The organism is Streptomyces sp. Y1 (assembly GCF_041053115.1).
Classification (GTDB): domain Bacteria; phylum Actinomycetota; class Actinomycetes; order Streptomycetales; family Streptomycetaceae; genus Kitasatospora; species Kitasatospora rubellomurina.
In genome coordinates, this window is sequence record NZ_CP163445.1 from 1,367,643 (window position 1) to 1,480,603 (window position 112,961).

Here is a 112,961-nt window from a genome sequence, read left to right on the forward strand (position 1 = left end):
GATCGGTGACGTGCAGCGGCCGAGGCTGCGGCTGCGGCACTCCGGCGACCAGCTGTGCCTGGTCTGGAACCACCGCCGCCCGGGCGGCCGGGACCTCTACTTCCACACCGGCGGCACCCGCGGCTTCAGCGCCTTCGCGGGCTTCTCGCCGCTTACCGGCACCGCCGTCGCCGCGCTCGCCAACACCGGGCCCGGCCTGGACGGGCGGTTCCTGCAACGCGGTTACGAGCTGCTGCGGGCACTGGCGCTGGAGGCGTGAGCGCGCGGGGACGGCTTCTGGAAGCGCGGACGACAAACCCGGAGACGTCGGCGGTCGTCCCCGGGATACTGGTCGGCCATGGATGAGATCGAAGTCGTCGTCGCCCATTCCGAACGCGCGACCCTGCGCGTCGGCGACGTGTTCCTGAAGGTGGACACCGATCAGGCGCGCATCGACGCCGAGGTCGAGGCGATGGCCCTCGTGCCGGTCCCGACGCCGGAGGTCCTGTGGCGCAAGCCGCCCGTGCTCGCGCTCGCCGCGCTCCCGGGGGCGACGCTCGGACGCCTCGGCGGGCCGTCGACCGGGTCGCCGGCGGCGTGGGCCGCGGCGGGCGCCGCCATCCGGACGCTGCACGACGCGCCGCTGCCGCCCCGGCTCGGCCGCGCCGGGCGGAGCACCGCCGCGCTGGCGGCGGAACTCGACGAGGAGTGCGCGGCGCTCGTGGCGCACGGCATCCTGCCCGCCGACCTGGTCGCCCGCAACCGCCAGGTCGCCGAGGCCGCGTTCCGGCCGTGGACGCCGGCGTTCACCCACGGCGACCTGCAGATCGAGCACGTCTTCGTCGACGGCGACGAGGTCACCGGCATCATCGACTGGTCCGAAGCGGGCCGGGGCGATCCCCTGTACGACCTCGCCACCTTCACGCTCGGACACGAGGAGCACCTCGACGACGTCATCGCCGGCTACGGCACCGACATCGACGTCGACCTCGAGGTGATCCACGCGTGGTGGTCGCTGCGGAGCCTGCTGGTGGTCCGCTGGCTGAGCGAGCACGGCTTCGACCCCTTCCTGCCGGGGTGCGAGGTCGACGTGCTGAGGTCCCGGATGTGAGGCCGCGGCGACGGAAGCCGTTCCGTCAGGAGTGGCCATGAGTGGCCAGGAGTGGTCGGAAATGGTCAGGAGTCGTCAGGCCGCGACGGCCTTGGCGCGGTCGGTGGCGATGTGCAGGGCGAGGCCGGCGAGGACGGTGCCCATCGCGTAGCGCTGGATCCGCAGCCAGGTCGGGCGGCGGCCGAGGAACGTGGCGATACTGCCCGCGCCGACCGCGATCAGACCGTTCACGGTGACCGCGATCACGATCTGGACCAGGCCCAACACCAGGCTCTGCGCGGCGACATGGCCGCGCTCCGGTGCCACGAACTGCGGCAGCAGCGAGAGGTACACGATGACGATCTTGGGGTTGAGCAGGCAGGTCAGGAAGCCCATCGCGAACAGCTTGCGCGGCGGGTCCGGCGGCAGCGCCTGCGGCGCGAACACCGCCGCCCCGCCCGGCTTCACCGCCTTCCACGCCAGCCAGAGCAGGTAGCCGGCGCCCGCCAGCTTGATCGCGGTGTACAGCGCGGGCACCACCGAGAACACCGCGGCCACCCCGGCCGTCACCGCCACCAGGTACACCAGGAACGCGGACGCCACCCCGGTCAGGGACACCAGGCCGGCCCGGCGGCCCTGGGCTATCGAGCGCGAGACCAGGTAGATCATGTTCGGGCCCGGCGACAGCGCCATGGTCAGGGCCACGGCGGCGATCCCGAGCACGGCGTGCCCGTCCACGACGTGCCCGTCCACGGCAGAGAGCAGCTCATCCATGCGAGGAGGCTAGGGCGGGCCGCCTGCTCGATGCAATGATGACTTTGCACTCGGTGCAATCCGGGGCGGCAGCCAAAGGCAGCGAACAGCAGAGAGCAACAGGGCACAGCACCGCACAGCTGCGACAGCTGCGACAGCAGCGACAGCAGCGACAGCAGCGACAGCCCGGAGGGACCGACCGGCCGTGGACGACTACCGCGCGATCGCCGACCAGATCGCCGCCGACATCACGGCCGGGCGACTGCGGCCCGGCCAACAACTGCCCACCCAGCGCGACTTCGCCCGCCGCCGGGGCATCGCCGCCTCCACCGCGACGCGCGTCTACCGCGAACTGGTCCGGCGCGGACTGACCACCGGCGAGGTCGGGCGCGGCACCTTCGTCCGGGCCGGCGGCGGTGCGGGCGACGCGGCCGGCGGCGGGCAGGTCGCGCTCGCCGAACCGGGCGCCGCGCCCGTCGACCTGGAGCTCAGCTACCCGTCCGTCCCCGAGCAGTCCGCGCTGCTCGCCGCCGGGCTCGCGCCGCTGCTGCGGCCGGACGCGCTCGGCGAGGCGCTGCGGCCGGTCGGCGCGGCCGGGACGGCGGCGGCACGGCAGGCCTTCGCCGGGCTGGTCGGCGGCCCCGACTGGGACGCGCCGGAGGACGCCGTGCTCTTCGCGGGCAACGGGCGCCAGGCCGTCGCGGCGGCGCTGGCCGCCCTGGTGCCGCCGGGGCAGCGGCTCGGGGTCGAGGAGCTGACGTACCCGGTGGTCAAGGCGATCGCCGAGCGGCTGAGCATCCGGCTCGTGCCGCTGCCCGTCGACGAGGACGGGCTGCTGCCCGAGGCCGTCGCCGCCGCGCACCGGGCGACGCCGCTGCGGGCCCTGTACGTCCAGCCGCGTGTGCACAACCCGCTCGGGGCGAGCATGCCGCCGGAGCGGGCGGCGGCGCTGGCGGCGCAGGTGCGGCGGCTGGACCTGCCGGTGGTCGAGGACGCGATCTGGTCCTTCCTGCGCCCGGACCTCGCGCCGTTCGCCGCGCTCGCGCCGGAGCGGACGGTCCTCGTCGACAGCCTGTCCAAGCGGCTCGCGGCGGGGCTGAGCGTCGGGTTCGCGGTGGTGCCGGCGGCGCTGCGCGAACGGGTCGCCGGGGCGCTGCGCGCGGGCGGGTCGACGCCGAGCGGCTACGCGCTGGAGGCGGCGGTGCGCTGGATCGGGGACGGCACGGTGGCGGCGGTCGCGGCGGCCAAGCGGGCCGACGCCGCGGCGCGGCTGGAGCTGACGCGCGAGGTGCTCGGCGGGCGGCGGGTGCTGGCCGACCGGTGCTCGTACTTCGCGTGGTGGCGGCTGGCGCCGCCGTGGCGGGCGGCGACCTTCGTCGCGGCGGCGGCCCGGGCCGGCATCTCCGTCACCCCGGCGGCCGCCTTCGCGGTCGACCCCCGGCGCTCCCCGCCCGCCGTACGGATCGGGCTGGCCTCCCCGCCTCTGCCGGTGCTCGCCCGGGCCCTCGCGACGCTGGAGCGGATCGCGGCGGCGGGGCCGGAGGCGGCGGCGGTGGGTGCTGACACGGGGGCGGCGGGCTCCGGTACGGAGGCTGCGGGCTCCGGCACGGAGGCGGCGGGGATCGGCGAACAGATCACAGGCGACAGATAACAGATGACAACTTTCAACATCTGTTATCTGTTATCTGTTCGCTGACATCTGTCAGCTGTTCGCTGTTCGCTGTCAGTTGTCCGCCGCCGCCGCGGTGCCCACGGTGGTGCCGGTGCTGGCGAGGGCGCCCGGCGCCTGCGGGGGTGCCGCAGCCGCCGGGGCCTGCGCGTCGGGCGACGCCCCCGAGGTGGCGGGGGCCGACGCGCCCGCCGAGGTCGACGGGCCGGGGGTGCCGGGCGTCTGGCCGCCGGCGGTGGGCATCGGCGTCGGCGACGGCGACGGCGACGGCGTGCTCCCGGCCGCGACCGTGTGGTCGGTCGTGCAGCCCCTGTCGCTGTCGCAGGTGCCGCGCTTGCCGTCCAACGTGGCGACAGAGCTGTGCAGTTGGCGGTCGCCGTTGCCGTTGACGGTCACGGAGAACGTGACCGTCGCGCTGCCGCCGACCGGCAGGTCGCCGGTCCAGGTCAGCTTCCCGTCCTTGACCGCGGCGGTGCCGGAGGCGGCCTGGACGTCGCCGTTGTAGGCGGCGTCGTCCAGCACCTTCGACAGGTCGTCGGTCACGGTGGCGCCCTTGGCCTCGTCCGCGCCCTTCTGGGCGACGGTCACGCTGTAGGCCACCTTGGTGCCCGTCGCCACCGACGAGCCCGGCTTGGGGTCGGCCGTCGTGGAGAAGACGTAGGAGCCGGTCGCCGCCGGGTCCTGGTAGGTGTACGGACCGGCGGTGGCGGCCCCGGCCGGGGTGGTGACGGTGACGTCGACCTTCCCGGCGGCGTTCGCGGCGGGGGCGGTGGCGGTGATCCGGGTGTCGCTGTCGACCGTGAACCCGGTGGCCGGCACGGAGCCGAAGGCCACCGCGGTCGTCCCCGCCGGGTGGGTGCCGGTGAGGGTCTCAGTGGTGCCGCCGGCCAGCGGGCCGTGGTCGGGCGTGAGCCCGGTCACCACCGGTGCGGGGGCCTTGACCTGTGTGGCGAGGCCGGCGCTCCCCACCGGCTCGTTGCGGCCGTTGCGGGCGTCGGCGTCGGCGGTGACGGTCCCGCCCGCGGTCGGCAGGACGGTGAGGGTGATCGACGTGGCGGAGACCAGGTTGCCGAGGTTCCAGCACATGCCGGACGACCCGGCCGAGAAGTCGCACGCCCAGTCCTGGGCGGAGGCGTGCGCGGACGTCACGGTGGCGGCGGCGCCGGACAGCGCGACGTTGACCACGGTGGCGTTGGCGCGCTCCTGGGAGCCGGTGTTGGGGACGTCGAGGGTGACGGTGTAGGCGGTGTTCGCCGGCACGGGCCCGGCCGGGCCGGCGATCCGCACGACGGAGTCGGCGCGGGCGGGGCTCGCCAGGGCCAGCAGGCCTAACGCGGTGGTCGCCGTGGTGAGCAGCGCCGCGGTGCGGCGGGCCGGCGTCGCGCCAGGGTGGAAAGGGACATGAGCGTCCTTCATGAGGGATCCGGCCGCGCCACGACGGGTGGTCCCGGTCCGGCGCGGGGATGTGACCGCCGTGACGGGCGAGGCGGTAGGAATCAAAGGTTCCGCTTGTGAAACGCCTTCACATCGGCTGGTTCTGTCGCTGCGGCCGCCCGGCGCCGGACCTTAGCGTCGCTGCTCCAACTCCCGGCACCGGCAAGGGTGATGGCATGACCTCACCGACCACCTCCGCTCAGGGCCCGCAGGGCGCGGCGACCGACCTCTACGTCTTCGGCTACGCGCTGATCATGATGGAGCTGACCCGCCGGCTGCAGACGAACACCGAACAGGTCAACGCGACGCAGGCACCGGTCAATCAGTTCTGTCAGCACTCCACACTGCCCACGCCGGAGTCGAAGGACGTGGTCCGTCCGAACGTCGACACCCTCTACACCCAGGCGTGGCTGGACCTGGCGGCCGAGCCGATCGTGCTCGAAGTCCCGGTCATGGACGAGGGGCGCTACTGGCTCATGCAGCTGATGGACGCCTGGTCGAACACCGTCGCCGACCCGAGCAGCACCGACCCGCTCGCCGTTCCGGTCCGCCCGTCAACGGCTGGACGTTCTTCACCACCGGCATCGGCACCTACGGCACCGACTACCTGCAGCGCGCCTACGTCGCCACGATCGGGCTCGGCGCCAACTCCCCAAGGACGCCCTCTACCCCACGGCGAGCGCCTCGGCCAGCGACGACACCGGCGCGCCGATCGCCCACACCCTCACCTTCCCCGAGGGCCAACTGCCGCCCGTGGAAGCCTTCTGATCGCTGACCGCGGACGACTCCGACAGCTTCCTCGTCGCCAACGCCGACGACATCTGCGCCGTCGGCCACTTCGCCGAGCCGCTGGCCGGCCCGGACGGCGCCACCACCCTCTACGTCCAGGCCGAACCGCCCGCCGACGCCGACCTGCAGACCGCCAACTGGCTCCCCATCCCCACCAGCGGCACGTTCACCGTCACCCTGCGCCTCTACGCCCCGATCACCGACGAGATCCCCGCCGACTGGCCGCCGGCCCCTGACCCCGGCCGACGAAGCCGCCTGACACCCGGCAGACGCGGCCGCGCGCGGCTACGAGCGCCGCACCGCCGTACGTCAGCGCGCCGGGCCGCTCCGGCCGCCGCGCGCGGCGGTGTCCGCGGCCGTGTCCGCGGCGCCGCCCGCGCCGACCGCGCGCAGCCGTGAGGCGGCGGTCGCGGCGAGCTGCGGCGCGAGCCTGGCGACGTCGCGGGAGCCCACCAGCGCGATCAGGCTCGGCAGCATCCACCGGACCGGCTGCATGCCGCGCAGCCAGGCCTGGGCGTAGACGTGCGCGGAGCGGCGGGCGATCCCGGCGACGATCCGGTCCACCGCGGGCTCCAGCGGGTACGTCTTGTTCGCCGGCCACGGCAGCCGGCTGCGCATCTGCTTCAGCACCGCGTCCTGGTCGGCGCCGCGCACCATGTCCGTGTCGGTCCAACTCAGGTACCCGACCCCGACCTTGACGCCCTGGTGGGCGACCTCGGCGCGGATCGAGTGGGCGAAGGCCTCCACCCCGGACTTGCTCGCGCAGTACGCGCTCATGAGCGGCGCCGGCGTGAGCGCCGCGAGCGAGGCGATCTGCAGCAGGTAGCCGCGGCTCTCGGCGAGCGCCGGCAGGAAGACCCGCGCGGTGGCGACACTGCCCAGCAGGTTGACCTCGATCACCCGGCTGAACGCCCGGTGGTCGCTGTCGGCCAGCGGCCCGCCGATGGCGATCCCGGCGTTGGCGACGACGGCGTCGATCCGCCCGTAGTGCTCCTTGATCCGCCGGGCGACGTCGCTCAGCGCGTCGAGGTCGGTGACGTCCGCCTCCCAGCTGGTGGCGGACGGGCCGCACTGCGTCGCGACGTCCTTCAGCTCCTCCGGCTCCAGGCCGAGCAGCGCGACCCTGGCCCCGCGCCGGGCCAGCTTCCGGGCGAGCGAGGCACCCACGCCCCGAGCGGCCCCGGTGACGACGACGACCTGCTCGGACAGCGGCGGGATGGCGTTCATGCGGCGGCGGTCCTCTCGACCTCGGGGACGGAGACGGGAACGGCGGTGGCGGGGCCCGCGGGGCCCGCGGGGTCGGCGGGGTCGGCGGCGGTGGGGCCGGCCGCCGGCAGGTGCGCGAGCGCCATCCGGTGGATCTCGGCGGCGACCTCCGCCGGCCGTTCCAGCGGCGCCATGTGACCGACCCCGGGCAGCAGCAACAGCCCCTGCGGGTCGGCCAGTTCGGCGACGATGCGGTGGGCGTGCGGCTGCGGGGTGAGCCGGTCCGCGGTGCCGACGACGACCGCGGTCGGCGCGGCGAGCCGGGCGAGCGGAGCGTGGACGTCCAGGCGGTCCAGCACCCTCGCCCAGTTGGCCCGGACGGCCGCCGGGCAGGCATGCACGATCCGGGCCGTCGCCTCGACCTGGCCGGCCGGCGAACCCGGCCCCATGGTCGTGTACTTGAGCACGGCCCGGCTCACCGGCGTGACCGGCCCGAGCGGCAGCCGGGCGTGCAGCATCCGCCGGTGCAGGAAGCGGCGCAGGCCCGCGGGGCGTACGGCCTGCGGCAGGACGGTGAGTTCGGCCACCAACTCCCCCGCCCCGGTGGAGACCAGGACGGCGGCGGCGGTGCGCTCGGCGACCTCGGCGCGGCCGCCGGCGGCCATGATGGTCATCCCGCCCATGCTGTGGCCCGCGAGGAGGGCCCGCTCCCACGCCGGAACGGTCGCGGCGAGCACGGCGGCCAGGTCGTCGACGAGCGCCCGGGTGGAGTACCGGGCCCGGCTCGGCGGGACCTCGCTGCGCCCGTGGCCGCGCTGGTCGTAGGCCACCACCCGGTAGCTGTCGGCGAGTCGGCGGATCACCGGGGCCCAGAAGGCGGTCGAGCAGGTCCAGCCGTGCGCCAGCACCACGGTGGGCGCGCCGGGCCGGCCGTGGACCTCGACGTGCAGCCGGATCCCGTCCGCCGAGCGGACGCTCAACTCCTCGATGGGAACGGGTGGTTCGTAGTCGGCGGGCAGCCGGGCGGCGCTCACGCGGACACCTCCTCGACGGACGCGGCGGACGAGGGGGCGGCCGCGGCGGCGGACTCGGCGACCGAGGCCGCGGCGGACGCGGGAGCCGGCACGGGCCGCATCGTCAGTTCGTACTCGCCGAGATCGACCTTGCGGGTGGCGCGGCGGAAGGAGGTGGTGGAGCCGGGCCACAGCACGGTGTTCTTGCCGTTCGGGTCCAGGTACCAGCTACGGCAGCCGCCGGTGGTCCACACCGTGCGGTCCATCCGGTGCTGCAGTTCGAGGTTCCACCGCCGCTGGGCGCGCGCGGTGGGCTGCATGGCGGCCGCGCCGACCGCGTCGAGCGTGGTCAACGCGTCTATCAGGTAGTTCACTTGGGACTCGATCATGAGGATCATCGAGCTGTTGCCGAGGCCGGTGTTGGGGCCGATGACGAAGAACAGGTTCGGGAAGCCACGCACCGTCGAGCCGCGCAGCGCCTCCATGCCGTCCTTCCACTCCTCGGCGAGGCTCGTCCCGTCGACGCCGAACACCTTGGAGCCGATGGGCATGTCGGTGACGTGGAAGCCGGTGCCGAAGACGATGGCGTCCACCTCGCGCTCGGTCCCGTCCGAGGCGACCAGGGTGGAGCCGCGCACCTCGCGCAGGCCGGCCGCGACGACCTCGGTGTTGGGTGCGGCGAGCGCCGGGTAGTAGGTGTTGCTCAGCAGGATGCGCTTGCAGCCGATCCGGTAGTCCGGGGTGAGCTTGGCGCGCAGCGCCGGGTCGGCGACCGCCTGGGTGAGGTGGCGCTGGGCGAGCTGCTGGACGACGCGCAGCAGGCCGGGGCGGCGCACGAAGGCGTCGACCTGGAGCTCGCGGAGCGCGAAGAGGGCGCCGCGGCGGACGGAGGTGGTGGCGGGCACCCGGGTGTGCAGCCACTTCTCCAGCTTGGTGATCTCGCGGTCCCGGCGTGGCAGGACCCAGGCGGGGGTGCGCTGGAAGACCGTCAGTTCGCCGACCTGCGGCTGGATCGACGGAATGATCTGGGCGGCGGACGCGCCGGTGCCGACCATCGCGACGCGCTTGCCGGTCAGGTCGTAGTCGTGGTCCCAGCGGGAGGAGTGGAACACCTTGCCGGGGAAGGCGTCGAGCCCGGGGAGGTCGGGGATCTGCGGGTCGGCGAGCGGGCCGGCGGCGGACACCACGGCGTCGGCCGTCCACCGGCCGGCCGAGGTGGCGATCCGCCAGTGGGTCCGCTCGTTGTCCCAACGGGCCTCCAGCACCTCGGTGTTGAAGCGCAGGTGCGGGCGCAGGCGGAAGACGGTGGCGACCTTCTCCAAGTAGGCACGGATGTCCGGCTGGCCGGAGAAGCTGCGCGGCCACTCGGGGTTCGGCGCGAAGGAGTAGGAGTAGAGGTGCGAGGGCACGTCGCAGGCGCAGCCGGGGTAGCTGTTGTCGCGCCAGGTGCCGCCGACCGAGTCGGCCCGCTCCAGGACGACGAAGTCGGTGATCCCGGCGCGCCGCAGGCGGACGGCGGCGGCGAGGCCGCCGAAGCCGGATCCGATCACCGCCACCCGGACGTGCGGAACGGCCTGCTCCGGCGCGCCCGCAGCAGGGGCGCCGGGAGCGGAGGCGTCGGGAGCGGCCGCGCGGGGAGCGGGCGCGCCGGGCGCGCCGGAGCCGGGGCGCTTGCTGCTGGATGCCATGCGGCCTCCTCCTGAGGGTGGGGGCGGTGATCGCGCGCTCCCGGGCCTGCCCCGGAACCGGACCCCGCCAATCGCGCCAGTAAACACTGGCACGGTTGGCAGGGTAGCCCTTGTTGACACCGGATGGAAGAAGCACGGCAGTGCGGATCCGGCGCGCGTTCGACAGCCCATTCTCCAAGCCGCCGAAGCCGCGACCGCGCGCACCTATGCTGAACGCCGTGGACAAGGTCAGCGCAGCCGCGGGCGACGAGAAGAACGGCGGACGCGAACACCGGCGCGAATACCGGGTGGAGGAACTGGCCGAGGCGGCCGGCATCACCACCCGCACCCTGCGCTTCTACCGCGAACGCAAACTGCTCCAGCCGCCCCGCAAGCAGGGCCGGATCGCCTGGTACGGCGAGGAGCACCTGGCCCGGCTGCGGATGATCGCCGAACTGCTCGACCGCGGCCACACCCTCGGCGGGATCACCGAACTCATCGGCGCCGGCGAGAGCGGCCGCGACGTCGCCGAACTCATCGGGCTGGAGGCCGCGATCGTCGCCCCCTGGTCGGACGAGACGCCGGTGCGGCTCGACTGGGACGAGCTCAAAGCCGCCTTCGGGGACCAGCTCACCGAGGAGAACACGGCCGAATCCATCGCCCAGGGCTACATCACCATCACCGACGACGGGATCACCCACGTCAGCCGGCGACTGATGGACGCCACCACCGAACTCGTCGCGGAGGGCGTGCCGCTCGCCGCCGTGCTCGACGCCAGCCGGCGCACCCGCGAGCACGTGGACGCGATCGCCGAGATCTTCATCGAGGTGGTCAGCGGGCACCTGCTCAGCGCGCTCTCCACCGACACCCCGCTCGCCCCCGGCGAGGCCGCCCGGCTCACCGAACGCATCCTGCGGGTCCGGCCGTTGGCCCGCACCGTCGCCGACGCGCAGTTCACCCTCGCCATGGACCGCCGGGTGCACGCCGAGTACGACGAACTGCTGCGCCAACGACGGGAGCACGGGCCGGAGGGCGAGCACGGACCGGAGGGCGAGCACGGACCGGGCGGCGAACAAATGACAGGAAACAACTGACAGATAACAGCGAACAACTTTCAGATGTTGAAAGCTGTTATCTGTTCGCTGTTATCTGTCAGTTGTCATCTGTTCGCCGTCAGCTGTCAGCCGGAATCCGCTCGCCGCCCTCGCCCCGGCCCCGGCCGCTACTCCTCCTCGTCGTCGTCCACCGCCCCCGGCGCGAGGGCGGGCGAGGGGAAGACGTGCCGGGCTTCGCCCCCGGCCCGCCAGACGCCGATCGCGAAGACCGCCGTCGCCTCCAGCAGCGCGGCCCGGTCGAGGCCGCCGCAGTGCACGGGCACGCACCCCATCGAGTCCACCAGCCCGGCGACCAGGGCGGCGGCGTCCGGATCGTCCCCGCAGTAGGGGACGCCGAGCGGCGCGCCCTCGAAACCCGGTCGCGGCATCGTCCAGATGCTCTCGTGGCAGATGCCGAACGCCTTCACCACCCGGGCGGCCGGGGCCGCCGCAGCGAGCCTGCGGGCGACGGAGTCCCCGCCGCCGGCCGTGGTCAGGGCCGGTCCGTCCGGGCCGGGGGCCATCGGCACGGTGCAGTCCAGCAGCACCCGCCCGGCCAGGTCGGCCGCCAGCGGCTCGACCACCGCCGCCGCCACCCCGGCCGGCACCGCGACCAGCACCGCCTCGGCGGACCGAACCGCCGCAGCCGGGTCGCCGCCGCCCGTCGCCCCGATCCGGGCGGCGAGCCGCCGGGCCGCCTCGGGGTCGCGCCCGCCCACCGTGACCTCGTGCCCGGCCCGTACCCAGGCTCCGCCGAGCGCCGCCGCCATGGCACCCGTCCCGAGGATGCCGATCCGTATCGTCCGCATGTCCCACTCCCCACCGTCGTCAGCCGTCTGCGCCGGACCCGCCCCGCTGGGCGAACCGCCGTGCCCCGGACGCTAGTCCGGCCGTTGCACACCGCCGGGTACGCAACGGATCGGGCAGGATGGGGGGATGGAGAGCGACGATCTGGGCGGCGGCGTGTTCGCCGCCGACTGCCGGGCCCGGCTGGCCTTCGAGGTGATCGCCAACCGGTGGGACAGCGTGGTGGTGTACGTCCTCGGCGAGCGCGGGCCGATGCGCCCCCGGGCGCTGCTGGCCCGGATCGGCGGGATCAGTCCGAAGGTGCTCAACGAGACGCTGCGCCGGCTGGAGTTCAATGGCTTGGTCGAGCACCGGCGTTACGCCGAGGCCCCGCCCCGGGTGGACTACGCGCTCACCGAGGCGGGCACCGCCCTGCTCGGCCCGATCCGCGCGCTCGGCGCGTGGGCCGCCGACCACGCGGACGCCGTACTGGCCGCCCAGGAGCGGCACCAGCAGGACGGACGGGACGGGCGGCACCAGCAGGCCGAGCAGCACGGGCAGCGGGTCGACGGGGCTCGCCGGTCGGCCTGACCACGGCGCCGGCGACGCGCCCCGACCGGGCGGGGGCGAAACGGGAACGGAGGAGCCCCGCCGAGCCGCACCCTGGGCTCGGCGGGACCCCTCGTCGGGGAGCCCGCCGGTCCGCGCCCGCCCAACTCGGGCCCGAACCGGCGTCAGTCCCGGCCTAGTTGACGTTGACCGCCGTCCAGGCGGCGGCGACCGCGTTGTACTCGTCGCTGTTGGCGCCGTACAGGTCACTCGCCGCGCTGAGGGTGGCCGCGCGGGCGCCCGCGTAGTCGGTGGTGGAGGTGAAGTACGCGGTCAGCGCCTTGTACCAGATCTGCGCGGCCTTGTCGCGACCGATGCCGGCGAGCGTGGAGCCGTCGTACGTCGGGCTGTTGTAGCTGAACCCGTTGATGGTCTTCGCGCCGCTGCCCTCGGACAGCAGGTAGAAGAAGTGGTTGGCGACGCCTGACGAGAAGTGGACGTCCAGGTTGCCGACGTTCGGGTCCCAGTAGTCCGCGGACGAGCCGTCCTTGCTCGGCTGGTCCATGTAGCGCAGCGGGCTGCCGTCGCCGCGCAGGTTGATCAGCTCGCCGATCTGGTAGTTCGGCGGGTTGGCGGGGAGGTTGGCGTACCACTCGACCATCGTGCCCATGATGTCGGAGGTGGCCTCGTTGAGGCCGCCGGACTCGCCCGAGTAGTTGAGCGCGGCGGTCGCGGCGGTGACGCCGTGGCTCATCTCGTGGCCGGCCACGTCGATCTCGGTGAGCGGGGCGGAGTTGTTGGCGCCGTCGCCGTACGACATGCAGAAGCAGTCGTCGCTCCAGAACGCGTTCACGTAGTTGGAGCCGTAGTGGACGCGGCTGAGGGCGCCGACGCCGTCGTTGCGGATGCCGTTGCGGCCGAAGGTGTTCTTGTAGAAGTCCCAGGTGGTGGCGGCGCCGAACTGGGCGTCCACGGCGGCGGATTCGCGGTTGGCGGCGGTGCCGTCGCCGAAGCTGTTGTTCGGGTTCGCGAACAGGGAGCCGCTGCCGGAGGTCCCGTTGCTCATGTCGCTGGTGGACTGGCCGCCGCGGGAGGCGTCCTTCAGCTCGTACTGCGAGCCGTTCTGGTTGGTGGTCAGCTGGACCTGGCCGACGAAGACGCCGTTGCCGGTGCCGACGGCGGTCTCGATCTTCTCGTGGGTGGAGAGGACCGCGCCGCTGGCCGCGTCGGTGATCAGGATCTGGCTGCTCGGGGTGCCGTCCTGGCGGACGCCCTCGACGGTGGTGCGGTAGGCCAGGCGCGGGTTGTTGTCGTTCGCCCAGACGACCAGCTCGGCCTTGCCGGTCTGGTGCACGCCGACCAGCGGGGACTCGTCGGAGTCGATGGTCTGGCCGACCGTGGCCTTGACGGCGCCGGCGGCACCGGCGGCGGCCTGGTCGGCCGGGATCCGCGGCGTGAGGCTCGGCAGCGCGATCTTGGCGGTGGCCGCCTTGTCGACCGACTTCACGCCGCCGTCCGCCTTCTGGTGGACGACCAGGTCGCCGCCGAGGACCGGCAGGCCGGCGTAGGTCCGCTCGAAGCGCAGGTGGCGGGTGCCGTCCTGGTCGATCACGGCGTCCTTCGCCACCAGCTTCTCCTGGTCGCCGAGGTTCAGCGCCTTGGCGAGCGGGGCGGACTGGCCGTTGGCCACGGCGACCACCGCGGCGTGCTGGTGGGCGGCCTGGGCCTGGATCGAGGGAGCGGCAGGGGCGGCCTGGGAGACGCTCACCTGGACGACGCCGGTCAGAAGGGCGGTGGCCGAGACGACGGCGACAGCCGCGAGCTTTCGCTTCACGTACGAGTCCTTCCGGGAAACCGCGTGTGGGCGCGGTCACGCCGCGTCCCGGGGGCCGGGGTCGGCACCTGTGGGGCGGAACGGGCGCTGACGTGCAGTGACCCCGCGCGTTCGAGCGGCTCGCCACCGTCGGGTGGGGGGTGGGGGCTACCGCCGGGGTTGTCCAGAAGCGTGGCAGTCCGGCCGCTGTTTTGACAGGTCTGCCTCAGGAATTGGCCAGGTCCCGCCAGTTGGTAAAGAGGGTCAAGTGGCGGACGAAACGGGACGATTCACCCGGCATCACCGAACGCTCCGGGCCCGATCCAGCCCGGCCGCCTGCGTCGACACCCGGCCGCCGATCGAGCGCGAGTTCGATCGGCGGCCGGCGATGGCGCCCGACCGACTTTTACATTCGTGTAGAAGTTTCCACACGGGCCCCTGACGGTCGGTGGCGAGGTCCCGCCACCGGGCAACCCTTGCCCGCCGCGCCCGGCCTCTGATAGGAGCCCCGCTCCTTCACCCCGTGGGCACCGTCCGGGGACGGGCCGTCACTGGAACCTCCATTGCTGGGCCGCGAGACCTTTCGTGCAGGTCTGCATGGTGACGCGCTGCCCAGCGCCGTTGGACGTCATGCACCGGGTGCCGTCGCCCAGGGTGTACGTGCCCGAACCGGCGGACTGGACCGTCCACCGGTAGGCGATGCTGAAGACGTCGCCCAGACCGACCGAGTCGTCGTTGAGGAAGCCGAACACGAGGTTCGGACCGCCGGAGTTGCACGCGCGGTACTCGTTCCAGCTGCCGGTCGTCACCACCCAGCCGTACTGCGCGTGGCCGCCCAGGACGACCGGGTTGCCGGCGTCGAGGTTGTCGTTGGCCAGACCGATCGCCGCGCCGGACGAGGCGCTGACGATCTTGGTCCAGCTGCTCCCTCCGCAGCTGGACGGCCGGTCGGAGGTCTGCGCCGGCGGCGGGTTGCCGCCGGCGCCGGACGAACCGCCGGACGACGGGCCGCCGGAGGAGTTCTGCGGCGGCGGCTGCGGGTTGGGGTTCGCGGGATTGGCGGGGTTGGCGGGTGCGGGTGCGGGCGCCGGCTGGTGCGCCGTGCCGCCGCCGGCCGCACCCCCGCCCTGGCCCCCGTTGCCGGACCCGCCGCCGCTGCCGCCCGCGTTGCCACCCCGGCCCGGCTGGGCGGCGGCCCCACCGGCCGCGCCAGCCGCCGTACCGGGCTGCTGCGGCTGCGGCGGCTGCCCCTGGTCGGGGGTGGCGGGCTGCTGGCCGGGCTGGGTGGCGCCCGGGGTCCCGGTCGGCGCGGTGGTGGCGGCCGTGGCGGTGTCCGGAGCGGCACCGCCCGGGGTGGCCGGGGCCGTCGCGGCGACCGTCTGCCGGGCGTCGGGCGGCGCGCTCGCGTTCGAGCTGCCGGGGCTGCGGTCGATCAGCAGCGCGGTCGCCGTGCCCACCGATATGACGGCCGGAATGATGATCGGCACCAGCAGGGTGCGCCGCGAGCGGCGCCTGACCGGTTCGGTCGGCCGGTCCGGATCCACCTTCAGCACCGGCTCCGCCTTCACCGCCGGCCGCGCCTTCGCGGCCGGGTCCGCATCCGCGGCCGGAACCGGAGCCGGCACCGCCGCGGCGGCCTTCCCCCGCAGGTCGACCGTGCCGGTGTCGGCCGCCGACCCGGGAGGCAGGCCGACCGCCGCCCGGGCCGCCGCCGCCATCTCGGCCGCGCTCGCGAACCGGTCCTCCGGCGCCTTGGCCAGCGCCCGGACGACCAGTTCGCGAACGGCCGCCGGGACGGTCTTCGGCAGGTCCGGCACCGGTTCGTGGACGTGCTTGATCGCGACCTGCACCGGCCCGTCACCGACGAACGGCAGCCTGCCGACCAGCAGTTCGTAGCAGACGACCCCGATCGAGTACAGGTCGGAGGCCGGCCCGATCCTGCCGTTCACGGCCTGCTCGGGGGACATGTAGGCGGCGGTGCCGATGACGCCGGAGCGCTTGGTGGCCTTGGTGCCCGCGATCGCCAGGGCGATGCCGAAGTCGGTCACCACCACGGCGTCGTCGCTGCGGCGCACCATCAGGTTGGAGGGCTTGATGTCCCGGTGGACGATGGAGCGCTGGTGCGCGGCGTGCAGCGCGTCCAGCGCGGCGGCCACCATGCCGAGGGCCCGCTCGGGCGGCATCCGCCCCTCCGCTTCGAGCACCTGGTTCAGCGGCCGGCCGTCGATCAGGTCCATCACGATGTAGGCGCAGCGGTCGCCGGTGTCCCCGCCGCCACCCTCACCGTCACCGTGACTGTCACCGTCGCCGTCGTTCTCGCCGACGCCGACGCCGGCACCGACGCCGGCACCGACGCCGACGCCGGTCTCGCCGTAGTCGTGGACCTTCACGACGCCCGGGTGGTCGATCGCGGCGACGAGCTGGGCCTCGCGGCGGAAGCTCTCGATCGCGGCGGCGTTGTCGAACAGCTCCGCGTTGAGGATCTTGACCGCGACCTTCCGGGCCAGCACCGAGTCGTGGGCCCGCCAGACCTCGCCCATGCCGCCGCGGCCGAGCCGCTCGATCAGCCGGTACCGGACGTTCAGCACGGTGCCAGAACCGATCATGCCCCCACCCCCCAGGTGTGTCGTGACCCGCCCGGCGGGTCGTCGGCCCACAGTGTGCCAGAGGGTGTCATGGCCTCAGAACCCTCCCTGAGGAGGGACATTGGGCGTGAGCGGCCGTCACCGGAGCCGGACGCGCCGGGCGTGCTCGGCGACCTCCAGCACGGCGGCGACGACGGCCCCGGGCCGGTCGGCGTGGACGGCGTGGCCGGCCCCGGGCACCACGACGTGCTGGCCCCTCGGGTGGCCGGCCACGATGCGCGACTGCATCGCGGTCCACCGGCCGCGCATCGCGGCGGGCAGGCCCTTGGTCGCGCTGAGGACGGTCACCGGCACCTCGGGCAGTCGCGCGGCGGCGCGGCGGCGGCGCAGTTCGGGGACGGCGAGGGCGGTGAGCCGGGTCTCGTCGAGGACGGTCCGGCGCTGGTGGCGGTGGGCGAGGACGGCGGCCTCGGCGACTTCGGCGGCGGTGGCGGCTCCGGATGCATAGGTGGCGGCGTCGGCGGTGCCGGTGGCGGGCCCGGGTTCCGCGAGCGCGGCCCGGAGCAGCCACACCCGGTTGAGCACCGTCTCGGCGGCCCGGATCAGCGGCGGCTGGAACTCCTCGTGCGCGGGGTCGACCAGGACCAGGCCGGCGACGAGCTCCGGCCGTTGCCAGGCGAGGAGTTGGGCCAGCTGGCCGCCCCAGCTGTGCCCGACCAGGACGGCCGGTCCGGCGTCGAGCCCGGCCACCAGGGCGGCCAGGTCGGCGACCTGGGCGTCCAGGTCGGGGCCGGCCGCGCGGCGCGGCTCGCTGGCGCCGAGGCCGGCCCGGTCGTACGCCACCACCCGGCGGTGCCGGGCGAGTTCGGGCAGGACCGGTGCCCAGTCGAGCGCGCCGCCGCCGCAGCCCGCGATCAGCACCACCGGGGCGGGGCCGTTCTCCTCGCCGGTGTCCCCACCGGCCTCCACCCAGCGCAACGCCCGTCCGTCGCGGTCGAGTTCTCCCGGCCGTACCCCGCCGGGGGTGCGCTCGGCCAGGGCCCGCACGACGGCGTCCTGGACGGCGCGCAGACCGGGCGCGCCCGGTGAGCTGTGTGTGTTCCGCATCGTCGATCCCCCCATGGATCCGTCCGCGAGGACGCAGCGCCCCCGCACGTTCGGCCACCCCCGTGGCCGGTCGATCATCCGACGCTGGCGGCCGTGCCGTACGAAAGGTCGAACACCGACCGTTCTGCGGGTGGCCGCGAGGCCAACAATCCGCGGCGGACGGCCGGGGACGGCCCGGTGGCGGTTCGGCGACGGCCGGTTCGGCGACGGCGGCTCGGCGGCCGGCCCGGTCAGGCGCCCCAGGCCCGGGAGCAGAGCACCAGCCGGTAGCCGTCCGGGTCGGACACCGTGACGCCGTGCTCGTCCCAGTACGGGTTGTGGGCCCGGACGCGGCTGCCACCGGCCGCCTCCAGCCGGGCGACCAGGGCGTCGTCGGCGGGCGCGCCGAGGTAGACGACGAAGAGGTCGTCCACGGTCGGGGTCGGTTCCAGCGGGTGCTCCGGGTCGTGGGTGAGCTCGAAGTGCCAGGCGCCGCCGGGCGGACCGACCATCAGCAGGTCGTGCTCGCCGGGCACCCGCTCGGTGGTGCGCCACAGCACGTCGAGGCCGAGGCCGCCGACGTAGAAGCGCTCGGCGGCCACCAGGTCGCGGGAGGGGCGGGCGATCCGGACCCGCGTCGTCGCATCGATCATGGACGGGACGCTAGCGCACGACACTGACAACCGGCCGCCCGGTACGGCCGGTGCGACCGGTACGGCCAGGAAGGCGGCAGCGGCGACCGGAGAGCGGAGAGCGGCCGACCCGCCGTCAGAGCCTGCGCAGCCGCTCCTCGTCGCAGGTGCGCGGGCAGGTCAGGCAGGCTTCGGCGGCCGGGGAGACGGCGTAGTAGAGGCAGCAGCCGAGCCGGGTGCGGGTGTGGTGGGCGCGCCCGTCCGGGGTGTGCAGGCGGCGGAAGTCGGCGGCGCCGGGGAGCGGGAGGGTGCCGCCGGGCAGGACGGCCGCGGCGGCGGCCACCGCGGCGTCCTCCTCGCCGAGCATCCGGCCGAGGTACCAGAGGGCGGAGGCGAGGTCGTCGGTGACCATGCCCCAGAGGGCGCGGTCGCGGCGGCGGGTGGGCCCGGCGAAGGCGGCGACCAGCGGTTCGAGGTGGGCGACCACGGCGGCGCGCAGTTCGGCGCGCAGCTCGTCCTCGCCGGGCGGCGGCAGCGGCGGGAGGGCGAGGTGCGGGCGCGGGCGCAGCGCGAGGTCGCCGCTGGGGGTGTGCAGCCAGAGGTCGGCGGGGGTGAGGTCGGGGACCAGGCGGGCCAGGTGCCAGGGGCCGGCGATGAGCAGGCAGGCGGACCAGGCGTAGTGGTGGAGCAGCCGGGAGGCGGTGACGTGGGGGCGCGGCGCGCGGCCGTGGGCGGCCGCGATGCGGTCCTCCTCCCCGGCCAGCGCGGCGGCCAGGGCCCGTTCGTCGGTGGCGAGTTCGGCTCCGGTGTGCCAGCCGTCCGCGGCGGCGGGGTCGGGGTCGGCGGGGCCGAGCAGGCGCAGGTCGAGCGCGGGGCAGAGCTCGCGCAGGCGCCGGTAGTCGGCCGTCGAAGCGGGCGGCGACGCGGGCGACGGGGGCGACGGGGGCGTACCGAGCGCATCGGGCCTGACAGGCGCAGCAGGCGCGGCAGGCACAGCAGGCGCGGCAGGCGCAGACGACACGGCAGCCGCAGCGGACCCGACGGCCACGGGCGAGGGCAGGGACGAGGGCAGGGGTGTTCCGGGGGTCATCGGCGCTCCCGAGATCGACTCCGGATGATCGATTAAGGTGAGCCTCACCTTACAATGCCTCAAGAGCACCACCGGCCACCCGGGACGCACCCGCCACGCCCACCGCACCCGCCCCACCCAGGGGCGCTCCCAGGTCAGAGCCCCGGAGGCGTCCGACCCGAGGTTGACGAAGTTAGGTAAACCTAACCTAATATGTCTCCTCGTGCTGAGAACCGACCCGCCGGGCGACACCGCCCCGGCGACCCCCCGATCCTCGGCGGTCCGGCGGCCCCTGCTGCTGGTCGCCGGGCTGTGCGCCCTGGTGCTGTGCGCCGCGCTGAGCCTCGCGCTCGGCTCCCGCTCCGTCCCGCTGACCACCGTCGTCGACGCCCTCACCGGCTCCGCCCACGGCACCGACGCCGACGTGGTGACGGGCCTTCGGGTCCCGCGCACCCTCATCGGGCTGGCGGTCGGCGCCGCGCTCGGCATCGCCGGGGCCGTCGCCCAGGGCGTCACCCGCAACCCGCTGGCCTCGCCGATCACCCTCGGCATCAACGCCGGCGCGAGCCTCGCCGTGGTCGCCGCGATCTACGCCCTGGACCTCTCCCGACCGGTCGAGTACGTCTGGTTCGCCTTCGCCGGCGCGGCCGTCGCCGCCGTCGCCGCGTACGCGATGTCCCGGCGCGGCGGGGACCTCGACCCGGTCCGGCTCGCGCTCGGCGGCACCGTTCTCACCGTGGTGCTCACCTCCTGGACGTCCGCGCTGATGCTGGCCAGCCACCGCACCCTCGACGAGGCCCGGTTCTGGCTGGTCGGTTCGATCGGCGGGCGGCGCCTGGACGCCCTCACCCCCGTCCTGCCGTTCCTCGCCCTCGGCCTGCTGGCCGCGTTCGCCGTCGCGCCCGCGCTCAACGCGCTCGCCCTCGGCGACGAGAGCGCGCAGTCGCTGGGCGTGCCGGTCGCCCGCATCCGGCTGGTCGGCGGACTGGCCGTCGTGCTGCTCGCGGGCGGCGCGGTCGCCGTCGCCGGACCGGTGGCGTTCATCGGACTGGCGGCGCCGCACCTGGCCCGCCCGCTGCTCGGCAACGACCACCGCTGGCTGCTGCCCGGCTGCCTGATCACCGGTCCGCTGCTGCTGCTCACCGCCGACGTGCTCGGCCGGCTCGTGGTGCGCCCCTCCGAGATCGAGGTCGGCATCGTGACCGCCTTCCTCGGCGCGCCGCTGCTCGCCGTGCTCGCCCGGAAGGTGGCCAAGTGACCGCGTCCACCGCCCCGATGGGCGCGATCGCCCGCCGCCGGGCCCGTACCGCCGCGTGGTCCGTGCTCGCCGCCGCCCTGCTGGTCCTGCTCACCGGGATCGCCCTCGGCACCGGCCGGGTGAACATCTCCGCCTGGGACGCGCTGCGCGCCCTGGCCGGGCAGGGCGACGCCGGGAACGTCCTGGTGGTGCAGCAGTTCCGGGCACCCCGGGTGGTGTCCGCGCTGATCGCGGGCGCCGCGCTGGCGATGGCCGGCTCGCTGCTGCAGCGGCTGTTCCGCAACCCGCTGGCCGCCCCCGACACCATCGGCATCACCGGCGGCGCGTCCTTCGGCGCGGTGCTGATGCTCGCCACCGGCGCCTCCCAGCAGCTGATCCCGCTGGCCGCGGTCGGCGGCGGGCTGCTCGCCGCGCTGCTGCTCGGCGGCTTCGCCTGGCGCTCGAAGATGGCCGTCACCCGGCTGGTGCTGGTCGGCCTGGCGGTCCAGCAGGGCCTCGCCGCCGCCGTGAACCTGATGATCGTACGGTTCCCGGCCGAGCTCGCCTCCTCCGCCCTGCAGTGGACCACCGGCTCGCTGTACGGCCGCAACTGGACCGAGGTGTGGACCGCCGGCACCGCCATCGCGCTCACCACCGCCGGCCTGGTCCTGTGCCGGCGCCGCGTCGCCGTCCTCGACCTCGGCGACGACTCCGCCGGCGCCCTCGGCCTCGACCCCGGCCGCGACCGGCTCCGGCTGCTGCTGCTCACCATCACGCTCGCCTCACTCGCCGCCGCCCTCACCGGGCCGGTCGCCTTCGTCGCCCTCGCCGTCCCGCACCTGGTCCGGCTGCTCGCCGGACCGCCCACCCTCGGCACCCTCGGCCTCACCGCGCTCACCGGCGCCGTGCTGCTGCTCTCCGCCGACCTCCTCGTCCTCCACGTGATCCCCGTCCACGGGCTGCCGGTCGGTGCCGTCACCGCCACCCTCGGCGCGCCCTGGCTCCTGGTGCTGATGATCCGCCAGGGCCGGCTTCCCCAGAGGAGCAGCTGATGACCAGCGCCACCGCCGGCTCCGCCAACCGGCTCGCCACCCGCGGGCTCGGACTGCGCTACGGCGAGCGGACCATCGTCGACGGCCTCGACCTCGAGCTGCCCGGCGGCGCCGTCACCGCCATCGTCGGGCCCAACGCCTGCGGCAAGTCCACCCTGCTGCGCGGACTCGTCCGCCTGCTCGACCCGGCCGCCGGCACCGTCACCCTCGACGGCGCCGACATCCACCGGATGCCCGCCCGCGACCTCGCCAAGCGGATGGGCCTGCTGCCGCAGCAGCCCGTCACCCCCGAGGCCGTCACCGTCGAGGCGCTGGTCCGGCTCGGCCGCTACCCGCACCAGCGGATGCTCAGCCCGTGGGGCAAGGCCGACCAGGCCGCCGTCGAGGAGGCGCTGCGGCGCACCGGCACCGCCGAACTGCGCGACCGGCAGGTCGACCGGCTCTCCGGCGGGCAGCGCCAGCGGGTGTGGATCGCGCTCGCGCTCGCCCAGGAGACCGACCTGCTGCTCCTCGACGAACCGACCACCTTCCTCGACCTGCGGCACCAGCTCGACGTGCTCGACCTGGTCTCCGACCTGCACGCCGAGGCCGGGCGCACCGTCGTCATGGTGCTGCACGACCTCGGGCAGGCCGCCCGGTACGCCGACCACCTGGTGGTGCTCAAGGACGGGCGGCTCGCCGCCGCCGGGCCGCCCGCCGAGGTGCTGACCGCCGAGCTGGTGGAGGCCGTCTTCCAGGTGCCCTGCCGGGTGGTGCCCGACCCGGAGACCGGCACGCCGCTGGTCGTGCCCCGGGGCCGGCGCCGCGCCGGCAACGCCGCTGCTGCTGCTGCTTCCTGAACTCCCCCCGTCCGTAGTCCTGTTCCCCCTGCTCGATCCCGTTCGATCCGCTCTCCCGACGCAAGGAATCCCCGATGAACCGCCGACTGCCCGTCGCCGTCCTCGCCGCCGCCCTCTCCACCACCCTGCTCGCCGCCTGCGGCAGCGGCGGGGGCGACGACAAGTCGGCGGGAGGCGACACCGCCGCCTCCTCCTCCGCCGCGCCCGGCAGCGCCGCCGCGTTCCCGCGCAGCGTCAAGCACGCCGCCGGCACGGCCGAGATCAAGGCCCAGCCCAAGCGCGTCGTGGTGCTGGACAGCGGCGAGCTCGACGACGTCACGCTGCTCGGCATCACGCCGGTCGGGGCGGTGTCCCCGCACATGAAGACCGAGGGCGGGTTCCCGAACTACCTCAAGGACAAGATCAAGGACACCAAGGACGTCGGCCCGATGAACGAGCCGAACCTGGAGCTGATCGCCTCCCTCAAGCCCGACCTGATCCTGTCCTCCAAGGTCCGCCACGCCAAGGTGTACGACCAGCTGAACGCGATCGCGCCGACCGTGCTCGCCGAGACCACCGGGTTCCCGTGGAAGGACAACCTCGCGCTGTACGCCCAGGCGCTCGGCAAGGAGGACGAGGCGAAGAAGGCCCTCGCCGACTACGAGGCGCGCGCGAAGAAGCTGGGCGAGGCGATCAAGGCGAAGAACAACGGGACGATGCCGACCGCCTCGGTGGTCCGCTTCGTCGCCGGGCCGACCCGCCTGTACGCCAAGTCCTCCTACAGCGGCGTGGTCCTGAAGGACGTCGGCCTGACCCGCCCGGCCGCGCAGGACGTCGACAAGAACATCATCGAGGTCAGTGCCGAGCAGATCGGCCAGGCCGACGCCGACCTGGTGTTCGTCACCACCGCCGACGACCCGACCAAGACCAAGGAGAGCGAGGTCCAGCAGACCCCGGTCTGGCAGGGCCTGAACGCCGTCAAGAACAACAAGGTCGTCAACGTGCCGGACGAGACCTGGATGTCCGGCATCGGCGTCCAGGCCGCCGACGCGATGCTCGTCGACATCGCCAAGGCCGCCGGGGTCGACGCGCCCAAGTAGGGGCGCCGACGGATGACGACGAACAGCTGACAGCTTTCAACTTTCAACATCTGTTATCTGTCAGCTGTCAGTTGTCCGTTGTCCGCTGTCCGCTGTCCGCCATCAGCTGCCCCCCACCGTCCGCTGCTCGCCGCCCGCTCCACCTGCCACGCCTCCGAGGAAACCCCATGCGGCTCTACCTGCTCGCCCTCAACCCCACCGACTCGGTCACCCGCGGCTTCCTGCCCGCCGCCGCCCGGCTCGGCCTCGACGTCACCGTCCTCACCGACCACGTCGAGGACCACCGACGCGCCTACGCCGACGCGGACTTCGCGTGCGAGGTGCTGGAGTGCGACGTCCAGGACTTCCGCGAGGTCATCGGAACGATCTCCCAACACCACACGCCCGACGCGGTGTTCAGCAACAGCGACCACCTGCAGACCCAGACCGCGCTGGTCGCCGAGTACTTCGGCCTCACCGGCAAGGACTGGAAGGCCTCGCTGCGGGCCAAGAACAAGGGCGAGCTGCGCCGCCACCTCGCCGACACCGGCCTGGACCGCGTCTGGTCCGCCGAGCTGGCCCCCGGGCAGGATCCGGCCGGGCTCACCCCGCCGTTCCCCTGCATCGTCAAGCCGCGCGAGGGCGTCGCCAGCGAGGACGTCACCCTGGTCGCCGACGCCGCCGAACTCGCCCTGCGCGTCGAGCAGATCCGGCAGCGGCGGCCCGCCGCCACGCTGGTCGTCGAGGAGTTCCTGGCCGGCGAACTGTGCACCCTGGAGACCCTCGGCGACGGCCACGCCCGGCACGTCCTGGGCGGCTTCCGCACCCGGCTCTCCCCGCCGCCGGACTTCATCGAGGAAGTCCTGACCTTCACCCCGGCACACCCCCGCCCGGTGGTCGACCAGGTGCTCGCCCAGCTCGACGCGCTCGGCGTCGGACTCGGCGCCTGCCACACCGAGTTCGTCCTCCAGCCGGACGGCCGTGCCCGCATCATCGAGGTCAACTACCGTGCCATCGGCGACCAGTGCGACCTGATGCTCGCCGAGATCCTCCGACTCCCCTACTTCGAGCTGGTCCTGCGCGCCCACCTCGGCGAGGCCCTGCCCGCCGACCTCGGCGCCCGCACCGGCCTTCGGGCCCGGCACGAGCGCGTCTGCGCGGACCGGGCCGGCACCCTCACCGCCGCACCCGAGCCGCACTTCGAGCGACGGACGGACGGCGTCACCCTCTCCTACCGGCCGGTGCGCGAGATCGGCGCCCGGCACGACCTCTACCGCACCAACCGCGACTACCTGGGCATCGTCTGGGCGGTCGGCCCGGACCAGGGCGCGGTGGACGCCGCCGTGGCGGACTTCATCGCCGCCAACCGTTGGGAGATCGCCTCATGAAGCCCGCCGCCCCAGCCCACACGCCCACGGCGGCCCCGGCAGCCCCGGCAGCCCCGGCGGCCCGCACGGCCGTGGCCACCACTCCCGCGGCCCGGACTCCGGCGGAGCAGCTGACCCTGCGCGTCCTGTCCGCGCTGCTGCGCGAGGACGTCCTCGGCCTGCGCACCCGTGGAGTGCTCCAGCACCGCGCGGACGGCCCCTGGTTGAGCGACGGCACGCTCGCCCTGCCCGTCGCCCCGGACGGCTTCCAGGGCGACCACGCCGCCCGGCGGCCGGAGTTGGAGACGGACGGCGTCCTGCTCACCGAGCTGCCCGCCGTCCTGGCCCTCCTCGCCGACCGCGCCGACCCGCTCGACCGGCCCGGCCACCGGGCCTTCGCCGAGGAGTGCCGGCAGACCCTCGCCACCACCGAACTCCATGACCGGGTACGGCCCGAGGTGCACGCCGCCCTCGCCGCCCGCTACGGCGCGGACGTCGCCGACTGGACCGGCCCGCACGCCGCCCTCGGCTTCGAAGCCCTCGCCGCCTTCCTCGACCACCCGGTCTACCCGACCGCGCGCGGCCGCGCCGGCCTGGGTGAACCGCAACTTCGCGCGTACGCGCCGGAGTTCCACCCCTCCTTCGAACTTCGCTGGCTTGCCGTACCGGCCGCGCACCTGACCGTGCACGGGGACGGGCCGCTGCCCGCCTGGTGGCCGACCGCCGAACAGCTGGGCGTCCCGGGCGCACCGGGCGAGTTCCGAACCGTCCCGGTCCACCCGCTCACCGCCGGCGAGGACTTCGAGCGGATCGCCCCCGGCTCGGTGCTCGCCCCGGAGCCGTACCTCACGGTGCTGCCGACGCTGTCGATGCGCACCGTCGCCGTCGCCCAGGACCCGTCCTGGCACCTCAAACTCCCGCTCGCCACCGCCACCCTGGGCCTGCGCAACCGGCGCACCATCAAGCCCGTCACCCTGGTCAACGGGGCGGTCGGGCAGCGCCTGGTGGAGGCCGTGGCCGCCCGCGAGCCGCAGTTCACCGGACGGGTGCTGCACGCCGACGAGCAGCACTTCGCGCACGCCGACGACGAGTTGCTGGCCGTCCTCTGCCGCCGCTACCCGGACGGCCTGGACGACGCCGTCACCGTGCCGCTGGCCGCCCTGCTCGCCGAGGCGCCCGGCGGGCGGCTGGTGATCGACCACCTCGCCGACCGCTTCTACGGTGGTTCCGTCCTCGCCCTGTACGAGGACCTGCTGCGGCTGCTGGTCGACTGGCAGACCACCCTGTTCGGCCACGGCATCGCCCTGGAGTCGCACCAGCAGAACACCTCCCTGGTCCTCGACGGGACCGGCCTGCGGCTGCTCTACAAGGACAACGACGGCCCCCGGATCAACACCGCCCGGCTGACGACCGGCAGCACCACCACCGGCACCGGCACCGGCGGCATCGACGAACTCGCCCCGCTGGCCGCCGAGTTCCGCGACCCCCGAATCCTCGTCGACCAGGACCGCGCGCTCACCGACCTGTTCACCACGATCACCGGGCACCTGTGCACGGCCTCCCTCGCCTTCGGCCTCGCCGAACACGGCCGCGCCCCGCTGGAGCGGACCCTGGGGCTGCTGCGCGACACCCTCGCCACGGCGATCGACCGGCTGGGCCCGGCCGGCCGGCCGCTGCGGACCGCCCTGCTGGACGCCGAACGGCTGCCGGTCAAGGCCATGGTGAGCGCCGGCACGCTGCTCAGCAAGGAACGCAGCGGAGCCGCCGACATCAACAAGCACTACACCGACGGCCCCAACTACCTGCTGCCGAAGAGCCGTACGCGATGAGCCTGGACACCCTGCCCCGGCGGGCACCGGGCGTCGCACTGGACCGCGGCCAGGTGCACGCCATCGCCGCCTGCTACTTCGTCGCCTCCTTCGCCGCCCTCGGCCTGCCGCCGTACCTCAGCGAGATCCTCCCCGGCCTCGGCGACCGCGACGGGCACTGGGCGGGCCTGCTCTACATCGCGCCGACCGTCTTCACCGCCCTCGGCGCGCCGCTGTGGGGCCGGCTGGCCGACCGGTTCGGCCAGAAGCGGCTGCTGCTGCGCGCCCAACTCGGCCTCACCGTCTCGTTCCTGCTCGCCGGAGCCGCCGACAGCCTGCCCGCGTTCACCTGCGCGCTGGTGCTCCAGGGCTTCCTCGGCGGCACCTTCTCCGCCACCAACGGCTACCTCGCCGCCGCCCTGGACGGCACCCACCTGTCCAAGGCGCTCACCCTGATGCAGGGCAGCGCCCGGGCCGCCCTGGTCGCCGCGCCGATCCTGGTGGGCGCGCTGTCGCCGTGGATCGACCCGCACCGGCAGTACCTCGTGATGGCGGTCCTGCCGCTGACCGCCGCGGTGCTGCTCGGCTTCCTGCCCGAGCCGGCTCGCCGGGCCGCCGCCGCCACCGCCACCGCCACCGCCACCGCCAGCAGGGCCGGGGTCCGCGCCGAACGCTCGGGCGACCCGCCGGGCTCGCTCAAGCTGCTCTACACCTTCGAGTTCGCGTTCGTCTTCGCCACCGTGATCTCCTTCCCCTACCTGATCACCCTGGTGCACGAGCGGCTGCCGGGCGCAGGAGCCGCGGTCGCGGGGATCCTCTTCGCGCTGCCGCACCTGGTCTACCTGGTCGCCGCCGGGCGGGTGCACGCCGCCGTCCAGGCGAGACCCCGCACCGGCCTCGCCCTCGGCTTCGCCCTGGTCGCCCTCGGCCTGGCCGGACACGCCCCCGCCCACTCCCTGCCCGCCTTCGTCCTCACCCGGGCCGCACTCGGGCTCGGCATGACGCTCGGCCTGGTCTGCCTCGCCGTCCTCGCCGCCGAGGCCGCCCGCGGCCGCGCGCCGGGCCGGATGTTCGGCACCCGCGAGACCGTCTCCAAGTGCGGCGCCGTCGCCGCCGGGCTCGCCGCCGCGCTGGTCAACAGCAGCGGCGGACCGGCCGCCCCCGTCGTCACCGGCACCGTCGCCGCCCTGGCCGCCGCCCTCCTCGCCCTCCTGACCCGTAGGAGCACCCGATGACCACCCGTATGGCACTCCCGCAGTCCGCCACCGCCGGACTCCCCGCCACTCCCGAACTCCCCTCCGCCGACGAGGCGGTGGCCCACACCCTGCTCAACTGCCTGCTGCGCGAGGTGTCCGCGCCCGAGCACCAGACCGCCGTGGACGACGGCCGCCTGCTGCTGCGCCTGCCTCGCCGCGGCACCCTGCTGCGAGTCGCCCTGCGCCGCACCTCGCTGCTCGGCGCACACCGCTTCACCGGGCCGGTCTCCGAGGAAACCCCGGACGGCTGGAGCGAGTTGGACTGGCGCACGCTCGCCGAGCACGTCCAGCACGAACTGGAGCTGCGCACCGGCACCGCGAACGAGGAGTTCGTCGCCCAGGTGGCGTCCAGCCACGACGGCGTCCGCGCGGGCCTGACCGACCGCCCCGAGGCCGACCGTCCCGAGGCCGACCGCTCCGATGACGCCGGGACGGGGGCCGCCCGCGCCGACCGGTACCTGGAGTCCGAGCAGGCCCTGCTGTTCGGCCACCGCTTCCACCCCGCGCCCAAGTCCCGTTCCGCCGCCCGGGGCGACTGGCGCGACTACGCCCCGGAGTCCCGCGCCGCCTTCCCGCTGCGCCACCTCGCGGTGCGCGCCGACCTGCTTGCCGAGGAGTCCGCCGACGACCGGGCCACCGCCCTGCTCGACGGCCTCGGCGAAGTCCCGGCCGGCTACCGCCTGTTGCCCGCCCACCCGTGGCAGTACCAGCTGATCGGCGACCACCCGCTGCTGCGCCGCGCCCTGCGCAGCGGCGACGTCCTGGACCTCGGCCCGCGCGGCGAGCGCTTCACCGCCACCGCCTCGGTGCGCACCCTGCACGGTGCGGACGCCTTCCTCAAGTTCAGCCTCGACGTACGCATCACCAACTGCCTGCGCAAGAACGCCGCGTACGAGCTGACCGGCGCCGTCACCCTCACCCGGCTGCTCGCCCCGGTGCTCACCGACCTCGCCCGGCGCTTCCCGGACGCCGCGATGCTGCGCGAGCCCGCCTTCCGCACCCTCGCCCTGCCCGGCCCGGACGGCCGCCCCGACCTGGCACTGTTCGAGGGCTTCGGCCTGATCGTGCGCGACGGCCTCGGCGACGTGCTGCGCCCCGGCGTCACCCCGCTGCTCGCGGCCGCCGTCGCCGACGAGTACCCGACCAGCTCCGCACACATCTCCCGCCTGCTGGACGGGAGTTCGGACGCGTCTTCGGTGCTCGGCTGGTGGCGCGACTACCTGCGGCTGCTCGTCCCGCCGGTGCTGGCGGCCTACTTCGACCACGGCGTGGTGCTGGAGCCGCACCTGCAGAACGTGCTCATCGGCGTCGACGACACCGGACGCCCCGCCCAGGTGCTGTTCCGCGACCTGGAGGGCACCAAGCTCGTCCCCGAGCACAACGCCGGCCTGCTCGCCGCCCTGCCGCCCGAGGTCGCCGGCCCGATGACCTACGACGCCGAGCGCGGCTGGGACCGGGTGGTCTACTGCCTGCTGGTCAACCACGCCGCCGAACTCCTGGCCGCATTGGCCGACTTGCGCCCCGAGCTGGAGGGCAGGCTCTGGCAGGCCGTCCGGGACACCCTCGAGGAGTTCGCCGCCGCGCACGGCCGCCCGCCTCGGCTGCGGGCGCTGCTGGCCGGTGTCCCGCTGCCCGCGAAGGCCAACCTGCTGACCCGCTGGGAGCGCCGCGCCGACCGCGAGGCCGGCTACGTCCGACTGCCCTCGCCGCTGGCCGGCTCCGTCCTCGCCGAGGCCGCCCGCATGCCCGCCCACCCCTCCGCTGGGAGCGCCGCCCGATGACCGACTCCGTCCGCGACCACGCCACCGGCCTCACCGCCGAAGAACTCCCCGCCTACATCTACGACTTGACGGCGCTGCGCGAACACGCCGCCGCCGTCCGGGCCGCCCTGCCCGAGCGGGTCGAGCTGTACTACGCCGCCAAGGCCAACCCGGAGGCGCCACTGCTGCGCGCGCTGCGCGACGCGGTGGACGGCTACGAGGTCTCCAGCGGCGGGGAGTTGGCGCACGTACGGGCTGCCGTGCCGGGCGCACCGCTGGCCTTCGGCGGGCCCGGCAAGACCCCGGCCGAGATCGCCACCGCCCTGGACGCCGGCGTGCACCGCTGGCACGTCGAGAGCGAGCAGGAGCTGCACCGGCTCGCCGCCGCACTCGCCGACCGGCCGCAGGCCCGGACGGTGGACGTGCTGCTACGGGTCAACCTGCCGGTCGGCGAAGGCGCGTTGGACGCGGTGGCGCTGGCGATGGGCGGGCGGCCGACGCCGTTCGGCCTCGACCCGGATCAGGCCGAGGAGTGCGTCCGGCTGCTCACCGGCGGCGGCCCGCTCGGCCGGCGGCTGCTGCTGCGCGGGGTGCACGCCCACCTGGCCAGCGGACTCGCGGCGGCGGAGCAACTGGCCGTCGCCGAGCGGATCGTCGAGTGGTCGGCGGCGCTGGCCGACCGGCACGGCTTCCCGCTGGAGGAGGTCAACATCGGCGGCGGCATGGCCGTCGACTACGACGACCCGGCGGCGCGTTTCGACTGGACGGCCTTCGGCGAGGGCCTGGCCAAGCTGCTCGACGCCCACCCAGGGCTGCGCCTGCGGATCGAACCGGGCCGGGCGCTGACCGCGCACTGCGGCTGGTACGCCACGGAGGTCCTGGACGTGAAGCGCAGCCACGGCGAGGACTTCGCGGTGGTCCGCGGCGGCACCCACCACCTGCGCACCCCCGCCACCCGGGGGCACTCGCAGCCGTTCGAGGTGCTGCCGGTCGACGCCTGGCCGCACCCGTGGCCGCGCCCCGCAGTCACCACCGGCCGCGCCACCCTGGCCGGGCAGCTCTGCACCCCGAAGGACGTCCTGGCCCGGGCGGCGAAGGAAGCGGACGGACTGCGGACGGCGGACCGCGTGCTGTTCGCCATGGCGGGGGCGTACGCCTGGAACATCTCGCACCACGAGTTCCTGATGCACCCGCACCCGGGATTCCACTACCTGGGCGAGTGACCTCTGGGCCAACGACGAGACGGCCGGCGGCCGGCGGCCCCCACGAACAGCGGACGACAGACGGCGAACAACGAACAGCGAACAGATTTCAGATAACAGCTTTCAACATCTGTTATCTGAAATCTGAACGCTGAAACCTGTTCGCTGTCACCCACCCCCCACCCCACCGCCCTCGGCCCGCCACCACCCCCCTCCGCTCGTACGTGCGAAAGTGGTACCGGCGAAGGGAGCGCGAAGGTGCTGATGGACAGGGTGGCGGAGATACTCGCCGAGGCGTCGGCCGAGGCGGTGGAACCGCGCTTCCGGGCACTGGCCTCCGGCGAGGTGATGGAGAAGGCCCCCGGCGAGCTGGTCACCGTCGCCGACCGCGACGCCGAGGCGATCATCACGCGGCGGCTGCGCGAGCTGCTGCCCGTCCCGGTGGTCGGGGAGGAGGCCGTCGCCGCCGACCCGTCGCTCGCGCTGGCCCTGCGCTCCGAGCCGGCGGTCTGGCTGGTCGACCCGGTGGACGGCACGTCCAACTTCGTGGCCGGCCGCCCCGACTACGCCGTGATGTGCTCGCTGGTGCGCAGCGGGCGGACGGTCGCCTCGTGGATCTGGCAGCCCGAGTTCGCGGCCTGCTACCGGGCGGAGCTCGGCTCCGGCGCCTGGCGGGACGGCGAGCGCCTGTCCCGTCCGCCCGCACCCGCCGACGCCGGGAAGCTGTCGGGCATCCTGAAGAGCCGCTTCGTGGACCCGGACCACCGCCACCGCCTGGAGGCCAACTGCGCGGCGTTCGGCGAGGTCGATCCCGGCCGCAGTGCCGCCGGGATCGAGTACCCGGGTGTCGCGGACGGCCGGTTCGACTTCATCTTCTACTGGCGCACCCTGCCCTGGGACCACGCCCCCGGCTCGCTGCTGGTCACCGAGGCCGGCGGCGTCTCGGCCCGGATGGACGGCTCCGCCTACCGCCCCGAGGCCCCCGGATGCGAGGACGGCCTCCTGGTGGCCGCCGACCCGGCGACCTGGGAGCTCACCCGCGCCGTCCTCATGGCCGACTGACCCCGGCCCCGACCCCGACCGCGACCCCGACCGGCCAGCCCGCCGGGCCCGACCCGCCCCAGCCGTCACCGAGCGATCCGCCCGGCCTCAGCCGGCCCGCTCCCCCGCGACCTTGCGCCCCGCCCCCACCACGTCGCGCAGCAGCGCGCCGACCTCGCCGACCGTGGTGTGCGGGTTGAGCAGCGTCAGCTTGAGCCGCACCCGGCCCGGCCCTTCGCCGGGCAGTTCGGTGCGCCCGACGACGGCCCGGCCCGAGCGCAGCAGCAGTCGGCGCAGCTGCCCGTTCAGGTCGTCGACGGCCTGGTCGGCGAGGCCCGGCGGCCGGTAGCGGAACAGCAGGGCGGTGAGCACCGGTTCGGCGTGGAGTTCGAGCAGCGGTTCGGCGCGGACGGCGTCGGCGGCGGCGCGCGCGAGGTCGTGGCAGGCGTCGACCAGGCGGCCGAGTCCGTCGCGGCCCAGGGTGCGCAGGGTGACGGCGAGTTTGAAGGCGTCGGCCCGGCGGGTGGTGCGCAGGGAGCGGCCGAGCAGGCTGGGGTAGCCGGCCCGTTCGTCGTCGACGGGGTTGAGGTACTCGGCGCGGCGGGCGAGGGAGACGTAGGTCTCGGCGCGCCGGACGAGGAAGATTCCGGCGGCGGCGGGCTGCCAGCCGAGTTTGTGCCAGTCGAGGGAGACGGAGTCGGCGCGGGCGATGCCGTCGAGGAGCGGGGCGAGCCGGTCGGAGAGCAGGGCGCCGCCGCCGTACGCGGCATCGACGTGCAGCCAGGCGCCGTAGCGGCCGGCGAGGTCGGCGGCGGCGTGCAGCGGGTCGACGGCGCCGGTGTCGGTGGTGCCGGCAGTGGCGACGACGGCGACGGGGGTGCGGCCGGCCCAGCTGGCCTCGGCCATGGCGCGTTCCAACTCGTCCTCGCGCATGCGCAGTTGCCGGTCGACGGCGACGGGGACGACGGCCCGTTCGCCGAGTCCGAGGAGTGCGGCGGCGCGTTGGACGGAGAAGTGCGCGGCCTCGGAGGCGAGGATGCAGGGGCGGACGCCGGCCGGGATGCCGTCCAACTCGACGATGCCGTCGAGTTTCTGGTCGCGCGCGAGCATCAGTCCCATCAGGTTGGACTCGGTGCCGCCGGAGGTGAGGACGCCGGCCGCGCGCTGGGGCTCGTAGCCGACGAGGGCGGCGAGTTCGGCGAGCACCGCGGTTTCGAGGGCGGTGGCGGCGGGGGCTTGGTCCCAGGAGTCCTGGGAGGGGTTGAGGGCGCTGACGGCGAGGTCGGCGGCGGCGGCGACGGCGAGCGGCGGGCAGTGCAGGTGGGCGGCGCAGGCCGGGTCGGCGGGGTCGGCTGCGCCGTAGGCGAGGAGTTCGGTGAGCCGGGCGAGCGCGTCGCGGCCGCCCGCGCCGGCGAGGGCGTCGGCGACGAGGGCGGTGATCTCGGCGGGGCTGCCGGCGGGCAGCGGTCCGGCGCGCAGCACGATGCCGGCTTCGAGCGCGTCGAGGACGGTGGCGAGCAGCGGCGCGAGCGTGCCGGGCCCGCCCGCACCGCCGGCGAGGGCGTCCAACGGGACGGCACTGTCGGGCAGTTCGGGCACACCGCCCTCCGGACCGCGCCCCGAGCCGGAGCCCGAACCGGGACCCGAACCGGGACCCGAACCGGAGCCGGAGCCGGTCCCGCCGCTCACCGTTCCCTCCGCGTGCCCGCCGCACCCGCCGGGACGGCCGCCGCAGCGGCCGCGATGGCGTCGCCGAGCCGGTCGAGCACCGCCTCGACCTGCTCGTCGGTGATGGTGAGCGGCGGGAGCAGCCGCAGCACCGCGTCATGGCGGCCGCCGAGTTCGACGATCAGCCCGCGCGCCAGGCAGGCCTCGCGGACGCGGACGGCGAGCGCGGGGTCGGCCGGGCGGGCGCCGCAGGCGTCGGGTTCGGCGGCGGGGTCGACGAGTTCGACGCCGAGCATCAGCCCGCGCCCGCGCACGTCGCCGATGACGGGCAGTTCGGCGGCGAGGGCGCGCAGCCGTGCGATCATCCGTTCGCCGAGCACGGCGGCCCGGTCGGCGAGGCCGTGGGCGGCGACGTGGCGCAGGGTGGCGGCCCCGGCGGCCATGGCGAGGGTGTTGCCGCGGAAGGTGCCGGTGTGGGCGCCGGGCCGCCAGCCGTCGTAGTCCTCGCGGTAGACCACGACGGCGAGCGGCAGGCTGCCGCCGATGGCCTTGGAGAGCACCATGGCGTCCGGGACGATGCCGCTGTGTTCGACGGCCCACATCGCGCCGGTGCGGCCGACGCCGGTCTGCACCTCGTCGACGATCAGCGGGATGCCGCGTTCGGCGGTGATCCGGCGCATCGCGCGCAGCCAGCCGTCCGGCGCGGGGACGACGCCGCCCTCGCCCTGGACGGCCTCCAGGACCATCGCGGCGGGCGGGACGACACCGCCGGAGGGGTCGTCGAGCAGTCGTTCCACGTAGGTGGCGGCGAGGTCGGCGCCGGCCTCGCCGCCGATCCCGAACGGGCAGCGGTAGCCGTACGGGTAGGGCAGCCGGACGACCTCGCCGCCGCCGGGCAGCGGTTCCTTGACGGCGACGTTGCCGGTGAGGGCGAGGGCGCCGGCGGTCATGCCGTGGTAGGCGCCGGTGAAGGCGAGCGCGCCGGAGCGGCCGGTGGCGGTCTGCATCAGCTTGAGCGCGGCCTCGACGGCGTCGGTGCCGGCCGGTCCGCAGAAGTGGATCCGGGCGCGGGCGGCGAACTCGGCGGGCAGGCTCTCGAAGAGGGCGCTGGTGAAGTCGTCCTTCTCGGCGGTGGCGAGGTCGAGCAGGTGCAGCGGGGCGCCGCTGTCGAGGGTGCGGCGGATCGCCTCCAGCACCACGGGGTGGTTGTGGCCGAGCGCGAGCGTGCCGGCGCCGGAGAGGCAGTCGAGGTAGCGCCGCCCGTCCGCGCCTTCGACGGTCATGCCGTGGGCGCGGACGGGGACGATGGGGAAGGACCGGGCGTACGTGCGGGCGGCGGACTCGCGGACGCGCTGGCGCCGCAGGATGGCCTCGCCGGGGGCGGCCGCGGCTCCGTTGGCGGGGGCCCCGGAGGCGGCCTGGGCGGGTACGGCGGCGAGCGACAAGACGGACCCCCAAAGGAAGTTAGGTAAGCCTAACTTTATAGCCCTTGACCTGGCGCGATGCCCGCGGGGCACCCAGAACCACCCGCGCGAGTGAACCTCCCCCGGTTCTGCCAACGAGCACGGCGCCAAGAGGTCACGGCCTCCGCCGGGCCGAATCACCGCCCGGCCCACCGACCGGATCACCGGCGGGCCCACCGACCGGATCACCGACAGGCTCACCGACCGGACGTCACGCCTTCCCCGTCCACCGGTAGCACAGCTCCGGCCGCCCGACGCTCCCGTACTGCGGCTCCCGCACCGCGCGCCCGGTGTCCACCAGGTGCTCGAGGTAGCGCCGCGCGGTGATCCGGGACACCCCGGCGGCGGTGCCCGCCGCGGCCGCCGACAGCCCGGTCGCCGCCTCGCGCAGCACGGCCGCGACGGTCTCCAGGGTGGGCGCGCTCAGCCCCTTCGGCAGGGTGCTGCGCTCGGAGGTGCGCAGCAGGGCGAGCGCCTGGTCGACCTCCTCCTGGCCGGTCGCCTCGCCGCTGCGCCCGAGACTCGCGCGGTAGCGGGCGTAGCGTTCGAGCCGGTCGTGCAGGGCGGCGGCGCTGAACGGTTTCAGCAGGTACTGCACGACGCCCGCCGAGACGGCCTGCCTGACCATGGCGAGGTCGCGCGCCGAGGTCACCGCGATGACGTCGGTGGCGTGGCCGGCGGCGCGCAGCGTGCGGCAGAGCTGGAGGCCGTGGCCGTCCGGCAGGTAGAGGTCGAGCAGGGTGAGGTCGACGGGTGTGCCGGCGGCGCGGGCGCGGTCCAGGAAGCGCAGCGCGTCGGCGCAGCTGTGGACGGTCCCGGCGGCGTGGAAGCCGGGCTCGCGCGCGACGTAGAGGGTGTGCGCGGCGGCGGCCACCGGGTCGTCCTCGACGACCAGGACGGAGATCCCCGGCCGCGCCCCGGCGCCGCCCGTCACGTCGACACCCCTGCCCGCTCCCCCGCGGAAGCCCCCTCGCCAAGCCCCTCGCCAAACCCCTCGCCAGAACCCCCACCGGCCCCCTCGCCCCCGCGCCCCCGCCCGGCCAGCGGCAGCCGCACCGTGAGCACCGCGCCGCGCTCGCGCCCGACCTCGACGGTGCCGCCGTTGCGCCGGGCGGCCTGGGCGACCAGGGCGAGCCCGAGGCCGTGCCCGTGCCCGTCCTGCTTGGTGCTCCAGCCGCGCCGGAAGACGTCCTCGACGGCGGCCGGGTCGATGCCGGCGCCGGTGTCGGCGACCCGCAGCAGCAGGCGGGCGTCGGGGGCGTCGCCGCCCTCGATCCGGGCGGTGACGGTGACCTCCGGCGGCACCGGGCTGTGCGCGGCGCCGGCGATGGCGGCGTCGACGGCGTTGTCGATCAGGTTGCCGAGCACGGTGATCAGGTCCCGGGCGGAGAGCCCGGGCGGCAGCACGCCGTCGTCGATCCGGCTGTCCTCGGTGAGGGTCAACTCGACGCCGCGTTCGGCCGCCTGGGCGGCCTTGCCGAGCAGCAGCGCGGCCAGCACGGGTTCGCCGACCGCGGCGACGACCCGGTCGGTGAGCTGCTGGGCGAGGGCGAGTTCGGCGGTGGCGAACTCCACCGCCTGTTCGTGGCGGCCGAGTTCGATCAGCGAGACGACGGCGTGCAGCCGGTTGGCGGCCTCGTGGGCTTGGGCGCCGAGCGCGTCGGTGAAGCCGCGCACCGAGTCCAGTTCGCCGCTGAGCGCCTGCAGTTCGGTGTGGTCGCGGAGGGTGACGACCCGGCCGAGTCCGGTGCCGATGGTGGAGGTGTTGAGCACGACGACCCGCTCGGCGGTCAGGTGCACCTCGTCGCGGACCGGCTCGGCGCCGAGGACGGCCGCCACCAGGGCCTCCGGCAGGCCCAGGCCGTCGACCGGCCGCCCGTCCAACTCGCCCTCCAGGCCGAGCAGTTCGCGGGCGGCGTCGTTGCACAGCACGACCCGGTGCGCGCGGTCGAGCAGGATCAGCCCCTCGCGCACCGAGCGCAGGGTGGCCTGGTGGTACTCGTAGAGGTGGCTCAGCTCGGCCGGGCCCATGCCGTGGGTGTGCCGCCGCAGCCGGGAGTTGGCGAGGTAGGTGCCGAGCCCGCCGAGCGCGAGCGCGCCGGCCGCGACGCCGACCAGGGCGAGCAGCGGTCCGCTGAGCCGCTCGGAGATGGAGTCCAGCGTGAGGCCGACGCTGACCAGCGCGATCACCCGGTTCCGGTCGTCCAGCACGGGGGTGACCACCCGGACGGACGGGCCGAGCGTGCCGGTGTACGTCTCGCTGCGGGTCTGCCCGGCGAGCGCCCAGTCGATGTGCCCGAGGTACGGCCGGCCGATCTGCTCGGGCCGCGGGTGGGTCCAGCGCACGCCCGTGGTGTCCATGACGGTGATGAAGGAGACCCCGGTGTCGACGCGGACCTGCTCGGCGTACGGCTGGAGGACGGCGGTCGGGTCGGGCCCGGTGACGGCGGTGCGGACGGTCGGCGCGTCGGCGACGGCGTGTGCGACGACGGTCACCTGGCGGCGGGCGGCGTCCTCGGTGCTCCGGGCGGTGAACAGGTAGGCGAGCACCGCGCCGCCCGCGACCACGGCGGCGACGATGACCACCTGGACGACGAACAGCTGCCCGGCCAGGCTGCGGACCAGCCCGCGCGGCGCGCGGGGGCGACGGCGGCGCGCGGGAGCGGGGGCGGGGGGCGGCACGGGCATGCCTGCCAGTGTGCACCACGGGGCCGCGCGGCGACCCCGGCGTGCGACGGGCCCGACGACCCCGGCGCGCGGCACGCGGCACGCGGTGCGGCCGAGGCGCCGGAGAACTTTATGACCGCAAACGTGACCCGGATCACGCGCAGGCCCGATAGTCGGATCGGCCCACCACCCGGGGCCGCCAGGACTGCAGGGCGAAGGAGCCGCAGATGTCGATCGCTGGAGCCGCACCGGCGGGGGGACCCAGACGCAAGGACCGCACCCACTACCTCTACCTCGCCGTGATCGCGGCCGTGGTCGCGGGCGTGGTGGTGGGCTTGGCCGCGCCCGGCTTCGCGACGGAGCTGAAGCCGGTCGGCACCGGGTTCGTCAACCTGATCAAGATGATGATCAGCCCGGTCATCTTCTGCACCATCGTGCTCGGCATCGGCTCGGTCACCAAGGCGGCGAAGGTCGGCAAGGTCGGCGGCCTCGCGCTCGGCTACTTCCTGGTCATGTCGACGGTCGCGCTCGCCATCGGCCTGGTCGTCGGCAACCTGCTGGAGCCCGGCGGCGGCCTGCACCTGACCGCCGCGCTCGCCAAGTCCGGCCACGCCCAGGCGGCGGCCGGCGGCGCCCAGTCGACCACCGACTTCCTGCTCGGGATGATCCCCACCACCCTGTTCTCGGCCGTCACCGAGGGCAAGGTGCTCCAGACCCTGCTGGTCGCGCTGCTCGCCGGCTTCGCCCTGCAGGCGATGGGCCCGGCCGGCGCCCCGGTGCTGCGCGGGATCGAGCACGTGCAGAAGCTGGTCTTCCGGATCATGTCGATGATCATGTGGGTGGCGCCGATCGGCGCGTTCGGCGCGATGGCCGCCGTGGTCGGGGCCACCGGCACCGCCGCGCTGAAGAGCCTCGCCGTGATCATGGTCGGCTTCTACCTGACCTGCGCGCTGTTCGTCGTCGTGGTGCTGGGCGCGCTGCTGCGCCTGGTCGCCGGGATCAACGTGTTCGCGCTGCTCAAGTACCTCGGCCGCGAGTTCCTGCTGATCCTCTCGACCTCCTCCTCGGAGAGCGCGCTGCCCCGCCTGATCGCCAAGATGGAGCACCTGGGCGTCAGCCGCCCCGTCGTCGGCATCACCGTGCCGACCGGCTACAGCTTCAACCTCGACGGCACCGCGATCTACCTCACCATGTCGTCGATCTTCATCTCCGAGGCGATGGACAAGCCGATGGGGATCGGCGAGCAGCTGTCGCTGCTCGTCTTCATGGTGATCGCGAGCAAGGGCGCGGCCGGCGTGACCGGCGCCGGGCTGGCCACCCTCGCGGGCGGGCTGCAGTCCCACAAGCCGGCCCTGGTGGACGGCGTCGGGCTGATCGTCGGCATCGACCGGTTCATGTCCGAGGCCCGGGCGCTCACCAACTTCGCGGGCAACGCCGTCGCCACCGTGCTGATCGGCCGCTGGACCGGCGAGCTGGACGCCGAGCGCGCCCAGCGGGTGCTGGCGGGCGAGGTGCCGTTCGACGAGCAGACGCTGATCGACAGCGCCGGCGGCCACCCGGCGCCCCAGGCCCCGGCCGACCCCGACGCGGCCCCCGCCCCGGTGGCCGCCTGAGCGGCCCGCACGCTCCCCGGTCCGGCGCCGTCCCCCACCCCGGAAGAACGGCGCCGGACCGGGGCTCCCCCACAGCCGGATCGGCCCACCCCTCGCGGGGCGGGCCGATCCGGCTACAGCTTCGGCCAGGCCGGCGACCGGCCCTCCCGCGTCCTGGCCACAGCTCCTCCCGCCCTGCCTACAGCTCCTCCGACCCGCTGAGCGCCCAGGCCACCCCGCTCGCCGGGTCCTCCAGCGCCACGTGCAGGTGCCGCAGCCCGGCCGCCGGCTCCAGCCAGGTGAAGCAGCGCATCCGGGCCACCAGCGCGTTCACCTCCGCCCGGTCCGGGCCGCCCGCGCCCGCCATCGCGCCGAGCGCCCGCCACAGCGCCAGCCGCCCGTGCGCGCTGCCCCGCGCCCGCCCGGCGGCGGCCGCCTGCACCAGCGCCGGGCAGACCAGCGCGAACGGCAGGTACCCGCCGACGACCCGACGGCCGTACGCCCCCCGGGCCGCCACCGCCACCCGGGCCGCCGCCAGCGGGGCCGGACCGCGCACGCAGACCGCCTCCGCCCACGGCGCCAGCTCGGCCAGCGCCGCCGTCGCGGCCGAGGCCCGGGCCGCCCGCTGGCCGCCCAACCGGTCCGCCGGGTCCGGCAGTTCGACCACGCCCAGGCCCTCCCGGTCGGCCGGCAGGGTCAGCAGCGCACTGCGCGCGCCCCCGCACGGCAGGTACTCGCGCACCCGCGCGCCCTCCTCCCAGCCGGCCGCCTCCCACGGCTCCAGGCACAGCGGCACGCCCTCGCCGTCCGGCTCGGCCCCGTACGAGAGGTCCTCGCCCAGCAGCACCCGGGTGTGCGCGACCAGCCGCCGCACCGCGGCCGGGCCGAGCAGCGGGGCCAGCCGGAGCCAGGAGTGCCTGGTCGCCAGCACCTCCCACAGCGGCCCGGCGTCGTGGTCCGCGACCCCGGCGGCCGTCCCCGGGCCGCCGTCCGCGTCGAACAGCCGGACGGCCAGCTCCGGCGGCGCCGAGTAGGCGATCAGGTGCCCGAGCGGCGCGGTCAAGGCCGCCGCGGTCGCCTCGCCGGCCCGCTCCACGGCGGCCGCCCGGCCCTGCCGGTAGGCGGCCAGCAGCTCGGGCCAGCGGCCGTCGTCGGCCAGGGCGCGCAGGCGGTGGTCCTCGTACGTGATCACGATTTTCAGCGTACGGGCCGGGGCGGCGCATCAGCCGACTTGCCGTCGGCTCGGTGCGTCGAAGCGGGCCGCCGCCGTGCTCGCGCTCGCGCCTCGCGTTCGTCCTCGCGTTCGAGGACGGCGCGCCGCCGGCCGTCCGCGCGGTGCGGCCTGGCCGGCACCTTCGTGGACGACCGCTCGGCAGGAACCGGTCGGCAGGAACCGGTCGGGCTCGGCGTTCGGTCTCAGCCGGACGGCGAGCCGTCCGCGAGCAGGCGGGCGGCGGGCACCCGGCCCGCATGCTCGACCAGGTTGATCAGCACCTCCTTGTCGGAGGCCCGGCGGCGCGCGTCGCACAGGACCACCGGGGTGCCGGGGTCCAGGTCCAGCGCGCGGGCGACCTCCGCCGGGCCGTACTCGCGCGTTCCGGCGAAACGGTTCACCGCGACCACGAACGGGATGCCCCGGTGCTCGAAGAAGTCGACGGCCGGGAAGCAGCCGGCCGGGAAGCAGCCGGCCGGCCGGCGGGTGTCGGCGGGCACGACGGCGCCGAGTGCGCCCTGCGCCAACTCGCCCCGGAGGAACCAGAACCGGTCCTTCCCCGGGGTGCCGAACAGGTAGCGGGACAGGCCCTCGCGGATGGTGATGCGGCCGCCCGCAGTGCGCGGAGTCCGTGGACGACCTCCTGGAGGATGCGCTCGTCGGGGAGCAGGGCGAGCGGGCGGGGCGGGGCGGTTGACCCGGATGAGCCCGGCCGCCGGCAGGTCGCCGAGCAGCACCCGCACCACGCCCACCGAGAGGTCGAGGTCGGCGGCGAGTTCGGCCACCGACTGCGGCGTGCCGCGGCACAGGGTGAGGATGCGGACCTGTTCCGGGCCGACCGGCGGCTCGGGGTGACGGCGTACGGGCGGACGACCGGGCCGGCGTCCTCGTCGTGCCAGCGGGCCCGGTGCGCGGCACCGTTCGTCATCGCGGGCGCTCCGGCCGGCGCTGCCACTGCCGCTGCGGGCGGGGCTGTTCCGGGCTCATTCGCCGGACCCGCCGCGCGCCGCGCGGGGTGCGGTGCCCAGGTGCTCCCCGACCCGGCGGACCATCCTGGCCATCTCGTAGGCGATCAGGCCGAGGTCGGCGCGCGCGGTGGCGAAGACGGCCAGGCAGGTGCCTTCCCCGGCGGCCGCGATCAGGAGGTAGCCGCCCTCCAACTCGACCATGGTCTGCCGGACTTCGCCCGCGCCGAAGTGCCGGCCGGCGCCCTCGGCCAGGCTGTGGAAGCCGGAGGCGACGGCCGCCAGGTGCTCGCCGTCCTCCCGTTCGAGTCCGGCCGAGGCGCCGATGGCCAGGCCGTCCACGGAGAGGAGCACGGCGACGCGGACCTCCAGGGCACGCTGGACCAGCTCGTCGAGAAGCCGGTCCAGCTCGCCCGCGCGGTGGTTGGTGCCGATCACGACGTCTCTCCTTCAGTTCGATGCGGGTGCTGGAAGCGGTCGTCCGATCCGCCGTCCGGGCGGTGCCGGGATCCCCTCCCCGGACCGGAGGCCGCGTCGAACTCCGTTCTTCGGTCGGGGCGTTCGGCCGCGTGGCCGGACGGTCGGGAGCCGCGCGCCCACCCGCTCTGGAAGGCGGACATCGCGGCCCGCACCGCCTCCGGGCTGCGGCCGCCGAGCGGCGCCGGTCCACCCCGGGGGGCACCCGGGTCCGGACGGGCGGGCGCCTCCCGCAGCTGCGGCGCCAGGCTCGCCTGCCGCACCCGGCGCGGCAACTCCCCACCCTCACAGCCCGGTTGGTACGTGGGCCGGGTGGGGAACTCCTCGAGGGCCAGCTCGCCCGCCTCGCGGTAGCCGGCCCGCTCCTGGGCGGTCGGGGACAGCGCGACGAAGGCGGAGGCGAGGAAGAGGAAGGAGCCGAGGCCGACCGCGAGCGGGAAGACGAACTCCATCGGGCCGACGCCGCCGAGGCCGGCCCGGTCGGGGTCCAGCCGGACGTGGACGGCGGCCATGCCGGTGTAGTGCATGCAGCTGACGGCGAGGCCCATGGCCAGCGAGGCGGCGACGGCCGCGTACACGTTGCGGATGCTGACGGCCGCCCAGAGTGCGGCGGTGGCGGCGCCGACCGCGACGAGCACCGACAGGGCGACGGTGCCGGCGTCGTAGCGCATGCCGCCGTGCATCCGGACGGCGGCCATGCCGAGGTAGTGCATCGCGGCGATGCCCAGCCCGGTGGTGACGCCGCCGACGAGCAGGGCCGGGCCGCGGTGCCGGCCGTAGCAGACGACGGCCAGGCCGAGGCCGGTGACCAGGACGGCGACGACGAGGCTCAGCACGGTCAGCGGCACGCTGTAGCGCAGCTCGGTGCCGTCGACGGTGAAGCCGAACATCGCGACGAAGTGCATCGTCCAGATGCCGGAGCCGATCGCGCCGGCGGCCGTGACCAGCCAGTTCCGGCGGGCGGCGCCGCTCGCCGCGAGTCCTCGCAGGGTGCAGCGCAGGCCGAGGGCGGCACCGGCGCAGGCCATCACGTACGAGAGGGCGGGTGTCAGCCAGCCTAAGCTGACGTGCTTGAGGGTGCCCATCGGACCTCCGGTCGGCCGGTCGGGCCCGGGGCGGTACGCGGCGCGCCCGGGCTCCCCGGGCCGGGCGGACTGCACGTGGCCGCCGGCGACGGACGGGCGCAGGGCGCCCTGACGGTCCGTCATATGCCGTACGCATGTGCGCTTTCGGCCTGGGGTGCGTGGGACGCTATCGAGGGGCCGGAATCAGCCACCGGAAGATCTGAAAAGCTACCCGCGAGACGCGGGCGATGTGTTCGAATGGGCCGGTCCTCTGCCCGGAGGGTGGTTTGCTCGCGAACACCGAACAGATTCCAGCGAACAGCTGACAACTTTCATCATCTGTTATCTGTTCGCTGAAATCTGTTATCCGTCGGTTGTCATCTGTCAGCCGTCAGCCGTTACCTCCCAGCTGCCCGCCGGACACCGCCCGCAGTCAGTCCTCCGCCCCCGCCCGCTGGCGCTCCGTCACCCGGATCCGCATCGGGCTCCTCACCTGCAGCGTGATGCCCTGGCCGAGCGCCACCCGCTGGTCCACCGCCTCCAGGTCGAAGTCCCGCAGCAGCACACCGAGGGTCAGCACCGACTCCAGCATCGAGAAGTGCTGCCCGATGCACGCCCGCGGCCCGCCCCCGAAGGGGTACCAGGCGTAGCGGTGCCGGGCCTTCTCCTGCTCGGGCAGGAAGCGGTCGGGGTCGAAGCGCTCCGGGTCCGGCCAGTGGTCCGGGTGCCGGTGGGTGACCAGCGGCGCGACCACGAGCTGCGCCCCCGCCGGAAGCAGGTACCCGTCGACGACCGTCTCCGCGACCACCCGCCGGCCGACCAGCGCCGCCGCCGGGTAGAGCCGCATCGTCTCCTTCATCACCCGGGTCAGGTACGGCAGCGCGTCCAGGTCCGCGGCGGTCGGCACCCGCCCGGCCAGGACGGCCTCGGCCTCCTCCTGCGCGAGCCTGCGCTGCTCCGGGTGCTTGGCCAGCAGGTGCAGCGCGAAGGCCAGCGAGGTGGCGGTGGTCTCGTGCCCGGCGAGCAGGAACACCAGTACCTGGTCCCGGAGTTCGGCCGGATCGAGCCGCCCGCCGTCCTCGCCGCGGGCCCGTCCGAGTAGCGTCAGCAGGTCGTTCGCGTCCTCGTCGCCGCCGCCGCGCGCGGCCCGCTCGGCGATGATCCGGTCGCAGACCCCGTACAGCGCCCGCTGCGCCGCCAGGCCGCGCCGGTTGCCCGGGGTCGGCCAGGTGCGGGGCAGGCGCACCGGGGCGTAGCCGCGGTCCACGACGAACGCGCCGAGCGCCGGGAAGCTGCGGTTGACCACCTCGACCGCCTCCTCCACGTCGGCGCCGAAGAGGATCCGGGCGACGGCGCGCAGCGCGAACCGCGACATCTCCTCGGCCGCGTCGACGACCCCGCCCGGCGCGGTGCGCCACCGCTCGGTGAGCGCCCGCGCCTCCTGGGCGAGTGCGTCCGCGTAGCCGTCGACCCGGCGGCGGGTGAACAGCGGCTGGATGAGCCGGCGTTGGCGCTGGTAGAGCTCGTCCTGGCTGGTCAGCAAGCCGTTGCCGACGCTTATTCGCAGCTCGTCGTAGAGGTCGCTCTCCTTGCGGAAGTTGGCCGCCTCGCTGCCCAGCACCTGGTGGACGCCCTCGGGCGAGAACACGCCGTAGAACTCGGCGCGCAGCCCGGGCGGGCCCACGGTGAAGCGCACCACGTCCCCGTAGTCGCGCCGAGCGGCGAGGTAGGTGCGCAGCGGGCGGCGGGTGAGGTCGAACAACGACCCGGTCAGCGGACTCCCGGGCGGACCGGGCACCGGGGCGACGGCGGGTCCGGATGCGGCCGGGGTGGGGGCCGGGGCTTCGGTTGCGGTGGGCATCGGCACTCCTTCGACGCGGACTACCAGTCGACTTCACTGACGAGTAGTCAACCCCGGAAGGCCCGGAAGAGTTCCCTCCGGGCACCGGCCGCAGCCCCCTCCTACTCGTACTCGGTGCCGCCCTTGCGGGTCAGGTAGGCGTCGGCGACCACCTTGGCGATCGCCCGCCCGCCGAGCAGCGGGCTCCAGCGCTCGGTCACCGGGCGGACCACGACGCCCTCGCGCAGGTGGAGTTCGCGCCCGGAGAAGGTCTCCCGGCCCTCCGCGAGGGCCAGCACGGTCTCCCGGTCGAACGGCCCGCGCCACAGCTCGGGCACCAACGGCAGCTCGCCGTCCAGCAGTTCGGCGGCGGGCAGCCAGACCAGCTGCCCGTCGACCACGGCCGACACGTCGAAGGCCGCGTAGCCGGGCAGTTCGGTGCGCGCGGAGGCGCCGTACGTCAGGTCCTGCACGCCCTCGCCGAAGACCTCGCCGAAGATGCCGACCCGCTCGGCGCCCAGCCGCTCGGCCAGCCGCGCCGCCACCTCCGGTATGCGGTGCGCGCGCACCGCCCGCCAGTAGAGGTTGCGCTCGTCCTCGATCAGCGCGAGGCCCTGCGCGCCGATCCCCTTGGAGGACACCTGGACCTCGCCGGTGGCGGCCGTGTAGGTGACCAGGCAGCAGCTGCCGTGCAGCTTCTCGGTGAGCACGACCGGCTCGCCCGGCTCGAAGACGTCCGGGTAGCGCTTGAGGTTCTCGATGTCCACCCAGGGCAGCAGGTCCGGGGCGCTGACCACCTCGCCGTTCATCGACGTCGGCACCGGCGGCTGCCACTTGACGACGCCGAGCAGTTCGGCGAAGTCCTCGCCCCGCTCGGCGGCGGCCGCCAGGTCGGTGCCGGCGAGCGCGGCGGGCCGGCAGACTATGCCCTGCGACAGCTCGCCGCGCAGCCGTACCGCCTTGACCCGGTTCGCGTTCGAGCCCGCCAGCTTCCCGGTCAGGCCGAGCTCCGCGACCAGCTCGTCCGGGAGGACGGACTGCTCGGGGATGTAGAGGGCGAAGTCGCCCGTCCGGTACGTGCCCTTGGCGACCACCGCCCGGTAGAGCCCGACCTGCGCGAGTTCCAGGGCGTCGGCATTCGGGTGCTCCAGGACGATCAGTTTCTCCGCGGTGACGCGCAGCGTGGACATGGACGGACTCCTCCCCTATGGGCCCGGCCGGGCAACGGCACCCGGCCATGCGTACGAACTGCGCCCACTCTGACCGGTCGGGCGCGCGGGCGCGACGCAATTTCCCGCGGCCGCCCGCCGCCACCTGCCGTTTTCCGCCGCCGCCACCTGCCACCACCTGCCGTGGGCCGTCGCCGGCCGTCGTCAGCCGTCGTCACGAACCGAGGCGCCGCCCGTACGGTCCGGCCCGCGCCCACGGCCCGCCTTGCGCCTTCCCACAGCCGGACGGACGGCCCCGGCGCCCCGGGCCTGTGCGAAGCGACAGGGGATCCTGCACTCGCATCTGCGGCACTATGATCACCGAAATGGCCGCACCTGCGGCTCCGTCGCCCTCGCGCCCCGCCCGGCGCGCACCCTGGAGGGGAAGCCCCGATGAGCATCCGCACGCCCGCCCCCGCCCGCAGGCTCGCCGTCGCCGCCGTCGCGGCCCTCGTGCTCGGCCTCGGGGCCACCGCCTGCGGCAGCGACGGCGGCACGTCCGCCGGCTCGGGAGCCTCCGCGTCCGCCGGGGCCACCGGCACCGGTGCGAGCGCCGGCGTCCCGAAGGCCCACGGCACGATCACCGTCTTCGCCGCCGCCTCGCTCAAGGAGACGTTCACCGACCTGGGCAAGAAGTTCGAGGCGGCGAACCCCGGCACCAAGGTCACCTTCAACTTCGGCGGCAGCTCCAGCCTCGCCACCAGCATCAACTCCGGTGCCCCGGCGGACGTGTTCGCCGCCGCCAGCCCGGCCACCATGAAGACCGTCAGTGACGCGGGCGGGGCGAGCGGCCAGCCGGCGGTCTTCGTCCGGAACACGCTCGCCATCGCCGTGCCCAAGGGCAACCCCAAGCACCTCGCCGGCCTCAAGGACCTGGCCGGCTCCGGGGTGAAGGTCGCGCTCTGCGCGAAGGAGGTGCCGTGCGGCGCGGCCGCGCTGACGGCGCTCAAGGCCGCCGGCGTCGAACTCACCCCGGTCACCCTGGAGCAGGACGTCAAGGGCGCGCTCACCAAGGTCGAGCTGGGCGAGGTCGACGCCTCGCTGGTGTACAAGACCGATGTGCGGGCCGATGCTGCGAAGATCGACGGCGTGGACTTCCCCGAGGCCGCCAAGGCCGTCAACGACTACCCGATCGCCGCGCTCGCCAAGGCTCCGAACAAGGACGGCGCCGCCGCGTTCGTCGCGTACGTCCAGTCGCCCGAGGCCCAGCAGGTCCTGACCGCGGCCGGTTTCCAGGCCCCGTGAACGACCGCAGCGCCGACGCCGACCGCCACCCGGCCGGTCACGACACCGATCACGGCGCCGACAGTGGCGCCAATAGTGGCACCGCTCGCGGCACCGGTCGCGGTGGCGAACGCGGTGGCGAACGCGGCGCCCGCCGGGGCGGCGTCGGCCCGGCCGGCCACGTCCCGGCCCCGCCGCGCCGGGGCCGGCGCCCCGGCTCGGGTCGTACCCCGGTGGCGTTGGCTCTCCCGGCTCTGCTCGGGCTCGCGTTCCTGATCCTGCCGCTGGTCGGCCTGTTCGTCCGGGCGCCGTGGAGCGGCCTGTCCGAGCAGCTGACCAGCACCGCCGTCTGGGACGCGCTGCGCCTGTCGCTGATCAGCGCGACGGCGGCCACGGCGGTGTCGCTGGTCCTCGGCGTCCCGCTGGCCTGGCTGCTCGCCCGCACCGAACTGCCGGGCCGGCGGGTGGTCCGGGCGCTGGTGACCCTGCCGCTGGTCCTGCCGCCGGTGGTCGGCGGCGTGGCGCTGCTGCTGGTGCTCGGGCGGCGCGGCATCGTCGGCTCCTGGCTCGACTCGGCCTTCGGCATCACGCTGCCGTTCACCACCGCCGGCGTGGTGATCGCCGAGGCGTTCGTGGCGATGCCGTTCCTGGTGATCAGCGTCGAGGGGGCGCTGCGGGCCGCCGACCCCCGCTTCGAGGAGGCGGCCGCCACCCTGGGCGCCTCCCGGCTGACCGCCTTCCGCCGGGTCACCCTGCCGATGATCGCCCCGGGGATCGGCGCCGGGGCCGTGCTGGCGTGGGCCCGGGCGCTCGGCGAGTTCGGCGCGACGATCACCTTCGCGGGCAACTTCCCGGGCCGCACCCAGACCATGCCGCTGGCGGTCTACCTGGCGATGGAGTCCGATCCGCAGGCCGCGATCGCCCTGTCGCTGGTCCTGCTGGCGGTCTCCGTCGCCGTCCTGGCCGGCCTGCGCGACCGCTGGCTGTCCACCCCGTGAGGCCGCGCCCGTGACCCAGGACCGCACCACTCCGCCGAACCCCGTGGACGCCGCCCGGATGAGCACCCCGACCGCCCTGGACGCCCACCTGCGGGTGGACCGCCCCGCCTTCACCCTCGACCTCGCGCTCGCCGCCGCCCCCGGCGAAGTGGTCGCCCTGCTCGGCCCGAACGGCGCGGGCAAGTCCACCGCCCTGCGCGCCCTCGCCGGCCTGCTCCCGCTCACCGGCGGCCACCTGCGGCTGGACGACCGGCTGCTGGAGGACCCGGCCCAGCGCCTGCACACCCCCGCCGAGGAACGCCCGGTCGGCGTGGTGTTCCAGGACTACCTGCTGTTCCCGCACCTCAGCGCGCTCGACAACGTCGCCTTCGGCCCGCGCTGCCAGGGCCGCCCCAAGCGCGCCGCCCGCGCCGAGGCGGCCGACTGGCTGGAGCGGATGGGCCTGGCCGAGCACGCCTCCGCCCGTCCCGGCCGGCTCTCCGGCGGCCAGGCGCAGCGGGTGGCACTCGCCCGGGCGCTCGCCGTCCGGCCCCGACTGCTCCTGCTGGACGAGCCGCTGGCCGCCCTGGACGCCCGCACCCGGCTCGACGTACGGGCCCAACTGCGGCGCCACCTCGCCGAGTTCGAGGCGATGGCGGTGCTGGTGACGCACGATCCGCTGGACGCCATGGTGCTGGCCGACCGGCTGGTGGTGATCGAGGACGGGCGCGAGGTGCAGTCCGGCCCCCCGGCGGAGATCGCCCGGCGGCCGCGCACCGACTACATCGCCCGCCTGGTCGGGCTCAACCTGTACCAGGGCGTGGCCGAGGGCACCCACGTCACGCTCCCGGACGGCACGGTGCTCGCCACCGCCGAGGCGCTGTCCGGCCCGGCCTTCGTCGCCTTCCCGCCGTCCGCGGTGACCCTGTACGGGGAACGGCCGCACAGCAGCGCCCGCAACCTGTGGCGGGCGGAGGTGACCGGCCTGGACCTGCACGGCGACCAGGTCCGCGCCGAACTCGCGGGCGAGCTGCCGATGGCCGCCGACCTCACCCCGGCCGCCGTCGCGGAGCTGGGCCTCGCACCCGGGGCAGAGGTCTGGGCCTCCGTCAAGGCCGCCCAGACCCACGCCTACCCGGCGTAGACCGGCCCGGAAGGGCTCCGGCTCCGGCTCCGGCGACGGCGACGGCGACGGCGACGGCGACGGGGACGGGGACGGGGACGGGGACGGCGACGGGGACGGGGACGAACAGATATCAGCGAACAGATAACAACTTTCAACATCTGTTATCTGTTATCTGTTCGCTGACATCTGTCATCCGTTACTCGCTACTTGCTGCTGAAGCCCCACCGCGAGGGTCAGTTCGAGGACCCGGTGCGGCGATGCGAGATCCGGAAACAGCTCCCGCAGCTGCGACATCCGGTACCGGACCGTCTGGGGATGGACGAACAACGCCGCCGCCACCTCGTCCCGCCTGCCCTGGTGCAGCAGCCACGCCCGCAAGGTCTCCTCCAGCCGCCGCGCGGTCGCGGCCGGCAGGGTCCGCAACGGCGCGAGGGCCCGGGCACGCAGGTCCGCGAACGCGTCCGCGTCGGCGCTCAGCACCAGCTCGGGCAGGTGCTCCTCGGTGTCGCGGATGTCAGCGGAGAGGGAGCGCGCACGTACGGCTCGCGCGTACGAGGCGCACGCGCGCATCCACGGCCGCGCCGGGCCGACCACGGCGGTGCGGTCGGCCAGCTGCCGCAAGAGGTGGGACCGGTCGGCATCGGGAACGAGCAGCACACCGGTGGCGTCCGGCAGATCGTCGAGGACCAGGGTGCTCGGGTCGAGCACGCGGTAGGCGGGCCGGGCCTGGGCGGTGGGCAGCAGGACCGCGGTGAGCGAATTCGGGGGCTGCCACCCGGTGCGTTGAACAGAGGCCCGCAGCACGTCCGGGCTCGCACCGGCGAGGAGGTCGCGGGCCAGCTGTTCCAGGTGGCGCTCGTGGGCCCTGCCCCGGGCGGCCAGTTCGTCGGCGTGGCCCGCGGCGCTCGCGGCGGAGAGCTCGTCGATGTAGGCGAAGGTCAGCTCGGCGAACTTGGCGACCTGGGCGGCGGGCAGGCCCGCGGGTACGGCACCGGCTGCCAGGCAGCGCCAGGCCACGCGGGCGCCGACGCGGTAGGCGCTGAGCAGGGCGTCCATCGAACGGCCGTCGCGCACCTCGCCGCGGCCCAGCTCGTAGGCCGCGTCACCGGCGTCGCCGCTCGTGGCGTTGCCGCTCGCGAGGTCCAGGTAGTGCCCCAGGGCGGTGCGGACGGCTCGGCGGATCGTGCCGCCCATGCGGCCCGAAAGGGCGTTGGCGTAGGAGGGGACCTCGTCGATGATGGCCTCGACGACCTCGTCGGCGGTGGCCGTCAGCGCGCCCCGAAGCGCGGTGACGGTCGTCTCGTCCAGGACCAGCTCGCCGGCCCTCCGGATTGCTTGGCTCACGTTCTTCTTCCCTGCGAACTCGTTCCCTGCGGACTCGTTCCCCGCGAACCGGTTCCCCACAGACTTGTTCCCTGCGAACAATTCAGCCGATCAGGTTTACGCCCTACGGTCAGGACTTTACGCCCTGAGGCGCAGCAAGCTGGAGTCATGACGAGTGCAGCCCTGCGCAGCAGGGCGTGGAAACTGCTGGAGATGGTCACGACGCCGCTGCTGCCGTCGGACTACCTCGACCTGGTCAGCCCGCTGCGCGCGGGCGCCGACCTCCGTGGGCGCATCGAGGCCGTGCACCCCGAGACGGCCGACGCCGCGACCGTCGTGATCAGGCCGGGACGGAGCTGGCGCGGCCACACGGCCGGTCAGTACGTGCGGATCGGGGTCGATGTCGACGGCAGGCGCCTGTGGCGCAGCTACTCCATCACCTCGCCGACGAACCGCCGGGACGGCCGCATCACGATCACCGTGAAGGCGGTCCCGGGCGGCAAGGTCAGCAACCACCTCGTCCACCGGGCGGCACCGGGCACGCTGGTCCAGCTCGACCAGCCGGCCGGCGACTTCGTGCTGCCCCGCGTCACGCCCGCCAAGGTGCTCTACCTGACGGCCGGCAGCGGCATCACGCCCGTGATGGGCATGCTGCGCGACACCGAGGTCGACGACGTCGTGATGGTCCACTGCGCACCACGGCCGCGAGCCGTGATCTTCCGCAACGAACTGCACGACCTGGTGGCGGACGGGAGGCTGCGCCTCACCGAGGTGCACACCGACACGGACGGCAGGCTCGACGTCGCCCGTCTCGGCGAGCTCGTGCCCGACTGGGCCGAGCGCGAGGCCTGGGCCTGCGGGCCCTCGGGCCTGCTCGACGCCGCGGAGGAGCACTGGGCCGAGCACGGCGTCCAGGAGCGCCTGCACACCGAACGGTTCCGCCCCCGCATCACCGTCGCCGGCAGCGACAGCGACAGCGGAAGCGGCAGCGGCAGCGGCGACGGGAGCGGCGCCGACACCGCCGGCGGCGAGGTCACGTTCAGCCTCACCGGCAAGGCCGTCGACGCGGACGGCACCACGCCGCTGCTGGACGTCGGCGAGGAGGCCGGCGTGCTCATGCCCTCCGGGTGCCGCATGGGCATCTGCTTCGGCTGCGTCACACCGCTCAGGGCGGGCGCCGTCCGCGACCTGCGCACCGGCGAGATCACCGAGGCGGAGCCGGGCGTCCTCATCCAGACCTGTGTGTCCGCCGCGGCGGGCCCCTGCGACATCGAACGGTAGAAGCGCCTTGACCGCCATCGACCCCACCGCCCACCTGACCGCGGAGCAGATCGAGGAGCTCGGCCGCGAGCTGGACGCGATCCGCGACGAGGTGATCGCCGACCGCGGCGAGAGGGACGCCGCCTACATCCGCAAGGTCATCTCGGCGCAGCGCAAGCTCGAACTGGCCAGCAGGGGCGTGCTGTTGTTCTCGCTCTTCCCGCCCGCGTGGCTGATCGGCACCGCCGGCCTGTCCGTGGCGAAGATCATGGACAACATGGAGATCGGCCACAACGTCCTGCACGGCCAGTGGGACTGGATGCGGGATCCGAAGATCCACTCCACCACCTGGGAGTGGGACCACGTCTCGCCGTCCGAGCAGTGGAAGCACTCGCACAACGAGCTGCACCACGCGTACACCAACGTGATCGGCAAGGACAACGACCTCGGCTACGGCATCATGCGCGTCGACGAGGACCAGAAGTGGCACCCGTTGCACCTCGGCCAGCCGCTGTGGAACTTCGTCAACGCCTGCTTCTTCGAGTACGGCATCGCGGCGTACGACCTGGAGCTCGGCAAGAACCTGCAGGGGCGCCGCCGCAAGGACCCGGAGTTCCGCGCGCGGGCCAGGGCCGTGGGTCGCAAGATCCGCAAGCAGGTGCTCAAGGACTACGTGATCCACCCGCTGCTGTCGGGCCCGTCGTTCGCGACCACGCTCGCCGCCACGTTCACCGCGAACGTGGTCCGCAACATCTGGTCCCACTCGGTGATCATGTGCGGGCACTTCCCCGAGGGCGTCCAGGTCTTCGAGCGCCGGTCGGTCGAGGGCGAGACGCGCGGCCAGTGGTACCTGCGCCAGATGATGGGCTCGGCGAACATCAGCGGCAGCAAGGCCATGCACTTCATGACCGGCAACCTGTCCCACCAGATCGAGCACCACCTGTTCCCGGACCTGCCGAGCAACCGGTACGCCGAAGTCGCGGTGAAGGTGCGCGCGTTGTTCGAGAAGTACGAGCTGGAGTACGTCACCGGGCCGCTGCCCAAGCAGGTGTTCTCCGCGTGGCACAAGGTCTTCCGGCTCTCGCTGCCGACCAGGAGGCCCGAGGCCGGGAAGACCGGGGCCGGGAAGACCTGGGCCGGGAAGACCGGGGCCGGGAAGCCCTGGGCCAGGAAGCCGGGCCGCGCGCGGGGACCGGTCTCGGCCGCCGGACTGTCAGTGGGCGTCGCTAGTGTCGTCGGTCGTGGAAACGACGAGTCCCTGTCCCGGTAGGTCCTGCCCGGCCACCGCTCTGGTTCCGCCATCGGACTGGTGGAACTCCGGCGCCCTCCTGTCCGCGGCGCGGACGGAGCTGGCGTCCGACCCGTCGCGGCGGGCGGAGATCGGCAGGATCCTGCACCACGTCCTCGTGTCGCACGCCGCCGCCCACGGGCGCGGCCCGGTCGCCCGGGCGCTCGCCGAGTTGGCGCCCGGTGAAGTCCCGTCTGCCGTCGCCGCGGTCCGCCGCTTCCTCGCGGATCCCCGCAGGGACCCGTGCCGGACGTCCTCGGCCGCGGGCGATGCCGCGCGGCATCACATCGTGCTCGGCCTGCTCGGTGATCCGCGCCAGGACCGGTCGCGGCTCGACGTCCTGGTCGCGGCCACGGAGGACGCCGATTTCCTGGCCCTCGCCGAGGACTACGTCCTGCTCGGATCCGACCGGGCGCGGACCGCCGCGGAGCGGCTCGCCGCGATCGCCCGCGCCGGTGCGATGCCCGGCGCGAGCGTGGCCTGGCGGCAACTGCTCGCCCTGGGGCCGGCCTTCCATCCCCTGCTGCGTCCGGTCCTGAACGGGATCGTCGACGCCGGTACGCCGCTGCACGACCTCGTCGGCTCCCCGGCCGCACGGGCGTCCGGGTTCGAGGACGATGCCGCCGCCCTGGCGCTGCGGTCACTGCCGCTGGGCCCGGCTTTCGCGATCCGCCGCCGGCACCACCGCGAGGACGACGTCGTCACCCGGATCCTGGCCTGCGGCGAGCACTACCGGCAGCCGACCCTGCTGGCGCTCACCGCGACCGCGCAGAACACCGCCCTGTCCGACTGCGCCCGGTGGCACGCGGTCCACCGGCTGGCCGAGGTGGACGCCGACGCCTTCGAGCGGACCGCGGCCGCACTGCTGGCCGCCGGAGTCGCCGACCCCACCGCCGGCCCCCTTCCGCCGGAGCTCGGCGAGGCGGAGGCCGACGCGATCCGCGAACGCGTCGCGCGGGCGTGGCACCGGATCCGGGAGCAACTGCGGACCCGCTACCCCGATTTCGTCATCCGCTTCGGACCCGGCGCGAGCGCCGCCGAGATCGCCGCGCTGGAGTCGGAGCTGGGCTTCGCCCTGCCCGTGGACTTCGCGGCTTCCCTGGCCCTGCACCGCGCCGTCGAGTACGACGGCCTCGTCCTCGGACTGTGCCCGCACCACGACATCGGCGAACTCGCCGAGCGGCGCACGGACGGGATGGACTGGGAGGAGGGGAGCCAGCAGGTCCCGGAGATCCGCGGGGACTACGGCTGGCGCCCCGGCTGGGTCCCGCTGCACGTGGCCGACAGCGACTGGGACGTCCTGGACCTCGACCCGGCGCCCGCCGGACGGTACGGGCAGGTGATCCGGATCAGCCATGACAGCTGGCCGGGCGTGCAGGCGCCGAGCTGGCTGGCGATGCTCGAACGGGTCGCGGACGACATGGAATCCGGCCGGTACACGATCGAGGACGACGGCCGGACGCTGTGGCGCAACGACTAGGCCCCGTACGCGCTCACCGCAGCAGCGCGGGGTGCTCCGCGATCACCGTGCAGCTGCCCGGGGCGATCTCGGTGAAGCCCGCGTCCTGTACCACCGGCAGTCCGCTGCGCAGCAGGTCCGCCCAGCGCTCCGGCGTGGCGGTCCGGACGGCGAGCGCGAAGCCGGCCTCGGCCCACTCCTTGCGCTGCGCCTCGTCCAGCCGCCACCAGGCGATCTGCGCGGCGTGCCCGGTCTGCGCCATGGTCTTGCCGGCGCTCATGTCCAGCTCCGGGTTGAGCCACAACACCGGCAGACCCGGCTCTGGGGCGCCGACCTCGGCCGTCTCCTCCAGGTCCGTCCCGGAGACCTGCAGCTTGGCGAGCTCCTTCGGCCAGCCGTCCAGCGGGACCGGCGGGAAGACCCGCACCTCCGCCTCCCGCCCGTGCACCGTGATGCCCGGCAGCTCCGCAGCCCGGCGCCACTCCCCGCCCCGCGCCCGGCGGACGACCTTGCGGATCCGGGCGTCCTCCCAGGCGGCGACCCGCTCCGCCCACTCGCCGTCGGGCCCGGCCGTCCTCGGGTCGGCCAGCAGGGTCAGCACCGCGCGGGCCGAGGTCTCCAGCGCGTCCGTCCGCCCCGGCGGCGTGGCCTTCTCCAACCGGACGACCAGCGGCAGCACGTACTGCGGCCGCGCGTCACGGTCCTCGGGGGCGGCGGGGGCTGGAGCTGCGGCGGGGGCGGGAGCTGCGGCAGGGGCGTCGAACGGAGAAGTCACCCGTCCAGCATGCCAGCCCGCCGGAACCCGGCCCGGCCCGGCCTCCCCCGCCCTGCCGGCCGGTCAGCGCAGCCGCTGCCGCAGCTCGTCGACCGCCGTCCGGATGCCGGCGCTGTAGACGTCCTCCGGCAGCGCGTCCAGGCTGCGCACCGCGCGCTCCAACTGCTCGCGCGCCAGGTCGGGTTCACCGAGCTTGAGGTGGTCGGAGGCCAGGTTGAGGTATAGCGACGGGTAGAAGGCGCGCACCTGTAGGGCGGATTCGTAGGTCTGCGCGCGCTCGGCGGTCAGCGAGTCGGCGGCGGCCAGCGCCCGCCGGTCCCACTCCAGTTCCGCCGCCGGGTCGTCCTGCAGGTCCGCCAGATAGTGCGCGAGCACGCACCGGTGGAAGACGTCGCGCTCGCCGAGCGCCTCCCAGAGCGCCTCGAAGAGGGCCCGCGCCTCGGCCGAGCGGCCGCGCTGCGCCGCCCGGACTCCGTCCAGCCCCAGGCCGATCCGCTCCAGCGCCGGGCCGTCGCCGCCCGCCCCGGCGCCGCCGGGCCCCTCAGGATCGGACACCTCGGACACCTCGGATACTTCGGGCACTTCGGACATACCCGCAGCCTAGCCGCCACCCCCGGCGCCCGCTCAGCGCCGGTAGCCGCGCTGCGGGTCCCGCTCCTCCGCGTCCTCGTACATCAGGAACCAGCCCTCGGGGTGCGTGGCCGCCAGCAGCAGTTCGGTGCGCTGCTCCGCGCCGAGCTCGGGGTCGCCCTCGTCGGGACCGTAGACGCCGAAGAGCTCGTCGTGGCAGCCGTCCCAGTCGTAGTCGTACAGGTCGGCCGGCAGGTCGCCCATCATGTCGGCGACCGATTCGGGCTGCGCGCCGAGCAGCGCCCGGGCGTCCACCAGGGCCATCCGCAGCGCGACGTCCTCGGCCAGGCAGCGCGGCAGCGGCCACTCGCCGAGCGCGAGGTCGTCGGCCAGGTCGTCGAAGGCCCGGGCCATCGCGCGGCGCCAGCCCCGGTGCAGCCGCCAGGTGCGCTGGGGCAGCCGGGCGAAGACCGTCCAGTCGACGTCCTCGCCCTCGGCGACCGGCTCGTCGCCGTGCTCCTCCAGGTCGTCGTAGGCGGCGTCGGCGAGGCCGAGCAGCTGGGCGTGCAGGAGGCAGGCGGTGCGCGGGGTGAGGGTCCAGTCGGTCCCGGCGCCGCCGTCCTCCTCCTCGCTCTCCAGCGGGAAGAGTTCGGCGAAATCCGGCGTGAAGTCCTCGGTGACGCTGATCTCCAACGTGCCGCCGAGCGCCTCGACGCCGGGGATGGCCGCCACCAGCCGGTCCGGGTGCAGCAGCGCGCCGAGCGCCGCGTTGGCGTCCTCGGTCACCTCGCGCAGCAGTTCGCGGCGCTGCCCCGCCGGGTCGATGCCCTCGAAGTGCAGTTCCTCGACGGCCCGGACCGCGGCCGCGCGCAGCGCCGGCCAGTCGGTGATGCGCAGGCCCAGCACCACCGTCGCCTCGATCTCCTGCGCACCGGAGTCGCCCGGGCCGCCGGAGCCGCCCGAGTGTTCCGCCGCGCCCGGCCCCTGCGGATGATCGCTTCGCTCGCCCATGGGGCTACGGTACGGCTTTTCGCCCGTCCGATCACCGGTCCGGACCAGCTTCCGGATGCCTTCTCGGTCACGGCCCGGCCACGCCTCTGTCACTCGGACGCACGACACCGGCAGGATGGGGCGCATGGCAGACATCAACGAGTACGGCGGCGGGCAGGTCCCGAACGCAGACGTCCTGGTCGTGACCACCAACGACATCCCCGGCTTCCGGGTCGACCACGTGATCGGCGAGGTGTTCGGCCTGACCGTGCGCAGCCGCCACATCGGCAGCCAGATCGGCGCGGGCCTGAAGTCGCTGATCGGCGGTGAGCTGCGCGGCCTGACGAAGACGCTGGTCGAGAGCCGCAACGAGGCGATGCAGCGGCTGATCGAGCAGACGAAGGCGCGCGGCGGCAACGCTGTCCTGATGATGCGCTTCGACGTGACGGAGGCGGCGGACGTCGGCACCGAGGTCTGCGCCTACGGCACGGCCGCGGTGATCTCCCGCAGCGCCTGAGCACGTCCACCGGCCCGGCGGGAACACCTGCCGGGCCGGCGCCGTTTCCCCGACGTGACTGTTTACGGCTCAACTAATTACGGCGCTGCGGCCGCCCGCACCACGACGGGAACCCCGGCGACCGGAACGGCGGCGACGGCGACCGCGACGGTGGTAGCCGCCGCCGCGCCGGACCTCGTCGCGGCCGTGGACCTCGTCGCGGCCGTGGACGTCGTCGTGGTGGGCGCCGGCCAGGCGGGCCTGTCGGCCGCCTACCACCTGCGCCGCCGCGGCTTCGCCCCGTACCGGGCCGGCGCCGCCCGCTCCCCCTGCGGCTTCGTCGTCCTCGACGCCGACTCCGCGCCCGGCGGGGCCTGGGCGCACCGCTCGCCGTCGCTGCGGATGGCCACCGTGCACGGCTTCCACGACCTCCCGGACGCCGTCCTGCCCGTGCCCGACCCCGAGGCGCCCGCACGCGAGGTGGTGCCGGGGTACTTCGCGGCGTACGAGGCCCGGCACGCGCTCCCGGTCGTGCGCCCCGTGACGGTCCGCGCCGTGCGTGCCGAGTCCGAGCGGCCGGACTCCCGGCTGCTGGTCGAGACCGACCGCGGCACCTGGTCGACCCGCGCGCTGATCAACGCCACCGGCACCTGGACCCGCCCCTTCCGGCCGTACTACCCGGGCCGGTTCGCGGGCCGGCAGCTGCACTACGCCGAGTACCGCGGCCCGGAGGAGTTCGCCGGCCGACGCGTCCTGGTGGTGGGCGGGGGCGCGTCCGCGATCCAGGTGCTGTCGGAGGTGGCGGCGGTCGGCGAGACGATCTGGGTCACCCGTTCCGAACCGGCCTACCACGAAGGGCCGTTCACCCCGGAGTACGGGCGCGCGGCGGTCGCGAAGGTCGAGGAGCGGGTCCGGCTGGGCCTGCCGGCGCGCAGCGTGGTGAGCGTGACCGGGCTCGGCCCGTCCGTCGCCTACCGGCGGGCCGAGGCGCTGGGCGCGCTGCGCCGGCGGCCGATGTTCGACCGGCTCACCGAGCACGGAGTCGCCTGGGGCGACGAGGAGTCGGCGGTGGACGCGATCATCTGGGCGACCGGCTTCCGGCCCGAGGTCGGCCACCTGGCCCCGCTCGGTCTGCGCTCCCCGCACGGGGGCATCGCCCTGACCGGCACCCGGGCCACCCTCGACCCGCGCGTCCACCTGGTCGGCTACGGCCCGTCCGCCAGCACCATCGGCGCCAACCGCGCCGGGCGCGCGGCCGTCAACGACCTCGTCGCGCTGCTCGGCGACCCGGCGGCGCCGCCCGCCGAGGTCGCCGTCGCGGTCGCGGTCTGAGGATCGCGGCGGGTACCGCCCATCGCCCGATCACCGCGGCGACGGCCACGGTGATCGGCCGCGGTGATCGGGCGGTGGGCCGGGGCGTGCGCGGCTCAGCGGTCGTAGTCGACGGTCACCCGGTCGGTCAGCGGGCGGGCCTGGCAGGTGAGGACGTAGCCGGCCGCCAGTTCCTTCTCCTCCAGCGCGAAGTTGCGGCGCATCTCGACCTCGCCCTCGGTGACCAGGGCGCGGCAGGTGCCGCAGACCCCGCCCTTGCAGGCGAACGGCAGGTCGGGGCGGGAGCGCTGGGCGCCGTCCAGGATCGAGCGGTCGCGCGGGAGGGTGAGGGTGCTGCCGCGGCCGTCGAGCACGACGGTGACCTCGCTGCGCTCGCCGGGCGCGCCGGCCGCGGCGGCATCCGCGCCGTCCCAGTCCTCGTCGCGTTCGGCGAGCGGCTCGTCCTCGGCGTGGAACAGCTCCTGGTGGACGCGCTCGCCCGGCACGGCGAGGTCGGCGAGCAGCTCCTTCGCCCCGGCGACCATGCCGAGCGGCCCGCACAGCCACCAGTGCCCGACGCCCTCGACGTCGACCAGCGCCGTCAGCAGCGCGCGGACCCGCTCCGGGTCGAGGCGGCCGCTGAGCAGTTCGGCGTCCCGGGTCTCCCGGGAGAGGACGTGCACCAGCTGGAACCGGCCGAGGTAGCGGTCCTTCAGGTCGGCCAGCTCGTCGGCGAACATCACGGTGTCGCTGCGCCGGTTGCCGTAGAGCAGGGTGACGGTGGAGCGGCGGTCGGCGGCCAGCACCGAGCCGGCGATCGACAGCATCGGGGTGATGCCGGAGCCGGCGGCGAGCAGCACGTGGTCGGCGGGGACGCCGAGGTCGGGGGTGAACAGGCCGGTCGGCGTCAGCACCTCGACCTCCTCGCCGGGCCGGGCCTCGCGCACCAGCCAGCGCGAGAACAGCCCGCCGGGCACCTCGCGGACGGCGATCCGCAGCGGGCCGTCCACGGGGGCGCAGATCGAGTACGAGCGGCGCTCGTCGACGCCGTCCACCACCTTGCGCAGCGTCAGGGTCTGCCCGGGCCGGAAGGCGTAGGCCCGCGCCAGGTCGTCCGGCACCGCGAAGGTCACCGCCACGGCGTCCTCGCACAGCCGTTCCACCCGCTCGATCCGCAGCCGGTGGAAGACGGGCCGGCGGGCGGCGGGCGCGGAGGCGGCGGGCACGGAGGCGGCGGGCACGGAGGCGCTCTCGGGGCTCCGGGCGCTCTCGGTGGCGGAGGCGGCGGGCATTCAGATCTCCTTGACGCGTTCGAAGGGCTCCCGGCAGGCGCGGCAGCGCCAGAGCGCCTTGCAGGCGGTGGAGCCGAACCGGGACAGCTCCTCGGTGTCGGCGGCGCCGCACTGCGGGCAGGTCACGGCGGACGCGGCGGACGCGGCGGACGCGGCGGACGCGGCGCCGGCCGCCGTGCGGGTGGGGCCGAGGGCCAGCGGGACCGGCCCGGCCGCCGCGAACGCCGCGGCGGCGGCGCCCGGGCGCGGCGGGGCGATGCCCGCCTCGGCGAGCTTGCGGCGGCCCTCGGCGGTGATCAGGTCGGTGGACCACGGCGGGTCCAGGCGCAGCCGCACCCGGACGTCCCGGTATCCGGCGGCGCGCAGCCGGCGGTCCACGTCGGCGGCCATCTCGGCGACGGCCGGGCAGCCGGAGTAGGTCGGGGTCAGCCACGCGGTGACCGCGCCGCCGGCGCCGTGACCGCCGTCGCCTTCACCGCCTTCACCGGCATCGCCTTCACCGGCGTCGACCTCGATGCCGGCCAGGACGCCGAGGTCGGCCAGGGTGAGCATGGGCAGCTCCGGATCGGGGACGGCCGAGGCGACCTCCCAGGCCCGGGCCTCCCGGGTCGTCACCGCGGTCACCACGTCGCCCCCGGGTGGGCGCGGGCCACCACCTGCAGTTCGGCGAGCAGCGGGCCGAGCGCCTCGGTGTGCACGCCGTGCCGGCCGGCCCGGCCCAGCACGGGGGCCAGCGGCGGGACGTCCGGCACGGTCAGGCCGGCCTCGGCGAGGACGGCGCCGAGCGAGCGCAGCACCGGCTCGCGCAGCCGCGCCGGGTCGACGCCCGCCCGCAGCTCCACCGGGTGCGCGGTGAACAGCTCCTCCAGCAGCGGCCAGACCGCGTCCAGGCCGGCCTGCATCCGCTGCGCCGAGTACGGGGTGCCGTCGCCGAGCCGCAGCGTCCAGGCGGTGGCGTACTCGCGGTGGTAGGCCAGCTCCTTGACGCCCCGGGCGGCGACCGCGGCGAGCACCGGGTCGGGGTGCGCGGCCAGCGCCTCGTAGAGGGCCCCGCGGGCGGTGGCGAACAGCAGCAGCCGGGCGATCGAGTACGCGAAGTCGCCGTTCGGGGTCTCCACCAGCCGGACGTTGCGGAACTCGTGGTCCTCCCGCCAGTACGCCAGATCGTCCTCGGTACGGCCGGTGCCGTCCGCCTGGCCGGCCCGCGTGAGCAGCAGGCGGGCCTGGCCGAGCAGGTCCAGGCCGAGGTTCGCGAGCGCGACCTCCTCCTCCAGCTCGGGCGCCCGGGTGCACCACTCGATCAGCCGCTGGGCGAGGACCAGGGCGTCGTCGCCGAGCATCAGGCAGTAGGCGGCCAGGTCGTCGCCGTCCAGGCCGGCGGGCAGGGCGGTGTCCACGCCGAGCAGCGGGTCGGCGAAGCCCGTCCCGTACGCCCAGCGGCCCTCGCCCTCGGGGCCGGAGTCGGCCTCGGCGAGGCTGAGGTAGACGTGGTCGTCCTCGGTGGTGGAGGCGGTGCGGTGCTGCATGGCGGTTCCCCCGTCAGATGTGCGGGACATCCTCGGGGATGTCGTAGAAGGTCGGGTGGCGGTAGACCTTGTCGCCGCTGGGCTCGAAGAACGGGTCGCGCTCGTCCGGGGTGGAGGCGGTGATCGCGTCCGAGCGGACCACCCAGAGGCTGACGCCCTCGTTGCGGCGGGTGTAGAGGTCGCGGGCGGCGAGCAGGGCCATCCGGTCGTCGGCGGCGTGCAGCGAGCCGACGTGGACGTGGTTCAGGCCGCGCCGGGGGCGCACGAACACCTCGTACAGGGGCCAGCCGGCCTTAGACCCGGCCTTGGACCCGGCCTTGGACCCGGCCTTGGACTCGGTCACTTTCCGTTCTCCTCTTCGGTGTGCGGCTGCTCGGCCGCCCGCTTGGCCGCGTAGGCGACGGCGGCCTCGCGGACCCAGGCACCGTCCTCGTGGGCGGCGCGGCGGCGCTCGACCCGCTGGGTGTTGCACGGGCCCTGGCCGTGGATGACCCTGGTGAGCTCGGACCAGTCCGGCTCGCCGAAGTCCCAGCCGCCGCGCTCCTCGTTCCAGCGCAGCTCGGGGTCGGGGAGGGTGACGCCCAGGTGCTGGGCCTGCGGGACGGTCATGTCGACGAAGCGCTGCCGCAGCTCGTCGTTGGTGTGGCGCTTGATCCGCCAGGCCATCGAGCGGGCGGTGTTCGGCGACTCGGCGTCCGAGGGGCCGAACATCATCAGCGACGGCCACCACCAGCGGTCCACCGCGTCCTGGACCATCCGGCGCTGCGCCTCGGTGCCGCGCATCAGGGTCATCAGCAGCTCGTAGCCCTGGCGCTGGTGGAAGGACTCCTCCTTGCAGATCCGCACCATCGCGCGGGCGTACGGGCCGTAGCTGCAGCGGCAGAGCGGGACCTGGTTGCAGATCGCGGCGCCGTCCACGAGCCAGCCGATCACGCCGACGTCGGCGAAGGTCAGGGTCGGGTAGTTGAAGATCGAGGAGTACTTCTGGCGGCCGCTGATCAGCTTCTCGGTCAGCTCGGCGCGGTCGACGCCGAGGGTCTCGGCGGCGGCGTAGAGGTAAAGGCCGTGGCCGGCCTCGTCCTGGGCCTTGGCGAGCAGGATGGCCTTGCGGCGCAGCGAGGGCGCGCGGGTGAGCCAGTTGCCCTCGGGCTGCATGCCGATGATCTCGGAGTGGGCGTGCTGGGCGATCTGGCGGATCAGGGTCGCCCGGTAGGCGTCGGGCATCCAGTCCCGGGGCTCGATCCGCTGTTCGGCGGCGACCACCGCCTCGAACCGCTCCTCCGCCGTCCGGTCGGGGACCGCCTCGGCCACCTCTGCTGTCACCACGGTCCCCTCTCCTGCCCTGTCGCGCCGCCCGGGGCGCCAACCGACTGACCGTTCGGTCGGTACCATTGTGCGCGGCGGGGCGGGGGGATGGCAAGGAGGATGCGGGGGGACCAACAGATAACAGCTGACAGATGTTGAAATCTGTCAGCTGTTATCTGTTATCTGAAATCTGTTCGCTGTTATCCGTCTGTTGTCAGCTGTTCGCCGTCATCTGTTCGCCGCCGCCTTCGGCCGTTCGCCGGCCGCGGCCGGCGTCACCCTTCGGAGCGGTCCCGCAAGCGCGGCAGCGGCACCGCCAGCAGGGCCGCGAGCAGCGCGATCCGGGGCGCGAGCTGGTCGAGGCGGATGTGCTCCTGCCGGGCGTGGGCACCGGCGCCCACCGCGCCGAAGCCGTCCAGGGTCGGCAGTCCGCGCGAACCGGGCAGGTTGGTGTCCCCCGCCCCGCCCGCCGGCCCGCCGTCCAACTGCTGCCCGAGCACGGCGGCGAGCGAACGGACGTGCCGCAGCAGCGGGTTGCCGGTCCGCTCGGGCCACGCCGGACGGCTGGAGAGCACCTCGGTCCGGACTCGGGCGCCCGGGCGCAGCGCGGTGAGCCGGGCGAGGTGGTCGAGCGTACGGCGCTGCGCCTCGGCGGTGGCGAACCGCAGGCCGAGTTCGGCCTCGGCGCGCCCCGCGACCACGTTGGCCCGCGAACCGCCGCTGATCCGCCCGGCGTTGAGCTCGGTACCGGGCTGCCGGGCGAGGCCTCGGACGGCGACCAGCTGGTCGACCAGCTCGTCCACCGCCGAGACCCCTTCGTGGGCGTCGTTGCCCGCGTGGGCCTCGCGCCCGGTCACGGTCAGCCGCACCCGGGTGCTGCCCCGCCGGGCGGTCTTCAGCCGGCCGTCCGGATGTGGCGGTTCGAGCCCCAACACTGCTGCCGCGCCGCGTAGTTGGCGTTCCACGAGGAGACGCCCGTCCGGGCTGCCGACCTCCTCGTCGGAGACGACGACCAGCCGTACGGTGCGGTGCGGCCGCTGTCCGAGGTCGGCGAGCAGCGCGAACGCGCCTTCCAGGACGGCGAGTCCGCCCTTCATGTCGACGACGCCGGGGCCGGTGAGCACACCGTCCCGCTCGGCGACCGGCCACTCGGCGAGGGTGCCGACCGGCCAGACGGTGTCGTGGTGGCCGACGATCAGCAGGTGCGGCAGGGACTCGTCCTGGCCCGCCCACTCCAGGAGGAGGTGGTCGCCGGCCGGCCCGGGTTCGCGGCGGGCCGTGGCACCGGTGGCCCGGAATCCGGAGGCCAACTCCTCAGCCAGCGCGTCGAGTCTGGGCGCGTCGCCGCTGGGGGACTCGATCCGGGCCAGATCGGCGCAGCGGCGCCGGACGGCGCCGGAGAGGGTGCGGGCGCGGGTGCTCAGCGCCTGCGGAAGTCCCGGCAGTGCCTTGGTGACGGTGCCGGTGCCAGCGCCAGTGGCGGTGGCAGCGGCGGTGGCAGCGGCCGAAGGCGCGGTCGCGGGCGCCGTGGTGGTGGCGGCGATGTGGGCGGCGGCGGTCTGGGCGGCGGCCGGCTCCGTGCGGTCGGGTTCGTCGGCGGTGTCCGGTGCGACGGCCGGGGGCCCGACGATCTGGGGACTCAACGCTCGCCTCCGCGGCCGCCGCCGGTATTCAGCGGCCGTACCGGTCGGCCGCTCCCGCCCGGGCTCCAGGCCCGGCGGGGCCCCGCCGGGCGGCCGGGATGGGGTGCGGCCCCCCGGAACGGCCCGTCTGGCCCAAGTGCGGTGGAACGGCTGGGCGGCGTGCTTGGCATTGCGTCCTCCTCGCTCGATCCGGTGGCCCCGGTCCGCCCGGAGCCCCGTGGACGACGGCTTCCCGGCGGCGGGCAGTGGCAGGACCGCCGCAGGGAGCCGAGATGTGAGCCTAGAAGAACCGTTCGGTTTCCTGCGAGGTGGCCCTGTTCCCAGCGCACCGGTTCGGGCCCCAGCCGAGGGCGCCCGTCAGCGGAGACGGCGACGGACGCACGGCGCGGCGAACCCGACCCGACGCGCGGGCGCGGTCGCCGGATCGCGCCCAACTCCACCATGGACCCGCCGCCCGCGTTCGGCAGCGCAAACCGCCAAGGCGCGGGATTTCCACGCCGGATGGGTGACAGCGGATCAGTCCGCGATGCCTTCCGGAGGCGCGCGACGGCGTCGGGAAACCGAGTCCGGGCCGGCCCCGCTCGGGCCCCGTTCGGGCCCGGCTCAGGCCCCGTCCCCGGCCAGCCCGGCGTCGCGCGCCAGGAGCGCGGCCTGGACGCGGTTGCCGACGCCGAGCGCGGTCAGGATGCGGCTGACGTGCGCCTTGACGGTGCTCTCGCGCATCCCGAGGACGCCCGCGATCTCGGCGTTGGAGAGCCCGTCCGCGAGTTCGCGCAGCACGTCGGCCTCGCGCGGGGTGAGCCCGGCCACCCGGCCCCGTGCGGCGACCGACCGGGGCGCGCCCGCACGGTGGTAGCGGTCGATCAGTCGCCGCGCGGCCGCCGGGTGCAGCATGCCCTGCCCGGCCGCGACCACGTGGACGGCCCGGGCGATCTCGGCCGGCGGGGTGTCCTTGAGCAGGAAGCCGTCGGCGCCGGCGGCGAGCGCCTGGTACACGTACTCGTCGAGGTCGAAGGTGGTGAGCGCGATCACCCGTGGGGCGTCCGGGAGTTCGCGCAGGCGCCGGGTGGCGGCGATGCCGTCGAGCCGGGGCATCCGGATGTCCATCAGCGCGACGTCGACCCGCAGGGCGCGGGCCAGTTCGACGGCCTGCAGCCCGTCCGCGGCCTCGGCGACCACGGTGAGCGCCGGGTCCTGGGCGAGCAGGTCGACGAGGCCGAGCCGGACCAGCGCGTCGTCGTCGACCACCATCGTGCGGATCATGCGGTGCCCTTCGGTTGCGGACCCGCCGGTGCGGCGTCTCCGGTGGCGGCCACGGTGCCCGCGGCGGGGGCCGGCGCGGGCTCGGGTACGGGCGCGGGCTCGGGTACGGCTTCGGGCTGCGACGGTCGGTCGGGCGCGGGCAGCCGGGCGGAGAGCCGGAAGCCGCCGCTGCCGTCCGGGCCCGCGTCGAGGTGGCCGCCGAGGGCGCCGACCCGTTCGGTGAGCCCGACCAGGCCGTAACCACCGCCGCTGCCCTGCCGGTCCGGCCCGTTCGATCCATCCGGCCGGTCCGACCGATCCGGCCCGTCCGGCTGGGCCCGGCCGCTCCCGTTGCGGACCTCGACGGTGGTGGCGGGGGCGCCGTACGCGACCCGGACGTCGACGGGCGCGGCGGGCGCGTGCTTGCGGGCGTTGGTCAGCGCCTCCTGGACCAGGCGGTGCACGGCCAGCCGGTGGGTGGTCGGGACGGCCTCCGAGTCGCCGGACAGGGCCAGTTCGACCCGCTGGCCGGCCTGGACGGCCTCGTCGACGAGTTCGGTGAGGTCGCGCAGGGCGGGTGCCGGGACGCGCGGGGACGGGCGGCCGGACGAACCGGGCAGGCCGACCGGGACCACCGCGTGCCGGGCGCCCTCGGCGCCCTCGGCGCCCTCGGCGTCCTCGGCCTCCTCCGGGTCCGCCGGGTCCGCCGGGTCCGCCCGCAGGGCGCCCAGGACGTCGCGCAGGTCGTCCAACGAGCGGGCGGCGGTGGTGCGGAGCAGTTCGAGACGGTGGGTGAGCCGGTCCGGGTCGGCGGTGACGGTGCCGGCCCGGGCCTGGTCGCGCAGTACCCCGGCGTGCAGCACCAGCAGGCTCAGCCGGTGGGCCAGCACGTCGTGCATCTCCCGTGCGATCCGGGCGCGTTCGGCGGCACGCGCCTGCTCGGCGCGCAGTTCGCGCTCGCGGCGCAGCGCGTCGACCTGCTCGTGCAGGGTGCGGATCAGCACCCGTCTGCCGTGCAGCCACAGTCCGACCGACAACGTGGCGGCCTGGACGAGGAGTTCGGAGGCGGTGGTGCCCGCCCAGCCGACCAGCGAGTCGGCCCCGGCGGCGCGGAGCAGCGCGATGACCACGCCACCCGCGACCGCCGGGCCGGGGCGGCCCAGGTAGGCGAGGTGGTAGACGCTCAGCAGGCCGGGGACGGCGCGGTTCAGCAGGCCGCCGGTGAGGACCGGCAGGACGGCCGAGGCCAGCGGGTGGCGGCGGGCGAGGACCAGCGAGAGCGCGGCCAGTGAGGCGGCGACCGTCGCGGGCAGGCGCAGCGGGCCGTCGATGCGCAGCCACTGGGCGACGGCCTCCTCGACGCTCAGGGCGAGGATGCCGAGCAGCAGGAGGGTGTCGGTCCGGGGGCTGCGGTCCGGGCCGTACCAGCCGAGCAGGCCTGCGCGCACGGGGCTGACTCCTTCCGGTTCCGGTTTCCGGTTCCGCGGTCCGGCTCTCCGTCCGGCTCGATGCTAGGGCGGGCGGCGGCAGGGCGCGGCCGTCTTCCGGGCAGCCGCACCCTCGACTTTGGTCGGGGGTGGGCGTCGCTCCCCGGCCGATTCGGGGCGGCCGCGGGCTCCCTAGCGTCGACGGTATGACGAACGACCAGCTCCGCCCCGCCTCCGACTCCCCCACGCTGCCGAGCAGTTCACCGCCGGCATCGCAGCCCGCGCCGCGGTCCGCCCCGCCGTCCCGGTCGCCGGCGGGCAGGGACCACCTGCTGTTCCTCGCCGAGGCGCTGCGCGCCTTCCACGACACCGGGGCACTGGCCCCGAGCGGGCCGGAGCTGGTGAACGCGCTGGTGGTGCCGGTCACCAGTCGGCCGAACCGGCCGCTCTCGGTGCTGGAGGTGGGCGCGGGCACGGGTGCGGTGACCCGCCGGCTGGTCGAGGTGCTGCGCCCGGGGGATCGTCTGCACGTCGTGGAGGCGAACCCGCGGTTCGCCGAACGGCTCCGGGAGGACCCGGTGTTGGCAGCGCGCCGCCCGGGGGTGGAGGTGCGGCTGTCGGCCTGCCGGGTGGAGGAGCTGCCGGGGTGCCGTCGCCCGGCGCCGGAGGACGGCGGGGCGGGTGCGAACGGCCGGGGCGACCGGGTCGGGCAGGGCGGGCAGGGCGGCCGGGGCGGGCCGGACACGTCGGGCGGGCTCGGCGAACGGTACGACGTGATCGTCTCGGGCCTGCCGTTCACCAACTTCGAGCCGGTGCAGGTCCGGGCCGTCCTCGACCTCTACCTGCGGCTGCTGGTGCCCGGCGGGGAGCTGACGTACTTCGGCTACCTCGGGACGACGGCGGCGCGCACCCTCGTCTCGGGGCCACGCCGGGGCGCCCGCCACCGGGCCGTGGTGCGGCTGCTGCGGGGCTTCGAGGCGGCGTACGGGCTGGGCGCGCGGACGGCGTGGCACAACCTGCCGCCCGCCCGCGCCCACCTGCTGCGGGCGCCGGGCGGGCGGGAGGACTGGTGGCCGGAGGTCGCGCGGCCGTGCGCCGGGGCCCGGGGCGCGCCGCTCGGCTGACAAGCGTCAAGTAACAAGTAACAAAAAACAGATGACAGCGAACAGATTTTGAAATCTGTTCGCTGTCATGCCATAGTGAGACCCGGGTCACCCGTCCCTCGCCGACCGGCGTCGTTCCCAGCCCTGGAGCTCGCATGTCCTCGAACGTCAGCACCGCACAGCGCACCCTCGGCACCTCCGGACTCCCCACCTCCGCCCTCGGCCTCGGCTGCATGGGCATGTCCGACCTGTACGGCCCGGCCGACGAGGCCGAGAGCATCGCCACCATCCACGCCGCCCTGGACGCCGGGGTCACCCTGCTCGACACCGGCGACTTCTACGGCATGGGCCACAACGAGCTCCTGATCCACCGGGCGCTGCGCGGCCGCGACCGCGCGAGCGTGCAGATAAGCGTGAAGTACGGCGCCCTGCGCGGCCCGGACAACGCGGTGCTCGGCCTCGACACGAGCCCGGCCGCCACCAAGTCCGCGCTCGCCTACACCCTGCGCCGCCTGGGCACTGACTACGTCGACGTCTACCGCCCGGCGCGGCTGGACCCGAAGGTCCCGATCGAGGAGACCGTCGGCGCCGTCGCCGACCTGGTGAAGGCCGGCTACGTCCGCCACATCGGCCTGTCCGAGGTCGGCGCCGACACCCTGCGCCGCGCCGCCGCCGTGCACCCGATCTGCGACCTGCAGATCGAGTACTCGCTGCTCTCCCGCTCGATCGAGTCCGCCGTGCTGCCCGCCGCCCGCGAGCTCGGCATCGGGATCACCGCGTACGGGGTGCTGTCCCGCGGCCTGCTCAGCGGCCACTGGGAGCAGGGCCGTACGCTCGCCGCCACCGACTTCCGCGGCCACAGCCCGCGCTTCCAGGGCGACAATCTGGCCCACAACCTCGCGCTCGTCGAGGCGCTGCGCGCGGTCGCCACCGCCAAGGGGGCGAGCGTCGCCCAGGTCGCCATCGCCTGGGTCGGCTCGCGCGGGCAGGACATCGTCCCCCTGGTCGGCGCCCGCCGCCGCGACCGGCTGGCCGAGGCCCTCGGCGCCCTGGACGTCGACCTGACCGAGGCGGACCTCGCCGCGATCGAGGCCGCCGTCCCGGCCGGCTCCGCGGCCGGCGAGCGCTACGCCGCCGCCCAGATGGCCCACCTGGACAGCGAGCGCTGACCTCCGGGCCACCGAAGGACCCCCGGCCCCGGCCGGACCCCGAGCACCCCCCAGCACCACCCAGCACCACCTGCATCACCTGCACCATCCCCTCACCAGCACCACCGAAGGACGGCCATCGTGACCTCGGACACCCCGCTCACCGCCGAGCAGATCCTGATCGCCGCGGAGGACGTCTTCCGGCGGTTCGGCCCCACCAAGGCCACCGTCGTGGACGTCGCCCGCAGCCTCGGGGTCAGCCACAGCAGCGTCTACCGCCACTTCCCGAGCAAGACCGCGCTGCGCGAGGCGGTCAACCAGCGCTGGCTCGACCAGGCGAACCGGCAGCTGAAGGTCATCTCCACCGACGAAGGCCTCGGCACCGCCTCCGAACGGCTGCACAGCTGGCTGACGACGCTCTTCGCCACCAAGCGGAAGAAGGCGCTCGACGACCCCGAGCTGTTCGCCACCTATCAGGTGCTGACGGACGAGAACAGCGGCCTGGTCGAGGAGCACATCGAGACCCTGATCGGCCAGATCGCCGAGATCATCCACGTCGGTGTGGACGCGAAGGAGTTCAAGCTCACCCACATCCAGAACACCGCCCGCGCGGTCTTCGACGCCACCGCCCCCTTCCACGACCCGGCTTACGCGGCCACCTGGTCCGACCCGAAGGCGGACGACCGCTTCGATGCCGTCTGGAAGCTCGTCATCGGCGGGCTGCAGGCGGCCAGGTGACGGCCCGCCGCTGACCGCTCGGGGCCGCCGAGCAAACCGCCGGGCGGACCTCCGCACGGGCGCGGGCGGGACGGCCGGGGAGAAACCCGGTCGACCCGGCCGCGCCCGTCCGGCATGCTTCCGCACACAGTTGATCTCACTTGGAGGATGACATGCGTGCGGCCGACCCGGTCCTGGACAGCCTGCAGGGACTCGCCCTGGGCGACGCCTTCGGCGACCGCTGGTTCTCGGTCCCGCCCGACGAGGCGCCGGCCGCCCTCGCGGCGCGCCTCGCCCGTCCCGCACCCTGGCACTGGACCGACGACACCGCGATGGCGCTCGTCCTCGTCCGGCACCTGACCGAGCACGGCGAGGTCCGACAGGACGTGCTGGCCCGGGAGTTCGCCGCCGAGTACACCCGCGAGTACCAGCGCAAGTACGGCCCCTCGATGCACCGGGTCCTGCGCGCGATCGCCGCCGGCGAGGACTGGCGGGCGGTCACCTCCGGCCAGTTCGAGGGCCAGGGCTCGTACGGCAACGGCGCGGCCATGCGAGCGGCCCCGCTCGGCGCCTGGTTCGCCGACGACCTGGCGCAGGCGGCCCGGCAGGCCGAACTCCAGGCGCTCACCACGCACTTCCACCCGGAGGCGGTGGCCGGTGCGGTGGCGGTGGCGCTCGCGGCCGCCCTGGCCGTCCGCTGCCGTGGCGAAGTCCCGCCCAGCCGCTCCGAGTTGCTGACCGAGATCGCGGGACGGCTGCCGGCCGGCGACGTCCGCTCCGGCCTGCGGATCGCCGCCCGGATGCCCGCGCACACCAGCGTGCGGCACGCCGCGAACGTACTCGGCTCGGGGCTGATGATCTCCGCCCCGGACACCGTGCCGTTCGCCCTCTGGTCCGCCGCCGAGCACCTGGACTCGCTACCCGAAGCGCTCTGGCACACCCTGGAGGGCTGGGGCGACAAGGACACCACCTGTGCCATCGCGGGCGGGGTGGTCGCCGCCCGCACCGGGACGGCCGACATCCCGGCCGCCTGGCTCGCCGCCCGCGAGGCCCTGCCGGACTGGGTGGACGGGGCCGCGCACTCCCACTGACGGCCGTGGGGCTGCGGCTTGCGCCGCCGTCGTGGCAGCGGCGAACAACTGACAGCGAACAACGAACAACCGACGGATAACAGCGAACAGATAACAGATGTTGAAATCTGTCATCTGTTCGCTGTCATCCGTTCGCTGCCACCTCCCCGCCCCTCGCCCCCCTCGTCCGCCACGCCAGCACCGTGTACACCACGGCGGCGCCCGCGAAGCCGACCGCCCAGCCGTAGTCGGCCAGCGGCTTGAGGAACGGGATGATCCCGTCCACCGGGAACGGGCCCTGCCTGACGCCTTGCGCGTCGACGCCGGAGTGCGAGCCGCCGACCGCCAGCACACCGCCGATGAGGAGTGCCGCGACGGCCCGCCAGTTCCAGCCGCCGGCGTACCAGTAGGCGCCACCCGGGCGGTACAGCTCGGCGAGCAGCAGCCGGGTGCCGCGCAGCAGCCAGTAGTCGGCGATCAGGACCCCGGCGACCGTCCCGAGCAGGCCGCCGACCACACCGAGCCAGGTGAAGATGTAGACGTGCGGGTCGGCGATCAGCCGCCACGGGAAGATCACGATCCCGACCACGCCCGTGATCAGCGCCCCCGTACGGAAGTTGACCAGGCGGGGCAGCAGGTTGGCCAGGTCGTAGGCCGGCGAGACGACGTTGGCGGCGATGTTCACCGACAGCGTCGCGACCAGGACGGTCAGCAGCGCGAACAGGATGCCGACCGGGTTCTCCATCTTCGCGGCGAGCTGGATCGGATCCCACACCGGAGCGCCGTAGACCGCCTGCGAGCCCGAGGTGACGAGCACCGACAGCAGCGCGAACAGCGTCATCGTGGTCGGCAGGCCGAGCGCCTGGCCGCGGATCTGGGCCCGCTGACTGCCACCGAAGCGGGTGAAGTCGGGGATGTTGAGCGACAGCGTCGACCAGAACCCGATCATGCCCATCAGCGCCGGGAAGAAGACCTTCCAGAAGCCGGATCCCCAGCCCAGCGCGGACGGTTGGGACAGCAGCGGCCCGAACCCGCCCGCCTTGACGGTGATCCACACCAGCAGTGCGAGCGCGCCCGCGATCACGAACGGCGCCGCCCAGTTCTCGAAGCGCCGCAGCGCCTCCATGCCCCGGGCGATGATGACCATCTCGATCAGCCAGAACACCAGGAAGGACAGCCACTGCGTCCACGGGTAGCCGGCCACCTCGGCCGCCTCGCGCCAGGACCGGCCGAGCAGCTTGCCCGCCAGCAGGTAGATGCCCTCGCCGCCGATCCAGGTCTGGATGCCGAACCAGGCGCAGGCGACCCCTGCGCGGACGAGGGCCGGCAGGTTGGCGCCGCGCAGCCCGAATGCGGCCCGGGCGAAGACGGGGAACGGGATGCCGTACTTGGTCCCCGCGTGCCCGGTGAGCAGCATCGGCACCAGGACGATCAGGTTGGCCAGGGCGATGGTCAGCACCGCCTGCTTCCAGTCCATGCCGAGCGCGACCAGGCCCGAAGCGAGCGTCCACGAAGGGATGTTGTGGGCCATACCGACCCAGAGGGCGAGGAAGTTGTACGTCGTCCAGGTGCGCCGCGCCACCGGCACCGGGCGCAGGTCGTCGTTGGTGAAGCCGTTGGGTGGCAACTCCTCGATGGACGGGTCGAGTTCGACCCGTCCATCGGGGTGCCGGCGTTGTCCGCCGCCGCTCGCCGCGGTCTCCGCCATGGCAACTCCCTTCTGCTGCGACTGAGGTCATGCGATGGGTAGCGGTCCGGGAAACCGAACGAGAAGGAGAAGGGAGGAGGGAGCAGGGAGAAGGGGAGCGGGGCCGGCTGTGGGCTACAGCCGGGGAATGACGTCCGTCCCGTACGCGTCGATGGTGGCCTCGATCGCGTCGTGCATCGCGTAGACGGCGAACTGGTCGACGCCGAGCGAGCGGAGCTGTTCCAGGCGGGCGAGTTGGGCCTGCGGCGGTCCGATCAGGCAGAAGCGGTCGACGATCTCGTCCGGGACGAAGGCGGTGTCCGGGTTGTCGGCGCGCCCGTGGTGGCTGTAGTCGTAGCCCTGGCGTTCCTTGATGTAGTCGGTGAGGGCGTCGGGGACGAGGTCGGAGTGCTCGCCGTAGTGGCTGACGAGGTCGGCGACGTGGTTGCCGACCATGCCGCCGAACCAGCGGCACTGCTCGCGGGCGTGGGCGAGCGCGGCGGGCGAGTCGTCCGCGGTCACGTAGGCGGGTGCGGCGACGCAGATGGTGACGGAGTCGGGGTCGCGTCCGGCCTCGGCGGCGGCCGCGCGGACCGCCTTCACCATGAACTCGGTGAGGTAGGGGTCGGCCAACTGCAGGATGAATCCGTCCGCTTGACGGCCGGTCAGCGCGAGTGCCCTGGGCCCGTACGCGCCCATCCAGATCGGCAGCTCGGCGCCCGGGCCCACCCACGGCAGGTGCATCTCGGTGCCGTCCACCTCGACGGTCCGACCCTCGGCCAACTCCTTGACGGCGTGCATGGCTTGGGAGAGCCGGGCGAGGGTGGCCGGGCGGCGGCCGGCGACGCGCATCGCGGAGTCGCCGCGACCGATGCCGCAGACGGTGCGGTTGCCGTACATGTCGTTGAGCGTGGCGAACAGGGAAGCGGTGACCTCCCAGGTGCGGGTGGAGGGGTTGGTGACCATCGGGCCGACGACCAGTCGCTCGGTCTCGGCGAGGATGCGGCTGTAGATGACGAAGGGCTCCTGCCACAGCACACAGGAGTCGAAGGTCCAGCCATGGCTGAACCCGGCCCGTTCGGCGCGGATCATCCGGTCGATGAGCAGGCGCGCGGGCGGGTCGGTCTGCAGGACGAGGCCGATGTCCATGGGTACGGCTCCAGGAACGAGGAGGGGGCCGCCCGGGATGCCACGCCCCGGGCGGCGGAACGGAATTGCGGAACAGCGGTACGGCCGAACGGCCGGTACAGCTGGTACAGCCGAGCGGCCGGAACGGCGGAGCTTCGGAACGACAGGGCGGTCAGACCAGGTACTGGCAGGTGTCCCGGCGCAGGAAGGTGCCGTGCCCGGCACGGCCGCGCCAGTCGCCGCCGTCCAGCACGACGGTGCCGCGGGAGAGCACCGTCCGTACGCGCCCGGTGAGTTGGCGCCCCTCGTAGGCCGAGTAGTCGACGTTCATGTGGTGGGTGGCGGCGGAGACGGTCTGGACGGCGGTCGGGTCGTAGACGACGAGGTCGGCGTCCGCGCCCGGCGCGATGGTGCCCTTGCGCGGGTGCAGGCCGAACATCCGGGCCGGGGTGGTGCAGGCGATCTCGACCCAGCGGCGCCGGGTGATCCGTCCGTCCACCACGGCCTGGTGCAGCAGGTCCATCCGGTTCTCCACGCCCGGAAGGCCGTTGGGGATCTTCGAGAAGTCACCGCGGCCCAGTTCCTTCTGCCCGGTGAAGCAGAAAGGGCAGTGGTCGGTGGAGACCACCTGGAGGTCGTTGGTGCGCAGCCCGCGCCAGAGCGCGTCCTGGTGTTCGCGGGGCCGAAGTGGCGTGCTGCACACGTACTTGGCGCCTTCGAAGCCGTCCGCGCCCTCTTCGGCGAGGTTGTCGGTGGAGAGGAAGAGGTACTGCGGGCAGGTCTCGCCGAAGACGTTGAGGCCGGCGTCGCGGGCCTCGGCGATTTCGGCGAGGGCGGACGCGGCGGAGACGTGCACGACGTAGAGCGGGCTGCCGGCGACCTGGGCGAGCCGGATCGCCCGGTGGGTGGCCTCGGCCTCCAGCAACTCCCGCCGCACTTCGCCGTGGTAGCGGGGGGCGGTGCGTCCGGCGGCGAGGGCCTGCTCGACCAGGACGTCGATGGCGATGCCGTTCTCGGCGTGCATCATGGTCAGGGCGCCGTTGGCGGCGCCGCGCTGCATGGCGCGCAGGATGCGGCCGTCGTCGCTGTAGAAGACGCCGGGGTAGGCCATGAAGAGCTTGAAGGAGGTGGACTCGCCGGAGTCGACGAGGGTGTCCATCTCCTTCAGGACGCTGTCGTTGACGTCGGAGACGATGGTGTGGAAGGCGTAGTCGATGGCGCAGTTGCCGTCCGCCTTGGCGTGCCAGGCGTCGAGGCCCTCGCGCAGGGTGCCGCCGACCGGCTGGACGGCGAAGTCGACGATGGTGGTGGTGCCGCCCCAGGCGGCGGCGCGGGTGCCGGTCTCGAAGGTGTCGGAGGCGGCGGTGCCGCCGAACGGCAGTTCCATGTGGGTGTGGGCGTCGACGCCGCCCGGGATGACGTAGTGGCCGGTGGCGTCGATGACGGTGTCGGCGGTCCAGGCCTCGGCGGCGGCGCTGCCGGTGGCGGCGAGGGCGACGATGCGTTCGCCCTCGATCAGGACGTCGGCGTGGAGTTCGTCGGTGGCGGTGATGACGAGGCCGCCGCGGACGACGGTGCGCCGTTTCGGGTCGCGGAGGTGCGGGTCGCGAAGGTGCGGGTCGCGGGTGGTCATCGCGCTGCTCCTCAGGCCTCGCCGAGCGGTCCGTAGGCGTCGGGCCGGCGGTCCCGGTAGAACGCCCACTGCTGGCGGACCTGTTCGATCAGGTCGAGGTCGAGGTCGCGGACGACGAGTTCCTCCTCCTTGTCGGAGGCGACGTCGCCGACGAACTGGCCGCGCGGGTCGACGAAGTAGGAGGTGCCGTAGAAGTCGTTGTCGCCGTACTCCTCGGTGCCGACGCGGTTGATCGCGGCGACGTAGTACTCGTTGGCGACGGCGGCGGCGGGCTGTTCGAGCTGCCAGAGGTAGGCGGACAGGCCGCGGCTGGTGGCGGAGGGGTTGTAGACGATCTGCGCGCCGGCCAGGCCGAGGGCGCGCCAGCCCTCGGGGAAGTGGCGGTCGTAGCAGATGTAGACGCCGACCTTGCCGACCGCGGTGTCGAAGACGGGCCAGCCGAGGTTGCCGGGCTTGAAGTAGTACTTCTCCCAGAAGCCCTTGACCTGCGGGATGTGGTGCTTGCGGTACTTGCCGAGGTAGCTGCCGTCCGCGTCGATCACGGCCGCGGTGTTGTAGTAGACGCCGGTCTGCTCCTCCTCGTAGACCGGGAGGACCATCACCAGTCCCAGCTCGCGGGCGAGTTCGCGCATCCGGCGCACGGTCGGGCCGTCCGGGACGGCCTCGGCCCAGCGGTAGTGCTCGGGCTCCTGGACCTGACAGAAGTACGGGGCGTTGAAGACCTCCTGGAAGCCGATGATCTGCGCGCCCTGGGCGGCGGCCTCACGGGCGTACCGCTCGTGGAGGGCGATCATGCTCTCCTGGTCACCGGTCCAGCGGGTCTGGACGAGCGCGGCACGGACGATCTGCGACATGGGTACCTCCGCAACTCCGTGGCCCGGCGGTGCGGTCGGGCCAGCGGTCTGAGGGTTGACGGGGCGGGTCTCGCCTGCGGGTCCCCGGGGGGGAACCGCAGGTGTCTACGTGCGTAGAAAGCGATCTGTAGACGGTAGGCCGGGCCTCGGTGGCCTGACAATACGTTGACGGCAACGTGTCCGGGGCGATCTTGTGGCGCGGACACGCGGGTAGGCGTGGGTGGGATGAAACGGTCATCTACCCCGGTAGTGGGCTCCTTACTCATACGGGACGGCGGGGCCCGGCCGGGCGCAGGAGGACCCGGGAGGACGCGGAAGGACGCGGGAGGACCCGGAAGGACCCGGAAGGACCCGGGAGGACACGCGCGGGCCGACTGCGGCCGGTCCGGCTTGACTTCGTCCGCTCCGCTCGGAAAGGATCCGACGCATGGACACCGGCACCACTCTGGTCTGCCGCCTGCACGTCGATCTGCGACGCCAGGCGAGTTCCATCTGTGCCTGTTGACCTAGCCCTTCCCGCCGGTCCCGCTCTGTGACGCCTGCCAGGGCCCGCGCCGCGCACCCGCTCCCGTAGTTCTGACCCGTCGCCCTTCCGCGTCCTGCGCGCCCCGCCGTACCCCGTCGTACCTCCGGGTGCCCGGGCGTACCGCCGCAGGCCGGTCCGGGCGCACCCTGCCGACGTTCCCGCCGCACCCGAGGACGCCCCGATGAGCCCGAGCAGCACAGCACCGGCCGCACCGGCCGCCGTACCCGCCGAATCCGCTGGACCCGCCGACTCCTCCCACCACTCCGACCTCTCCCACCTCTCCGATCCCGCCGACGCCACGGCCGGCGCCCGTACGCCGCTCAGCCCGAGCGCCCTGCGGACGGTCGTCCGCGAGCTCGCCGAGCGCCCCGAGCAGTGGATCCACCACGTCCGGCTCTCCACCGAGGAGCGCTGGTACCGGCGCCTCGCGGCCGACGACGACCACGAGGTGTGGCTGATCAGCTGGCTGCCCGGCCAGTCGACCGGCTTCCACGACCACGGCGGCTCGCGCGGCGCCTTCGCCGTCGCGCTCGGCGAGCTGGAGGAGCTGTCCCTGGGCGGGCCCGACCAGGGGCTGCTGATCCGCCGGATCCCGGCCGGCACCGCCCGCGCCTTCGGGCCCGAGTACGTGCACGACGTGCGCAACACCGCTGTCGGCCCGGCCGTCACCCTGCACGCCTACTCGCCGCCGCTCAGCTCCATGGCGCACTACGACCTGCGGGCCGGTGGGCTCGTTCGCACCTCCGAGGAAGGACCGGAACAGTGGTGACGACGATCGACGACCTGGTGGAGCGCGCCCGCGAAGGCGTCCACCGTCCGCGCGCCCGGGAGGCCTACCAGGCCCGGCTGGACGGCGCGCTGCTGGTGGACATCCGTCCGGCGGCGCAGCGTGCGGCGGAGGGGGAGATCCCGGGAGCGCTGATCATCGAGCGCAACGTCCTGGAGTGGCGGCTGGATCCGACCGGTTCCCACCGCATCCCGGAGGCGCGGGGCTACGACGTGGAGGTGATCGTGGTGTGCTCGGAGGGCTACGCCTCCAGTCTTGCCGCCGCCTCGCTGCGCGAGCTGGGCCTGCACCGGGCGACGGACCTGGACGGCGGGTTCGTCGGTTGGGCGGCCGCCGGCCTGCCGACGCGTCAGGGCGGCCGGGGCTTGGCGGACGAGCCTCGACAGGAGCGCTAGCGCCGACAGGAGAGGAACCACCGGCAGGCTGAGCTGCATCCGGCCCAGGCGTTAGCGCGAACAGATCGGCTATCACCGGCAAAGTTAGCTAGCACTGACAGCGCCGGAGGTCGCCGCCAGCCCCGGTGGCACCGACAGGCTCGGCCCCACCCGGCAGGCTCGGGAGCGCCCGGCAGGCCCGGCAGCCCCGCGACCCCGGCCAAGCCGGCGACCCGGCCGGTGCCGGTGACCTGCTCGAACACCGGACGGGCGGCGGCAGCCCGCCGCCTTCCGGATGGTGACCGAGCGACAGAAGATGACGCAGGTCATAGTCTGATCGGAGTTTCCGCCGGTCCGAAGCTGGGCAGCCACGCGGGCGGAAGAACGCCCAGGCAGCTGATCCGACGAGCGCCAGCGCGACGACGGCGGCCCGCCAAGGCCACCACCGCCCGTCGCCCACCGCCCGTCGACAAGCCGCCGCCGACCGAACGACCGACCAGGCGCCGCCTCCCCGGGGCGCCCTGACGAGGAAACACCCTGTGATCAGATTCGAGGGCGCCGGCAAGCGCCACCCCGACGGCACCATCGCCGTCGAGGGCCTGGACCTGGAGGTCCCGACCGGACGCACGACCGTCCTGGTCGGGCCGTCCGGCTGCGGCAAGACCACCCTGCTGCGCATGGTCAACCGGATGGTCGAGCCCACCTCCGGCCGGGTCCTGCTGGACGGCACCGACGTCGCCGAGCTGGAGCCCGCCAAGCTGCGGCGCGGCATCGGCTACGTGATCCAGCAGGCCGGCCTCTTCCCGCACCGCCGGGTGATCGACAACATCGCCACCGTCCCCCGCCTGCTCGGTTGGGACCGCAAGCGGGCCCGCGCCCGGGCCGCCGAACTGCTCGAACTGGTCGGCCTCGCGCCCGACCTCGCCAAGCGGTACCCGTTCCAGCTGTCCGGCGGCCAGCAGCAGCGGGTCGGCGTGGCACGCGCCCTGGCGGCCGATCCGCCGGTGCTGCTGATGGACGAGCCGTTCAGCGCGGTGGACCCGGTGGTGCGCGCCGGGCTCCAGGACGAGTTGCTGCGGCTGCAGTCCGAGCTCCACAAGACGGTGCTGTTCGTCACCCACGACATCGAGGAGGCCGTCCGGCTCGGCGACCAGGTGGTGGTACTGCGCGAGCACGGGAAGATAGCCCAACTCGCCGACCCGCACACCCTGTTGACCGCTCCCGCCGACGACGGCGTGGCCGCCTTCCTCGGCCGCGACCGGGGCCTGCGCGGTCTCGGCCTGCGGCCCGCGAGCGCCGTCGTCCTGCGCCCGGTCGACGCCGGACTCCGGTACGGGAACTGGGAGTTGGCCCTGGACGACGAGCGCCGGCCGATCGGCTGGATCGACCGCGCTGCCGCCAGCGCCGAGTTGCACCCCGCCGCCGGATTCCGGCCGGAGGCCGACACGCTGCGCACCGCGCTCGACGCGGCGGTCCTCTCCCCCGCCGGGGTCGCCGTCGCCCTGGACGCGGACGGACGCGCCACCGGCACCGCGAGCCGGGAGGCCGTCCTCGCGGCGCTCCCGGCGCTCTCGGCGCTCCCGGCACCGGCCGTGGACGGCGCGGACGGAGCGGACGGCGTACCGCTGCGCAAGGACGGCGCCCCGGGCACACCGACCGTCAGCCGAACCGACAGCCGAGCCGACAGCCGAGCCGACAGCCGAACGGACGGTGCCGCCGGTGGACGATGAACCGATCGTCCGCTGGTACTGGATCGGCGACCACCTCGGCTACCTCGGCCACCTGCTCGCCGACCACGCCCTGCTCGCCCTGCCCCCCGTGTTGATCGGCCTGCTGATCGCGCTGCCGCTCGGCCTGGCCTGCAGCCGCTTCCCCCGGCTCTACCAGCCGCTGTCCGCCGTCCTGAACGTCGTCTACGCGGTGCCGTCGCTGGCCGTATTCGTGGTGCTGATCCCGTACACCGGGCTCGCCACCGAGGCCAGCGTGATGGTCCCGCTCACCTTCTACGCGCTCGCCGTCCTGCTGCCGACCACCGTGGACGGCCTGCGTGCCGTCCCGGAGGCCGTCCGGCAGGCCGCGACCGCCATGGGGTACGGGCCGTGGCGCCGGCTGGCCGCGGTCGAGCTGCCGGCCGCCGTGCCGTACCTGGTCGCCGGCCTGCGGGTGGCGGCGGTGGCCAGCATCTCGCTGGCCAGCGTCGGCGCGCTGATCGGGCGCGGCGGCCTGGGCTACCTGTTCATCGACGGCTTCCAGCGCACCTTCCCGACCCCGATCGTGGCGGGCATCGTGCTGATCGCCGCCCTGGCCCTGGTCGTCGACCTGGTGCTGGTGGGCGCCCGGCGGCTGCTCGCGCCGTGGGCCGTCCGGGAGAAGGGGGCGGGCTCGTGAACTGGCTGACCTGGCTGTCCGACTTCTTCTCCGACCCGGAGCAGCACAGCGGCCCGAACTCGATCGCGCACCGGGTCTGGGAGCACCTGCTGTTCTCGGGCGAGGCCCTGCTGTACGCGACGGTGCTGGCCGTCCCGCTCGGGCTGCTGATCGGCTACACCGGGCGCGGCGTCACGGCGGTGACGGCGTTCGCGGGCGCCGCCCGCGCGCTGCCGACCCTCGGGCTGGTGACGCTGACGGTGCTGCTCGCCGGGGTGAACGACACCGCCGCGCTGGTGCCGCTGGTGGCACTGGCCGCGCCGCCGCTGCTGGTGGCCGCCGTCGAGGGGGTGCGCGGCACCGACCCGGACGTGCGGGACGCGGCGCGCGGTGTCGGGCTGACCCACCCGCAGGTGCTGTGGCAGGTGTGCCTGCCGTCCGCCGCCCCGACGCTGCTGGCCGGGTTCCGCACCGCGACCGTCCAGGTGATCGCGACGGCCACGGTGGCCGCCTACGTCGGGCTGGGCGGGCTCGGCCGCTACGTCATCGACGGGCTGGCGACACGCCGGTACGCGGTGACGGCGGGCGGCGCGCTGCTGGTGGTGCTGCTCGCGGTGGGCGCCCAGCTGCTGTTCTCCCTGCTCTCCCGGTACGCGCTCCCGCCCGGGGCGCGACCCGGCCGCCGGGGCCGCTGAACCCCTTCGCTCCTCCTGCCTTTCGCTTCTCCTACCCTCCTCTCCTCTCCGGAAGGACATCTGTCACCATGTCGACGATCAACAGAACCCGTCGCGCCGCCGTCCTGGGCACGCTCGCCGCGCTCGCCCTCGGCGCCACCGCCTGCGGCTCCTCCGGCGGCGACCCGCTCGGCGGCAGTTCGAGCGCCCCGGCCGCCGGCGGAGCGTCCGCGAGCGGCACAGCGGCGGGCTCCGGCGGCTCGGGCTCGACGGTGGTCGTCGGCTCGGCGAACTTCCCCGAGAACGTCCTGCTCGGCTCGATCTACTCGCAGGCGCTCAAGGCCAAGGGCGTCAAGGTCGAGGAGAAGTTCAATATCGGCAGCCGCGAGGTGCTGTACGGGCAGCTGCAGAGCGGCAACCTGACCGTGCTGCCCGAGTACAACGGCGCGCTGCTCGCTTACCTGGACGCCAAGGCGACGGCCGTCACCACGCAGGACGTGAACGCGGCGCTGGCCAAGGCGCTGCCCGCCTCGCTGGCGGTGCTGGACTCCTCGCCCGCCGAGGACAAGGACTCGCTCAGCGTCACCCAGGAGACCGCCGACAAGTACGGGCTGAAGAGCATCGCCGACCTGGCGGCCAAGGCGGGCGAGTTCACCATCGGCGGGCCGCCGGAGTTCAAGTCCCGCCGCGAGCAGCAGTTCAAGGACGTCTACGGGCTGACGTTCAAGGAGTGGAAGCCGACCGGCGACACGACGGCGAACGCGCTGAAGGACGGCGGCGTGCAGGTCGGCAACGTGTTCACCACCGACCCGAAGATCGTCCAGTTCAAGCTGGTTCCGCTGGCCGACCCGAAGAACGTCTTCGGCGCGCAGAACGTCACGCCGCTGGTCAACAAGGCGGGGCTGGACGCCACCGCGACGGCCGCGCTCAACGCGGTGTCGGCCAAGCTGGACACGGCGGGGCTGACGGCGTTGATGAAGCGGGTGGCGGTGGACAAGGAGGACCCGTCGACGGTGGCCAAGGACTGGCTGAAGTCCAACGGCCTCGGCTGACCCCGACCGCACTCCGGGCCGGGAGGGGGGCGGGGACGGGCGGCGGCCCGCCCCCGCCCCTCCCGGCCCCCGCCCCTTTCGGCCTCTCCCTTTCGGCCCCCCTTTCCGCCCCTTGCCGCGTCGCCCTGCCGCCGGCCTGTCACTGCCGCACTGGTGCCACCCCTGCTGCTCCTCCTGCTGCCGCCCCGGGGACCTTCCCATCGGCGCCGCGAACATGACAGGGTGGCGCCATGCGCACTCGACTCCTCGCCGCCACCCTCACGGCATTCGCCGCGGTGAGCCTCGCCGCCTGCTCCAGCTCCGGCTCGGGCTCCGGCTCCGCCACGGCCGCGGCGGGCTCCCCCACCCCCGCCGCCACGACCGCCGCTTCCGGCGGCCCGGCCTCCGGCGCCGCCGCCCCCACGGCCGGTTCGACGGACCCCGCCCCGTCCGCCCCCGCCCCGGCGGACGGCGCCACCCCGGGGGCCTCCGCGCCCGCCAAGCCCGCGGCCCCGGCCGACGCCGGCCTGCCCGGCAAGCCGGACGCCGACCGGACCGCGAAGCTGGTCGCCGCGCTGAACGCGATCGACCCGGGGATCGTCGGCGGCAAGCCCGACCAGGCCGTGGACCGGGCACGCAACCAGTGCCAGTCGATGTACCAGTTCCCCAAGGACACCGCGAAGTTGGTCGACATGGCGAACCAGCGCTTCACCTCCCCCGAGCACCCGCAGGGCTTCGGACCGGAGACCGCCGCGAAGATCAACGACGCGCTGCGCACCACGCTCTGCCCGCCGTCCCGCTAGCCCGCCCCGCTGGCCGTCCCGCCAGACCCGCACCCGCCCCACCCTGATCCGCCCGGCTTCCTGAGCGCCGGGCGGCCGCGGCCGCGCCCCGTCACCGGGTGCGCGGCCGCGGCGTTTCCCGAACCTTCCCGGCCCCCGGCGATCTCCCGCGAGCGGCTGGGCCGGGGCGGTGCGCTGACGAACAGTAAGGACTCTTGACAGAGAAGTGGTCTAGTCCAAACATAGGCATGTCGATCCGACCGGGATGCACTGTGGGGGTGTGACCACCGGCGGCTGAGGCACTGCCCTGCCCTGCCCTGTTCCGCTCCACCCCCGCCCCGTCCGGCGTGCGCGCGTCCGCAGCGCCGCCGCCGCTCCGACGCCCCTGCCGCTCCATCCCCTTTGCCGTACCGAACCGCTCGCTGCGCCGAGCCCACCCGCCACCCCGCGAACTCCCGGCACCGCGAACTCCCCGACGCCCCAACACCATCCCCCACCACGTTCGTTGGAGAACCGATGCGTCTACGCAGAACCATCCAAGCGGCCCTGACGGCCTGCGCCACCCTGGCCGCCTCGGCCGGCCTGGTCGCCGCCGGCACCGGTACCGCCCAGGCCGCGACCCCGCTCCCCAGCCGGGTCTTCGCGCCCTACTTCGAGTCCTGGACGGGGCAGAGCCCCGCCACGCTCGCCGCCCAGTCCGGCGCCAAGTACCTGACGATGGCCTTCCTGCAGGCCGCCACCAAGGGCTCCTGCACCCCGTACTGGAACGGCGACACCTCCAAGCCCGTCGCCTCCTCCACCTTCGGTGCCGACATCGCCACGATCCGGGCCAACGGCGGGGACGTGATCCCCTCGTTCGGCGGCTACACCGCCGACAACACCGGCACCGAACTCGCGGACAGCTGCACCGACGTCAACCAGATCGCGGCCGCGTACCAGAACCTGATCACCACCTACGACATCAGCCGGATCGACCTCGACATCGAGGACAACTCGCTGACCAACACCGCCGGCATCGACCGCCGCAACAAGGCGATCAAGCAGGTGCAGGACTGGGCCGCCGCCAACGGGCGCAACGTCCAGTTCTCCTACACCCTGCCGACCACCACCGGCGGGCTCGCCGACAACGGTCTCGCGGTGCTGCGCAACGCGGTCAGCAACAAGGCGCGGATCGACGTCGTCAACATGATGACCTTCGACTACTACGACAACGCCGCCCACGACATGGCGGCCGACACCCAGACCTCCGCGCAGGGCCTCTACAACCAGCTCGCCACCCTCTACCCGGCCAAGTCCCCCGCCCAGCTGTGGGGTTCGATCGGGATCATCGAGATGCCCGGCATCGACGACTTCGGCGCGGCCGAGACCTTCACCGTGGCCAACGCGACCACCGTGTACAACTGGGCGGTGTCCAAGGGCATCAACACGCTGTCCTTCTGGGCCCTGCAGCGGGACAACGGCGGCTGCCCGGGCAAGGGCGGCGACGACTCCTGCTCCGGAATCGCGCAGAACACCTGGGACTTCACCCACATCTTCGCGCCGTTCACCAGCGGCTCGACGGTCACCAACGACTTCTCCGTCGCGGTCAACCCCAACTCTGCGACTGTCAAGGCTGGTTCGTCCACCTCCGCGGCCATCTCGACGGCGGTGACGGCGGGTTCGGCGCAGAGCGTCAGCCTGTCGGTCAGCGGCGCACCGGCGGGCGTCACCGCCACCGTCACCCCCGGCACCGTCACCGCGGGCGGCAGCGCCACGCTCAACATCACCACCACCTCGGCGGTGGCGCCCGGTAGTTACCCGCTGACGGTCACCGGCAGCGCGGCCTCCGGCACCCACACCGGCGTCTTCACGCTGACCGTCACGGGCACCCAGCCCGGCAACGACTTCTCGGTCGCGGTGAACCCCAACTCCGGCACGGTGGCGGCCGGTTCGTCCGCCACGGCGGCCATCTCGACGGCGGTCACCGGCGGTTCGGCGCAGAGCCTGAACCTGTCGGTCAGCGGCGCACCGGCGGGCGTCACCGCCACCGTCACCCCCGGCACCGTCACCGCGGGCGGCAGCGCCACGCTCAACATCACCACCACCTCGGCCGCCACGGCGGGCACCTATCCGCTCACCGTGACCGCGACCGCGCCGTCCGGCACCCACACCGCGACCTACTCGCTGACCGTCACCGGGGCCACCCCGCCGCCGACCGGCCTGGTCAACGGCGGCCTGGAGACCGGCAACCTCGCCCCGTGGACCTGCCAGAGCGGCGGCGCGGTCGTCAGCACCCCGGTGCACTCCGGCTCCTACGCCCTGCAGGCCGCGGCGGACGCCGGCCAGACCGGCGAGTGCTCGCAGACCGTCACCCTCAAGCCCAACACCGGCTACACGCTGAGCGGCTGGGTGCAGGGCAACTACGCGTACCTCGGCGTCAGCGGCGGTGCGACCGCCAGCACCTGGGCCAACGCCTCCGGCTGGACCAAGCTGACCGTCCCGTTCACCACCGGCGCCTCCGGCACCGTCACCGTGTACCTGCACGGCTGGTACGGCCAGGGGAACGTGTACGGCGACGACTTCTCGATCGCCTGACGGCCTATCGCTAACGGCCGATCGCCGACTGCCGATCGCCGACTGCGAGCGGCGGACGGATGACAGATAACAGCCGACAGATTTCAACATCTGTCGGCTGTTATCTGTTTGTTGTCAGTTGTTCGCTGTTCGTTGTTCGCCGTCCACCGTGCTCCGTCAGGCCTCCGCCGTCCGCATCCGCGCCGGCCGGCACAGCGCGAGGTAGGTCGCCGTCGCCAGCAGCCCGCAGACCAGCACCACGGCGGCCAGCAGCACCGCGGACGGCTGACCGCCCAGGCTGCTCAGCGGCGCCACCACCGCGCCGGCGAGGAAGTTGCCGGTGCCGAGCAGTGCCGCCGCCGTACCGGCCGCCTGCGGCTCGACCAGGCTGAGCGCCTCCGCGGCGGTGTTCGGCAGCAGCACCCCCAGGCTGCCCATCAGCACGAACAGCGGCAGGCAGAACCCGATCAGCCCGAGGTCCCACAGCCGCGTCCCCAGTACCAGGGCCGCCCCCGCCGCGACCGCCGCGCCGAGCCCGCCCAGCACCAGGGCCCGCGACGTGAAGCGGCGCGCCAGCACCCGCCCGTTCAGCTGCGTCATCACGACGATCGCCACCGAGTTCAGCCCGAACAGCAGGCTGTAGGTCTGCGGCGACACCCGGAACACGTGCTGGAGCACCGTCGACGACCCGCTGATGTACCCGAACAGCGCCCCGTAGGCGAAACTGCTGGTCAGCGCCAGCCCCAGGAACGGCAGGTCGCGCAGCAGCCGCCCCATCGTCTGCAGCGTCGCCCCGATCCCGCCGCGGTCCCGGGCCCCGGCGGGCAGCGTCTCGCGCAGCGCGCCGAACGCGCCGAGGGTGAGCAGCAGCCCGAGCGCGGTCAGCGCGCCGAAGGTGCCGCGCCACGAGGTGACGCGCAGCAGCTGCGCCCCGACGATCGGCGCGAGGATCGGCGCCAGTCCGGAGATGAGGGTGATCGAGGCGAGGAAGCGCAGCATCGCGACGCCCTTGAACCGGTCCCGGGCGACGGCCCGTCCGATGACCAGTCCGGCCGACCCGGCCACGCCCTGGACGAAGCGGCCGGCGATCAGCACCGGCAGGCTCGGCGCGAGCGCGCAGAGCACGCTGGCGAGGGTGAACAGGACCATTCCGGCGAGCAGGGGCGGGCGGCGACCGAAGCGGTCGCTGAGCGGCCCGAAGAGCAGCTGTCCGGCCGCGACCCCGAACATCGAGAAGGTGAGGGTGAGCTGGACGGCCGCCGGTTGGGCGGCCAGGTCGTCCGCGATGGCGGGCAGGCCCGGCAGGTAGAGGTCCGTGGTGAGCGGGCCGAGTGCGGCGAGGCCGCCGAGGACGACGACGGTGGCCAGGCCGGTGGCGGCCGGGTCACCGGAGCCGGGCTCGGCGGCGGGGGCGGTGTGGGGGTCGGTGGGGGTGTCGCCGGCGGGTCCGGCGGCGCCGGCGGTCGGGCCGGGCATGGTTCTCCTATCGGACGGGGAGCGGGGCGGGGTGAGGTTTGTTCACGCCCCGTCCTACCGCAGCCCGGCCGGGTTGCGACAGGAGGGGGTCCGGTCGCACGGCGACGGCCCGCCCGCACCGGGAGGTGCGGGCGGGCCGGACGGACCCCTCGGCCGGGCCGCTCAGCGCTTGGCGGGGTGCTCGGCGCGCAGGGCCGCCTGCACCGCGGCGCCGTCCTGCCAGGCGTAGAGCTGGTTGCCGTGGAGCGAGACGTTGTAGTGCCCGCAGGTGCCGGTGGCCTTGGCGCCGACGTCCTGCGGGAACCAGCCGGCCTTGAGGGAGACCGGCACCGGGTGCAGGCCCTTGCCGGGCACGCCGTTGGTGCAGCCGGCGGGCAGCCGGCCCTCGGGGAGGGTGGCGCGCAGCAGGCGGTCGTCGCCGGTGGTGGACATCAGGTACTTGACCGAGGAGGCGTTGTCGGGCAGCCAACCCGGCATGGAGCGGCGGTCGGACTTGGCCTGCACGCCGGTGTCGTACGAGGACTGCTCCTGGTGGCGTCCGTCGTACCAGTCGGACACGCGCGGGCCGATTGCCACGGCGGCCACGGCGACGGCCATGCCGGTGCCCGCGACTCCCAGTGCGACCTTGCTCACGATGCCCTTCATGCCCGTCTGCCCTCTCCGTGCGGCCCCGTGTGGGTGGACCGGTGTGGTGTGTCCGTGTGTGGTGTGTCCGTGGTGCCGGTGGCGCCCGCTTCCGCGTCCGCCCGAACGTACCGCCGTTCCGACCGGTGCGGTACGCCGTCCGGGTGTACCCATCGTCTCGTGCGGCGTCCTCGCCGGGCGTCACCACCAGGTCGCGGTTACGCCTCCGACCCACGGGGTGCGGTCTCCACCTTCAGGCGTACGTCCCCGGGTCCGGTGGGGCGGGTACGGTCCCGATCGAGCGTCGCGCAGACCCGGCCCGGCCGCAGCCCGGCCTGCTGCACCTGGGCGCATCGGCGGCCGGGCGGCCGGGGGGGCGAGGCCCCGTCAGGGCGCCACGGAGGCCGGGGCGTCGGGCCGCTGTCGCCGGTCCGTCAGACCGTCGCCGGCACTGTCTCCGGCGCCGTCTGCGGCGCCGTCGCCGGCACGGGTCGGGCGAGCGGGAAGGGCCGGCCGTCGAGGGTCCAGTGCGGGTCGATCGGGCGCAGCAGCGAGGCGTACACCTGGGCGGCGACGTCGGGGTGGCGGATCTCGCCGGTCGGCGGGCCGGCCGGGATGTCGTGCCCGGCGCAGGCGACCCAGGCGGTGCGCTCCTCGGCGGTGCGGCCGCCGTGGCCGCCGGCGTCGACGTGTCCGTGGTCGGTGACGACGATGACGGTCCACTGCTCGTCCGCGTAGGTGGCGCGGCCGCGGACGGCGTCGAGGAGGCGGCCGAGGCGTTCGTCGGCGGTGCGCATGGAGGCGCGGTACTCCTCGCCGCAGCCGAGGAAGTGGGCGGTCTCGTCGACGGCGCCGAGGTAGACGAAGGAGGCCTCGGGGTCGGCGGTGCCGAGGACGTGGACGGCCTCGCGGGTGACCTCCTCGTCGACGGTCTCCCAGGCTTCGGGGGTGTCCTCGGCGGGGGCTATGTAGGAGAGCCGGCCGGGGGCGCGGAAGAGCGGGCCGCCGGACTCGTTGATCATCAGCGGGTCCCAGCCGGCGGCGACGAAGGTGCGGCGGCGGTCGCCGCGGTTGAGGCGGGTGGCGAAGTCGGGGAAGACGTCGAGCCGGTTGCCGGCCAGGTGGTTGCCCCAGACGCCGTGCTTGGCGGGCTCGACGCCGGTCACGATGGTGGCCCAGCAGGGGCCGGACATGGTGGGCACGGAGTCCGCGACGGTGACCGGCACCAGGAACCCGGCCTCGGCGACTTCCTGGAGGCGCGGCATCGGCACCTCGGCCAGGTAGTCGTGGCGGACGCCGTCGATGCCGACGACGAGCACGCGGGGGCGGGGCCACTGGGCAGCGGTCATGGCGAGGGGGTTCCTTTCGGTCGTACACACCCGGCCGCGCCCGCCGAGGCGCCGCCGACCGCGCCATGCTTCACCGCCCGCCGTACCGTCCGGCGTCGGCCCGTGGAACGGGGGGTGTCCGGCGAGTGTCGGGCGGACGTGTCGGCCGGGTAGAGGCCGGCCGGGCCCGGCGGGACTGGCGTCGCCCGGCGGGCGGGCGGCGGACGAAGCGGCGGTCGGCCTCGGCGAGGTCGGCGGCCGGGCCGGCGGCGCGCAGCACGACGTCCAGGACGCGCTCGGGGTCGGCGGCGTAGCAGTGCGCGAACCACGGCAGGTTGGCCTCGACGACGGCCCAGTGCTCGACCGGGTCGTACGGGTGGGCGATCGGGCCGACGTCGAGGGCGACGGCGCCGGGCAGGGTGTCGCCGAGCGCGTCGAGCAGGCGGCGGGCGAAGGCGGTGGCGTCGGCGGTCAGCGGTGCCGGGTCGAGCCGGCCGAAGCGGGCGTAGCGGCTTCCGGTGCGTACCTCGCCGTCGAGGACGAACAGCCGGTACTCGGCGGCGAAGGTCACCGGTTCGCTGACCAGGACGGGCGTGTCGGGGCCGATCCGGTCGCCGGTGCGCGGCAGTCGCGAGCCGTCCGGGTAGACGGCGGGCGGGATCGACTTGTCGGCGGGCGGTTTGACGAACGCCGGGTGGCGCAGCGTCCGGGCGTCGGCGAGGGTGGTGAGTTCGATCCGGCGGCGGGTGAACTCATGGGGCAGTCGGGCGAGCCAGTCGTCGTCGGGCTCGAGGAGGGCGAGGCCGAGCGGGGCGGCGATGCGGGCGGCGGCGAGCGGCCCGCCGTACCAGTGGACGGGCCGCCCGGCGAGGTGCCCGACGGTGGCCGGGCCGTCGAGGACGGCGGTGGCGAGGCCGCGGCGGGCGGCGGTTTCGGTGAGCAGCGCGGTGGTGCTGGTGGGCTGGGCGGAGGTGAGCAGGACGCGCTGCGGCGCGGCCGGGGCCGTCACGGCTGGGCCTGTCACGACTGGGGCCGGAATTCGTGGACGACCTCGATCCGGCCGACGATGTGCCGGTTGAACTCGTCCAACTCCTCGGCGGGCACCCACAGTTCGAGGATAGTTCGGCCGCCGGCCTGCTGTACGGGGTAGCGGGCGAGGAAGGCGGTGTCGACCTCGAAGCGGGTGACGTAGCCGACGCCGGAGGCGGGCACGTTCCAGTCCCGGGCGATCCTGATCGCGTAGTCCTCGTTCAGGACGGGGTAGAAGATCGGCTGCTCGGGCAGGCGGGGCGGCCAGGCGCGCCAGTCGGCGGCCTCGACCAGCGCCAGCTCCTGCGGGCCGGTGGGGCGCCAGAGGGTGGTGGTCGGGGGCGTCTGCGCGGTCCGGTCGCTCTTCATGACAGGGGACGGTAGCCGGGCCGCGGCGGGCCCGGCTACCGGATTTCCGCTGGTCGACGGGGGTCGACGGGAGTGGACGGGGTGGACCGGCCGGACCGGCCGGACTGGCCGGACCGGGACCGGCGGACGCGGACAGGCCGTCAGCGGTAGGCGGACTCGCCGGTGATGGCCTCGCCGAGGATCAGGGTGTGGATCTCGCTGGTGCCCTCGTAGGTGAGCACCGACTCCAGGTTGTTGGCGTGCCGCAGCACCGGGTACTCGGTGGTGATGCCGTTGGCGCCGAGGACGGTCCGGGCGCTGCGGGCGACCTCCAGCGCGGTGCGGACGTTGTTGAGCTTGCCGAAGCTGATGTGCTGCGGGCGGGCGGCGCCCTCCTCCTTGAGGCGGCCGATCCGCAGGGCCACCAGGTAGGCCTTCTCGACCTCCAGCATCATCTCGACCAGCTTCTGCTGGGTGAGCTGGAAGCCCGCGATCGGGCGGTCGAACTGGATCCGGCTCTTGGCGTAGTCGAGGGCGGCGGTGTAGCAGTCGCGGGCGGCGCCGACGGTGCCCCAGAGGATGCCGTAGCGGGCCTCGTTGAGGGAGGACAGCGGCCCGCGCAGGCCGGTGACGCCGGGGAGCACGGCGTCGGCGGGCAGGACGACCTCGTCGAAGGCGAGTTCGCTGGTGACGGAGGCGCGCAGGGAGAGCTTGCCGTGCACGTCGGTGGCGGTCAGGCCGGGGGTGCCGCGCTCGACCAGGAAGCCGCGCACGCCCTCCTCGGTCTGCGCCCAGACGACGGCGACGTCGGCGATGCTGCCGTTGGTGATCCACATCTTGCTGCCGGACAGCACCCAGTCGCCGCGCTCACCGCCCTTGCGGACGGCGCGGGTGCGCATGTTGGCCGGGTCGGAGCCGAAGTCCGGCTCGGTGAGGCCGAAGCAGCCGATCAGCTCGCCGGCGGCCATGCCGGGCAGCCAGCGCTGCTTCTGCTCCTCGGAGCCGTAGGCGTGGATCGAGCGCATCGCGAGCGAGCCCTGGACGGAGACGAAGCTGCGCAGGCCGGAGTCGGCCGCCTCGAGCTCCATGCAGGCGACGCCGTACGCGACCGCCCCGGCGCCCGCGCAGCCGTAGCCGTCGAGGTGCATGCCGAGCACGCCGAGGGCACCGAGCTCGGGGGCGAGCTCGCGCACCGGGACGGTGCCGTGCTCGAACCAGTCGCCGATGTGGGGGCGGATCCGCTCCTCGGTGAACCTGCGGACGGTGTCGCGGATCAGCCGCTCCTCGTCGGAGAGGAGGTCGCTCACGGCGAGCAGGTCGGCGGGGTCGATCCGGGTCGGCTTCGTCATCGAAGCTCCTTGTAGTCTCGGCGGAATGCTCGGCGTTCGACTGGGGTCCGAGTACCGGCGAGTATCGCGCACGCGGCCGGGGGTCGGGCGGGCACGAGCGCGTGAGGAAAACGACACGGGGACACCGGGACGCGGGGAGGCGGGACATGACGCGGCGCTGGGCACTGGTCGTCGAGGAGGTGGTGGGCGTGGGCAGGGACCGGACCTGGGGCCACCAGGTGCTCGCCGAGGTCGTGGGCACGCGCGAGGAGGCCGTCGAGGAGCTGAGGCGGATCGCCCCGACGTTCACCCCGCAGCACCCGATGAGCCCCCGGCACCAGATGCTGCTCCGGGACGGGGACACCTTCCTGCTGATCTCCCGGGGGAGCATGCGCGACTACCACTGCGTGTTCCGGGTGTGGGAGCTGCTGTGGGACAGCAAGCGGCCCGAGGTGCAGGCGGACAGGAACAGCTGACGGCGAACGAATAACAGCGAACAGATAACAGATTTCAACATCTGTTATCTGTTCGCTGAAAGTTGTCAGTTGTTCATTGTTCGCGGGCCGGCCGCTGGCCGCTGGCCGCGAGTCGCGGGTCGCCGTTCGCGCCCCGCCGGCCGACGCCGCCGTCACCCCACCCCGCACAGCCGCAGCAGCGCCGCCGTCGCCGCGCCGGCGACGACCACCAGGGGGAACGGCGCCCGGCGCAGCGCGAGCACCCCCGCGACCAGGACGCCCGCCGGGCGGGCCCAGCCGGCGAAGCCGTGCCCCTGCGTGAGCGCGCCGGTCGCCACCAGGGCGACCAGCAGCACCGCGGCCGCGACGGCCAGCAGGTGCCGCAGCCGCTCCGAGAGGGCGAGGCGGTGGCCGAGCAGCGGCCCGGCCAGGCGGAACGCGTAGGTCCCGGCGGCCAGCAGCAGGACGGCGTAGAGCGGCATCATCGGACGGTCTCCTTCGACACGGGCTCCCCCACGGCCGGGTCGACCACCTCCGATCCGGCCGCCCCGCCGGCCGGCCGTCCCGCGAACAGCAGCCCGACCAGGGCCAGCAGCACCGGCAGTCCGGCCGGGAGGTAGGGCGTCGCCGCGACGGCGGCAACCGCGCCCACCAAGGCGGCAGTTCGGGTGCGGCGGTCGGTCAGCGAGGGCAGCACGAGGGCGAGCAGCACGGCGGGGAAGGCCGCGTCCAGGCCCAGCGCGTCGGTGTCGCCGAGCATTCCGCCCGCGAGCGCCCCGAGCAGCACAGCGACGTTCCACACCACGAAGAGGGCGATCCCGCAGGTCCAGAACACGGCGCGGCGCCGCCGCCCGTCGTCCTGTTGCAGCACGAACGCGGCGGACTCGTCGGTGATCAGCTGCGCGCCGATCAGCCGCCGCCACCAGGGGCCTTGGAGCACGTCGGCGACGGTGAAGCCGAAGGGCAGCAGCCGGGCGTTGAGCACCAGCCCGGTGGCGACGGCCGCGAGCGCGCCGCCGGCGGAGAGCACCACGCCGACCGCGGCGAACTGCGAGCCGCCGGCGAAGACGAGCACCGACATGGCGAGCGGCACCCACAGGGGCAGGCCGCCGGAGACGCTGATCGCGCCGAAGGAGGCGCCGACGAGCGCGTCGGCGAGGCAGACCAGGGCGATGTCACGGAGAGTGGCATGCTCCAGGGTTCGAAGGAGCGAACGCATGTCCATTAGAGTGAACCCCTCGGAGCGGTTCGTCAAGCCGAACGAGGAGACCGGCAGACCGAACGGCGAGGCGCTCTCGACGGCCGTGGCAGCATGAACGCCACCAGCAGTCGGAGCGGGAGCCCGAAGGAAGCGTGAGCGGCGATCATGACTGACCCCCTGACCACCCCACCCACCGGCCCCGCGGACACCGGCGGTCCCATCGGCGGTCCCACCGGTACCGAGCTGATCGGCCAGATCGCCGCCTCGATCCGGCGCGAGCGCGAACGCAGCGGGCTGTCGATGGCCGAGCTCGCCCGGCGCGCGGGCATCGCCAAGTCCACGCTCTCCCAACTGGAGTCCGGCGCCGGAAACCCCAGCGTGGAGACGCTCTGGGCGCTCGGCGTCGCACTGAACGTGCCGTTCAGCCGGCTGGTCGACCCACCGCGCCCCACGGTCAAGGTGATCCGGGTCGGCGAGGGCCCGGTGACCCACTCCGAACGCGCCGACTACGCGGCCACCGTGCTGTCGTCCTGCCCGCCGAACGCCCGGCGCGACATCTACCGGATCGAGGCGCAGCCGGGCGAGACGCGGGCCTCCGACCCGCACATGCCCGGCACCGTCGAGCACGTGATGATCGGGAACGGCCGGGCGCTGGTCGGCCCGTCCGCGGAGCCGGTCGAGCTCGGCCCGGGCGACTACATCAGCTACCCGGGCGACGCACCGCACGTGTTCCGCGCGCTGGCTCCGGACACCCTCGCGGTGATCGTGATGGAGCACATCTGACGGTTCGTCACATGACGGATGCCGGATGTCAGCCGTGCTTCAACAGCCGGTCCAGGAAGGGGTTTCCGAACACCCGGTGCGGGTCGTGGCGGTCCAGCACGGCGACCGCCTCGTCCCAGCCGGGGCCGCCGCCGGCGCGCAGGCTCCCGGGGATGACCCGGTCGAGCAGGTCCGGGTCGGACCAGGCCGCGTCGGCGGTGTAGGCCCAGCCCTTGGACCATTCGACCCGCAGGCCGGCCCGGGTGCCGTCGAAGGTGCGCAACAGCCACTGTTCGAGGTCGCGGGCGAAGCGTTCCAGCCCGGGCGTGCCGGGGAAGGCGAGGACGTCGAGCCAGAGCGCGGTGTCCCACTCGGGGCGGTCGGCGCGCGGGCGCAGTGCGGACAGCAACGGCGGCCGGGCGCCGGGGACTTCGCAGCTCGTGGGGTCGTCCAGGCCGGTGACGCGGATCTCCACCGCGCCGTTCACGGGGTACTCGCCGCGGGCCCGGTACTCGTCGAGCAGCGTCCGGTAGTGGGCGGCGAATTCGGCGACCGCCCACTGCAGGTCGGCGCGCCGGGTGAGGACGGCGTAGCCGTTGGCGGTGACCCGCAGGGTGGTGGGGCGGACGTAGTGGAGCAGGTCGCGCGACGGCCCCCAGAGGTCGGAGCGCAGGCCGCCGGCGAGCAGGTGGGTGATCAGTTCGCCGGTGAGCAGGTCGCGCAGGGCCGTACCGGAGAGCAGGACGTCCGCGAGGTCGCCGGTGAGCGCCACTTTGGCGATGAGGTACTGGAGTTGGCCGAACAGTGGGGCCGACGCCCAGGCGCCGCCGACGACTTGGCCGACGAGTCGGGCGACCGGTTCCGGAACGCGATCCGAGAAGGGGTAGTTGTAGGGCTGGTCGACGGCCCGGGAGGCGAACGGTTTGGCCGGGGAGACGCTCCAGGTCTTGAGCCAGGGGAAGTCCGTGTAGGCGAACCAGATGGCTTCGGCGCGGCCGTCGCGGTCGACGAAGTCGGCGAAGGTGCGCGGGCCTTCGCCGCCCGGCGAGCCTCCCAGCAGGCCCCCGCCGCCCCCTCCACTCTCGGAGTCGGGGTCGGGGTCGCGGTCGGGCTCTGGGCGGGCGAAGAGTTCGCTCGCCGGGATGTCGAGCCGGCTGACGCAGCGCAGCGGCCGGTCGGCGCCGGCCCGCAGGACGACCTCGGTGAGGAACGCGCGGCCCAGGTGCACGAGGAAGGCGGCGCTGTCGGCCTCGCCGCGCTCGAAGGTGCGCAGCGTGTAGCGGCCGGTGGCCGGGTCGAGGACGACGGCGGTCAGCCGGACCACCTGGTTGCTGACCGAGCCGTAGCCGTGCCCGTCCGGCCGGGTCTCGCCGACCGCGGGGACGGCGGTGCCGTGGCCGCCGATGGCGAGCGCGCCGCCCACGGTGATCTCGCCGGGAGCCGGGCAGGCGGTCAGGCCGAGGCCCCGGTCGGCGAGGTGGGCGAGCAGGGCTTCCATGGTGGCGCCGGTCTGCGCCCGGACGGTGGTGGGCGAGTCGGCGGTGAGGGCGGTGAGGTGGCGGCTGGTGTCCACGATCAGGACGCGGCTGTTCTCCGGGGTGCCGTCCGCGACGTTGAGCGGCGCCCAGGTGTGCCGGTAGCCGCAGGCGCGCAGTCGCCAGCCGTTGGCGTGGGCCCAGTCGGCGAGGGCGGGCAGTTCCTCGGGGGTGCGGGGTGCGCAGGTCCACAGCCGGTCGGTGCGGATCTCGCCGGACCAGTTCTGGAAGACCCGCCGGTACAACTCGGTGCCGGCGGGCAGTGCGGGCGGTGCGGGCAGCGGGGGCACGGCGCCGGGTACGGCAGGTACGACAGGTCCAGCAGGTAGGGCAGGTGCGACGGGGTTGCCCGGTGCGGCGGCCTCGGCGTCGTCCGGGCCGATGGTTCCGCGTAGCAGCCAGGCCGCGCCGCCGAGGGCTGCCGAGGCGCCGAGCAGTCGCCGCCGGGTGAGGCCGCTCTCCCGGTCGCCGCCTCGGCCGCCCCCTCGGCTGCTCCCCCGGCCGCTCCCCTCGTCGCTCCCCTCGTCGCTCCCCCGGCCGCCCGCTGCGTCCTGTGCGCCGTGCTCGGTGGCCATCCGCCCGCCCTCGGTCCCTCGCTGGTCGCGGCGCCGATCGCCGTACCCGGGGCCGCCGTGCTGGTCGCCCGGGCAGGGATGCGACGGGCCGGGGCGGCGGTGTCCCGGCCCGTCCCGGTGTGGAGCGTACGAAGGGCCGTGCGGCGGTTTGAAGCGGTCCGGCCGCTTTCTCACCCCTTCGGGTGAGTACGGCGCGAAACGCCGGACCGGTGCGCGGCCGCCGGTGTCAGCGCGGCGCCGCGAGTGCGGCCTGCGCGTAGCGGTGCCACCGGTCGGCGGCCGAATCGGGCACGCACACCCAGTCCTTCATCGGCCGGCCGCCCGCCGGGTCGAACAGGTGCGCGCCGGTCAGGGCGAGGGCTTCGGCGTGCTCCGCCGACGTGCGGCCGAGCCGGCAGACCAGTTCGTCGCCGTGCAGCCCGGCGAAGGCCTTGCCGTGCACGTCCTTCAGGCAGGGCATGCCGAACATCTGCGAGCGGCGGGCACCGCGCGGCGCGAGTTCCTCGGCGATCTCGTCGTAGCGGGCGAGGGCGGCGGCGTCGGTGGTCATGCCGCCATCGTGGCGCCGGCCCGGTCGGCCGTCCACCGCGGCCGGCGGGCGTCCGAACGGCCTTGCCCGGCCGTTCGGCGGGCGCATAGGTTGATCATGACCACCGACCCCACCCGTCCGGAGGCTTCGCCGTGCCCTCGTCCATGCCCGTGCCCGTTCCGCTGACCGTCGCCGTCGCCCAGCCGGCCTGCGCCGAAGCCGGGCGTGCGGACACGCTCCGGGTCAACGCGGAGCGGCACGCCGAGGCCGTCCGGGCGGCCGGGACGCGGCTGGTGGTGTTCCCCGAGCTCTCCCTGACCGGCTACGACCTGGCCGCGCCCGCCGTCGACCCGGCGGACGAGCGCCTCGCCCCGCTGGTCGAGGCCTGCGCCGCGACCGGCGCCACCGCCCTGGTCGGCGCGCCGGTCGCGGAGGGCGACGGACGCGAAAGCATCGCCACGCTGGCGGTCACCGGCGAGGGCGCCGTCGTCGCCTACCGGAAGATGCGCCTGCACGGCGAGGGCGAGCCGGCACGGTTCACCCCCGGCGAGAAGCCCGTCGTCCTGGAGCTGGACGGCCTGCGGCTCGGCCTCGCGATCTGCGCGGACGCGGCCGATCCGACGCACGCCGAGGAGACGGCCGCGCTCGGCATCGACGCCTACGTCGCGTCCACCCTCTACGGGCCGACGCCCGCAGCGGCCGAGCGGCGCGACGGGCACCTGCGGGCGCGGGCCGCCGCACACGGGGTCTGGGCCGTCCTCGCCACGTCGGCCGGGGCCACCGGCGTGTTCCCGGACTCCTCGGGCGGCTCCGGCGTCTGGGCCCCGGGCGGCGACCTGGTGGTCCAGGCCGGCACCGAGCCGGGCGAGCTGGTCCGTGCCGAACTGGTCCGTACCGAGCCGGTCCGCCCCGAGCCGGTCCGCCCGTAACGCCGCGGCGGCCCCGAGGCGGCTCCGAATCACCGGGCCTCCGATGGAAATACCCGGGGCCCGCGCGCGGCTGTCGTGATCGGAAAACCCGTCCCGGGCCGCCAGGCGAGCCCTGGGCCCGTACAGGAGGTGCAGCGCGCGATGGCTGACGAGCGGAAGCCGCAGGAGTACCGGATCGAGCACGACTCGATGGGCGAGGTGCGGGTGCCGGCCGCGGCGAAGTGGCAGGCGCAGACGCAGCGGGCGGTGGAGAACTTCCCGGTGTCCGGCCAGCGGCTGGAGCGGGCGCACATCGCCGCGCTGGCCCGGATCAAGGCGGCCGCGGCGCGGGTGAACGCCGGGCTGGGAGTGCTGGACGGGGAGACGGCGGCGGCGATCGCGGCGGCCGCCGAGGAGGTGGCGGAGGGGCGCTGGGACGACCAGTTCCCGGTGGACGTGTTCCAGACCGGCTCGGGCACCTCGTCCAACATGAACGCCAACGAGGTGATCGCCACGCTGGCCGCCGAGCGGCTGGGCCGGCCGGTGCACCCGAACGACCACGTGAACGCCAGCCAGTCGTCCAACGACGTGTTCCCGTCCTCGATCCACATCGCCGCGACCGCCGCCGTCACGCACGACCTGATCCCGGCGCTGGAGCACCTGGCGGAGGCGCTGGAGCGCAAGGCCGGCGAGTTCGCGACGGTGGTCAAGTCCGGCCGCACGCACTTGATGGACGCCACGCCCGTCACCCTCGGGCAGGAGTTCGGCGGCTACGCGGCGCAGGTGCGGCACGGGCGGGAGCGGCTGCTGGCGACGCTCCCCCGGGTGGCCGAACTCCCGCTCGGCGGAACGGCGGTGGGCACCGGCATCAACACGCCTCCCGGGTTCCCGGCGGCGGTCATCGAGGAGGTCGCGCGCGCCACGGGCCTGCCGCTGACCGAGGCCCGGGACCACTTCGAGGCGCAGGGCGCGCGGGACGCGCTGGTCGAGCTGAGCGGCCAACTGCGCACGGTGGCGGTCGGGTTCACGAAGATCGCGAACGACCTTCGGTGGATGGGCTCCGGCCCGCGCACGGGCCTGGGCGAGATCAACCTGCCGGACCTGCAGCCGGGTTCGTCGATCATGCCGGGCAAGGTGAACCCGGTGCTGCCCGAGGTGGTGCTGATGGTCGCCGCCCAGGTGGTCGGCAACGACGCGACGGTGGCGATGGCCGGCGCGAGCGGCAACTTCGAGCTGAACGTGATGCTCCCGGTGATCGCCCGCAACGTGCTGGAGTCGGTGCGGCTGCTCGCCAACAGCGCCCGGCTGCTGGCGGACCGGACGGTCGACGGCATCACCGCCAACGTCGAACGGGCCCGGGAGTACGCGGAGTCCTCGCCCTCGGTCGTCACCCCGCTGAACCGGTACATCGGGTACGAGGAGGCGGCGAAGGTCGCCAAGCAGGCGCTGGCGGAGCGCAAGACGATCCGCCAAGTGGTGCTGGAGCGCGGCTACGTGGAGCGGGGCGAGCTCACCGAGGAACAGCTGGACGAGGCGCTGGACGTGCTGCGGATGACGCACCCGTAGCGGTCCCGGCCGGGCCCGGGGGCCTGTCCGCGAGAGCGTCCGCGGGCCCTGCCGGGCCGGGGGCGGGCGTGCGCCGGGGCGCGGTGGGCCGTTCGGGCCCTCCTCGCCCCGGACGCGGGCTGCGGGGTCGATCAGCCCCTGGCTCGGCCGGCACGGCCGCGCCGCATCGATGCTCCGTTCGCCGTCATGGTGGCCATCGAGAGTGCCGCGAGGCCGAGCAGGAACATCACGACGCCGACGATGACGCAGGTGACGATGTTCTTGCCGTGCGCGACGGAACCGGAGACGGCCCAGGGGGAGATGATCGTCCAGACGCCGAGCGCGGCGGCCGCCCAGGCCCTCGCGTGCGTGCGTTCGTAGGCCGATCCGTAGCCGGCCATCAGCGCCGTGTAGGCCAGGCCCACGATCAGGCAGGTCACGGTCAGGGTGCTGAAAGCGGTGAAGCCGACGATCCATGGCGATGCCGCCAGGAAGAGGCCGGCCAGTACGGCCAGGGCTTCGATGCCCTGGGCGCGGGGGGTCGAGGTGACCCGCTCGTAGTGTTCACGTAGTTCGACGATGTCCGGATGGTGCTCCATGCCCGTCGGGATATGGGTTGCCACCGATACCACCTCCTGTGGTCCGGATGAGGGGCGCACACTTCCCGTGGAAGTCGCGTGCCCAGTACCCATTCTGTCCCTTCTCCATTGTTTTGCACCCGATCGTCCGGAATGATCGATAACCATCCGATCACGCCGGTGACCTGCGTCTCAACCCCGCGAGCCGCCATTGCCTATGCAACTCGTTGCATAGCAGGATGCGGGCATGGCACTGGAGCACGCGATCCTCGTCTCGCTGCTGGAGCAGCCCGGCTCGGGCTACGAGCTGGCCCGGCGCTTCGACCGCTCCATCGGACGGTTCTGGACCGCCACCCACCAGCAGATCTACCGGGTGCTGCGGCGGATGGAGGCGGACGGCTGGATCGCCGCCGAGGAGGTCGCCCAGGACGGGCGGCCGGACAAGAAGGTGTACTCGGCGGCCGGGCCCGGGCGGGCCGCGCTGGCCGAGTGGCTGCGCGAGCCGGTCGAGCCGGAGACCGTCCGGCACGAACTGGCCGTCAAGATCCGGGCCGCCGCCTTCGACGACCCGTCCGCGTTGATCTCCGAGGTCGAACGGCACCGCGAGAGCCACGCCGCCCTCCTCGCCCGGTACCTGCACGGCGAGGAGCGCGACTTCCCCGACCTCGCCGCACTCGACGCCCGGCAGCAGCTCCAGCACGTCGTCCTGCGCGGCGGCATCGAGTACGAGCGGATGACGCTCGCCTGGCTCGACGACGTGCTCGCCACCCTGCGACGGCTCGCGGGCACGGGCGACGAACAGGATTCAGAGTTCAGATGACAGAGTTTGAAAGTTGAAATCTGTTCGCTGAAAGCTGTCATCTGAAATCTGTTCGCTGAACTCTGTTCGCCGTCCCGTTCGCCGACCTGTTCGCAGACCCGCTCACGGGCCCGCTCGCCGGCCCGTTCGCCGGCCACTTCCCTCCACCCGACCCTCAGGGAGCCCCCGATGCTCTTCAACCCGCGCACCTACGACCCCGCGCAGTTCGACGAGCCGACCCGCCGGCTGCTGCGCGCGACCGTCGACTGGTTCGAGACCCGCGGCAAGAAGGCGCTGATCGACACCTACATCGACCGCGCCTGGTACGCCGACTTCCTCGAATTCGCCGCCCGGGAGGGCCTGTTCGCGGAGTTCCTGACCCCGTCGTCGGCCGACCCGGCCAAGCGCTGGGACACCGCGCGGATCGCCGAGCTGAACGAGATCCTCGGCTTCTACGGCCTCGGCTACTGGTACACCTGGCAGGTCACCATCCTGGGCCTCGGCCCGGTCTGGCAGAGCGAGAACGAGGCCGTCCGCGCCCGCGCCGCCCGCCTGCTCGCCGAGGGCCACGTGATGGCCTTCGGCCTGTCCGAGCGCACCCACGGCGCGGACATCTACTCGACCGACATGATCCTCACCCCGGACGGCGAGGGCGGCTTCACCGCGTCCGGTTCCAAGTACTACATCGGCAACGGCAACGTGGCCGGCCTGGTCTCGGTGTTCGGCCGCCGCTCCGACGTCGAGGGCCCCGAGGGCTACGTCTTCTTCGCCGCCGACAGCCGCCACGACGCCTACCACCTGGTCAAGAACGTCGTGAACGCGCAGATGTACGTCAGCGAGTTCCGCCTGGAGGACTACCCGGTGCGCGCCGAGGACGTGCTGCACACCGGGCAGGCCGCCTTCGACGCGGCGCTGAACACCGTCAACGTCGGCAAGTTCAACCTCTGCACCGCCTCGGTCGGCATCTGCGAGCACGCGATGTACGAGGCCGTCACGCACGCCCGCAACCGGGTGCTGTACGGCCGTCCGGTCACCGATTTCCCGCACGTGCGGCGCGAGTTGACCGACGCCTACGCCCGCCTGGTGGCGATGAAGCTGTTCAGCGCGCGGGCCGTGGACTACTTCCGCACCGCCTCCGCCGAGGACCGCCGCTACCTGCTCTTCAACCCGATGACCAAGATGAAGGTCACCACCGAAGGCGAGAAGGTCATCGACCTGATGTGGGACGTCATCGCGGCCAAGGGCTTCGAGGCGGACACCTACTTCGACAAGGCGGCGAAGGACATCCGTGGCCTGCCGAAGCTGGAGGGCACCGTCCACGTCAACCTGGCGCTGATCCTCAAGTTCATGGGCAACTACCTGTTCGCGCCCGCCGATTACGCCCCGGTGCCGACCCGGCTGGACGCCGCCGACGACGCCTTCCTGTTCCAGCAGGGCCCGGCCCGCGGCCTCGGCGCGATCCGCTTCCACGACTGGCGCACCGCCTACGACCGGCACGCGCAGCTGCCGAACGTCGCCCGCTTCCGCGAACAGGCGGACGCCTTCTGCGAGTTGCTGCTGAAGAACGCCCCGAGCAAGGAGCAGCAGGCCGACCTCGACTTCCTGCTGGAGATCGGCCAGCTGTTCGCGCTGATCGTCTACGGCCAGCTGGTGCTGGAGCAGGCGGAGTTGACGGGCGTGGACGCCGATCTGCTGGACCAGATCTTCGACGCCCTGGTCCGCGACTTCTCGGCGCACGCCACCGAGCTGCACGGCAAGGCCTCGACGACCGAGGAGCAGGCCGCGTGGGCGCTGGCGAACGTGCGCCGGCCGGTCGCGGACGCGGAGCGCGCGGCGAAGGTGTGGGCGCGCGTCGAGGCGCTGTCGGGCGCGTACGAGATGCAGCCGTAGCGGCGCAGTCGTCCAGCAGGACCCCGGGGGTGCCGGTCGGCGGACCGGCACCCCCGGCTCTCCCTCGGGTTCGCCCGCCCCTGGGGGCTTCTCGCTCCCGGGGGCTCTGCCGTTCCCGGCACCCCCCGGCGGTTCAGCTGTCGCCGAGGCCCATATCGCGCGCCCGAGCGACCGCCTCGGCGCGCGTGGCGACGTGGAGCTTCTCGAAGATGTGGGTGACGTGGTTGCGGACGGTCTTCTCCGCGACCACGAGTTCCCGGGCGATCCGCCGGTTGTCGTAGCCGCGCGCGACGAGGTCGAGCACCTCGGCCTCGCGGGCGGTGAGTTCGGGGAAGAGCTGCCCGGCCTCGCGCATCTTTGCCCCGGCCAGCAGTGCGGTGATCCGGCCCGCGACCTCGCCTCCGAACACGGCGCCGCCGGCCGCGACGGTCCGTACGGCGTGCAGCACCTCCTCCCGCCCGGCGCCCTTGACCAGGTAGCCGCGCGCCCCGGCCTGGAGGGCGGCGAGCAGGTTGCCGTCGTCGTCCGACATGGTGAGCATCAGCACCGGCGGGGCCTGCTCCCGTGCGGAGAGCCGGCGGACGGCCTCGAGCCCGGAGCCGTCCGGCAGCGAGAGGTCCATGATCACCACGTTGGGGCGGCTCCGGGCGACGGCCTCCGGCACGTCGGCGACCCGCTCGGCCTCGGCCACCACGGCGACGCCCTCGGCGCTCTCCAGCGCCGCCTTGAGCCCGGCCCGGAACAGGGGGTGATCGTCGACGATCAGTACCCGAACGGGCGGGGCGTCGGCCGCCTGGTCCGGGGGTGTCACCGGCTGCTGTTCATCCACCTGGCCGACACTACCAGCGATGATCTCGTGACTTTCCGTGACATGCTCGGGGGGTTGGGGAGTCGTCCGCACGGCGGTCCGGCACCGGATTCGAGACCGGTGCCTCAGGCGCCCGGGACACCGGGCGGCCGAGACTGGCCGTATGCGCTCGAAACAGTAGCGGCCGGCCGTCTGCGAGGTGGTGCCATGACCACGGGGATCCCTCCCCGGTTCCGTACGCCGGCCCAGCGGCAGTTGACGGCCGCCGCGGTCGTCACCGCGGTGTGCCTCGTCGCGGGGACGCTGTGGGCCTGCTACGTGCTCGGCCACCTCGGCGACCCGAACGTCGTCCACCCGCGGAACCAACTGGCCACCCTGGTCTACGCCCTGCCGACCGCCGCCGCCGGGATGGTGCTGCACGCCCATCGCCCGGGCAGCCCGCTCGGCTGGGTGATGCTGGTGTACGCGCTGACGGCCGTCCTGCCGCTCGCGGCCGCCGCGCCGGTCTGGGTCGAGGTGTCCGATCCGGGCATCGTCGGCGCGGTCGCGGCCTTCGGCACGCTGTGCGGCGTGGTCAACGTGACCCTGTTCTACGTGCTGCCGCTCTGGCTGCCGGGCGGGCGGCTGACGGGTCGGCTCTGGTGGGTGTACGTCGGGGCGGTCGCGCTGTTCGTGATCCCGGAGATGGCCTGGCAGCTCGATCTCCACACGCTCTACGGGCGGCCCAACCCGCTGGCCGGGAACCCGCCGGCGGTCTTCTTCCGACGCATCGCCACCGCCCTGTACGGCCACGACATGGTGATCAGCGAGTTCCTGATCGGGTTCGTCGCCCTGGTGCTGCTCGTCCGGCTGCTGCGGCCCGCCGGGCGGGCGAGCGGCACGGCGGGGGCTGCGGGCGGCACGGCGGGGGCTGCGAGCGGCCCGGACGGAGCGGCGGCCGGGCCGGTCGGGGATGCGGCCGGGCCGGACCGGGATGCGGCCGACACCCGGCGGCACCGGCTGCGGGTGGGCGCGATGCTCGCCGCGTACCTGCTCTGGGCGGGGATGCAGGACATGTACGAGCGGACCTGGACGTCCCACTTCTGGCTCAGCTACGCGCTGTTCTCCGCGGCCGGGCTGGTGTGGGCGGTCGCGGTCGGGTACCTGGTCGTGCGCGACCGCGGCTGGCGGCTGCACCGCGCGGCGCGCAGCGCGCTGATCGGGCTGCTCCTGGCCACCGGGGTGACCGTGCTCTTCGTGGGCGCCTCCGCCACGGCGTCCGGCTGGCTGCTGCCCGGGCGCGGCGGCGCGGCGCTGCTGTTGATCGCCCTGATGTACCTGTTCGGGGCGGCGCTGCCGCGGGTGGCGCGGCGGACGGTCGCGGTGGTGGACCGGCTGTACTACGGGGAGCGGGCGCAGCCGTACCAGGTGCTGCGGGCGCTGGCGGGGCGGGTGCGTCAGGTGGTCGATCCGGAGCGGCTGCCGGAGGCGCTGTGCGCGACCGTCGCCGAGGAACTGCGCCTGCCCGGGGTGACGTTGACGGTCTCCACCCGGGCCGGGCGGCGGACGCTGGCCACCGCCGGACGGCTGGACGGTCGCAGCCAGGGCTTCGAGCTGGTCCACAACGGGCTGCCGATCGGTGAGTTGACGGTCGGGCTGCGGGCGGGCGAGGACCGGCTGGACGCCAGCGACATGGACATCCTGCGTTCGCTGGCCGACCAGGCGTCGCCGGCCGTCGCCTCGCTGCGGCTCCAGGAGGACCTGCAGGCGAGCCGGGAGCAGATCGTCGCGGCGCGGGAGGAGGAGCGGCGGTGGCTGCGGCGGGACATCCATGACGGGCTCGGGCCCGCGCTGGCCGGGTTGCGGCTGCGGATGGACAACGCGGCCTCGGCCGCGTCGTCCGCCGCCGCGGGCTCGGGCGCGGCTCCGGGTACAGCTCCGGGCGCGGCTCCAGGTGCGGTGGGGGGCTGCGCGGACGACGGGCTGGCGCGGACGCTGAGCGGGATCTCGGACGACCTGGGGATGGCGATCCGGGAGGTCCGCAGGATCACCGACCGGCTCGGGCCGGCGCCGCTCGGCGAGTTCGGACTGGCGCGTGCCGTCCAGCAGTTGGCGGGCACCTTCAGCGGGGCCGGGCTGACCGTGACGGCGGAGCTCTCGCCGGACCCGCTGCCGGAGCTGCCGGCGGCCGTGGAGGTGGCGGCGTACCGGATCACGGCGGAGGCGCTGAACAACGTGCTGCGCCATGCCCGGGCCCGGACGGCGAAGGTGACGCTGCGGGTGACGGAGGACACGATGGTGCTCACCGTGCTCGACGACGGCATCGGGTACCGGGAGGACACCGGCAACGGTGGCAGCAGCGGCAACGGCGGTGGCGGGGTCGAAGGCGACGGCGCCGCGGCGGACGGGCGCGGGGTGGGGCTGCGGTCGATGGCGGACCGGGCGGCGGAGATCGGCGGGCGGTGCACCGTCGGGCCGCTGCCGGAGGGCGGGGGGACGCAGGTGCTGGCGATGCTGCCGCGCGCGGCGGGCGGCGGTGGCGGCGGGAAGGCGACGGAGAGGCGGCAGGGCACAGGTGACGGATGACGGATAACAGCGAACAGATAACAGATGTTGAAATCTGTTATCTGTTCGCTGTTATCTGTTCGGGTTCGGATCGGGTCGTTCAGCCCGAGTTCCCGGGATGCGGCGGGCAGTTGTCCGGCGTGCACCCGATGCCGCCGGCCGGCCCCGCGACCCTCGCCGGTGACTCGCCGGCGGAGAACTCCGAGGAGGCGCCGGACGAGGAGGAGGACGAGGACGAGACGGAGCAGGCGTTGCGCAGTGCGGCGGCTGCCGCGATCACGCCGGTGGCCACACCGGCCAGGTAGCTCAGCTTGGAGGAGATGGTCGTTTTCATGAGGTGGTTCTCCTGATTTCTCACCAGCGGCCGATTCCGGTCGGTCGCTTCGCTCATCACTGTGCTCAGCGGCCCGCCCCAGGCGCATGAGCCGGCCGTCCCGTTCCGGTCCCAGCCGTGCTCGGGCCCCCGGGTCCGGCGCGGTTCATGGGCGGCTGCGGCGAGCGGCGCGGCGCCGCGCCCGGGCGGCCCGACTGCCGGCGCGGCGCCGGGGCACCGCGAGGGTGAGGCAGAGCAGTTCCGCGCCGAGCGGCCCGGCCTCCAGGTGCAGCGGGCTGCCCCGGCGGGCCAGCAGCAGGTCGCCGTCCGAGGCCAAGTGGACCGGTGCGTCGGAGAGTTGGCCGACGACGGCGGCCCCGCGCAGCACGTGCAGGACGGTCTCGGTGTCGGGCCGGCCGGGGATGACGTGGTGGGCGCCCGGGCTCAGCCGCAGGTGGTCGAAGGTCTCGCAGGCGCTGGCGAGCATGGTGCGCCGGGCGAGCGAACGCACGCGTACGCGTTCGCCGTTCGGGCCGAGCACGATCATCGCGGCGCCGCTGTCGGTGGTGACGATCACCGGGGTTCGCCTCCTTCGGGACGGCCGGTCCGGTCCGCGGCGGCGGGCGGGACGGCGAGGACGGCGTGGAAGTACTCGAGTCCGGCCGTCCCGGCGGTGAGGACGGTGCGGCTGCCGAGCGGCAGGACGACGGCGGTCCCCTCGACGAGGGGGATGCCAGCGTCGACCGCCTCGGCGTCCGCCACGTCCTCGGGCGGGGCCGCGAGTCCGGAGCCGGCGGTGACGTAGAGGGCGTGCTCGACGCCGTCCGCGGCCACCTCGGTGCTGCGGCCCGGGTCGAGCCGCAGCAGTCCGACGCCGCGCAGCGGGCCCGCGAGCAGGCGTCCGGGGTCGACGGCGCCGCGTCGGCGCAGGTCGGTGATGACGGTGCCAGGCATCTCGGGGGCTCCTTCCGGGTCGGGCGGGCTGGGCGGCCCGCCTTCGGGTACCACCGTCCGTCGCCCGCCGTCCCGGCCGCACGGGGGTGCCGTCCCGATCCCGTCCCGCCACCATCCCGCCCGGATCCCGTACGTATCCCGGCCCGGTCCCGTTCACTTCCCGCCCCGGCCCGCCCGGATCCCGTCCCGTCCCGGACGGATCCCGCCCCGGCCCCGGGCGCGCCGGGGCGCCGTACCGACGTACCGTGGAACCCGGAGGCCGTGTCATGCGCGTCACCGGAGTGCGCTTCACCGATCGCACCGACGCCGGCCGGCGGTTGGCCGCCCGGCTCGCCGGTCTCGCGGGCCTGGGCGGCCCCGGCACGGTGGTGGTGGCGCTGCCCCGCGGCGGGGTGCCGGTGGCGGCGGAGGTCGCGGCGGCGCTCGGCGCGCCGCTCGACCTCTGCGTGATCCGCAAGCTCGGCGTGCCGTACCAGCCCGAGTTGGGCATGGGGGCGATCGGCGAGGGCGGCGTCCGGGTGCTGAACGAGTCGGTGATGCGGGTCGCCGGGGTCACGGACGGGCAGCTGGCCGAGGTGGAGCGGCGCGAGCGGGCCGAGCTGGCGCGCCGGGCCCGCCGCTACCGGGGGGATCGGCCGCCCCTCGAACTGCGCGGCCGCACGGTGGTCGTGGTGGACGACGGCATCGCCACCGGGTCGACCGCCCGGGCCGCCTGCCTGATCGTACGGGCGCGGGGCGCGGCCCGGGTGGTGCTGGCGGTGCCGGTGGCGCCCGGGGACTGGACGGACCGGTTGACGGGCGTGGCGGACGAGTTGGTGTGCGTGGGCACGCCCTCGCCGTTCTTCGCGATCGGCGAGTTCTACGACGACTTCACGCAGACCGAGGACGAGGAGGTGCTGCGGCTGCTGGCCGCGGCCCGGCACGAGCACCCGCCGCCCGCCGTCGCGGACCCGCCCGGCAGCGGCCCCGTGGAGCGCGAGCTGCTGCTCCCCGTCGCGGGCGTCCGGCTCGCGGGGATGCTGACCGTCCCGGACGGCGCGCGCGGCGTGGTGGTGTTCGCGCACGGCAGCGGGAGCAGCCGGCACAGTCCGCGCAACCGGTACGTCGCCCGGTACCTGAACCGGGCGGGCCTGGCCACGCTGCTGTTCGACCTGCTGACCGAGGCCGAGGAGGCGGACCGCCGCAACGTGTTCGACGTCGGGCTGCTGGGTGGACGGCTGACGGCCGTCGCCCGCCGACTGGGCGGCGCGACCCCTGACGGCACCGGCGGCGCGGACCACGGCCTCACCGCCCACGACGGCGTGGACCGCCGGGGAGCCGGCGACGACGGCCCGCCGGAGACCAGGGGTCTGCCGCTGGGCCTGTTCGGCGCCAGTACCGGCGCGGCCGCCGCGCTGCACACCGCCGCCGCGCTCGGCCCGGCAGTGCGCGCGGTGGTCTCCCGGGGCGGGCGGCCCGACCTCGCCGGGCCGGACGTGCTGGCCCGGGTGGCGGCCCCGACGCTGCTCGTGGTCGGCTCGCTGGACGGCACCGTGCTGGACCTCAACCGGCGGGCCCGGGCGGGGCTGCGGTGCGACAGCGAGCTGGCGGTGGTGCCGGGTGCGAGCCACCTGTTCGAGGAGCCGGGGACCCTGGACCGGGCCGCTGAGCTGGCCGGGGGCTGGTTCCTGCGCCATCTGCCCGCCGGCGGAGCCGGGCAAACCCCGGTTGCGCACAGCTCGTGAATCAACCCGTTTCGACCGCGCACTTTGCACAGTCGGGCCCCGGAATTCCTGATCAGCTTGTACACATTGAGCAGTGAATTTCCGACCTGTTGCCCAACCTTCCGGACAGGAGCAAGCTCTGCGCCAACCGCCCCGCCCACCCGCCGCGGCGCGGCCTCGATCCAAGCGGACGCCTCAGAGCCGAGGCCCGAAATGGAGGAACGACCGATGACCACGCAGTCCCACGCCCTTGAGCTGACCCCCGAGGAGCGCGAGGCCGGTCTCGACACCGACCAGCTGCGCCGCCTCGTCGGCCTCGTCGAGCACGACCCGGCCAGCGACCCGTTCCCCGTCACCGCGCAGGACGCGGTGGTCTTCGTGGTCGGCAACGCCACCCAGACGGCCCAGTTCTACCAGGTCGTGTTCGGCATGGAGCTGGTCGCCTACTCCGGCCCGGAGACCGGCCGCCGCGACCGCAAGTCGTTCGTGCTCCGCTCCGGCTCCTGCCGCTTCGTGATCGAGGGCGGCGTCCGCCCGGACAGCCCTCTGCTGGAGCACCACCGCCGCCACGGCGACGGCGTCGTCGACCTCGCCCTGGAGGTCCCGGACGTCGACAAGTGCATCGAGCACGCCCGCGCCATGGGCGCCACCGTGCTGGAGGAGCCGAACGACGAGTCGGACGAGAACGGCACCGTGCGCCGCGCGGCCATCGCCACCTACGGCGAGACCCGTCACACCCTGATCGACCGCTCCCGCTACCACGGCCCGTACCTGCCGGGCTACGTGGCCGCGCAGAGCAAGGTGCAGCACCCGGAGGGCTCGCCCAAGCGCCTGTTCCAGGCCCTCGACCACGCCGTGGGCAACGTCGAGCTCGGCCGGATGGACGAGTGGGTCGCGTTCTACAACAAGGTCATGGGCTTCGTGAACATGGCCGAGTTCGTCGGCGACGACATCGCCACCGAGTACTCCGCGCTCATGTCGAAGGTCGTCGCGAGCGGCAACCACCGGGTGAAGTTCCCGCTCAACGAGCCGGCGATCGCGAAGAAGAAGTCGCAGATCGACGAGTACCTGGAGTTCTACACCGGCCCGGGCTGCCAGCACATGGCGCTCGCCACCAACGACATCCTCACCACCGTGGACGTCCTGCGCGCGCGCGGCGTGGAGTTCCTCAACACCCCCGACGCTTACTACGACGACCCGGAGCTGCGCGAGCGCATCGGCAAGGTGCGGGTGCCGATCGAGGAGCTGAAGAAGCGCGGCATCCTGGTCGACCGCGACGAGGACGGCTACCTGCTGCAGATCTTCACCAAGCCGATCGGCGACCGTCCGACCGTGTTCTACGAGTTCATCGAGCGGCACGGTTCGCTGGGCTTCGGCAAGGGCAACTTCAAGGCGCTCTTCGAGTCCATCGAGCGCGAGCAGGAGCGCCGCGGCAACCTGTAGCCGCACCCCGCAGCCGCACGGCTGCAGTCACACGGCTGTGGGCACGCGGCTTCAGGCACGCGGCTGTGGGCACACGGCTTCAGGCACGCGGCCGGTCGCCGCGGCGGGGCCTCTGGCCGCGGCGGCCGCCGCCGGGGCAAGCTGTCACCGCCGCGGCGATCCCGTGGGCACGGTCGAGAAGGAGCAGGGAGCAGGGAGATGGCGTACTACCGGCAGCTGGGCAGCATCCCGCCCAAGCGGCACACCCAGCACCGCACACCCGAAGGCGGGCTGTACTACGAGGAGTTGATGGGCGAGGAGGGGTTCTCCTCCGACTCGTCGCTGCTCTACCACCGGGGCATCCCGTCCGCCGTGGTGAACGCGGTGCCGTGGGAGCTGCCGGACCAGTCCACGGTGCCCAACCACCCGCTGCTCCCCCGCCACCTCAAGCTGCACGAGCTGTTCGCGGGCCAGGAGTGGAAGTCCGCCGACGTCGTGGGCAGCCGCCGCCTCGTCCTCGGCAACGCCGACGTGCGGATCTCGTACGTCGCCGCCGGGGCGCCGAGCGAGCTCTACCGCAACGGGCTCGGCGACGAGTGCGTGTACGTGGAGTCCGGCTCCGGCACGGTCGAGACGGTGTTCGGCTCGATCGAGGTCGGCCAGGGCGACTACGTGATCATCCCGCGCGCCACCACCCACCGCTGGGTGCCGTCCGGGGACGAGCCGCTGCGCGCGTACTGCATCGAGGCGAACAGCCACATCACCCCGGTCAAGCGCTACCTGTCCAAGTACGGGCAGCTGCTGGAGCACGCGCCGTACTGCGAGCGGGACTTCCGCGGCCCGGTCGGCCCGCTCGTGGTCGACGCCCCCGGGGACGTCGACGTGCTGGTCAAGCACCGCGGCCCGCACGGGGTGGCGGGCACCCGCTACACCGTGCCGCACCACCCGTTCGACGTGGTCGGCTGGGACGGCTGCCTGTACCCGTACGCCTTCAACATCAGCGACTTCGAACCGATCACCGGCCGGATCCACCAGCCGCCGCCGGCCCACCAGGTGTTCGAGGGCAACAACTTCGTGATCTGCAACTTCGTTCCGCGCAAGGTGGATTACCACCCGCTGTCGATCCCGGTGCCGTACTACCACGCCAACGTGGACAGCGACGAGGTCATGTTCTACTGCGGCGGCGACTACGCGGCGCGCAAGGGCTCGGGCATCGCCCAGGGCTCGATCTCGCTGCACCCGGGCGGGCACACCCACGGGCCGCAGCCGGGCGCGTACGAGCGCAGCATCGGCGCGGAGTTCTTCGACGAGCTCGCCGTCATGGTGGACACCTTCCGCCCGCTGGAGCTCGGCGAGGGCGGGCGGGCCAGCGAGGACGCCAACTACGCCTGGACGTGGGCGGGTCGGGGGCCCGGGCGATGAGTTCCGTTCCCGTGATCCCGGAGCTGTTCCGCGGGCTGTTCGACGACGCGGCGGTGTTCCCGCCGGGGAACCTGCCGGTCGCCGAGGCCGTGCCCGCGCACCGGGCGCACCGCGACGCCTGGTACGCCGAGGCGGTCGGCCCGTTCCTGTGCGGGGCGGGCAGGTTGGGCGAGTTGGCGGAGGCGGTGGCCGCGGATGCGGGCGCGGCCGGCGGTCGGCCGCTGCGGGTCGGGCTCGTACTGCCGGGGGGCAGTGCGGAGTTGGCCCCGGCACTGGCCGCGGCCGCGCCGTTCGAGGCGGCGGGCGTCGAGCTCGCCACCCGGGACGCCGCCGAGGCCGTCGCCGAACTGGACCGGCTGTTGCCCCCGCACGTCCCCGCCGCCGTCGAGCTGCCGCGCGAACTCCTGCGCGGGGACGGCCTGGACGCGGTGCTGGACGCCCTGGTCGACAGCCCGTACCGGGCGAAGTTCCGCACCGGCGGCCTGGCCGCCGAGGCCTTCCCCGACGAGGAGGAGCTGGCGGCCTTCCTCACCGGCTGCGCACGGCGCGGCCTGCCGTACAAGTGCACCGCCGGGCTGCACAACGCCGTGCGGCACACCGACCCGAGGACCGGCTTCGAGCACCACGGCTTCCTCAACGTGCTGCTCGCCGCGCAGGAGACCGACCCGGCGGCGGCCGCCGCCGTGCTGGCCGAGCGCGACGGCGAGGCGCTCGCCAAGGCGGTGCGTTCACTGACGGATCGTCAGGTTACGGTGATCCGCAACTCGTTCACCGCGTTCGGCACCTGCAGCATCGCCGAGCCGCTGGCCGACCTGGCCTCGCTCGGCCTGCTGTCGGCCGGCCCACTGCCCCAGGAGGACCGTTGAGCACCACCCCCAGCAGCCCGCGCAGCTGGCTCCCCAGCGCCCAGGACTCGCCGTTCGGCGTGCACAACCTGCCGTACGGCGTCTTCACGGCCGCCGACCAGCCCGGGCGGCGCCGGGTCGGCGTGCGCGTCGGGGACTTCGTGCTGGACGCCGGAGCCGCCGCCCGCGCGGCCGGCGCGCCGTCCGTCCTGCTCGACGCCGACTCGCTCAACCCGCTGATGGCGGCGGGGCGTTCGGTCTGGACGCAGGTGCGCGCGGACCTCACCACCTGGCTGACGGACGAGTCGTTCCGCGAGGTGCTGGCACCGGCCCTGCTGCCGGTGGGCGAGGTCGAGCTGCACCTGCCGTTCGAGGTCGCCG

99 protein-coding genes and 4 pseudogenes (2 of these 103 cut by a window edge) are annotated in these 112,961 nt (G+C 74.3%); 51 read left to right on the plus strand and 52 right to left on the minus strand.

The window, feature by feature from the left end; all coding sequences use genetic code 11:
• Together AB2U05_RS05745 and AB2U05_RS05750 are read left to right on the plus strand one after the other, a co-directional pair.
• Positions 1-259, plus strand: the end of a protein-coding gene (locus AB2U05_RS05745) for a serine hydrolase domain-containing protein (RefSeq protein WP_369182590.1). 821 nt of this gene lie to the left of the window's left edge; the window shows 259 of its 1,080 coding nt (coding positions 822-1,080); the start codon falls outside the window, past its left edge; it ends in the stop codon at positions 257-259.
• A gap of 78 nt (positions 260-337) precedes the next feature.
• Positions 338-1,090, plus strand: a complete 753-nt coding sequence (locus AB2U05_RS05750) for a phosphotransferase (RefSeq protein ID WP_369182591.1) — start codon at positions 338-340, stop codon at positions 1,088-1,090.
• 75 nt (positions 1,091-1,165) lie between these two features.
• Here the strand turns inward: AB2U05_RS05750 and AB2U05_RS05755 are convergent, their stop codons facing one another.
• Entirely contained in the window at positions 1,166-1,843 is a 678-nt protein-coding gene (locus AB2U05_RS05755; RefSeq protein ID WP_045693174.1) for a LysE family translocator, read from the minus strand.
• 184 nt (positions 1,844-2,027) lie between these two features.
• Here AB2U05_RS05755 and AB2U05_RS05760 point away from each other — a divergent pair, with 184 nt between their 5' ends.
• The gene (locus AB2U05_RS05760; RefSeq protein WP_369182592.1) at positions 2,028-3,473 is read left to right on the plus strand and encodes a PLP-dependent aminotransferase family protein; all 1,446 of its coding nucleotides are present in this window, start codon (positions 2,028-2,030) and stop codon (positions 3,471-3,473) included.
• A gap of 72 nt (positions 3,474-3,545) precedes the next feature.
• Here AB2U05_RS05760 and AB2U05_RS05765 read toward each other — a convergent pair whose 3' ends face one another.
• Entirely contained in the window at positions 3,546-4,907 is a 1,362-nt protein-coding gene (locus AB2U05_RS05765) for an IPT/TIG domain-containing protein (protein ID WP_369182593.1), read from the minus strand.
• 275 nt (positions 4,908-5,182) lie between these two features.
• Between AB2U05_RS05765 and AB2U05_RS05770 the strand changes: the two are divergent.
• Together AB2U05_RS05770 and AB2U05_RS05775 are read left to right on the plus strand one after the other, a co-directional pair.
• Positions 5,183-5,440 (plus strand): annotated as a pseudogene (locus tag AB2U05_RS05770) (DUF1254 domain-containing protein); the annotation flags it as partial.
• A gap of 256 nt (positions 5,441-5,696) precedes the next feature.
• The gene (locus tag AB2U05_RS05775; RefSeq protein ID WP_369185904.1) at positions 5,697-6,113 is read left to right on the plus strand and encodes a DUF1214 domain-containing protein; all 417 of its coding nucleotides are present in this window, start codon (positions 5,697-5,699) and stop codon (positions 6,111-6,113) included.
• Here AB2U05_RS05775 and AB2U05_RS05780 read toward each other — a convergent pair.
• From AB2U05_RS05780 to AB2U05_RS05790, 3 genes are read right to left on the minus strand one after another with little or no spacing between them, the layout of a single operon-like run.
• A complete protein-coding gene (locus AB2U05_RS05780) occupies positions 6,024-6,941 on the minus strand; it encodes an SDR family oxidoreductase (protein WP_369182594.1) in 918 nt (305 codons plus the stop codon). The genes AB2U05_RS05775 and AB2U05_RS05780 overlap by 90 nt on opposite strands.
• A complete protein-coding gene (locus AB2U05_RS05785) occupies positions 6,938-7,954 on the minus strand; it encodes an alpha/beta fold hydrolase (protein WP_369182595.1) in 1,017 nt (338 codons plus the stop codon). Before AB2U05_RS05785 ends, AB2U05_RS05780 begins: the two co-directional genes overlap by 4 nt.
• On the minus strand, positions 7,951-9,621 hold the full coding sequence (locus tag AB2U05_RS05790; protein WP_369182596.1) for a flavin-containing monooxygenase: 1,671 nt from the start codon (positions 9,619-9,621) through the stop codon (positions 7,951-7,953). The genes AB2U05_RS05785 and AB2U05_RS05790 overlap by 4 nt, the downstream gene beginning before the upstream one ends.
• Before the next feature lie 218 nt (positions 9,622-9,839).
• Here AB2U05_RS05790 and AB2U05_RS05795 point away from each other — a divergent pair, with 218 nt between their 5' ends.
• Positions 9,840-10,694, plus strand: coding sequence for a MerR family transcriptional regulator (locus AB2U05_RS05795; protein WP_369182597.1), 855 nt, complete (start codon positions 9,840-9,842; stop codon positions 10,692-10,694).
• Positions 10,695-10,822: 128 nt separating this feature from the next.
• Here AB2U05_RS05795 and AB2U05_RS05800 read toward each other — a convergent pair whose 3' ends face one another.
• Entirely contained in the window at positions 10,823-11,503 is a 681-nt protein-coding gene (locus AB2U05_RS05800) for an NADPH-dependent F420 reductase (protein WP_369182598.1), read from the minus strand.
• Between the two features lie 127 nt (positions 11,504-11,630).
• Here AB2U05_RS05800 and AB2U05_RS05805 point away from each other — a divergent pair, with 127 nt between their 5' ends.
• Positions 11,631-12,071: a winged helix-turn-helix transcriptional regulator gene (locus AB2U05_RS05805; protein ID WP_369182599.1), complete on the plus strand. Its 441-nt coding sequence runs from the start codon at positions 11,631-11,633 to the stop codon at positions 12,069-12,071.
• Positions 12,072-12,225: 154 nt separating this feature from the next.
• Here AB2U05_RS05805 and AB2U05_RS05810 read toward each other — a convergent pair whose 3' ends face one another.
• From AB2U05_RS05810 to AB2U05_RS05830, 5 genes are all read right to left on the minus strand, one after another.
• Positions 12,226-13,863, minus strand: coding sequence for a M4 family metallopeptidase (locus AB2U05_RS05810; RefSeq protein ID WP_045693167.1), 1,638 nt, complete (start codon positions 13,861-13,863; stop codon positions 12,226-12,228).
• 527 nt (positions 13,864-14,390) lie between these two features.
• Positions 14,391-16,448 carry a serine/threonine protein kinase gene (locus AB2U05_RS05815; RefSeq protein ID WP_369182600.1) on the minus strand — a complete coding sequence of 686 codons (2,058 nt, stop codon included), beginning with the start codon at positions 16,446-16,448 and terminating at the stop codon, positions 14,391-14,393.
• 117 nt (positions 16,449-16,565) lie between these two features.
• Positions 16,566-17,534, minus strand: a complete 969-nt coding sequence (locus AB2U05_RS05820; protein WP_045693166.1) for an alpha/beta fold hydrolase — start codon at positions 17,532-17,534, stop codon at positions 16,566-16,568.
• 230 nt (positions 17,535-17,764) lie between these two features.
• The gene (locus tag AB2U05_RS05825) at positions 17,765-18,166 is read right to left on the minus strand and encodes a VOC family protein (RefSeq protein WP_369182601.1); all 402 of its coding nucleotides are present in this window, start codon (positions 18,164-18,166) and stop codon (positions 17,765-17,767) included.
• Positions 18,167-18,281: 115 nt separating this feature from the next.
• Positions 18,282-19,139, minus strand: a complete 858-nt coding sequence (locus tag AB2U05_RS05830) for a (2Fe-2S)-binding protein (RefSeq protein ID WP_369182602.1) — start codon at positions 19,137-19,139, stop codon at positions 18,282-18,284.
• A gap of 298 nt (positions 19,140-19,437) precedes the next feature.
• On the opposite strand from AB2U05_RS05830, the gene AB2U05_RS05835 reads away from it, so the two are divergent.
• The 10 genes and pseudogenes from AB2U05_RS05835 to AB2U05_RS05880 all read left to right on the plus strand — a co-directional run bounded on the left by AB2U05_RS05835 (position 19,438) and on the right by AB2U05_RS05880 (position 31,855).
• Complete coding sequence (locus AB2U05_RS05835; protein ID WP_369182603.1) at positions 19,438-20,472, plus strand: FecCD family ABC transporter permease; 1,035 nt, start codon at positions 19,438-19,440, stop codon at positions 20,470-20,472.
• Positions 20,473-20,489: 17 nt separating this feature from the next.
• Positions 20,490-21,503 (plus strand): FecCD family ABC transporter permease, encoded by a 1,014-nt coding sequence (locus AB2U05_RS05840; RefSeq protein ID WP_369185905.1) that lies wholly within the window; start codon positions 20,490-20,492, stop codon positions 21,501-21,503.
• Positions 21,503-22,342 carry an ABC transporter ATP-binding protein gene (locus AB2U05_RS05845; RefSeq protein WP_369182604.1) on the plus strand — a complete coding sequence of 280 codons (840 nt, stop codon included), beginning with the start codon at positions 21,503-21,505 and terminating at the stop codon, positions 22,340-22,342. The genes AB2U05_RS05840 and AB2U05_RS05845 overlap by 1 nt, the downstream gene beginning before the upstream one ends.
• Positions 22,343-22,416: 74 nt before the next feature.
• Positions 22,417-23,421: an ABC transporter substrate-binding protein gene (locus AB2U05_RS05850; protein ID WP_369182605.1), complete on the plus strand. Its 1,005-nt coding sequence runs from the start codon at positions 22,417-22,419 to the stop codon at positions 23,419-23,421.
• Positions 23,422-23,588: 167 nt separating this feature from the next.
• Positions 23,589-24,788 (plus strand): acetyl-CoA carboxylase biotin carboxylase subunit family protein, encoded by a 1,200-nt coding sequence (locus AB2U05_RS05855; RefSeq protein WP_045709265.1) that lies wholly within the window; start codon positions 23,589-23,591, stop codon positions 24,786-24,788.
• A gap of 71 nt (positions 24,789-24,859) precedes the next feature.
• Positions 24,860-26,596, plus strand: coding sequence for an IucA/IucC family protein (locus AB2U05_RS05860; RefSeq protein WP_369182606.1), 1,737 nt, complete (start codon positions 24,860-24,862; stop codon positions 26,594-26,596).
• Entirely contained in the window at positions 26,593-27,810 is a 1,218-nt protein-coding gene (locus AB2U05_RS05865) for an MFS transporter (protein WP_369182607.1), read from the plus strand. The genes AB2U05_RS05860 and AB2U05_RS05865 overlap by 4 nt, the downstream gene beginning before the upstream one ends.
• Complete coding sequence (locus AB2U05_RS05870) at positions 27,807-29,612, plus strand: IucA/IucC family siderophore biosynthesis protein (protein WP_369182608.1); 1,806 nt, start codon at positions 27,807-27,809, stop codon at positions 29,610-29,612. The genes AB2U05_RS05865 and AB2U05_RS05870 overlap by 4 nt, the downstream gene beginning before the upstream one ends.
• Positions 29,612-30,814 (plus strand): annotated as a pseudogene (locus AB2U05_RS05875) (type III PLP-dependent enzyme); the annotation flags it as partial. The gene AB2U05_RS05870 and the pseudogene AB2U05_RS05875, both read left to right, overlap by 1 nt.
• Positions 30,815-31,057: 243 nt before the next feature.
• Positions 31,058-31,855, plus strand: coding sequence for an inositol monophosphatase (locus AB2U05_RS05880; RefSeq protein WP_369185906.1), 798 nt, complete (start codon positions 31,058-31,060; stop codon positions 31,853-31,855).
• Positions 31,856-31,942: 87 nt separating this feature from the next.
• Here AB2U05_RS05880 and AB2U05_RS05885 read toward each other — a convergent pair whose 3' ends face one another.
• The 4 genes from AB2U05_RS05885 to AB2U05_RS05900 all read right to left on the minus strand — a co-directional run bounded on the left by AB2U05_RS05885 (position 31,943) and on the right by AB2U05_RS05900 (position 37,653).
• A complete protein-coding gene (locus tag AB2U05_RS05885; RefSeq protein WP_369182609.1) occupies positions 31,943-33,433 on the minus strand; it encodes an aspartate aminotransferase family protein in 1,491 nt (496 codons plus the stop codon).
• A gap of 86 nt (positions 33,434-33,519) precedes the next feature.
• Positions 33,520-34,947, minus strand: coding sequence for a diaminobutyrate--2-oxoglutarate transaminase (locus tag AB2U05_RS05890; RefSeq protein ID WP_369182610.1), 1,428 nt, complete (start codon positions 34,945-34,947; stop codon positions 33,520-33,522).
• A gap of 229 nt (positions 34,948-35,176) precedes the next feature.
• Positions 35,177-35,899 carry a response regulator gene (locus AB2U05_RS05895; RefSeq protein WP_369182611.1) on the minus strand — a complete coding sequence of 241 codons (723 nt, stop codon included), beginning with the start codon at positions 35,897-35,899 and terminating at the stop codon, positions 35,177-35,179.
• Positions 35,896-37,653 carry an ATP-binding protein gene (locus AB2U05_RS05900; RefSeq protein ID WP_369182612.1) on the minus strand — a complete coding sequence of 586 codons (1,758 nt, stop codon included), beginning with the start codon at positions 37,651-37,653 and terminating at the stop codon, positions 35,896-35,898. Before AB2U05_RS05900 ends, AB2U05_RS05895 begins: the two co-directional genes overlap by 4 nt.
• Positions 37,654-37,859: 206 nt before the next feature.
• Here AB2U05_RS05900 and AB2U05_RS05905 point away from each other — a divergent pair, with 206 nt between their 5' ends.
• Entirely contained in the window at positions 37,860-39,245 is a 1,386-nt protein-coding gene (locus AB2U05_RS05905) for a cation:dicarboxylate symporter family transporter (RefSeq protein ID WP_045709272.1), read from the plus strand.
• Between the two features lie 178 nt (positions 39,246-39,423).
• Here the strand turns inward: AB2U05_RS05905 and AB2U05_RS05910 are convergent, their stop codons facing one another.
• The 6 genes and pseudogenes from AB2U05_RS05910 to AB2U05_RS05935 all read right to left on the minus strand — a co-directional run bounded on the left by AB2U05_RS05910 (position 39,424) and on the right by AB2U05_RS05935 (position 45,973).
• Positions 39,424-40,416, minus strand: coding sequence for a hypothetical protein (locus tag AB2U05_RS05910; RefSeq protein WP_369182613.1), 993 nt, complete (start codon positions 40,414-40,416; stop codon positions 39,424-39,426).
• 224 nt (positions 40,417-40,640) lie between these two features.
• On the minus strand, positions 40,641-41,336 hold the full coding sequence (locus tag AB2U05_RS05915) for a DUF742 domain-containing protein (RefSeq protein ID WP_369185907.1): 696 nt from the start codon (positions 41,334-41,336) through the stop codon (positions 40,641-40,643).
• An 84-nt stretch (positions 41,337-41,420) separates the two neighbouring features.
• Positions 41,421-41,840: a roadblock/LC7 domain-containing protein gene (locus AB2U05_RS05920; RefSeq protein WP_369182614.1), complete on the minus strand. Its 420-nt coding sequence runs from the start codon at positions 41,838-41,840 to the stop codon at positions 41,421-41,423.
• A 389-nt stretch (positions 41,841-42,229) separates the two neighbouring features.
• Positions 42,230-42,964: pseudogene (locus AB2U05_RS05925) on the minus strand (MHYT domain-containing protein); the annotation flags it as partial.
• A gap of 412 nt (positions 42,965-43,376) precedes the next feature.
• Positions 43,377-44,804 (minus strand): cytochrome P450, encoded by a 1,428-nt coding sequence (locus AB2U05_RS05930; RefSeq protein ID WP_369182615.1) that lies wholly within the window; start codon positions 44,802-44,804, stop codon positions 43,377-43,379.
• Between the two features lie 101 nt (positions 44,805-44,905).
• Positions 44,906-45,973, minus strand: coding sequence for an RNA ligase (ATP) (locus AB2U05_RS05935; protein WP_045693152.1), 1,068 nt, complete (start codon positions 45,971-45,973; stop codon positions 44,906-44,908).
• Between the two features lie 411 nt (positions 45,974-46,384).
• Here AB2U05_RS05935 and modA point away from each other — a divergent pair, with 411 nt between their 5' ends.
• The 3 genes from modA to AB2U05_RS05950 are packed head-to-tail and all read left to right on the plus strand — an operon-like array spanning position 46,385 to position 49,336.
• Positions 46,385-47,236 (plus strand): molybdate ABC transporter substrate-binding protein, encoded by an 852-nt coding sequence (gene modA, locus AB2U05_RS05940; RefSeq protein ID WP_369182616.1) that lies wholly within the window; start codon positions 46,385-46,387, stop codon positions 47,234-47,236.
• Positions 47,233-48,213 carry an ABC transporter permease gene (locus AB2U05_RS05945; RefSeq protein WP_369182617.1) on the plus strand — a complete coding sequence of 327 codons (981 nt, stop codon included), beginning with the start codon at positions 47,233-47,235 and terminating at the stop codon, positions 48,211-48,213. Before modA ends, AB2U05_RS05945 begins: the two co-directional genes overlap by 4 nt.
• A 58-nt stretch (positions 48,214-48,271) precedes the next feature.
• Positions 48,272-49,336, plus strand: coding sequence for an ABC transporter ATP-binding protein (locus AB2U05_RS05950; protein WP_369185908.1), 1,065 nt, complete (start codon positions 48,272-48,274; stop codon positions 49,334-49,336).
• A 171-nt stretch (positions 49,337-49,507) separates the two neighbouring features.
• Here AB2U05_RS05950 and AB2U05_RS05955 read toward each other — a convergent pair whose 3' ends face one another.
• Positions 49,508-50,662 carry a PucR family transcriptional regulator gene (locus AB2U05_RS05955; protein WP_369182618.1) on the minus strand — a complete coding sequence of 385 codons (1,155 nt, stop codon included), beginning with the start codon at positions 50,660-50,662 and terminating at the stop codon, positions 49,508-49,510.
• A 147-nt stretch (positions 50,663-50,809) separates the two neighbouring features.
• On the opposite strand from AB2U05_RS05955, the gene AB2U05_RS05960 reads away from it, so the two are divergent.
• The 3 genes and pseudogenes from AB2U05_RS05960 (at position 50,810) to AB2U05_RS05970 (ending at position 54,669) form a co-directional block, all read left to right on the plus strand.
• Positions 50,810-51,922, plus strand: a complete 1,113-nt coding sequence (locus tag AB2U05_RS05960; protein WP_369182619.1) for a ferredoxin reductase — start codon at positions 50,810-50,812, stop codon at positions 51,920-51,922.
• 7 nt (positions 51,923-51,929) lie between these two features.
• Positions 51,930-53,006: pseudogene (locus AB2U05_RS05965) on the plus strand (fatty acid desaturase); the annotation flags it as partial.
• 301 nt (positions 53,007-53,307) lie between these two features.
• The gene (locus tag AB2U05_RS05970) at positions 53,308-54,669 is read left to right on the plus strand and encodes an SMI1/KNR4 family protein (protein ID WP_369182620.1); all 1,362 of its coding nucleotides are present in this window, start codon (positions 53,308-53,310) and stop codon (positions 54,667-54,669) included.
• 13 nt (positions 54,670-54,682) lie between these two features.
• On the opposite strand, the gene AB2U05_RS05975 is transcribed toward AB2U05_RS05970, so the two are convergent.
• The 3 genes from AB2U05_RS05975 to AB2U05_RS05985 all read right to left on the minus strand — a co-directional run bounded on the left by AB2U05_RS05975 (position 54,683) and on the right by AB2U05_RS05985 (position 57,004).
• Positions 54,683-55,423: a peptidyl-tRNA hydrolase gene (locus tag AB2U05_RS05975; protein WP_369182621.1), complete on the minus strand. Its 741-nt coding sequence runs from the start codon at positions 55,421-55,423 to the stop codon at positions 54,683-54,685.
• 63 nt (positions 55,424-55,486) lie between these two features.
• Positions 55,487-55,978 carry a hypothetical protein gene (locus AB2U05_RS05980; protein WP_369182622.1) on the minus strand — a complete coding sequence of 164 codons (492 nt, stop codon included), beginning with the start codon at positions 55,976-55,978 and terminating at the stop codon, positions 55,487-55,489.
• 69 nt (positions 55,979-56,047) lie between these two features.
• Positions 56,048-57,004 (minus strand): hypothetical protein, encoded by a 957-nt coding sequence (locus AB2U05_RS05985; RefSeq protein WP_052706619.1) that lies wholly within the window; start codon positions 57,002-57,004, stop codon positions 56,048-56,050.
• A gap of 124 nt (positions 57,005-57,128) precedes the next feature.
• Between AB2U05_RS05985 and AB2U05_RS05990 the strand changes: the two genes are divergently transcribed.
• Positions 57,129-57,500: a YbjQ family protein gene (locus tag AB2U05_RS05990; protein ID WP_045693147.1), complete on the plus strand. Its 372-nt coding sequence runs from the start codon at positions 57,129-57,131 to the stop codon at positions 57,498-57,500.
• 186 nt (positions 57,501-57,686) lie between these two features.
• Positions 57,687-58,811, plus strand: a complete 1,125-nt coding sequence (locus AB2U05_RS05995; protein WP_369185909.1) for an NAD(P)-binding domain-containing protein — start codon at positions 57,687-57,689, stop codon at positions 58,809-58,811.
• A 95-nt stretch (positions 58,812-58,906) separates the two neighbouring features.
• Here AB2U05_RS05995 and paaE read toward each other — a convergent pair whose 3' ends face one another.
• The 8 genes from paaE to AB2U05_RS06035 all read right to left on the minus strand — a co-directional run bounded on the left by paaE (position 58,907) and on the right by AB2U05_RS06035 (position 67,246).
• Positions 58,907-60,082, minus strand: a complete 1,176-nt coding sequence (gene paaE / locus AB2U05_RS06000) for a 1,2-phenylacetyl-CoA epoxidase subunit PaaE (protein WP_045693145.1) — start codon at positions 60,080-60,082, stop codon at positions 58,907-58,909.
• The gene (paaD, locus tag AB2U05_RS06005; RefSeq protein ID WP_369185910.1) at positions 60,083-60,634 is read right to left on the minus strand and encodes a 1,2-phenylacetyl-CoA epoxidase subunit PaaD; all 552 of its coding nucleotides are present in this window, start codon (positions 60,632-60,634) and stop codon (positions 60,083-60,085) included.
• A 68-nt stretch (positions 60,635-60,702) separates the two neighbouring features.
• Complete coding sequence (paaC, locus tag AB2U05_RS06010; protein WP_369182623.1) at positions 60,703-61,608, minus strand: 1,2-phenylacetyl-CoA epoxidase subunit PaaC; 906 nt, start codon at positions 61,606-61,608, stop codon at positions 60,703-60,705.
• Between the two features lie 13 nt (positions 61,609-61,621).
• The gene (paaB, locus tag AB2U05_RS06015; RefSeq protein WP_369182624.1) at positions 61,622-61,951 is read right to left on the minus strand and encodes a 1,2-phenylacetyl-CoA epoxidase subunit PaaB; all 330 of its coding nucleotides are present in this window, start codon (positions 61,949-61,951) and stop codon (positions 61,622-61,624) included.
• Positions 61,948-62,934: a 1,2-phenylacetyl-CoA epoxidase subunit PaaA gene (gene paaA / locus AB2U05_RS06020; RefSeq protein WP_045693142.1), complete on the minus strand. Its 987-nt coding sequence runs from the start codon at positions 62,932-62,934 to the stop codon at positions 61,948-61,950. The genes paaB and paaA overlap by 4 nt, the downstream gene beginning before the upstream one ends.
• Positions 62,935-63,188: 254 nt before the next feature.
• Complete coding sequence (locus AB2U05_RS06025; RefSeq protein WP_369182625.1) at positions 63,189-64,556, minus strand: M20/M25/M40 family metallo-hydrolase; 1,368 nt, start codon at positions 64,554-64,556, stop codon at positions 63,189-63,191.
• A gap of 603 nt (positions 64,557-65,159) precedes the next feature.
• Entirely contained in the window at positions 65,160-65,819 is a 660-nt protein-coding gene (locus AB2U05_RS06030; protein ID WP_369182626.1) for a response regulator, read from the minus strand.
• The gene (locus AB2U05_RS06035) at positions 65,816-67,246 is read right to left on the minus strand and encodes a sensor histidine kinase (RefSeq protein WP_369182627.1); all 1,431 of its coding nucleotides are present in this window, start codon (positions 67,244-67,246) and stop codon (positions 65,816-65,818) included. Before AB2U05_RS06035 ends, AB2U05_RS06030 begins: the two co-directional genes overlap by 4 nt.
• Before the next feature lie 185 nt (positions 67,247-67,431).
• Between AB2U05_RS06035 and AB2U05_RS06040 the strand changes: the two genes are divergently transcribed.
• The 4 genes from AB2U05_RS06040 to AB2U05_RS06055 all read left to right on the plus strand — a co-directional run bounded on the left by AB2U05_RS06040 (position 67,432) and on the right by AB2U05_RS06055 (position 71,284).
• Positions 67,432-68,349 (plus strand): class I SAM-dependent methyltransferase, encoded by a 918-nt coding sequence (locus tag AB2U05_RS06040; protein ID WP_369182628.1) that lies wholly within the window; start codon positions 67,432-67,434, stop codon positions 68,347-68,349.
• Between the two features lie 134 nt (positions 68,350-68,483).
• Positions 68,484-69,497: an aldo/keto reductase gene (locus tag AB2U05_RS06045; RefSeq protein ID WP_369182629.1), complete on the plus strand. Its 1,014-nt coding sequence runs from the start codon at positions 68,484-68,486 to the stop codon at positions 69,495-69,497.
• Between the two features lie 120 nt (positions 69,498-69,617).
• Positions 69,618-70,214: a TetR family transcriptional regulator gene (locus AB2U05_RS06050; protein ID WP_369182630.1), complete on the plus strand. Its 597-nt coding sequence runs from the start codon at positions 69,618-69,620 to the stop codon at positions 70,212-70,214.
• A 152-nt stretch (positions 70,215-70,366) separates the two neighbouring features.
• Entirely contained in the window at positions 70,367-71,284 is a 918-nt protein-coding gene (locus AB2U05_RS06055; RefSeq protein WP_369182631.1) for an ADP-ribosylglycohydrolase family protein, read from the plus strand.
• 124 nt (positions 71,285-71,408) lie between these two features.
• Here AB2U05_RS06055 and AB2U05_RS06060 read toward each other — a convergent pair whose 3' ends face one another.
• The 4 genes from AB2U05_RS06060 to AB2U05_RS06075 all read right to left on the minus strand — a co-directional run bounded on the left by AB2U05_RS06060 (position 71,409) and on the right by AB2U05_RS06075 (position 76,565).
• Positions 71,409-72,971 carry an NCS1 family nucleobase:cation symporter-1 gene (locus AB2U05_RS06060; RefSeq protein WP_369182632.1) on the minus strand — a complete coding sequence of 521 codons (1,563 nt, stop codon included), beginning with the start codon at positions 72,969-72,971 and terminating at the stop codon, positions 71,409-71,411.
• 114 nt (positions 72,972-73,085) lie between these two features.
• Positions 73,086-74,099 (minus strand): TIGR03842 family LLM class F420-dependent oxidoreductase, encoded by a 1,014-nt coding sequence (locus tag AB2U05_RS06065; protein ID WP_045710425.1) that lies wholly within the window; start codon positions 74,097-74,099, stop codon positions 73,086-73,088.
• Positions 74,100-74,250: 151 nt separating this feature from the next.
• Positions 74,251-75,711: a dihydropyrimidinase gene (hydA, locus tag AB2U05_RS06070; protein WP_369182633.1), complete on the minus strand. Its 1,461-nt coding sequence runs from the start codon at positions 75,709-75,711 to the stop codon at positions 74,251-74,253.
• Between the two features lie 11 nt (positions 75,712-75,722).
• On the minus strand, positions 75,723-76,565 hold the full coding sequence (locus AB2U05_RS06075) for a nitrilase-related carbon-nitrogen hydrolase (RefSeq protein WP_045693135.1): 843 nt from the start codon (positions 76,563-76,565) through the stop codon (positions 75,723-75,725).
• 427 nt (positions 76,566-76,992) lie between these two features.
• Here AB2U05_RS06075 and AB2U05_RS06080 point away from each other — a divergent pair, with 427 nt between their 5' ends.
• From AB2U05_RS06080 to AB2U05_RS06120, 9 genes are all read left to right on the plus strand, one after another.
• Complete coding sequence (locus AB2U05_RS06080; protein WP_106981192.1) at positions 76,993-77,070, plus strand: putative leader peptide; 78 nt, start codon at positions 76,993-76,995, stop codon at positions 77,068-77,070.
• A 202-nt stretch (positions 77,071-77,272) separates the two neighbouring features.
• Positions 77,273-77,860 carry a cysteine dioxygenase family protein gene (locus AB2U05_RS06085; RefSeq protein WP_369182634.1) on the plus strand — a complete coding sequence of 196 codons (588 nt, stop codon included), beginning with the start codon at positions 77,273-77,275 and terminating at the stop codon, positions 77,858-77,860.
• Positions 77,854-78,273, plus strand: coding sequence for a rhodanese-like domain-containing protein (locus tag AB2U05_RS06090; protein WP_369182635.1), 420 nt, complete (start codon positions 77,854-77,856; stop codon positions 78,271-78,273). Before AB2U05_RS06085 ends, AB2U05_RS06090 begins: the two co-directional genes overlap by 7 nt.
• Positions 78,274-78,791: 518 nt before the next feature.
• Positions 78,792-79,982 (plus strand): ABC transporter ATP-binding protein, encoded by a 1,191-nt coding sequence (locus tag AB2U05_RS06095; RefSeq protein ID WP_369182636.1) that lies wholly within the window; start codon positions 78,792-78,794, stop codon positions 79,980-79,982.
• Positions 79,972-80,640 (plus strand): ABC transporter permease, encoded by a 669-nt coding sequence (locus AB2U05_RS06100; protein ID WP_045693199.1) that lies wholly within the window; start codon positions 79,972-79,974, stop codon positions 80,638-80,640. The genes AB2U05_RS06095 and AB2U05_RS06100 overlap by 11 nt, the downstream gene beginning before the upstream one ends.
• Positions 80,637-81,314, plus strand: a complete 678-nt coding sequence (locus tag AB2U05_RS06105; RefSeq protein WP_045693133.1) for an ABC transporter permease — start codon at positions 80,637-80,639, stop codon at positions 81,312-81,314. The genes AB2U05_RS06100 and AB2U05_RS06105 overlap by 4 nt, the downstream gene beginning before the upstream one ends.
• 68 nt (positions 81,315-81,382) lie before the next feature.
• The gene (locus tag AB2U05_RS06110) at positions 81,383-82,345 is read left to right on the plus strand and encodes an ABC transporter substrate-binding protein (protein WP_369182637.1); all 963 of its coding nucleotides are present in this window, start codon (positions 81,383-81,385) and stop codon (positions 82,343-82,345) included.
• Positions 82,346-82,575: 230 nt separating this feature from the next.
• Positions 82,576-83,127, plus strand: coding sequence for a hypothetical protein (locus AB2U05_RS06115; RefSeq protein ID WP_369182638.1), 552 nt, complete (start codon positions 82,576-82,578; stop codon positions 83,125-83,127).
• Positions 83,128-83,622: 495 nt separating this feature from the next.
• On the plus strand, positions 83,623-85,680 hold the full coding sequence (locus AB2U05_RS06120; RefSeq protein ID WP_369182639.1) for a glycosyl hydrolase family 18 protein: 2,058 nt from the start codon (positions 83,623-83,625) through the stop codon (positions 85,678-85,680).
• Between the two features lie 156 nt (positions 85,681-85,836).
• Here the strand turns inward: AB2U05_RS06120 and AB2U05_RS06125 are convergent, their stop codons facing one another.
• The 6 genes from AB2U05_RS06125 to AB2U05_RS06150 form a co-directional block, all read right to left on the minus strand.
• Entirely contained in the window at positions 85,837-87,135 is a 1,299-nt protein-coding gene (locus tag AB2U05_RS06125) for a multidrug effflux MFS transporter (protein WP_369182640.1), read from the minus strand.
• Between the two features lie 162 nt (positions 87,136-87,297).
• Entirely contained in the window at positions 87,298-87,768 is a 471-nt protein-coding gene (locus AB2U05_RS06130; protein ID WP_244178654.1) for a hypothetical protein, read from the minus strand.
• Between the two features lie 425 nt (positions 87,769-88,193).
• Positions 88,194-89,108, minus strand: a complete 915-nt coding sequence (locus tag AB2U05_RS06135) for an alkaline phosphatase family protein (protein WP_369182641.1) — start codon at positions 89,106-89,108, stop codon at positions 88,194-88,196.
• A 70-nt stretch (positions 89,109-89,178) separates the two neighbouring features.
• The gene (locus AB2U05_RS06140; protein WP_369182643.1) at positions 89,179-90,111 is read right to left on the minus strand and encodes an ATP-grasp domain-containing protein; all 933 of its coding nucleotides are present in this window, start codon (positions 90,109-90,111) and stop codon (positions 89,179-89,181) included.
• The gene (locus AB2U05_RS06145) at positions 90,108-90,485 is read right to left on the minus strand and encodes an ADP-ribosylation/crystallin J1 (RefSeq protein ID WP_369182644.1); all 378 of its coding nucleotides are present in this window, start codon (positions 90,483-90,485) and stop codon (positions 90,108-90,110) included. The genes AB2U05_RS06140 and AB2U05_RS06145 overlap by 4 nt, the downstream gene beginning before the upstream one ends.
• A gap of 140 nt (positions 90,486-90,625) precedes the next feature.
• Positions 90,626-91,813: an acyl-CoA dehydrogenase family protein gene (locus AB2U05_RS06150; RefSeq protein WP_369182645.1), complete on the minus strand. Its 1,188-nt coding sequence runs from the start codon at positions 91,811-91,813 to the stop codon at positions 90,626-90,628.
• A 146-nt stretch (positions 91,814-91,959) separates the two neighbouring features.
• On the opposite strand from AB2U05_RS06150, the gene AB2U05_RS06155 reads away from it, so the two are divergent.
• Positions 91,960-92,268, plus strand: a complete 309-nt coding sequence (locus tag AB2U05_RS06155) for a hypothetical protein (protein WP_369182646.1) — start codon at positions 91,960-91,962, stop codon at positions 92,266-92,268.
• A 152-nt stretch (positions 92,269-92,420) separates the two neighbouring features.
• On the opposite strand, the gene AB2U05_RS06160 is transcribed toward AB2U05_RS06155, so the two are convergent.
• The gene (locus tag AB2U05_RS06160) at positions 92,421-92,732 is read right to left on the minus strand and encodes an AzlD domain-containing protein (RefSeq protein ID WP_045693124.1); all 312 of its coding nucleotides are present in this window, start codon (positions 92,730-92,732) and stop codon (positions 92,421-92,423) included.
• Positions 92,729-93,466 (minus strand): AzlC family ABC transporter permease, encoded by a 738-nt coding sequence (locus tag AB2U05_RS06165; protein WP_369182647.1) that lies wholly within the window; start codon positions 93,464-93,466, stop codon positions 92,729-92,731. The genes AB2U05_RS06160 and AB2U05_RS06165 overlap by 4 nt, the downstream gene beginning before the upstream one ends.
• Before the next feature lie 147 nt (positions 93,467-93,613).
• Between AB2U05_RS06165 and AB2U05_RS06170 the strand changes: the two genes are divergently transcribed.
• Positions 93,614-94,231 (plus strand): XRE family transcriptional regulator, encoded by a 618-nt coding sequence (locus AB2U05_RS06170; RefSeq protein WP_078859648.1) that lies wholly within the window; start codon positions 93,614-93,616, stop codon positions 94,229-94,231.
• A gap of 28 nt (positions 94,232-94,259) precedes the next feature.
• Here AB2U05_RS06170 and AB2U05_RS06175 read toward each other — a convergent pair whose 3' ends face one another.
• Positions 94,260-96,320 carry a cholesterol oxidase substrate-binding domain-containing protein gene (locus AB2U05_RS06175; protein ID WP_369182648.1) on the minus strand — a complete coding sequence of 687 codons (2,061 nt, stop codon included), beginning with the start codon at positions 96,318-96,320 and terminating at the stop codon, positions 94,260-94,262.
• Positions 96,321-96,546: 226 nt separating this feature from the next.
• Positions 96,547-96,870, minus strand: a complete 324-nt coding sequence (locus tag AB2U05_RS06180) for a hypothetical protein (protein WP_369182649.1) — start codon at positions 96,868-96,870, stop codon at positions 96,547-96,549.
• 143 nt (positions 96,871-97,013) lie between these two features.
• Here AB2U05_RS06180 and AB2U05_RS06185 point away from each other — a divergent pair, with 143 nt between their 5' ends.
• Positions 97,014-97,778, plus strand: a complete 765-nt coding sequence (locus AB2U05_RS06185; protein WP_369182650.1) for a carbon-nitrogen hydrolase family protein — start codon at positions 97,014-97,016, stop codon at positions 97,776-97,778.
• Between the two features lie 141 nt (positions 97,779-97,919).
• The gene (locus tag AB2U05_RS06190) at positions 97,920-99,323 is read left to right on the plus strand and encodes an aspartate ammonia-lyase (RefSeq protein ID WP_045693120.1); all 1,404 of its coding nucleotides are present in this window, start codon (positions 97,920-97,922) and stop codon (positions 99,321-99,323) included.
• Between the two features lie 131 nt (positions 99,324-99,454).
• Here the strand turns inward: AB2U05_RS06190 and AB2U05_RS06195 are convergent, their stop codons facing one another.
• The gene (locus tag AB2U05_RS06195) at positions 99,455-99,901 is read right to left on the minus strand and encodes an SPW repeat protein (protein WP_045693119.1); all 447 of its coding nucleotides are present in this window, start codon (positions 99,899-99,901) and stop codon (positions 99,455-99,457) included.
• Between the two features lie 226 nt (positions 99,902-100,127).
• Between AB2U05_RS06195 and AB2U05_RS06200 the strand changes: the two genes are divergently transcribed.
• Together AB2U05_RS06200 and AB2U05_RS06205 are read left to right on the plus strand one after the other, a co-directional pair.
• Complete coding sequence (locus tag AB2U05_RS06200; RefSeq protein ID WP_369182651.1) at positions 100,128-100,700, plus strand: PadR family transcriptional regulator; 573 nt, start codon at positions 100,128-100,130, stop codon at positions 100,698-100,700.
• A 168-nt stretch (positions 100,701-100,868) separates the two neighbouring features.
• Entirely contained in the window at positions 100,869-102,569 is a 1,701-nt protein-coding gene (locus AB2U05_RS06205) for an acyl-CoA dehydrogenase family protein (RefSeq protein WP_045693117.1), read from the plus strand.
• A gap of 133 nt (positions 102,570-102,702) precedes the next feature.
• Here AB2U05_RS06205 and AB2U05_RS06210 read toward each other — a convergent pair whose 3' ends face one another.
• Complete coding sequence (locus tag AB2U05_RS06210) at positions 102,703-103,398, minus strand: response regulator transcription factor (protein ID WP_244178652.1); 696 nt, start codon at positions 103,396-103,398, stop codon at positions 102,703-102,705.
• A 186-nt stretch (positions 103,399-103,584) separates the two neighbouring features.
• Here AB2U05_RS06210 and AB2U05_RS06215 point away from each other — a divergent pair, with 186 nt between their 5' ends.
• Positions 103,585-105,942 carry an ATP-binding protein gene (locus AB2U05_RS06215; protein ID WP_369182652.1) on the plus strand — a complete coding sequence of 786 codons (2,358 nt, stop codon included), beginning with the start codon at positions 103,585-103,587 and terminating at the stop codon, positions 105,940-105,942.
• A gap of 79 nt (positions 105,943-106,021) precedes the next feature.
• Here the strand turns inward: AB2U05_RS06215 and AB2U05_RS06220 are convergent, their stop codons facing one another.
• The 3 genes from AB2U05_RS06220 to AB2U05_RS06230 form a co-directional block, all read right to left on the minus strand.
• Positions 106,022-106,255 (minus strand): hypothetical protein, encoded by a 234-nt coding sequence (locus AB2U05_RS06220; protein WP_157882004.1) that lies wholly within the window; start codon positions 106,253-106,255, stop codon positions 106,022-106,024.
• Positions 106,256-106,400: 145 nt separating this feature from the next.
• Positions 106,401-106,811 (minus strand): hypothetical protein, encoded by a 411-nt coding sequence (locus AB2U05_RS06225; protein ID WP_045710602.1) that lies wholly within the window; start codon positions 106,809-106,811, stop codon positions 106,401-106,403.
• Entirely contained in the window at positions 106,808-107,188 is a 381-nt protein-coding gene (locus AB2U05_RS06230) for a hypothetical protein (RefSeq protein ID WP_045693115.1), read from the minus strand. Before AB2U05_RS06230 ends, AB2U05_RS06225 begins: the two co-directional genes overlap by 4 nt.
• Before the next feature lie 281 nt (positions 107,189-107,469).
• Here AB2U05_RS06230 and AB2U05_RS06235 point away from each other — a divergent pair, with 281 nt between their 5' ends.
• The 5 genes from AB2U05_RS06235 to fahA form a co-directional block, all read left to right on the plus strand.
• Positions 107,470-108,912 (plus strand): phosphoribosyltransferase family protein, encoded by a 1,443-nt coding sequence (locus AB2U05_RS06235; protein ID WP_369185911.1) that lies wholly within the window; start codon positions 107,470-107,472, stop codon positions 108,910-108,912.
• Positions 108,913-109,119: 207 nt separating this feature from the next.
• Positions 109,120-110,334, plus strand: a complete 1,215-nt coding sequence (hppD, locus tag AB2U05_RS06240) for a 4-hydroxyphenylpyruvate dioxygenase (protein WP_045693114.1) — start codon at positions 109,120-109,122, stop codon at positions 110,332-110,334.
• Positions 110,335-110,532: 198 nt separating this feature from the next.
• On the plus strand, positions 110,533-111,735 hold the full coding sequence (locus AB2U05_RS06245; RefSeq protein ID WP_045693113.1) for a homogentisate 1,2-dioxygenase: 1,203 nt from the start codon (positions 110,533-110,535) through the stop codon (positions 111,733-111,735).
• Positions 111,732-112,601, plus strand: coding sequence for a hypothetical protein (locus AB2U05_RS06250; protein ID WP_369182653.1), 870 nt, complete (start codon positions 111,732-111,734; stop codon positions 112,599-112,601). Before AB2U05_RS06245 ends, AB2U05_RS06250 begins: the two co-directional genes overlap by 4 nt.
• A protein-coding gene (gene fahA / locus AB2U05_RS06255; protein ID WP_369182654.1) for a fumarylacetoacetase crosses the window boundary here: on the plus strand, positions 112,598-112,961 show its start. Its footprint extends 866 nt past the window's final position; the window shows 364 of its 1,230 coding nt (coding positions 1-364); its start codon is at positions 112,598-112,600; its stop codon lies beyond the right edge, outside the window. Before AB2U05_RS06250 ends, fahA begins: the two co-directional genes overlap by 4 nt.

Coding starts and splice junctions, on each gene's coding strand:
- AB2U05_RS05750 (WP_369182591.1), top strand. CDS start 338: ATGGATGAGATCGAAGTCGTCGTCGCCCATTCCGAACGCGCGACCCTG.
- AB2U05_RS05755 (WP_045693174.1), bottom strand. CDS start 1,843: ATGGATGAGCTGCTCTCTGCCGTGGACGGGCACGTCGTGGACGGGCAC.
- AB2U05_RS05765 (WP_369182593.1), bottom strand. CDS start 4,907: ATGAAGGACGCTCATGTCCCTTTCCACCCTGGCGCGACGCCGGCCCGC.
- AB2U05_RS05780 (WP_369182594.1), bottom strand. CDS start 6,941: ATGAACGCCATCCCGCCGCTGTCCGAGCAGGTCGTCGTCGTCACCGGG.
- AB2U05_RS05790 (WP_369182596.1), bottom strand. CDS start 9,621: ATGGCATCCAGCAGCAAGCGCCCCGGCTCCGGCGCGCCCGGCGCGCCC.
- AB2U05_RS05800 (WP_369182598.1), bottom strand. CDS start 11,503: ATGCGGACGATACGGATCGGCATCCTCGGGACGGGTGCCATGGCGGCG.
- AB2U05_RS05805 (WP_369182599.1), top strand. CDS start 11,631: ATGGAGAGCGACGATCTGGGCGGCGGCGTGTTCGCCGCCGACTGCCGG.
- AB2U05_RS05815 (WP_369182600.1), bottom strand. CDS start 16,448: ATGATCGGTTCTGGCACCGTGCTGAACGTCCGGTACCGGCTGATCGAG.
- AB2U05_RS05820 (WP_045693166.1), bottom strand. CDS start 17,534: ATGCGGAACACACACAGCTCACCGGGCGCGCCCGGTCTGCGCGCCGTC.
- AB2U05_RS05825 (WP_369182601.1), bottom strand. CDS start 18,166: ATGATCGATGCGACGACGCGGGTCCGGATCGCCCGCCCCTCCCGCGAC.
- AB2U05_RS05840 (WP_369185905.1), top strand. CDS start 20,490: ATGGGCGCGATCGCCCGCCGCCGGGCCCGTACCGCCGCGTGGTCCGTG.
- AB2U05_RS05845 (WP_369182604.1), top strand. CDS start 21,503: ATGACCAGCGCCACCGCCGGCTCCGCCAACCGGCTCGCCACCCGCGGG.
- AB2U05_RS05850 (WP_369182605.1), top strand. CDS start 22,417: ATGAACCGCCGACTGCCCGTCGCCGTCCTCGCCGCCGCCCTCTCCACC.
- AB2U05_RS05855 (WP_045709265.1), top strand. CDS start 23,589: ATGCGGCTCTACCTGCTCGCCCTCAACCCCACCGACTCGGTCACCCGC.
- AB2U05_RS05865 (WP_369182607.1), top strand. CDS start 26,593: ATGAGCCTGGACACCCTGCCCCGGCGGGCACCGGGCGTCGCACTGGAC.
- AB2U05_RS05870 (WP_369182608.1), top strand. CDS start 27,807: ATGACCACCCGTATGGCACTCCCGCAGTCCGCCACCGCCGGACTCCCC.
- AB2U05_RS05880 (WP_369185906.1), top strand. CDS start 31,058: ATGGACAGGGTGGCGGAGATACTCGCCGAGGCGTCGGCCGAGGCGGTG.
- AB2U05_RS05900 (WP_369182612.1), bottom strand. CDS start 37,653: ATGCCCGTGCCGCCCCCCGCCCCCGCTCCCGCGCGCCGCCGTCGCCCC.
- AB2U05_RS05905 (WP_045709272.1), top strand. CDS start 37,860: ATGTCGATCGCTGGAGCCGCACCGGCGGGGGGACCCAGACGCAAGGAC.
- AB2U05_RS05930 (WP_369182615.1), bottom strand. CDS start 44,804: ATGCCCACCGCAACCGAAGCCCCGGCCCCCACCCCGGCCGCATCCGGA.
- AB2U05_RS05935 (WP_045693152.1), bottom strand. CDS start 45,973: ATGTCCACGCTGCGCGTCACCGCGGAGAAACTGATCGTCCTGGAGCAC.
- modA (WP_369182616.1), top strand. CDS start 46,385: ATGAGCATCCGCACGCCCGCCCCCGCCCGCAGGCTCGCCGTCGCCGCC.
- AB2U05_RS05950 (WP_369185908.1), top strand. CDS start 48,272: ATGAGCACCCCGACCGCCCTGGACGCCCACCTGCGGGTGGACCGCCCC.
- AB2U05_RS05960 (WP_369182619.1), top strand. CDS start 50,810: ATGACGAGTGCAGCCCTGCGCAGCAGGGCGTGGAAACTGCTGGAGATG.
- AB2U05_RS05985 (WP_052706619.1), bottom strand. CDS start 57,004: ATGGGCGAGCGAAGCGATCATCCGCAGGGGCCGGGCGCGGCGGAACAC.
- AB2U05_RS05990 (WP_045693147.1), top strand. CDS start 57,129: ATGGCAGACATCAACGAGTACGGCGGCGGGCAGGTCCCGAACGCAGAC.
- paaE (WP_045693145.1), bottom strand. CDS start 60,082: ATGCCCGCCGCCTCCGCCACCGAGAGCGCCCGGAGCCCCGAGAGCGCC.
- paaD (WP_369185910.1), bottom strand. CDS start 60,634: ATGCTCACCCTGGCCGACCTCGGCGTCCTGGCCGGCATCGAGGTCGAC.
- paaC (WP_369182623.1), bottom strand. CDS start 61,608: ATGCAGCACCGCACCGCCTCCACCACCGAGGACGACCACGTCTACCTC.
- AB2U05_RS06030 (WP_369182626.1), bottom strand. CDS start 65,819: ATGATCCGCACGATGGTGGTCGACGACGACGCGCTGGTCCGGCTCGGC.
- AB2U05_RS06040 (WP_369182628.1), top strand. CDS start 67,432: ATGACGAACGACCAGCTCCGCCCCGCCTCCGACTCCCCCACGCTGCCG.
- AB2U05_RS06045 (WP_369182629.1), top strand. CDS start 68,484: ATGTCCTCGAACGTCAGCACCGCACAGCGCACCCTCGGCACCTCCGGA.
- AB2U05_RS06055 (WP_369182631.1), top strand. CDS start 70,367: ATGCGTGCGGCCGACCCGGTCCTGGACAGCCTGCAGGGACTCGCCCTG.
- AB2U05_RS06060 (WP_369182632.1), bottom strand. CDS start 72,971: ATGGCGGAGACCGCGGCGAGCGGCGGCGGACAACGCCGGCACCCCGAT.
- AB2U05_RS06065 (WP_045710425.1), bottom strand. CDS start 74,099: ATGGACATCGGCCTCGTCCTGCAGACCGACCCGCCCGCGCGCCTGCTC.
- hydA (WP_369182633.1), bottom strand. CDS start 75,711: ATGACCACCCGCGACCCGCACCTTCGCGACCCGCACCTCCGCGACCCG.
- AB2U05_RS06075 (WP_045693135.1), bottom strand. CDS start 76,565: ATGTCGCAGATCGTCCGTGCCGCGCTCGTCCAGACCCGCTGGACCGGT.
- AB2U05_RS06080 (WP_106981192.1), top strand. CDS start 76,993: ATGGACACCGGCACCACTCTGGTCTGCCGCCTGCACGTCGATCTGCGA.
- AB2U05_RS06085 (WP_369182634.1), top strand. CDS start 77,273: ATGAGCCCGAGCAGCACAGCACCGGCCGCACCGGCCGCCGTACCCGCC.
- AB2U05_RS06110 (WP_369182637.1), top strand. CDS start 81,383: ATGTCGACGATCAACAGAACCCGTCGCGCCGCCGTCCTGGGCACGCTC.
- AB2U05_RS06115 (WP_369182638.1), top strand. CDS start 82,576: ATGCGCACTCGACTCCTCGCCGCCACCCTCACGGCATTCGCCGCGGTG.
- AB2U05_RS06120 (WP_369182639.1), top strand. CDS start 83,623: ATGCGTCTACGCAGAACCATCCAAGCGGCCCTGACGGCCTGCGCCACC.
- AB2U05_RS06125 (WP_369182640.1), bottom strand. CDS start 87,135: ATGCCCGGCCCGACCGCCGGCGCCGCCGGACCCGCCGGCGACACCCCC.
- AB2U05_RS06135 (WP_369182641.1), bottom strand. CDS start 89,108: ATGACCGCTGCCCAGTGGCCCCGCCCCCGCGTGCTCGTCGTCGGCATC.
- AB2U05_RS06145 (WP_369182644.1), bottom strand. CDS start 90,485: ATGAAGAGCGACCGGACCGCGCAGACGCCCCCGACCACCACCCTCTGG.
- AB2U05_RS06150 (WP_369182645.1), bottom strand. CDS start 91,813: ATGACGAAGCCGACCCGGATCGACCCCGCCGACCTGCTCGCCGTGAGC.
- AB2U05_RS06155 (WP_369182646.1), top strand. CDS start 91,960: ATGACGCGGCGCTGGGCACTGGTCGTCGAGGAGGTGGTGGGCGTGGGC.
- AB2U05_RS06160 (WP_045693124.1), bottom strand. CDS start 92,732: ATGATGCCGCTCTACGCCGTCCTGCTGCTGGCCGCCGGGACCTACGCG.
- AB2U05_RS06165 (WP_369182647.1), bottom strand. CDS start 93,466: ATGCGTTCGCTCCTTCGAACCCTGGAGCATGCCACTCTCCGTGACATC.
- AB2U05_RS06170 (WP_078859648.1), top strand. CDS start 93,614: ATGACTGACCCCCTGACCACCCCACCCACCGGCCCCGCGGACACCGGC.
- AB2U05_RS06175 (WP_369182648.1), bottom strand. CDS start 96,320: ATGGCCACCGAGCACGGCGCACAGGACGCAGCGGGCGGCCGGGGGAGC.
- AB2U05_RS06180 (WP_369182649.1), bottom strand. CDS start 96,870: ATGACCACCGACGCCGCCGCCCTCGCCCGCTACGACGAGATCGCCGAG.
- AB2U05_RS06185 (WP_369182650.1), top strand. CDS start 97,014: ATGCCCGTGCCCGTTCCGCTGACCGTCGCCGTCGCCCAGCCGGCCTGC.
- AB2U05_RS06190 (WP_045693120.1), top strand. CDS start 97,920: ATGGCTGACGAGCGGAAGCCGCAGGAGTACCGGATCGAGCACGACTCG.
- AB2U05_RS06195 (WP_045693119.1), bottom strand. CDS start 99,901: ATGGAGCACCATCCGGACATCGTCGAACTACGTGAACACTACGAGCGG.
- AB2U05_RS06200 (WP_369182651.1), top strand. CDS start 100,128: ATGGCACTGGAGCACGCGATCCTCGTCTCGCTGCTGGAGCAGCCCGGC.
- AB2U05_RS06205 (WP_045693117.1), top strand. CDS start 100,869: ATGCTCTTCAACCCGCGCACCTACGACCCCGCGCAGTTCGACGAGCCG.
- AB2U05_RS06215 (WP_369182652.1), top strand. CDS start 103,585: ATGACCACGGGGATCCCTCCCCGGTTCCGTACGCCGGCCCAGCGGCAG.
- AB2U05_RS06220 (WP_157882004.1), bottom strand. CDS start 106,255: ATGAAAACGACCATCTCCTCCAAGCTGAGCTACCTGGCCGGTGTGGCC.
- AB2U05_RS06230 (WP_045693115.1), bottom strand. CDS start 107,188: ATGCCTGGCACCGTCATCACCGACCTGCGCCGACGCGGCGCCGTCGAC.
- hppD (WP_045693114.1), top strand. CDS start 109,120: ATGACCACGCAGTCCCACGCCCTTGAGCTGACCCCCGAGGAGCGCGAG.
- AB2U05_RS06245 (WP_045693113.1), top strand. CDS start 110,533: ATGGCGTACTACCGGCAGCTGGGCAGCATCCCGCCCAAGCGGCACACC.
- AB2U05_RS06250 (WP_369182653.1), top strand. CDS start 111,732: ATGAGTTCCGTTCCCGTGATCCCGGAGCTGTTCCGCGGGCTGTTCGAC.